Genomic DNA, 84637 nt, shown 5'->3' with positions numbered 1-84637 from the left:
GTGCAGAAATGGACCAGCACGGTGCAGAAATGGACCAGCACGGTGCAGAAATGGACCAGCACGGTGCAGAAATGGACCAGCACGGTGCAGAAATGAATGCATTTTGCCTACCTAAGGTAGGCAAGATTCAAAAAGGATTCCTTACCGATGAAAAAAAGATTTCTCCTCAATTATCCTCCTAATCAATAGCCGAAAATATCCTCTAAGGTGAGTACTTCCACTTCTCCTACACCGTGGAGTTCATGCCATGGTATAGCATCATATTTCCCTATAAGGGCAGTATTAAAAACTAAATTTTCAAATGCTTTTTGGTACTTTTCTTTTAAATCAGAAAGTGAGGTCTCTTGAATTTCATTATACATCGATATACGAATATCCTTATCTACGCCCAATCTTTTAAGACGATGGTGAGAAAAGAAAATATTGGCACGAACGATTCTCCCCGATGCGATTTTTTTCAGTGCCGAAGTTTTGGCATGGTCATATTGTAATGCTATTTCTGGAAAATCACTCATCAGTTCATGAATGGTAGCCAGTGCCAAAGGCAATTTATCAGGCTGAGTGCCTAGATAGAGTGAGAAATAGTCGGGTTCTTCCTTCCGCGTAGCCGTTTGCTGTGCCACGAAACAAGAATACGCCAAGCTCTTCCGCTCCCTGATTTCCTGAAAAACGATGGATGAAAGCCCACTTCCAAAATATTCATTGAACAGATTTACTTTTCCGAATGCCTCTGGTGTTACCGCTTTTCCTTTTGCCACTTGGAAAAGTTCAGTTTGCACCATATCATATTCTACGAAATAAGTCTTGCCCTCGGTTGGTGGGTTTTCAAACGCTTTCGGAGCTGGAATTTCTTTGGTAATAGGAGATAAAAATTGGTTTAAAAATTCTTCTAATGCCTGTCTACGATTTCCATAATAGAAAATTTCAAAAGGATAGTCTTTCCATTGTTTCGCATTCTCCGTAAGTGATTTACATGAGATAGATTTCAATTGTTCTGATGACAAAACAGCTCTGAATCTAGAGTTTTTACCATATTTAGCATATTGTTGCAGTGCATTAAAAACTTTGGTCTTATCTTGTTTTGCAGCAGTTCTACTTTCCTCTATGGTCTGTACCAAATTATGATATACCGCCTCATCTGGCTGTGCATTTTGCAACCAATGCCATAGTAATTCTATTCCTTTTTCCAAGTTTTCTTCTAACCCTATCATGCTGATATTCATCTCATCATGACCTGTTTTAAAGTCCACCTCTATCCCTATTTTATAAAATGCCTGCTTCAGTTCATCGGCAGAATATTGGTCAGTGCCTAAATAATGTAAAACCTGTGTTACTAATCCCAGCTGGGCATCATGATCTTTACCAAAAGGAAAAATAAAATAAAGCGAAGCCAAAGCATTGTACGGATTTTCCACAAAGCTGAACGCTCTCCCCTTTACTTCGGAAACAGAAATTTCTTTTTGATAATCAATAAACTTAGGGCTAATTTCTTCTGTTTTCATCGCGATGATTTCTTCCAAAAACGGAGATGCTTCCTGGGTGTTTAGTGTAATGGGAGTAATTTCGGGCTTATCCACTAAAATCACTTCCTCATTCTTCCCATCTTCCTTATATACTATCACGAAGTTGTCTCTAAAAAAATCATTGGCAAAATGAACCACCTCTTCTTTGGTAATTTCTTCATAAATGCCCAGCTCTGCCACTTCTTCTTCCCATGACTGATGCCTGATAAAAGTTTGGTATAGGTTGGTCGCCAGTCCATTCGCTGTTTCCAGCTCCTTAATCCTTTGGACTTTAAAATCATTGATAATGGTAGTAAGCATATCCTCTGGAAATTCCCCTTTTTTCACTTTTTCTAGTTCCTCCAAAAGCATGGCTACCCCATCATCCAATGTCTGATTTTCTTTAGGAACGATGACCATGGAAAATACCGAATATTCATTATGCGAAGAGAAATAAGCCTGCCCGAAAAGAGCTTTTTGGGCAAAATTAATATTAAGGTCTATCAGTCCGCATGCTCCTCTATTGGTCAAAATATTAGTAATCAAATCCAAAAGCATCACCTCTCTATTCTTATACCCAGCACCTCGCCATGCCAGATGTACTCTAGGGATAGATGGGCTTTTCACCGTTCTTTTCTGAATCTTTTCAATGGGTTTTTCTATGACAGGTGCCATTAGTGGCAAATCTTTGCTCTCCATTTTCCCAAAATACTGCTGTATGAGACGGATGGTAATATCAAAATCCAAATCACCTACCATGATGATGGCCATATTATTAGGCACATAATAGGTATCAAAAAATTTCTTTATGGCTTTAATAGACGGATTTTTAAGATGTTCTGCCTTCCCCAAAGTGGTTTGTTGCCCCATCGGGTGGGTAGGAAAAAGCAGCTCCCAGAGTGCGTTATGAGTAAGCCTAGCATCATTATCCTGAGCCCTATTAAACTCTTCATACACCGTTTCTAGCTCAGTATGAAAAAGTCTTGGAATGATTTCAGAAAATCTTTCAGCTTCTATTCTGAGAAATTTTTCCAGTTCATTACTTGGGATATTATTTTTATACACCGTTTCTTCTAGCCAAGTATGAGCATTCGTCCCTGTAGCTCCAAGTACCGAAAGGCATTTATCATATTCATTGGCAAGGGCATATTCACTAGCTTGGAGAGAAATTTCGTCTATTTTTTTATAGATTTTTTTCTTTTCTTCATCGGTATTGGCTTGTTTATGATATTCATAGAGTTCCTCTATTTGGTCTATACATTCTTTTTCCTTCCGCCAATTTTTTGCACCTATTTTAGAAGTTCCTTTAAACATGAGATGCTCTAGATAATGTGCCAGTCCTGTATTATCCTTAGGGTCATGATTACTACCTGCTCTCACAGCAATGTAAGACTGAATTCTAGGAGCATCAAAATTTTGGGCTAGATATACGGTAAGTCCGTTTTCTAAAGTATAAATGCGTACGCCATGTTCATCGCCATCTACGGTAATATAATTTGACATAAGTTTCTTTTAAGATTGAAGTTAGAGATTAGAAATTTATACACTATAAGGCTAGAAAGTTAAAAGGTTATATGTTTAAAAGCCTACTGCTTACCGCCTATAGCTTACTGCCTTCTAATCATTATGATATGGCTTTCCTTGTAGGATTTGGTCGGCACGATAGATTTGTTCAGTAATAAACAGCCGAACCATCTGATGGGTAAAAGTCATCTTTGAAAGTGCCATTTTTTCATTCGCCCGCTGATGAATTTCTTCAGCTACTCCCCACGCTCCGCCAATAAGGAAATTCACTTTCTTAACGGATACGGACTGCCAGTGGTCTATTTTTTTGGCAAACTCCCTACTGCTGTACTGCTTACCTCTTTCATCTAAAAGTACCACCATATCTCCTGTATCTATATGCTGAGCAAAAAGTTTCGCTTCTTCTTTTTTAATCTGGTCTGGGCTTAAATTCTTAGCATTTTTTACATCAGGAATTTCTATGAGCTGAAAATTCCAGTGTTTGGGAAACCTAGTGATATAATAATCCAGCTGCTCACGGAAGAGCTTCTGGTCTGTTTTCCCGATGCAGACTAAGTTAATTCTCATTTCTTATCTTTGTGGCGGCAAATATACGGCGAATGAAGTTTAAAACCCCACGATTTATAAAACGACTTTACCATTTTTTAAACGGTATTCATATTCCATTTTTGGGGGTTTCTTTATATCAAATTTTTAAAATCTATATACAAGGTATTTTTCGTGGAAATATTGGGAGAAAGGCAGGTGCCATTTCTTGGTCTTTCTTTTTTTCACTGTTTCCTTTGTTACTATTCCTATTATCCGTATTACCCTATATGCCTCATTATGAAAAACTTCAGTTTTATATTTTCGATGTATTTCTGCATAATATCATCCCGAGTTCTATGGAGAAAGATATCATAGGTTATATTAAAGAAAATTTGATTACCAAAACTTCTTCACTGAGTAATCTTACCATTATCCTAACGCTGATTTTCGCTACCAATGGTACTTTTGCCCTCATAGACGGATTTAATGATGACACCGAAGAAAAACATCATGATGTAAAAGAATATCTCATCGCTTTTGGTATTACTTTAGGCTTTGTTTCGGCACTATTCCTCACCCTTTTTGGCATCTATTATTCAGAAGTAGTACTAAAACTCTTTGAGCCCAAAAGTGCCTTATCATGGTTCGTAACCAATCTTACCAAAATCATTGGACTCGTTTGGTTTCCCTTACTTTATTTCCTGATGCTTACCTTGTTTTACTGGGTAGGAACGGCAAAGATTACGCGTTTTAAACAGGCCATACCAGGAGCTTTACTTACTACCGTATTATTCTTTTTAACTACCTTTTTATTTGCTTTTTATGTGAGTAATTTCGCTAGGTACAATGTCCTTTACGGCTCTATTGGGAGTATCATTTTACTCATGCTTTGGATTAATATCAATGTCTATCTTCTTCTTTTTGGTAATGAACTCAACATCGTCATCCGAAAAGTACGAATAGAGAAAAAGAAATCTGACGAAAGAAAAAATACAAAATAGAAAAGCTGTACAATGTACAAAGTAGAATGTATAATGATTTTAGAAGTTGGAAATTAGAATTTGGAAGCTAGAAACCAATCGCTCAAATTCTACTGCATGTATGACCCCAGCGAAATCTAATATGTACAATAATAATATTTTTTTATACAACCTATTCAAGGTCGCATATTATACACAATCATATCCCATGCTATAGACATACGACCTCTTAGAGGTCTATGTTTTAAAAAAAACTTTGCCAAAATCTTATAGATTTTGGCAAAGTACAAAAAGTATTACAATAAATTTAAAATACAAATACTTTTATAAAAACTTCAAACTATAATCCAGAGCCAAAAGCACCCGTACCATCTAGCATATTGTTTCCGCCCACACTATATGCCCATATTAAATTGCCATTAGCATTACGCGTACAGAAACCGAATACTCCTACTTGTTTTCCGTTTTTCATAATGGTCTTGTAATGGATTGCTCCCTCATTAGAAGCAGTACAATCACTGGTAGTATCGGTGGCTTTCATTACAAATTGACTGGTTTTCAGCACCCCATTTTGATCCGCTACTACTACACGATCTCCTGTGCCTTTCAAATCCCCAAAACGGATTTGTCCTTCTTCTGTATGTATAGCTCGGTTAATTTGCGTTCCTTTATTTACATTATCTATCTTTAGACCATACATATTCTTTATTCCCGTAACGCTTGAATGAATCCGAAAATCAGAGTGAGTACCAATTAAATTTTCTATTGTACCAGTAAAATTAGCCGTTACCTCACCTATATTTCGTGTTAAAGCAGCGTGAGTGATAGTATTTGTAGAAGCATTTGTAATATTAAGATGATTTCTAGTACCATTTGCTACTGCAATTTTTCCGGTCCCTCTTGGAGTTACAAAACTAAAAGTACCTTCCATATTACTTATATCAGATGATGTTCTAGTACTTGCTTGGTTATAGGACCCCACAATTCTACTAGCCGAGCCATTATTTATACCAGCATTATTATAAACTCCCATAACAGCAAAACTAACCCTGCCTGAACCATAATGTTCCGCATTATTTACTGCAGAATAAAGACTTTGTATGTCTTTTGTTAAAGATTCGTTTGTCTGCAACTTATTAACATTTAACAGAAATCTATTAAAGGGAGATGTATTACTATTTCCATCAACTACAAATAAATTGTAATTCATTTGCTTTTCTTTGTAAGTAGGATCTACATAGTTTTGTGGAACTTTATCTACATATTGAATATTTAGATTACCTGAATTTCCAATATTGCTAGTATTAACATCTGTAAAAGATTCTATCGTATTCGCGGCTGAGTTCCAAGTACTAATAGGTCTTTGTACTTTAGGCGTATTTACTAGTCCACCATTTTCCGTATATTTTACTGTATTTTGGATATCATTATCCACCAATAAAATATCTTTGTTGGCTTGCTTTTGCCATATTTGTTGAGTAACTTCACTCCCCGCTTTCACCCACTCAGTACCATTATAGAAATAATACCCTTTTTCGGTAATCTTCGCTACTCTATTATTTACTGTAGCATCACTTCCTGCGGTGTAAGTAGCATCCGTAGCATACACCAAAGTACCTTCTACTGGCGTAGCAATATTAGCAATTCTCGTTTTGCTTAGCTTTGGGGCAATAATCCCTTCGTTCGTTTTTGCCTCTACTCTAGCGTTATCACTATTCGGCTGTACATCCATCGTAGCACTTGGTGTTACGGTGTTTATCCCTACTTTACCCTTGTAAGGGTCTTGCTGCTGTTGCTGTGCGTAGCCATAGGTCATAAAACCTAAGAACGCTAACACACTGATCTTGATTGTTGTTTTGTTCATAATTTTAAATTTAAAAACGATTGTTATTTATTATTAAATGATTCAAAGATTAAAGGATTGAAAAAATTAAAAGATTCCGTTCGTTTCGATGATTTCGATAATTTTGATTTTTTAGATTCTTTAGACTCTTTAATTTCTTTCCTTTTTTTAGATAATTTCTTATTAAATCCCTATCCTCCCAAAAAACAATTAGTGAACTGTACAAATTAGAAGGGAGACACTGATATCGTATTGATTTTTGTAAAAGGTTCTGGTGAAGGATAGGGAATGTACTGGTACAGGTCTCTCCTCTATGGGGTAACAAATAACTATGATGATGACATAGACACAAACAAAATTGCCCCCTTCTCAATGAAGGAGGATATAAATTAAAATATCCGATATTTGCTCGCTCTAGATTTTTTTTATAGATTCCGCGTACACACGCATATTTATATATACTTAGCGAAGGTAAGTGTGTGTGTGTGTGTGTGTGTGTGTGTGTGTGTGTGTGTGTGTGTGTTTACACAATCATTTGAATTGACCAAATTTTTGGCCCACTTTTTTTCAGTATTTTTATATGTATTGATTGCGTGTAACATAACGAGGCAAAGATAGATAAAGTTTTCTAATACACAAAAAGTTTTTTATAAGTTGTACAAGACACAAATTTTAGATGTTGGAAATGAGATATTAGAAATTTGAAGCTATTTACATCTAACATCTTCTTCTAATTATACAAGTTTAAAATATAAGCAACATAAGATTTCCTAATGTTTTCATTCAAAAAAAACGACCTCCGTTTTCTGAAGGTCGAGTGATTATCTGTAAAATCTAATATCATTAAGGCATTAACCGTACTATTCTGAATGCTGTATTTACAAAAGCACCGTTTTTCTGAATGCGTTGGTAACTGAATTTAGTTGCTAAATGCGTTTGTTCTTTGCCCATATTGCTAAAAATATCACCTCTACTATTTTCCCGAGTGAGGATATCATTCATCACATCATACCCTATTACGGCATATTTTCCTGGTGTTTTACAATATTTACTTTGGTAATCTGAAAGGATTTTTTTCTCTTCATCTCCAGAGGTATTAATTTTTCTGTCCATCAGATATACTAAATGGGTAGCTGCCAAAGCATCACTTTTTTTCTCAAAAGTAGGATCATAGACCATGGAGAAAGCTTTGGTTCCAGGAGCTTCACTAGCGAGAGCTATCATTTTATCTGCAAATTGATTCCCCATATCCCCCTCATTAGAAGTGAGAATAGCGAGTACAGGAGCCACTTTTCCTGTCATCATATTTACATCTGCTTTAATTTGAGACGGATGACTTACAATGTTTATATCTACCTTAGAATGAAGTTTTTTGGAGAGTTCCTTTTGGATATAGCTCACTGTTTCCTGACTGGCATTGCCTACGATGAAAATTTTCTGATTAGAATAGACCGCTTTTACCTCCTCTACTATTTTGTCTGCATAAAATTTTTCGTGCGTTTCTACAATGATGAGGTTAGAATATCCGTACAGGTCTTCCGAATTAGCAAAAGGAGCTACCATAGGGATTTTTGCCTCTTTCACATAGTCTAGTGTTTCTAGAATATTAGACTTAAAGAAAGGGCCAATAATTAGATCTGTATTATCTTTATTAATTTGTCTCAATGCTTTCTTAAAAGAAGACTCACTTCCTGCATCAATGACATTGATATTCATTTTCATTCCTGCTTGGGCATTTCTTTCTATCGCTAATTTAGCCCCAGATAGAAAATCTACGGATAGATTTCTGTATTTGGTGGCATTGTCGTCATAACCAAAAGGAAGAATGATCACCACATTCAGTGCATCATCATTTTTCTTAGAGTATGCCTTTTCTGCTTTTCTGAGTTTGAGAATCACTCCTGCTTTAAGTCCTTCTTCTAAAGAGGGATTGAGTTTTACTAACTCATCTAATGAAGTTCCAAATTTATTAATGATTCCAAAAATAGTATCACCACTTTGGACGGTGTAAGTAACAAAATTGTCATCAGAAATCCCCGTTCCGCTATAAGTTTGTAGAGGTGCTTTTACAGGGGCAGAAGAAGCCTGAATTTGAATTTCATAAGCCGAATTCTGGGCGTCATCATCTGCATATTTCCTAATCAAATCCGCTGGGATATTAACCTTAGCACCTATTTTTATTTGACTTTCCAAATCGGGATTCAGTTTACGGAGCTTATCTTCAGAAATCTTATATTGTTTAGTAATTCCGTAAATGGTTTGTTTCGGTTTTATAATGATGTATCCCAACTCAGGGCGGATATTATCTGGTGTTTTAGCATTCGCTTTCTTCATTTTTCCTTTTACCTCTATATCCATGCCCAGATTAAATCCATTCTTTTTAATCGAAGGATTGGCAGCGTAGAGTTCTTCCAAAGACATTCCGTGTTTCTTCGCTACGGAATAGGGGGTGTCTCCTTTTTGGATGGTATAAGTGATAGTTTGTGCAAAAGCATTGTGCATCAATGCGAAAGCGAATAAAGTAACGGTTTTTTTCAGCATGATTAATGTGCTTATGTTCGTACAAAAGTATTCAAATATTTTTAAATCTCTGCTATCCACAGCGTTGGTTTTTCGGCTGGGTCTAATGCTTCATAGCATTTTTCGAGCCAATTTTTTCCTTCTTCTGCATAAAACACAGAAAAATTCCATTGTCTTTCTTGCCAGTTATGGTGAGGATGCACTTGTGCGTACAGCGTAGTCAGTCTCTCTATTTTCTCGGTATTTTTTTTCTTCTCGGCACGCCAAAGCCGTTTTTTCATCCGCTGGAAAGATTTGGTAAGCCTTTGTTTCTCTGCTTTTACCAAGTGAGCAAAGGTAATATCTGTGGCCCCCGCGTTTTTTTCTATTTGGTCAAAAGCCAAAGCAAGGGTTTTCTCCTCAGTTTCCAATATTTGGGACAAATTTTCATTGATGCTGATTTGCCCTTGGATAAAACGCTCTAAAGGGAGAAAAATGGCAGCGTAAGAAAAACCATTTTTTTCTATTTTTTTTACTACTTTTTTATTGAGCCAAAGCATAGAGTGGCGTGGAATGAGAATGGGAAAAGGAAGGTGGATAGCATTAAAATAATCTTTAAGCTCTAACCAATAGGCGATTTCTGCATTACCGCCAATATAAGCAATATTCGGTAAAATGCTTTCTTGATAAGCAGGTCTTAGTACCGCATTGGGACTAAATCTTTCGGGGGAATCTTGGAGTTCCTGAAACATTTCCTCTTTCGTAAAAGAAAGTGCTCCATCTGCAGTACTGTATTTTCCGTCTCTGAAAAGGATTCTTTCTCTCTTTTCTTTAAGATAAAAAAGATTAATCTCCCTAGGATTTACCTGTACTTTTCCATAGTGTTGCTCTATGTATTCTCTTTGCTCTTTCGTGGTTTTATAGAGGGTGTTTTCTTCAATTTCTTTCCTAAAAATGGTACGCATGCTACACTTCAGCTCGGCATCATCTCCATTGAGAATGAGCAGTCCGTACGATGAAAAGAGTTCTTGGACGAGCATCTGGGTAGATTCCGCCAAATTTCTTCCAGAAATGTAAGCCTTTTTTGCCAGAGCAATAATTTCCTTCCCCAGTGGTTCATCTTTCAATTCCTTCTCTAATTCATGAATGAAATCTATGTTTTCAGGCACTATTCTTCCTACGGCAGTTCCTTCTTTAGCCTGAATGGAATAAGTGTTTTGGGAGGTTTTAAAAGATTGTATTTCTTCCCAATCATGGTCTTCCGTTGCCATCCAAAAAACGGGAATGAAATATTGGTGGGGTATTTTTTCATTCAGAAAAGCAGCGGTTTTTATGGTTTGAAGAATTTTGTAAATGAAAAAAGCAGGTCCCGAAAGAAGATTGAGCTGATGCCCTGTGGTAATGGTAAAAGTATCTTCATTACACAGTTTTTTAAGATTTTCTTTTTGCTGGGAAGTGAGCGGAAGTTTTTGCATCTGTCTATGGAATGTTTGTACTATCCTCTCCCTTTTTTGTGTAGAAAAAAAATGTTTCTTCTCTTTAATTTTATGGTGGATGGTCTCCATGGAGAATAGGTTTTCCTGAAATTGAGGAAGTTTTCCTTGGATGAAATCTTTCACCAAAGTAGGAGTAGTATGTAATTCGGTAAGAGGAATCTGTGCAATCGTTTTCATGCCTAAAAAAATTAGTGAACAAGGTACCACACAATTCCTAAATTCAGTCTAAAGTCTTGAAAAGGATAATTGGGTGCGGTATAATTTTTATTTTGGGTAAATGTAGTTAAGATATTTTGCCCTTCTATAAAAATGAACATTCTTTTTACTTTGAAATTAAAGTACACATCTACCACAGGTTTTCCACCCACGGCAAATGGTATATCAGAGAGCTGAAATTCATTGAGCAATGGAAAATATGCTCTAGATGAAAAAGAATTAAAATAATGTACTTTCATTCCCGTTTGTATCTCTGCAGCATTCTTTAGCACTTTGGATTGGTAAAAAATATTTGCTCTTGCTATCATTTCGGGCAGTGGTAATAGGGCGGATGAGCTAAGTACTTTCTGAAAATGAAGTCTGGTATTAAAGTAGAAATTTCTGTATTTCAGCGTAGTCTCTCCTCCTACTTCTCCAATGGAAAGAATATCTACTGCCTGCTGAGGGATGCCCTGTGCGTCTAGATAGGTGTAATTACCTACATTTTTAAAATGGCCATAAATTTTGGAATTAAACCAAGGCACAGCTACCGTACCTCCTACAGATAAGCGGTTTTCATGCTTAAGATGTTCATGAAAATAGGCGTGTTTAGCATACGGAGAGGCGTTAAACATCAGATTGAGAGAAGGGTATGCCGACTGGAAATGAATATGACCCTCTACCCAATAATTAGGGATAGGTTCTAATTTTACGGTATGCTCTGAAGAGAAATAATTTCCTAAGAGACTTCCTCTAGATATTTCTGCATTGGAATGGAGATGAAGTAAATCCCAAAGCTGAATACTGAGATTTCCTACTGCCCCGATTCTTTGCTCTGACTTCTTAAATGGTAATGAAATGGTAGCTGTTTCTGAGGCATCTGCAAAACCTAACTGTATCCACTGATGCCGAACGCCTGCGTTTAATTTAAATTTTTCATTGTCCCAAACTAAAAACAATGCGTTAGAAAGATTATTAGAATATTTTCCTGTATTTGTGGGGTAATTGATCAGCTCGTTGGCATGCGTATAGTAAAAATTCTGTGGTGTAGGTTCTCCATAGTAGTATTTATTCAGCTGATAATTAAAAATATGTTTTAAATGAAAAGGAATTTTAGCATCATTAAAAGGAGCCAACTGATGAGAAAGGTAATATCTTCTCATGGAAAAACGGGTGTTGGCATCTTGGAGACGCGTGAGCAGATTGGCTCTGTTACTGATGGTGGACGCTCCAGAAAGGAAAAGTGCATTGTCTTGGATACCCCCATTTTCTTGATTTCTTATATTCTGGTCTAAGAAATGAGCGAAGAGTTGGTATTTTTCATTTTTTGATTTATAATGGGTGGTAAATAAAACATGATTACTCACTGCCAATTGATTAGAATAATCCCCTAAGGAACGAAGTCCCATATATTGAGCACTGATATTGAAATTTTTTCGGAAATTCTGGGTATAGGTAGAGGTAAGTGCCACACCATTATTCACCCCATTATGATAAATAAAACTGGTGGTAGGGGTTTTTACATCATAATACCGAATGTCTTTAGGTGCCAAGAGAAAATAAGATTTATTGGTAGGCAGTACTGCTAAGTTGTTCAGGGGGTGATGTTTAAAAATAAGAGGATTAAATCCTGTTCCAATGTTAGAAAAAGGAATTCGCCCGAAATTATCTTGATGATTGTATTGTGTAAAAACAAAAGTTTTGTCATGGGTGAGAACAGTATCCAAATGCTTTCTTTCTCCATTTTCAGTAAAAATCTGATAATCAAATATAGTAGGCCTAAAGATTTTGAGCGAATCTTTTTCGTTTTTATTTTTTACTATTTCTTCGTTTGGAAGGATAGTATCATTCGGTATGGCCGCATTCTTTTTAAGAATTTGTCCTTGAAAATGAATCATACCTCCAAAAATCAATGTTACGAGTAAAAGTCTCATTGAGCAATCAAGTTAATATGCAAATGTAGTAAAATGTAATTAGATGAAAATAGAGATTGTACCATGTACATTTTAGAAATGAGAAGTTAGAGATTAGAAATTAGAAATTAGAAGTTAGAAAGCTAAAATGTTATAAGGTTAACTACTATAGGCTAATCGCCATACGCCAACAACCTACCACTTTCTGCTTATAACTTTTTTATTATCAAAGAGATTTGTATAAGCTTTAAAATTTGGTAATGATTCCCCAATGAATTTTGGTATCGGAAAAACGGGGAGATTGTGGAGTAGTAGCACCATTAGAAATCTGAAAACTCATCAATCCAATAGGAGAAATAAAATGAAACCCTAATCCGAAGCTGTACAACTGGGGGCGAAGATGAAGCGTGTTATTTCTTATCTGTCCATACTGACCGAAAATATCAAAAAAAGACGCATTGCCAATGAGATAGCGGTATTCTATTGTTCCGAAATAATAACTTTCGGCAGCGAGAATATTTTCATTAAAGCCTCTCAATGAGTTCCATCCGCCCAATCTGAAAAGTTCATTAAAAGTGATTTCTTGGTTAGATTTTAACCATCCTCCTTGTATCTGTGCATTCAGCCAATGATTTCCTCGGATATGAAAATTCCTTTCTACCTTACCGAAAACGCTCAATTGCCGAGCAGAAAGATCCTCTTTTTCATAGTAATTATTAAAATATTGCCCTTCTAACAGAACATGGGTGGTGTGCTGTAGTAGTTCTATTGCTGTGGGCTGTGTAAAATGATAGGTAAGCCCTATCCCTTTTTTGCTGTAATCTCTAAACTGTGCATTATTTTCATTCAGGCGAGTGGAAACTTCTAAGCCCCCTTTGACTCCTATTTTTTGCCAATTATTAATATTATAAAATAAAGTAGGGGAAAACTTTACATTAGCAAAATCTTCATTTTGTCTAAAAATATTCAGCTGAATATCCGTCCCTAGATTGCTTCCTAAAAGATAAGGGAAATGAAGTAAAACATTAAAAGTCTGAGATTTTTCAGGAGTTCTTTGCCAATAAATCCCGAGGTTTTCAAAACTATTAAATGTATTTTTGAACTGTAAATTTACTGTTCCACTGAAGTTGATTTTATCGGTTTGGTCATTAGCAAAACCCACCATCGCATCAAAAATGTTTACTTTTTTCTTTTGTAAGAATAGATAAATCTGAGTAGAATCTTTGGAAAAAAGCGTTTGTGGAGGTCTTTCTAAAGTGATGAGAGGGTGATTCTGTAAATCTCTTTGTATGGCCAATAAAATTTTTTCAGTATAGGGCTGGTGCACATATTCCTTAGCCAGATTTTTCATGAATCTGGTGGGAATTTTCTCATATCCTTTCGGGATAAAGCCATTGATATGTCTTTTTTGGGCAGGCACTATGCTGAGCTTTACCTTTGGGATTTGGTTTTCCATTCCTTGAAATGAAGTTTTTATCCTATTAAATACAAAACCCTTCGCTTGGTATTTTGCATGAATAGATGCTTTTAGAGAATCTAAATTCGGTGTAAGCATTCCATTTTTCAGCATTGAATCATGGAGTAAAGAATCAGAAAAAAAGACTTTTGCCCTTTGAAAATCTTGTCCTTTATCATAAAAAATACGGATTCCAGTACTGTCTTTTTCCACCTTGTTCAGTTGTAGAAAGTAGTATTTGTTTTCTGCCAATGAATCTAAAAAACGAGCTGCACTGAGGGAATCTTTTGCTAATGTTTTTTTATGTGTATGGATGTCTATCAACCAGAAATCTTTTTTTTGGGCTTTTATTGTCCCAAAAAAGAAGAACATTATCCATAAAAAAAGTAAGCTCCACTTCCTATTCATGAAACGAAAATAGGGAAATATTTTTAAAAGTAAATGATGAACAATGGAGGTTTTAAGGCGTATTTTAAAAATACATCTTGATAAAAAAACGGCTATCCTATAGAAGAATAGCCGTTTTTCCAGTTTATTTTCGGATGACTTTTTGGGTAGCAGTGCTTCCATCAGTATATTCTATTTTGATATAATATACACCTATAGGAGCATTTGTCATCAGGATTTGATAGTCTTTTATTTCGGTCGGAATATTTTTTCCAGAAGCATCAAAAACTCGAATATTCTTCACAGTTTTAGTTGTATGGAGATGGAAGATACCTTGTGAAGGATTCGGATAAATGGTAGCTGTATCATCAGAAGAATGATGAGTTTCCGAAGTATGAAGTTGGTCTATTTGGCTTCCCTCTACGCTAAATGAAAAATGCGAGGCAGTGGAAGACCAAAATCCGTTTCGGTACCAATTGGCAGAACTGAGTTTGCCATCTTTCACCTGCTGCCAATACCAGCCATTTTGAGAAGATGAAGTAGGTACCCCTACGGCTATCCAATATTTTTTATTGGCCTGTGCATGCAGTGGCTTGGACAATGCTTTTTCCATATCAATGGTGATGTAATATCGGTCTCCATTACCTCCTAAATTATTTGATTTATGAAAGCTCAATGCTGGAGAGGATAAAGGAAGGACTCCTTCTGCTAATTTATGCCCATGTTCAGGGGTGCCATTAGGAGTATTATTCCCATTGTCTTCGAAAATGTAAAATTGAATTGCATTAAAAGAAGGATTTTTTACAAAACCATGGAGCTGTATTTTTTTGATTTTGGTAGGTACGCTGAACTCAAAATCTTCTGCATATAGACTGGTAATACTACCATTGATTATACTTGGAAAGCCTTTAGGAATTTTTGTTTCCCATTGTATGAAGGAGCTTTCATTTTGTACATGTCCTACTCTAAAATCGGCTACCGCGTGCACACTATATCCGCCACTGTAACTTCCTGCTACGCGTACAATTTGGTATTCTCCGGGAGTATTGGCCGTAGTTTCCCAAGTATAATTTCCATAGATATAGCTAGTCCAGTCCAGCCGTCCTTGTCCTGCGGTAATATTGCCTCCTTTTCTTACATGGCACATCCATTGTGAGCCATCGTTTGGAAAGTTTTGTGCATTGATGGTAATCTTTTCACCGGGTTGATAAATCGTCTTGTTCAGAACCATTACAGGGTCTGCATTCTGAGCGTACAGCATCTGTGTAGCTCCCAAAACGATGGAAACTAATGTCTTCTTCATATTTTTTAATTTTTAAGGGGTGCGAATTTAGGAAATGTGAGTTTTTAAGAAAAATGAATAAATATGATTTTTATCTTGTTTCTAAAAATTTTGATCAAAGCTTTTTTTACACCTCCGAAATAGAGTAAATTTCAAAAACATAAAATTTTGTTAAAAAATATTTCAGGTTTATTTTTAGCATAGTATTTGTAATTCTACGGAACATGAAGAATACTTTTTTAATCGCTACATTTGCTTTGGTAGGTATGGTAGCATGTAATAAAAACGAGAATACTCTAGAGGAAAAAACACAGATGACTCAGGAGAGCAATACCATAGAAAATAATGATGCATATTCATCAGAAGAAGCGGCCATACCAGAAGCACCTGGAGATATAGTAGAAGTAGATTTCATTAGTGAGGATAGAAAAACTAAGCTGAGTGCTGAATTTGATGCTGTTAATGATATAGTAACTCTTCAAAACGAAATGACGAATGAAGAAATGAGAATGAAAAGAGTAATCTCTGCCAGCGGAGAAGTGTATAAAGATGATAAAGGAAACTCTTTCATAGTACACCAAGGGAAATTTTATCTCGAGAAAAATGGACAACAAGTACTTACAGGTACTGAAGTAAAATAATTTTTCATATAGACATTTTTTAATATTTCATAGTAAAAGACCACATATTATTATATTGTGGTTTTTTTATTGTCTATTTTTGTAGCAAAGTGCCATTGCTTTCTGGAAATGGAGTACTCTAAAAAACTTTGGAAAAGCGCTTAGAAATAGTCAAAATTGAGTGAAATAAAAAGTTAAGACCAGTTTCAATAAAGAACGCCACTCCTAAAAAGAAATGGCGTTTTTTTTACTCTTCATCTGCAAGAGAATAGTTTACCTCTCCTTTTTGAAGTTTAGAATGTTTCCTACTGTATAGAAAATAAACGAATGCCCCTAACACGAGCCATATCCCAGAATAAAGCTGTGCTTCTCTACTGAGATTAAAAATAAGATATACATTTACGGCAATCCCCAATGCTGCTACTAATGGCAAAGCAGGAACCTTAAAATTCCTCTGTAAATTGGGTTCTCTTACTCTGAGAATCCATACGGCTACAGATACCATGGTAAAAGCAAATAAAGTTCCGAAGCTGGTCATATGTGCCAAATCATTAATAGGAGTAATAGAGGCAAATGTAGCTACCACTACCCCAATAATCACTAAACTTTTTCTCGGTACCCCTGATTTTTTATCTACATTGGAAAACACTTTCGGAATTAATCCATCTTTAGACATTCCGAGGAAAATTCTACTTTGCCCCATAATCATGACCATCAGTACAGAGATTAATCCTATGGTAGCAGCAATGGTAATGATATACCCCGCCCATGGCTGTCCTGCAATATCAAACGCATAAGCCACCGGAGCTTTTATCGCTTCAGGATATTTTCCTAATGGATTAAAATCAGTATAGTGCATCATTCCCGTAAGTACTAATGACACCAAAATATATAATACTGTACACACTAAAAGAGAGGTAATAATGGCAAACGGTACATCTTTTTTCGGATTAATAGCTTCCCCAGCTTGTGTAGATACAGCATCAAATCCTACATACGAGAAAAATATTGCAGCCGCTCCTGCAATGATTCCCATCACGCCATACGCCTCGTGAGATTGTCCATTTTCTACAATAGTGGTAGGCTCTGGAATAAATGGCGTCCAGTTATTAGGGTCAATGAAAAATGCCCCAGCAATAATTACAAAAAGAATTGCCCCCACTTTAATAAGTACGATAAGATTATTGGCTTTAGACGCTTTACTGGTGCCTTTCATTAAAAGTGCGATTACAGTAAATACAATAGCGAGAGCAGGAAAATTAATGAATAATTTAAAATCAAAAATTTCTGGTGCAGCATTATAGCTATCTATAATGTACTGAAAATCTGATACGCTCCCCGTTCCACTTCCTTTTGAAATAATACTTTGAGCTTCGTTATAGGCCTTATGAGCCGTTGCAGGATCGGTGGTAAGCCAATAAGGAAGATGAATTCCAAATAGTTTTAACAACTTACCAAAATACCCCGACCATGATACAGCTACCGTCATGGCAGCCATAGCATATTCTAATATAAGCCCCCAGCCAATAATCCATGCAAACCCTTCTCCTACAGTACCATAGGCATAAGCATAGGCTGAACCTTCTACTGGAAGAATAGAGGCAAACTCCGCATAACACAGTGCCGCAAACACACAGGCTATCCCCGCAATAACGAATGATAATGCTAAGGCTGGGCCCGCATTATAATACGCCCCCGTCCCCGTAAGCACGAAGATACCTCCACCGATAATGGCTCCAATACCAATTGCCGTAAGACTCCATTTTCCTAAAACTCGCTTCAGCTGACTTTTCTTAATATCCGCCTCATAGGCTTCCATCGGTTTTTTTATCCAAATATTTGACATACTATTTTTTCTTTGATGGACGAAAATATTAATTTTTCGTCAATTACCACATAATTCCTTACCTAAAATATGAAAAAAATACATTTTATGTATCATATACAATGTACAAAGATTTTAGAAGTGAGAAGTAAGAGATTAAAATCTTAAAAAGGTTATAAAGCTAAAAGTCTATTGCTTGTCGCTAGTGTACGATATCAAATCTATTGCTGTTATTCTGTTAATAAAACACTTTGTCAAAGTTGTAAGACTAAGTATAAAAGTATTTTACAAAAAAGCACCTCAGAAAAACGGAGGTGCTTTTTTATGAAACTGATTCAGAATTATTTCTTTTTATTTCTATTCATTTGCTCTTGCTGGAGTCTTTGTTGCTCTTGGGCTTTCTCCATCATCTCACGCATACGGCGTTGGAATTTTCCTTCCTTTTTCGGTTGTGCCTTGTTGGCTTGAATCTGAGCATGGATTTTCTTTTCGTCTAAGATAAAATATTTTATCACAAGAATAATCACAATATTCAATGCATTAGACACAAAGTAATACCAAGATAGCCCAGATGCATAGCTATTAAAGAAAAACAAGAAAGTGATAGGGAAAATGTACATAAGCACTTTCATATTCGGCATTCCTGGTTGCTGTACTTGGGAAATATTTCCAGAAGTCATTCGGGTATAAATGAGAATCACAATGGTACATGCCAAAGCAAAAATACTGATATGCTCTCCCAAAAATGGAATATGGAATGGGAGCTTAATGAGGTCATCATACGCTGTAAGGTCTTTCACGAACCAAAAGTGTTCTCCACGAAGGTCTATAAAGTTAGGGAAGAAGCGGAACAAGGCGTAGAAGATAGGAATTTGTAAAAGACCTGGGAGACAGCCTGCCAACTGGTTTACGCCTGCTTTTCTATACACTTCCATTACTGCCTGCTGGCGTTTCATAGGGTCTGCGTCTTTGTATTTGGTATTTACCTCGTCTATTTCTGGACGGATAATTTTCATCATCGCACTGAGTTTATGCTGTTTAAACATAATAGGTGAGAGGATGAGTTTTACCAAAATAGTAAGCACGAAAATTGCCCAACCTGCACTTAGTCCCCAAGAGGCAATAAAATTATATGCTGGAATGAAAAAATAACGGTTCATAGAACCAATGAAAGACCAGCCCAGTGGTAATATTTCTACAAAATTCTTTCCTTCGTGTTTTTTGAGAAGTTCCAAATCTAGCGGCATGAAATACCATTTGAACCCTTGATTAAATTCTCCTCCAGGCAAATCTACACTTCCAGTATAAGTGTATTTTTTAATAAACTCCCCCGTTTCTATGATATCTTGATTTCCTACAGATTGCTTAAAACCCATCTGAGGTTCTATCACTGCTGCAAAAAACTGCTGTTTCACTCCTAACCAGTTAAGTGTTTCTCCCGTTTCGTCCATCGTGGTTCTTTGATCCCAATCATACTCTGAATAATTATCAAAAGCATAGACGAACTCTGTATGTGCCTGTTCCTGAGAGCGTCCTTTTTCTAAAGTTCTTACACTATAATCCCAGTTAAAATTTGCTTTTTGGTCCTTGATTACCGCTGAAAGCCCTTGAGAACGCACCTGAAAGTCCACGGTATAATGAGGCATTAGGGAGTAAATCATTTGTACCGTAGCATCATTTACCTTTGCTGTCATGGTAAGTACATTACCATTCACGGAAGGCGTAAAGATAAGGTCTTTGGTATTAATGACTTTACCTGCTTTATCATGGAACTGAAAACCGTAATTGGAGTTGTTTTTATTGAAAAGAAAGAGCGGTAAATCTGCATTATCTGTTTTTGTATTGTAAGCAGAGTATTTCGGAAGCTGTACCGAAGTGATTTGTCCACCCACAGGAGACACCTCTATTTTAAGCTCTTCATTTTGGAGTGTCTGTGGAACAATTTGAGCTGCAGAAGCAGCCGTATTCAGCTGTATGGTGCTTTGGTTATTAGTATTGGCAGTTTTTGCGGGTGTAGTAGCCTCTGCCGTAGTATTGCTATCTCTTTGGAAATAAAACATAGACCCTATCATGATGAATGAAAAAATCATGAAAAGGATGAGTTGTCGTCTATCCAGACCGTTATTTTCTTGCATTTTTGTAGTTTATACTAAATTTTAAATTATTTTTTCTTTTCAGAACATTGACGAATGAGTTCTTTAAAAAGCGGGTGCGGATTTTCTACCGTACTCTTGTATTCTGGGTGATACTGCACACCTACGAAGAAAGGATGATTTTTTAGCTCTATGGTTTCCACCAGCTTGGTATCAGGATTAAAACCTGAAGTCATCATGCCATTTTGTTCAAAAACTTCTTGGTATTCAGAGTTAAACTCATAACGATGTCTATGTCTTTCAGAGATGTCTTGGGAAGCATAGATTTTTGCCAATTTAGATTCGGGTCTCAAAGTGCATTTCCAAGCTCCCAAACGCATGGTTCCTCCTTTTTCCACTACATTTTTTTGGTCTTCCATAATGGAAATTACAGGTTCGGAAGTATTTACATCAAATTCCATAGAATTGGCATCTTTCATTCCCAGTACATTACGAGCAAACTCTATGGTCATGATTTGCATCCCCAGACAAATTCCGAGGAGTGGAATACCGTTTTCTCTGGCGTACTGAGCAGCAAGAACCTTACCTTCTATTCCTCTATCTCCGAAACCTGGAGCAATGAGAATACCATCTACTTCTTTAAAAGTTTTTTCAAGGTTATCCGCTGCTAAATCTCCACTATACACCCAGCTAATTTTCACTTCGGTTTCTAGATGAGCACCTGCGTGAATGAAGGCTTCTACGATGGATTTATAAGAATCTTGAAGTGATACATATTTCCCTACCAGTGCAATGTTTACCGTTTTTTTAGGGTTTTTGTACTTGGTTAAAAATGTTTTCCAATCTTTTAAATCTGCTGTCTTATGAACAGGTAAGTCTAATTCTTTAAGCACTACTTCATCAAACTTTTGTTTTTGAAGTTCCAATGGCACTTGATAGATGGTATCCGCATCCATGCACTCTATAACATTTTCTAAAGGAACATTACAGAACTGTGCCAATTTTGCTCTTTGGTCTTTCGGAATTTCGTGTTCTGTACGGCATACTAAAACATCGGCTTGTATTCCGCTTTCCATGAGCTGCCTTACTGAATGTTGGGAAGGCTTAGTTTTCAGTTCTCCACTTGCCGCAAGGTAAGGGAGCAGTGTAAGGTGAATCACCATGGAATTATTTTCTCCTAATTCCCATTTGAGCTGTCTTACAGACTCTATATATGGCAAAGATTCTATATCGCCCACCGTACCACCTATTTCCGTGATAATGATGTCATAGTCTTCTTTCGCCAATATCTTTATTCTTCTTTTGATTTCATTGGTAATGTGCGGAATTACTTGTACCGTTTTCCCAAGGAAATCCCCTTTTCTTTCTTTCTCAATAACCGTTTGATAAATACGCCCTGTAGTTACATTATTATTCTGTGAAGTGGGAGCATTGAGGAATCTTTCATAATGTCCTAAGTCCAAATCGGTTTCGGCACCGTCTTCGGTAACATAGCACTCTCCATGTTCATAAGGATTGAGCGTTCCGGGGTCTATATTGATATAAGGATCTAATTTTTGGATGGTTACATTAAATCCTCTTGATTTTAAAAGAAGCCCTAACGAAGCGGATACTATTCCTTTCCCTAAAGAGGAAGTTACTCCACCTGTAACAAAGATGTATTTTGTGTTCTTTTTGCTCATTTCATTGGTTTGTGCAAATTTAGTGAAATTAATTGAAATTTAGGATTGGAGATTGGCAGAATAGATACGGGGTGGAGAGGTGAGGGAATTAATAAATGAACAAAGGCTGCCTTTTGCAGACAGCCTTTTGTGGGTTTATTTCGCTCTTAATTTTTCTTTAATCGCGTTAATATTTCTCTTGGCAGAGTCTTCTAAAATAAGACTCGCACTCATGAAAATGCGTTCAGGCATGAGCTCAGAAAAATGGTCTGTACCTTCCCAAGATATCTTTTTAATCAATGCAAGTGCTTCTTCACTTCGGGTAGAAAGCTTTTCTAAGAACGCGTCTAACGCACCGTCCATTTCCGCTATGGAATCTGAAACGGAATGATAGATATTATGTTCTACCGCCCACGCTGCCGTTCTAAAATCTGCATCTATGGCCATGGCAGCAAACTGAGATTTACCTATTTTTCTTTCCACAAATGGACCAATGACGAACGGACCAATACCGAGATTGATTTCAGTGAGTGCTAATGCAGCGTCTTTGGTAGCGAAACAATAATCCGCTCCACAAGCAATACCTACTCCGCCTCCTGTAGTTTTTCCTTGTACCCTTACTACTACTATTTTTCCACAGGTACGCATCGCGTTCAGCACTTTAGCAAAGCCTCCGAAAAATTTTTTGGAAGTCTCTATTTCTTCTATTTCTAAAAGTTCGTCAAAACTCGCTCCTGCACAAAAAGCCTTTTCTCCTTCTGAACGAATAAGGAGGGCTTTCACTTCTGCTTTTGCACTTTCATCTAAGATGGTTTGTGCCAACTTTTCCAAAATATGCCCAGGCAATGAATTACTCTTTGGAGTACCAAAAGTAATATGAGCAATATGATTCTTAATTTCTGATGTTACAAATGCTTCTTTCATTTTAGATTAAATGATTTAAAAATTAAATGATTTAAAAAACGCTATCGGGTTTGCGTGAAATTTCCATTATGTTTGAACAAAATTTCCTTCATAAACCTTTATACATTATACTTTGTACTTTATACTTTATATTGTACTTTATATATGTCAAAAGATGCCAAACTGCTCGAAATGATGCGTGATATGTTTTCTTTGGAATATTTCCCACATTTCTTTGTTCAGTAGCCCAAATTTAGCATGATTTCGCTCCGCCAAAGGATTTTCTTTATAGAAAATAATAAATTCATGAACCGTTTGCATGAGTGCCTCTTTGGCTTGGTCTAAATTTTTAAATCTCAACTCGGGTAGTTCTCCTTCTTTCAGTTTAGGGTAAGAGATGCCCTGCTGTATTTTCTGATAGGTATAAAGCCAATCTTTCATTTTTTCCTGTTCTGCTTCATCTACAGCAGGTGTGAGCTTTGAACCTTCAATTCCTATCCTCAAAACTTCCTCCACATGCTCTACCATCATTTGCGGTGTCATTTTTCCGAATTTTCTTTCGGTATTTTCTGTAAGGGCATTGAGGGCTTTTTGAATCTCTTTTTTACGCAACGGGATAAAAGGCGATTGTTTGGCTACCAATGTAAGAATAGTGGCTACACATACCACCTCTTCCCTTTGGTTTACCACTTCTACCAGCCATTTCACCACACCACTTGGGATATTTCTTCCTTTTACTCCACGATTGATTTTCTCTTTTGCCGTGAGATAAACTGTAATGGTGTCTCCCGCATAAACAGGCTTAAAGAAGCTGCAATTTTCCAAACCATAATTGGCAATTACAGGTCCTTTTTTTCCTGAAACAAAAAGTCCTGCCGCTGCCGACAAAATGAAATAGCCATGTGCTACCACTTTATCAAAAATAGTTTCGTTGAGCGAAGTAGCATCAGTATGAGCATAGAAATGATCCCAAGAAACATTGGAGAAATTGACAATATCTGCCTCAGTAACGGTTCTTCCTGCCGTTTCTAATGCATCCCCTATTTCTATTTCCTCGAAATATTTTTGGAAAGGATGTTTATCGCTGTATTTTTTTTCTGCCCCTTGGGTATAGACTTTTGTAATTGCCGTAAGTACATCAGGTGAGCCTTGTATGGCGGTTTTTTGTAGGAAGAAATGTAAGCCATTCAGTCCGCCCATTTCTTCTCCACCTCCTGCTCTTCCCGGTCCTCCGTGCATTAAGGTAGGAAGCGGTGAGCCGTGCCCCGTAGATTCTTTGGCATTATCTCTATTCAAAACGAAAATTCTACCATGAGAAGACGCCATCTTCCAAGATGCTTCTGCAATAAAGGCATCGTCATGAGAAACAATAGACCCTACCAAACTTCCTTTTCCTTTTTTAGCTAAAGCGGCAGCCTCATCGGCATCTTTATAAGGCATAAGAGTAGATACAGGTCCGAAGGCTTCCACCTCATGGGAGGCTAGGATATCAAAAGGTTTTTCGTTGTAGAATAATTTTGGGGTGATGAAAGCCCCGTTTTCGTAGTCGGCTTCCACCAAGGTGTGCTGACCATCGTAAATCAAATCAGTCTCCGATTGAAGCTGGGCAATTTTTCCTTTCAAAACTTCCAATTCTTTCTTCCCTACAATAGCCCCCATTCTGGTCTCTCGGCTGAGCGGATTTCCTATTTTAGTGGCATCCAATGCTTTGGAAAGTGCATGCTGAACATCTCCCACGAGGTGTTCGGGAACAATGATTCTTCGGATGGCGGTACACTTTTGCCCTGCCTTAGTTGTCATTTCATTTCGAACTTCCTTAATGAACAAATCAAACTCTGGCGTTCCTGGCTTGGCATCCAGTCCTAAAATAGAGCAGTTGAGCGAGTCCGCTTCCATATTGAATCGTACAGCATTTTGGGAAATAGAAGGTAAGGATTTCAGTTTTCTTCCTGTAGCCGCCGAACCCGTAAATACTACAGAATCTCCATCTTGCACGAAATCTAAAATATTTCCTGGCTCTCCGCAAACCAGCTGCACAGCCCCCTCAGGTAAAATACCGCTTTCTATCATATCTTGGAATACGGCATGAGTGAGGTAAGAACTCGGTACGGCGGGTTTCACAATACTTGGAACACCTGCTAATAGCGAAGTAGAGAGCTTTTCTAACATTCCCCAGACAGGGAAGTTATAGGCGTTAATTTGTACCGAAACGCCCTCACTTGGGGTGAGAATATGGGTCCCGAGATGTGTTCCATTAGCAGAAATTTTTTGTACATCGCCATCTACCCAGAAAGGGGTATTAGGAAGCATTCTTTTAGCCAATCCCGAATAGGTGAAAAATGTCCCGAATCCACCCTCAATATCCACCCAAGAATCTATATGTGTAGCCCCCGTTTTATAAGAGAGCTCATAATATTTTTTCTTTCTCTCGAGAAGGTAAAGAGCTACTTTTTTCAGCATCTCCCCACGGTCATAGAAAGTCATAGAGGAAAGGTTTTTGTAGCCTATGGTTCTACCGTAATGGAGAGCTTCTTCGTAGTTAAGACCATGGGTATCTGATAAGGTTACCAGTTCACCATTCACCGCGTTGTATAATGGGATTCCTTCTCCAGAACCTTCTATCCAACGGCCCGCAATATAGTTTTTTAGTTTTTTCATTGTTTTTTTATTAGAAATGAGAAATTGTATAATGTACAAAGTATAAAGTACAATGACTTTTTTTACCTTGTTACATAATAACTCTTTAACTTTTTATTTTTTTTTTCATCTTTCACAGCTCCGTTACTGTCCTATTGATTTTATAAACCGTTCCACGAAATGAGGCAACAAGTTCATCGTTTTGGTTTTTGACTGTAATGTCGTAGATGCCTGTTTTTCGGGTGTCTGCAATCAAAATACTTTCGGCACGAAGCGTGTCTCCCAGCCGTACAGCTTTAGCGAAATTGATAATACAATTCAATGCCACCGCAGCTTCATTGGTATTATTAGAAGAAAATGCCAAAGCACTATCTGCCAAAGAAAAAGTAACGCCTCCGTGAACTGTTTTCAGTCCGTTAATCATCTCCTTTCGGATGGGCATTTCAATCAAACAGTATTTTTCTCGGACTTCGATAAGCTGTATGCCTAGCCATTGGGAAAAAGCGTCTTGGTTCAGCATGTATTGTGCAAGTTCCTTTGGCGTCATGATTGTGCTAATTGAGTTAAAAGAGGACTTTTTCTGTAGCGTTCTTCCTGATATTCGCTATAAAGGTTTTGTAAAGTTTGGGAAATAGTGGCATAACCCAATTCCTCTCCCCAAGCTAATAATCCCTTCGGATAGTTCACGCCTTTCTGCATGGCGAGTTCCAAATCTTCATCCGTAGCGATACGCAGTCTCTTGGCTTCCACCGCCTCATTGATAAGCATGGAAATAATTCTTAAAAAAATGGTTTTATAAAGCACATCATCTTTTTCGGGGATGGGTTTTTCAGCATTTTCAGCATACGAATAAAATCCTTTGCCGGTTTTTCTGCCATGTAATTTGGCTTCGCTCATTCTTTGCTGGAGCAGGGAGGGTTTGTACTTCGCATCATAGAAATAGTCTTTATATACTGTAGTAGTAACGGCAAAATTAACATCTACACCAATCAAATCCATCAGTTCAAAAGGACCCATTTTAAAATTTCCTAAAGTCCGCATGGCATCATCCACTTGTTCAGGCGTAGCGATGTTTTCTTCCACTATTCTGAGTGCTTCACCATAGTAAGGCCTTGCAATTCTATTCACGATAAAGCCAGGAATATCCTTAGCAATCACAGGCGTTTTACCCCAAGATTTCATTAAATCGTAGATTTTCTGAGGCAATGCTGACTCGGTCAGAAGTCCTGGAATTACCTCTACCAAAGGCATCAAAGGAGCAGGATTAAAGAAATGAATTCCCACAAACCGCTCAGGACACTGAAGCTCTGCCGAAAGTGAGGTAATGGAAATAGAGGAAGTATTAGAACCAATGATACAATCTCTGGAAACGAATTTTTCTAATTCACTAAAAACCTTAGTTTTAATTTCTTTGTTTTCTACAATAGCTTCGATGACCAAATCACAATCTTTGAATTCCTCAAAAGAAGCTGATTTTTTTATTCTTCCCAAAATGGCTGTAGCTTCATCGGAAGAGATTTTACCTTTTTCGGTAAGCTTGGCAAGTGTTTTTTGAAGTGCTACCAAAGATTTTTCTGTTTGGGCAGCATTCACATCATAAACCACCACTTCACACATCGCCGTGGCAGCCACTTGGGCAATTCCTATCCCCATGGTCCCCGACCCTATGATTCCTATTTTCATTGTATAGAATAAATTAATTTTAGAAAAAATTTGACGGCAATTTACAATTTTTTGAGGAGATGAAAAAATCCTCACTATATTGTGAGGATGGTATTATTTGAGTTCTATGGGATTATACGGTCTTTCCTTTAATCGTATTGTAGAACCATCTTTATTGTAGGCTTCTGGTGTTGAAAAAGAAGGGTTTTGATGATATGATTTTTCGGCAGTGCGAAATTTCTCCCTTGATGTTATAATAATATCATTGGTTTTTAGGTAAATATCCTTTGGTTGAGTATCAACGGCTATTGCTGTGAACGAATAATGATTTTTATCATCGTACAATTCTAAAATAAGTCCAGGTAAATTGCCCAAAAGATAAGGACCTTCACTAAACGGTATGTCCGTAGTGTACCAAGCGGTATAGTTTCTTCCTCTGAATTTCGTAGTAGCTTTTGTACATTGATAACCTAATATTTCTTTCTTTTCAGTGGTAGTTTTCCATTCTATTGTAGGTATTTCTTCTTCATACTGGAAGGTTTGTTTTATTCTTCCTTGAAGTAAAACATTGTTTTTTATTCTATTTTTTAGGACAAAATATTTCCACTGTGGTGCTACAGCAAAAAATTCATTAAATTCTTTGGCGGTAATTTGTTTATTTTTTTTACTGTATAAAGCATCCAGAGAATCCGTTTTTTGTTGCTTAACTTCCAAAAATTGAGTATAATTTTTACCAATATTGAGAGCAATAATGGTATTCGTTTTCTTGTTAGAATTTTTAGTATTCTTTACAAAAGAAGTATCGTAATACACATTGAGTACCGATTTTTCTAATGTATCAGCGGTATATTTTGGTGGTGGAAAAAATATACTTCCTGATATTTTTGGGGTTTGAGCATTCAGAAATAATCCGAATAAAATAATAATAAAAGTGAAATTTGATTTCATAGATTTTTAAATTAAAAAGTAAGAGTATTTAGTAAAGTATTCTTTTTATTCATTTTTATCTCTGCGAATGTATTATTTTTATTTTTGAATACAAAATTTTTAATAAAAAGCTCGCCTGCTTTTGGGTTACTCACTTTTTTCGTACTTCGGGGTAGCCAGCATCTGCTTTTAATTTACTTTATTGATAGGATTTTGCTTTTGATTTTCCTATTCCGTGGTTTTATTCTAATTTTGGCGAAAAATAGTACAAAAATGAGGGTATTAGACAACTACGAAGTGCTCAAAGAATACATTGAAAACTGTAAAAAACAGAATAAAACCATTGGTTTTGCACCTACCATGGGAGCTTTACATGAAGGGCATATTTCTCTCTACCAAGCTGCAAGACCTGAAAATGACATTGTAATTTCTTCTATCTTCGTAAATCCCACGCAGTTTAATAATCAAGAAGACTTTGAAAAGTACCCGAACACCATCGTTCAAGATATAGAAAAACTAACACAGTCGGGCTTGGTAGATGCACTTTACTTGCCTAAAGAAAAGGATTTGTATCCTAATGGCACCAAGAGTAATCATTATGAATTAGGGGAAATAGAAACACTGATGGAGGGGAAATTTAGACCTGGACATTTCCAAGGCGTAGCCACGGTAGTGGAGGTGCTTTTTAGTCAAGTGCAGCCTGATAATGCCTATTTTGGGGAGAAAGATTATCAGCAGGTAGCGGTAATTAGAAAATTAGTAGAATTGAAAAGCCTTTCCATAGCTATTCATTCGGTGCCTACCATGCGTGAGGAAAATGGATTGGCGATGAGTTCCCGAAATCTCAGATTGAGTGAAAAAGGGAAAAAAGATGCCGTACTGATTTATGAGACATTAAATGAAATACGCCATTGGAGCAAGACAATGAGTGTTTCGGAAATAGAAAATAGAGTAAAAGAGATTTTCAGTAAACATCCTGATTTTGAATTAGAATATTTTGTTATTGCTGATGATAAGACGCTTCGCACAGCTACTGAGATTCTCCCAAACTTATCTTACAGAGCATTTTTGGTAGCTCATTTAGAAGGCGTTAGACTGATTGATAATATGAAAATAGCTTGATGCACGAAATTGTACAATGTGCAAAGACTTTTAGAAATTAGAAGTTAGAGATTAGAAATTGTACGATGTACAAAGTATAATGTATAAAGACTTTTGGCGTATGGCTACTTGTCTGATTGTATTGTGTACAAAGATTTTTAGAAATTGGAAGTTAGAAAACTAAAACATTATAAGGTTAATTGCTATAAGCTAATCACCATACGCCAACAGTTTCCCTGCTTGTAGCATTTTTATTATCATAAAGTTTAGACATCGTCTTAAAAATAGTATATTTAGCCCATAATTGTATTTGAAAATGAAAGTGATAAGGAAATCTGCCGTAGTGGCATGGATGTTTGTTTTAGGTTTTTCCGCCTATGGTCAGGAAATTACTGTAGAAAAAATCTACACAGGTGCATATAAAGCCAAAGGAATAGCAGGGATATCCTCATTAAGGGATGGGGAACATTACACGGTTTTAGAAAAAGAAGGTATAGCAAAGTATGCCTATAAGAATTCTACTAAGATAGGAGTTATCGTTAAAGGTTCATTTGAAGGTTATACCTTTTCTGATGATGAGTCTAAAGTCCTTTTGAGAAAGAAAAGTGAGAAGGTGTATAGACATTCTTACCTCGGCAAATTTGAAATATTAGATTTGGTTACAGGAAAAACTACGCAGCTGTATGGAGCTCATTTCGTTCAAGAACCTAAATTCTCTCCCGATGGTAAAAAAGTGGCTTTTGTAGCAGGAAACAATTTGTACTATCAGGATTTAGAAAACCATAAAGTGGTACAAATTACCAACGATGGCGAGAAAAATAAAATCATTAATGGACTTGCAGATTGGGTGTACGAAGAGGAGTTTGGGCATGCCCGAATGTTTGATTGGAATAAGAATTCTGACGCATTGGTTTTTGTTCGTTTTGATGAATCTGAAGTTCCAGAAGTACGCATTCCTATTTATGGGAAAAATCTATATCCTACAGAAATGCGATTTAAGTACCCTAAGGCAGGAGAAAAAAACTCTGTAGTTTCTGCACATCTCTATCAGTTGGCAAGTGGTAATTTACAGAAAATAGACCTTTCTCAGTTTAAGAATTACTATATCCCCAATGTATTTCAGACCAATGGGAACGATGAGGTGATTTTAGTAACTTCGGAAAGAATTCAAAATGCATCCGATGTATTGAAAATCAATACCCAAAACGGTGCGGTAAAAAAACTTTTTACAGAAACAGATAGTAAATGGATAGATAATGATGATGCTACCATTGCTTTTTTACCTGATAATTCATTCCTATGGGCAAGTGAAAGAGATGGAAATAGGCATATTTACCACTACAACAAAGACGGAAAACTCCTAAAACAAGTTACTAAAGGCAACTGGCAAGTAACGGATTACTATGGATTTGACGCCAAAAGGAATAGTATTTACTTACAAACCACGCAGCAGGGGAGCATCAATAGAGTGATTGCGAAAGTCAATTTGAAAAATGGAAAATCCACTTTGCTTTCTGGAACGGAAGGAACTTATTCCGCAAATTTTTCTCAGAATTTTTCTTATTTTATAGAAACACATTCTTCGGCTAAAAAACCCAACACTTTCGTACTAAAAAATAACGATGGGAAACAAGTCCAAATGCTAAGAAATAACGATGAATTACTTACCCAATTAAAAGCCGATGGGATGGTGAATAAAGAATTTTTTACCATACCCAATGCGGTGGGAGATGAGATGAATGCTTATATCCTAAAACCAAAAAATTTTGACCCAAATAAAAAATATCCCGTACTGATGTTCCAGTACTCTGGACCTGGCTCTCAGCAGGTGAAAAATGCTTGGGATGGTGGGAATGGGCTTTGGTTCAATCATCTTACGCAGCAAGGATACATTGTAGTGTGTGTAGATGGCAGAGGAACAGGTTATAAAGGAACGGCATATAAAAAAGCCACCTATATGAATTTAGGAAAATATGAAATAGAAGACCAAATTACCGCAGCAAAATGGCTTGGAAAACAAAGTTATATAGACAAAGACAGAATTGGTATTTTCGGATGGAGCTTTGGAGGATATATGGCAAGTTTGGCACTGACCAAAGGGGCAGATGTCTTTAAACTAGGCATTGCGGTAGCTCCTGTAACCAATTGGCGTTATTATGACACCATATACACCGAAAGATTTATGCGAACGCCACAGGAAAATCCATCAGGCTATGATGAGAATTCGCCAACGACTCATGCGGGATTGCTCAAAGGAAATTTTCTTATGATTCATGGAACGGCAGATGATAATGTACACTACCAGAACGCAGTGGAGTTTGCAGAAGAACTCATTCAGAAAAATAAACAATTTGAATTTATGACTTATCCTGATAAAGACCACGGCATCTATGGTGGAAATACCCGCATTCAGCTGTACAATAAAATGACTAAGTACATTAAAGAAAATTTATAACCGATTTTTATATTTTATTTGAAGTTTCTATTGTGTCAAACCATGAATAAACTGTTAATATTCACTATTTATTTACTATCCACGGTATTTTTTTCCGCCCAAAAAATCAGTTATGATGATTTTTTTGAGAAGGAAAGTTTAAGGATAGATTTTTTGCTTTACGGAATGCATAATCACCAAAATGCAGTGATTCATCAGCTGAAAAAAGAGCCTTATTTCGGAGGAGGCACTTCGGGACAATTGATTTTTCCTGCGTATGGAACCTACCATTTCTTGGCAAAAGATAAAGCATCTAGACAACTTATTTTTTCCAAAGGTTTTAGTCCCATATTTCAAGAGTGGCAAGCGACAGATGAGGCAAAGCATATTACAAAATCATTTGAGAACTCTATTCAAATGCCATTTCCAAAGAGGGAAATCATCATTGAAATTCAAAAGAGAAATATCCAAGGGCTGTTTGAAACTATTTTGCAGCATGCGGTAAATCCTTCGGACATGAGTATTGTAAAGGAACAAACTAAAAAATACCCTGTCCATCCCATTTTGAATAATGGAAACCCTAAAAATAAGGTAGATATCGCCATCATTGCAGAAGGATACACGCTAGAAGAAATGCCTAAATTCATGGAGGATGCCCAAAGGCTGATTAATTATTTCTTTACAATTCCGCCTTTCACCAAATATAAGAACGATTTTAATATTTACGCTATACAAAGTCCTTCCCAAGAATCGGGGACAGATATTCCAGGGGAAAATACCTATAAAAATACCTTGCTAGATTCCAAATTTTACACCTTCGGTGAACCGAGATATCTTACTACTTTTTCCAATTTTAAAATCGCCGATGTAGCAGCCAATGTTCCTTATGACCAAGTGTATATCTTAGTTAATACCGAACGCTATGGCGGTGGTGGTTTTTATAATGTAATGAATATTGTTTCTTCTCGGCATGTACTTTCTGATAAGGTTTTCGTACATGAGTTGGGACATGGTATGGTAGGTTTGGCAGATGAATACTATGACGCTTCTATGGGCGGCTCTGATTATTATCATCTTTCTGTAGAACCTTGGGAACCCAATATCACCTCATTGGTTAATTTTGAGCAAAAATGGAAAAAGAAAATCAAAAAAAATGTGCCCATTCCTACGCCCAGAATAGATCAATACAAAAATGAAGTAGGGGTTTTTGAGGGAGGAGGATATACCGCAAAGGGCATTTATAGCCCTGTACAAGATTGTAGAATGAAATCTAATGTTCCCGATGGATTTTGTCCTGTTTGTACCGATGCAATAGATAAAACCATAGAGTTTTATAAGAATTAAGGGGTAATAATTGTAACAAGAACTGTCATTTATTAGAGAAAATCGTTATCTATTTTTAAAGTATTAAGATTGTCATAAATCAAATTTAAAACCACATAGACATATCTTCATCAGATGTTTCTATGTGATTTTGTTTTTATTTTTTTGTTAATATATCTTACCGAAAGGAAGTAGTATAAGCAAACAATCTCTATTGTAACAATAATCAAACCACATCACTATATCTTAGTAAAAAATCTAATCTCTAACCTGTAAACTGAGCATTTATAATAAAAAATCGTATTTTCGCAGGTATGAAAAACTTAGAATACAAAAAGTGGAATAATATCATCGGATGGGCTATTTTCCTCATTGCTTTTACCGTTTATGGACTTACTGCAGAATCTAAATTTAGTTTTTGGGATACAGGGGAATACATTGCTTCGGCAGTAAAATTAGAAGTTACCCATGCTCCTGGTGCCGCTTTATTTCAGCTGGCAGGTGCTGTGGCGGGGCTTTTTGCCTTTGGAAATCCTGAAAATTATGGTTTGGTAATTAATCTCATGTCTGCATTTTTCAGTGCTTTAACGGTACTTTTACTATTTTGGACAGTAACCAATCTTTCATCACAATACATCTTTAAAAATCAAGAAAATAAAAATCCACTTCCTGTATTTTTAGCAGGAATCATAGGTGCTTTAGGCTTCGCTTTTACAGATACTTTTTGGTATTCAGCTGTAGAGGGAGAGGTGTATTCTATGGCATCGCTTTTCATTGCCCTTATGCTTTGGCTCATTACCAAATGGGACATTGTAGCAGATGAAAATGGAAATGAAAGGTGGCTGGTGCTTATTTTCTTTCTTTTGGGGCTTTCTGTGGGCGTTCACATGATGTGTATGCTGGCAGTTCCTGCAGTTTGTCTTATTTATTACGCTAGAAAGTACTCATTTACATGGAAATCTTTTGCTATTGCGAATATTGCCACGCTTTTCGTATTGGCATTCGTGTTTAAAATCATATTCCCACTGGTGATGACAGTATTCGGGAAGACAGAAATTTTCTTTGTAAATGGCATTGGGTTACCATTCCATTCAGGGACTATTATTGCATTCATCGTACTATTTGGGCTTTGTTTTTGGCTCATTCGTTTCGCTCAGAAAAAGAGAAATAATTTACTCAAAACGGCTGTTTTATCATTGGTCTATATGCTCATCGGATTTTCATGTTGGCTTGTCATTCCTATTCGTGCGAATGCCAATCCACCGATGAACCTAAATAATCCTGATAACGCCATCGGGATGCTAGATTATTATAATCGTGAACAGTACGGAGATTGGCCTACCTTGTACGGGCAGAACTATACTGCACACTTAGATTACAATGGAATATTAAGAAATGATGATGGTAGCTATAAAATCAAGACCACAGGAACGGTATATGAAAAAGATGAAAAATCTGGTAAATATTTGGCCGTAGGAGAAAGATTTAACTATGTCTATCATCCTGACCATATCAGCTTTATGCCAAGAATGTTCAATGAAAAGAAGGAAGTCATGGCCAACTATATTTCCATGTATGGTGCTCCTGAATTTTCACTCAATACGGATAATCCTGATGTGTACGACTCTGAAGAAGCGAACCAAGTTTTTCAGGAATTGCAAAAGAAATTCCAAGAAGGCAATATGAAAGTGCAAGACTATCTGGATGTAAAGCCGTATGATCTGGTCAAAGTACATAAGCCATCTTTCGTTCAGAATATGACTTATTTTATTGACTTCCAAGTAGGCTACTATTTCATCAGGTATCTCATGTGGAATTTCGTGGGGAAACAAAATGATATGGACAGTGCCAAAGACGATGCAAAAGGTAACTGGATTTCTGGTTTTTCATTCTTAGATGACTATCGCCTTGGTAATCAAGATGAGCTTCCAGCAAAATACACCAATGCAAGTACCACCAAGTTCTACTTCCTACCCCTTATTTTAGGAATTATCGGTTTCTTCTTTTATTCTAATAGAGATTTCAGCCGAAATTATGCCTTACTTAGCGTTTTCGTCCTTACCAGCATAGGTATCATTTTCTATACTGGTGTAAAACCTTTTGAACCAAGAGATAGAGACTATGCGATGGTAGGCTCATTTTATATCGTAGGAATCTGGATGGGGCTAGGTGCTTTGGCAGTTATGGAATTTATTAGTAAAAAGACAAAAAAAGAAAACCTTTCTTTAGGAGCGGGAACTTTACTTTTAGGAATTCCTCTCATGATGGGCTTCCAAAATTATAATGCCCACGATAGAAGCGGAAGAACTGCAGCGTATGACTATGCGTATTCTTCTCTGGTAGGGCTCCCTAAAAACGCTATTCTCTTTGTGTATGGAGATAATGACACCTACCCTGTTTGGGCCATTCAAGAAACAGAAGAGTTTAGAAGTGATGTAAAAGTGGTGAACTGGGAATTGGTATCTACACCATGGAATATTGCCCAAAATTTAAGAAAAACATACCATGCAGCCGCCATTCCTACTACCCTGAAATACGAAGATTACCGAGAGGGAACCAATAATCAGATAGTGGTTTTCGATGCGAAATCATTGAAAAACTTTATTGATAATAAAATTGCTGAGGGAGAATCTCCACAGAAATTTGCTTTTGTTCAAAAGTATATAGAGCATGACCAAATGACGGGAAAACAAGCACTTCAATTTCTGAAAACCAAAAGTCCAGAGAAAGACGAAATGCTGAAAATGCTTTTTGGCGAAGACCGATACGAAAGATACAATTTCCTTCCTGTTTCTAGATTTGTCATCCCTGTAAATAAAGCCAATGCGGTGAAGGCAGGCATCTTAAAGGCAGAAGATATGGACAAAGCCGATGACCAAATAGTGATTCATTATCAGGCGAGTACCATGTTTAAAAACAGCCTCATCCTCTTTGATATGCTTTCTACCTTTGACTGGAGCAGAGCTATACAGTTTTCCAATGGTGGTATTTACAGCGAAGAAAACACTCTCTATCTGCATGATTATCTCCAGTTTGATGGATTTAATTATCGCCTTACGCCTATCCGTACAGAGATGCGCGAGGATGGCGAAATGGGTAGAACTGATGCCAATGAACTCTATACCACGATTAAAAAATTCAAGTGGGGTGGATTTAGAGATACAAATGTACATTTTGATGAGTCTGCACTTTCTAATATTTATTCATACCGAAATATCGTAGGAAGAGCAGCAGAATCTCTAGTAAAAATGGGACAAAAAGCTAAAGCTATAGAAATATTAGATGAAATCTCTAAGGAAATTCCTGCCGCTAAATATGATGACCCAAGATCTATGAGTTTCATTATTAACGGATATATCATGGCTGGACAAGAACAAAAAGGACTGAAATTGGCAGAAACTCAGCTAAAAAATATTTTAAAAGAATACAATTTCTATATGAATCTTCCTGAAAATAGAAGAAGATTTTCTAAAAGAGAAATCCGTACAAAAGCCGCCGAATATGCTATGGTAGTAGCTGCCGTATCTGATGCATATAAAAATATAGACAAAAAAGATAAAGGGTATGCCTATATCATAAAATCCTTAGAACCGATTGATAAAAGATTTAATGATTTTGTGAAAGACTTAGAGCAAATGGGAGTAGAAAAAGCCCATCTCTCTTCTGATGAAGTACAGCTCATCACACCTTTCTACAGCAATATGTTCGATGTGGTAACCCCATATGATTCTACTTTTGCTAAAGAAAAAGAAGACCAAATCATGAAAGCCATCATTCGGGTAACAGGAAACTAATTAAGCAGAAGGCATGAAACTATAGGCCTACACTCCAACCTCTAATTTCTAAACTCTAACTTCAAATATTATTATGCTACAACATATTTCTAATATTCATCATAAAGATTCTGATAACTTCTTTCTCATTGCAGGACCTTGCATCATAGAGGGAGAAGAAATGGCACTTCGCATCGCCGAAAAAGTCATTGAAATTACAGACCGACTTAATATTCCTTATATCTTCAAAGGAAGTTTCAAAAAAGCCAACCGAAGTAGAATAGATTCTTTTACTACCATTGGCATTGAAAAATCCTTGAAAATCCTTGAAAAAGTAGGGCAAGAATTCGGTATTCCTACTACTACAGACATTCATGAAAGTACAGATGCCGCACTTGCTGCTGCGTATGTAGATGTTTTACAAATACCCGCTTTTCTAGTGAGACAAACCGACTTGTTGGTTGCTGCTGCTAAAACCGATAAAGTGGTTACCCTAAAAAAAGGACAATTTCTCTCACCCGAAGCGATGCAATTTGCGGTACAAAAAATCAAAGATTCTGGAAATGAAAAATGTGCCATCATTGAACGAGGAAACTCCTTTGGTTATACGGATTTAATTGTGGATTTCAGAGGCATTCCTACCATGCAGCAGTACGCACCCGTGATTTTAGATGTAACGCATTCTCTCCAGCAGCCCAACCAAAATTCTGGCGTAACAGGAGGAAGACCAGAGCTTATAGAAACCATTGCCAAAGCAGGAATTGCTACGGGGGTAGATGGTATTTTTATAGAGACCCATGAGCATCCTGCACAAGCACTTTCAGATGGTGCTAATATGCTTCCCCTTTCTCAATTGGAACCACTATTGGCAAAATTGACCAAGATTAGAAAGGCAATTTTGTAAGAACAATTATTGTTTTTTCTGAAAAATTAAGGCGAATAAAATTGCCCTATTCGCCTTTTTTTAATCAAAGAATTAAAAATATTCTTCTTTGTTTTTTTTAGAATTTTTAAATGAGTTGATGAAAAATATTAAATTTAATAAGTTTCCATCGTTTTAGATACTTTGATAAAGTGATTAGGCAATAACCTTAAGATTCAGAAGATTGAAGCAAATTGAACACTCAATATCTCCCATATAAAAAAAATTGGTATTGTTAAATATATGTAGTTATCGATAAAAACGAATTATACTATCCAACTGACTATCAATTAGTTGAAAATTCAAATATTCCTGATAAATATACTAAATCAACAATACCAAAAAATTAAATACTTCAAAAAAGTTGAATAGTCAGTATTTTTACTAAAAAATACCACTTTAATACAATCATTTTAAGTTATTTTTATTTCCAAAAAAAACCTGCAGTCTGTATAAAAACCACTAGATTTTTCTCTAACTAAATTTTTCTGAAAGAAATATTTATTTTTCAGTCGGTTTATTTCACCCTACCCTGGTCATCATCGCCATATAAAATCCATCACCACCGCCACTTGGTAAAATCTGACAATCTTTATCCAATTTAAAATCAGAATGATTCATCAAAAACTCATCCACTTGATTTCTATTTTCACTTGGAAGAATAGAACAAGTAGCATAAATGAGTTTCCCACCTTTTTTTACCATTTTAGAATAATCTGCAAGAATCTGTTTCTGTTCACTAATAATTCTTTGGATAAAATCTTCGTCTATTTTCCATTTGCTATCAGGATTTCTTTTTAGTACACCTGTTCCCGAACATGGAGCGTCTATCAGTACTCTATCTGCCTTTTCGTGCAGTCTTTTGATGACTTTAGAATCTTCTATCAGTCTGGTTTCTATATTGTGAGCACCTGCTCTTTTAGCTCTTCTTTTCAGCTCTGAGAGTTTCCATTGGAAAATATCTAAGGCAATGATTTGTCCTTTATTTTCCATTTTAGCCGCAAGGTGTAAGGTTTTGCCTCCCGCTCCTGCACAGGCATCCACTACACGCATCCCAGATTTTACTTCCACAAAATCTCCTATAGACTGGGAACCAATATCTTGAACCTCAAAATATCCTTCTTTAAAAGCCGAACTTAAAAATACATTTTTCCTCTCAGTAAGTACCAATGCCTGCGGGTGTGTTTTCACTTCTTCAGCTAAAATCCCCTCATGGTAAAGTTCCTCTTTCAGCTGTTTTCTTGTAGTTTTCAGTGTATTTGTTCTCAAGTAAATATGAGCTTGTTCATTCAGTGCCGCCATTTCTACTTTCCAAGGATTCCCAAGTTCTCTTTTCATTCTTTCGGCGAGCCATTCAGGAATAGAATATTCTATCCCTTCCGTAGGAAAACTTTTTTTCTCTATTTTCTGTAGAATATCAGCAGTTTTTATCCCTTGAAGTTCATCAAATTTCTTGTATTTCGTTTTAGACCAAAGCAGATACGCTAAAATCATTTTATAGAGATTATCAGGCTTTACTCCTTCTCCCATGTAGTATTCTAAGCGTCTTTTCCACCGAATGATATTATAAAAAATTTCGGAGACAATGGCTCTATCTTGGCTTCCCCATTTTTTGTTGGCTTTCAAAAGTCTTTCTATTACTTTATCGGCATATTTATTTTTCTCAAAAAAAGTCTCGTGGAGTGCATCTTTAATGCCTATCAACAAATTACGGTGAATGAGTTCCATTAATCAAATTATTTGTGCAAAAATAGGGAAAAATATATTAGCGATGAGTGTAATAATGCGGGCTATTCCAAGGAATTAAAACGGAAGTTTTTCTATGTACGATGTATAAAGTACTATGACTTAATTATTCGCTAAAAGCCTACTGCCAACTAAAAAAATCATTTGGTATAAAAGTTAAAAAAAATCACCTAAATCTTTATGATTTAAGCGATTTTTTTAGTTATTTCACTCCTTTTTCCTTGAGTGCTCTATTCAGCGATTTCAATATGGAAAGCCCTATGAGAGTAGCCAATAATAGAAGTCCGAAATTCACCCAGAAGAAATTGGTCTTATCCTCATAGTTGTACCACATACTTGCCAATACTCCTGAAAGTTTATTTCCTATGGCAGTAGAAAGGAAGAATCCTCCCATCATCAGTGCCGTAATTCTAGGTGGCGAAAGTTTAGACACCAAAGAGAGCCCCATAGGAGATAGACAAAGCTCTCCTACCGTAATCACGCCATATGCTGCTACTAGCCAAAGTGCAGAAACCTTTACCGCTCCGTTTCCTGAAGCTGCCACAGCCGCCACTAAAACAATACAACTCAATGCGGAGATAAACATCCCTAATACGATTTTCGCAGGCGTAGTAGGTTCTTTTCCTCTTCGGCGGAGATACATAAAAAATCCTACCACTACTGGAGTAAGCACTATTACCCAGAATGGATTAATGGACTGGAAAAGTTCAGTATTATAGAGATAAACTTCCTTCTGTGGGTTCGCTTCTAGTTCCATTTTTTGTTGGTCATTTACATTTCGGAAATAGATATGCTTCCCTTGTTCTTTTACTGGAGTACCATTTTCTTTTACTACTTGGTATTGGTCATCATACACAGAAACCTCTGAAGTTTCATAATTAATTCCTTCTACTAAGAACATGTTTTTCAGTGGATTTTCTATAGTAGCAGGGACACTTCTGTCTGTATAATACTTTGCCCAAGTGGTAAGTACTGTACCATTTTGTTTAAAAACTGCCCAAAACATTAAACTCACTGCAAAGATTGCCAATAAAGCACCGATGGGCTTTTTATCTTCTGACTTAGCACGAACATACAGCGATACATAAAACAAAATCACCGGAATACAAGCGAAAATAAAGGCATCTGTAGAATCAGAACCAAAGATATTTCCAGGAATGAGCCAGCCAATAGCACCCGCCACAATAGCAGGGGCAAATACTTTTACCAAAATAGAAGTAATGGTAGTATCTCCTTCCTGAGACGGCTTTAGAACATTGGCATGACGGATATGCTTATTCCCTAAAGAAAAAATAATCAACCCGAGGAACATCCCTACTCCTGCAGTAATAAACGCCTCGCTCCAGCCGAATTTATTACGCATAAATGCCGCAATGATATTACATACAAATGCTCCAATATTAATTCCCATGTAGAAAATATTGTATCCCGCATCTTTATTTTCTTTATATTGTTCTTCAGAATAAAGATTGCCCAGAAGCGTGGAAATACTCGGCTTAAAAAAACCATTTCCCACAATAATACATCCCATGGAAACATAAAATAGAGTGATATCCTGAAACGCTCCGATACCGATATAGCCTAACCCCATGAGTGCACCGCCTATATAAATAGCCTTAGTGTAACCTAAAATTTTATCCGCTAAAAATCCACCCAAAAACGGTGTAAGATAGGTAAGTGCAATGAAAGTTCCGAAAATGTCGTAAGCATTTTTATCATCAAATGCTAAACCACCTTTATCGGCGTCAATCATGTACAATACAAAAATTCCGAGCATTAAATAATACCCGAAGCGTTCCCACATTTCTGTGAAAAACAAATAATACAATCCTTTAGGATGTTTCCCTTTGTTTTTAGTAGTAATTACTTCACTCATATTGTTATTTTTACGAAAAGCAAATATAAAAAATAAAAGTGGGTTTTAGGGATTTGCCTCTACTATAATTTGTACAATGTAATTAATATTACTTTTGAGTATTTGAAATTTGTTTGATTTTGTTTGAAAATGTTTAGAAATGGAAGACGATCTCTGACCTACAATCACTTTTTAGAAATAAACATCAAGGCATAGAAATAGCACAACAACATGCAGAAATGGATCAGCATGGGATAGGAGTAATATATTAAACCGAATAAATGATTTCTGTGAGAAAAATCTATATCATTAACTATATCCATTTAATGTACAAGAAGTGTCTGAAATCTATACCCCCTCCCCTCTCTTACACATCAAAATTCAGCATTACGATATTGGTTACGGGATGACATTGACAAGAAAGCACCATACCTCTTTCCACTTCTTCTTCCGTAAGAGCGAAGTTTTTCTCCATGAATACTTCCCCCTCCATCACTTGTGCCTTACAAGTACAGCACACTCCCCCTTTACATGCAAATGGAACAGGAAGATTTTCCTTTAGTGCCTTATCTAATATACTTTCCTTTTTAGAATTCAAATGAATATTGTACTCATCATCATCAATAATCAGTGTTACAAAAGATTCTATATTCGGGATTTTCTTAAATTCTTCACTTTTCTCGGCATTATCTTCATCATCAGGAGCGGCAAAATATTCATACATCACCTGCAACGAAGGCACTTTCTGCTCGGTTCTCAGATAGGTAGAAACGCTTTTAATCATTTCTGCTGGTCCACAAATGAAATAAGTAGCCTCTTGCACGGGAATATCGGTAAAAAATGCCAATAACTCTCCTAATTTTTCTGGACAAATTCTTCCTTCAAAAAGTTCATTCTCCGTATGTTTATCTCTTGACAAAAGATAAACCACCGTCAGTCTTCCTTCAAACTGCTTCACCAGCTCATCTAATTGTGCTTTAAAGATAATATGATTCCAGCTTCTATTACTAAAAAACAGATACGCTTTAGACTTCGGCTCTTGATAAAGGGCTTCTTTTATATTAGAAAGCACCGGAGAAATACCAGACCCTGCCGCCAAACCTACATACACCTTTTCATTAGAAGCGTGATATGCCGTATAAAAATGCCCATCAGGAGGCAATACCTCGAGAACATCACCTGCCTTTACATTTTCATTGAGATAGGAAGATACTATCCCTCCTTCTAATTTTTTGACCAAAATTTCAATGTTTTCATTCTTATCCGTAGGTGCATTCACAATAGAATAACTTCTACGGAGCTCTTCGCCCTCATGCATATGTTTCAGCGTAAGATACTGCCCTTGTTTATAGGTAAATGTATGCCTTAGCTCCTGTGGAATTTTAAAACTGATATGTGCACAGTCATTCGTTTCTTCTACTACTGATGCAATGGTCAGAGGATAAAAAGTCGTCATATCTTGGTTTAATGTTTTTTATTGCGAATAACAAATATACGAATTATAGAGCAATGAAGGAAATTTAGAATGAAAATCATTTTTTAAAAAATAAAAACTTATCATTTGAGTACAATTTAATACTTTTGCCTACACGAACGATGAAGATATACAGCACATTGAGCACTGATATCTTCATTCAAAAGAGAAATGATGTTACAGAGATTCATTAACAAAATCAATAAAACTATTACGCTCCGTCAGAGAGAAAAAATAAAGCACAAAGAATTGGCTAGAGCCGTTGAAAAGGAAAAACATACGCTTTCTAAGACCATTATAAAAGTGCTGCAATTCTGTATAGAAAACCCACAATGGGCGGCGGCAGAAAGAGAAGCATTAGCGAAAATCAATCAGCTGCGAACACAAATGGAAAAATCAAATAAGATCATTGAAAGCAATGACTTCGGTTCTGGAACGCCTACTTCCAAAAGAAAAGCTCATCATCAAGGGCATTACCAAACGCTTTCCGTGGGCAATATTTGTAAAATAGCTGCTACAAGACCTCAGTTTGGTGAATTGATATTTAAATTAATACGAGGACTTCAACCCGAAAACTGCTTAGAATTAGGAACTTCCATTGGCATCTCTGGCATATATCAAGTGTCTGCGTTACAGCTCAATCAAAAAGGGCGTTTTACCACAATAGAAGGCGCTAAAGCCATTGCCGAAATAGCTAATACTAACATCCAAAAACTTAGCTATCCTCATTTCCATGTGATTCACGGAAAGTTTAATGAGGTGTTACCTAAAATTTTGAAAAAAGAAGAAGCATTTGATTTTGTTTTCATTGATGGCCATCATGATAAAGATGCTACAAAACACTATTATGAAATGATATATCCTTACCTCAAGGAAAATGCTGTAGTTATCTTCGATGATATTCATTGGTCTAAAGGTATGGCTGCCTTTTGGAAAAACTTTATTACGGATGGAGAAGGCGTAGTCTGTTGTTTTGATTTGTATCAATGGGGCATCTGTGTCATTGATAAAGATAAAAAAACAAACCATAGAAATCACTATACAATGACACTATAAATTCCATTCAAATGAAAAATATAGGAATCATTGGGCTATAGGGAATTAGGAAAAATTGCTCAGCATTTGCACCAGCAATATTCGATTTTTGCAACTACCACTTTACAAAGAATTCCCTCCCAAAATAAACGCCACGCACTGTAACATTGAAAATAAACCCATCAATCTATGCTCCTTTACTCAAGGATTCAAAAGGTAAATTATTTCTAATGATTACCATAGGAATTTATTCCGATGCTAAAGTGGAAGTAAAAGAAGACACCTAGCCCTAAAATCAATTCAACAAAAATTTAATCTTTGTGAAAAAACAATAGAAGATATTTTTACACAAACCAATATATTAGGATTGAGGCGGAATTATGGAAAATGAGGGGTTCCTGAGTAAATACTCTATAGCCCATATAAGATCATCGGGTAAACTCACATCCATTATTCAAATGTAGCAGAAATCATCAAGATATGATAAAAAAATTCACACTCTAAGAGGTATAACATCGTATCCCTTTTCATCTCACAAAATAAGAAATCATTAATTATAAAAAAATGGCTAACCTAAAAAAGTTAGCCATTTTTATATTATCAACAATAAATTAAATCTTTTCTACTTGCATAAAACTAAGTTCCATTGGCGTTTTTCTACCGAAAATCATCACCGAAACCTCTATTTTCTTTTTATCTTCCAGTATTTTCTCTATCGTACCATTAAATCCATTGAAAGGACCATCGGTTACTTTTACACTTTCCCCCACTGAGTATGGAATTTCCATTTCTGTAGCGAATTCTGAAAGCTCATCCATTTTTCCAAGCATCCTATTCACTTCTGATTTTCTCATGGGAACAGGATCCCCTCCTTTGGTAAGACTAAGAAAAGAAATCACTCCTGGAATATTTTTAATTACATGAGGAACTTCCCCTATAAGATTAGCTTCCACCATAAGATAACCAGGATAGTAAGGTTTCTCTTTAGGAACTTTTTTACCATTTCTGAGAACGATGACCTTCTCCATAGGAATTACCACTTGGGTAACATATTGTTCCATTCCGAGGCGGTGGATTTCGTTTTCAATATAGGATTTCACTTTATTTTCCTGACCGCTCACTGCTTTTAGCACATACCATTTTAGTTCATTCATCTCTTTGGAAAATAATAAGATTAATTAAATATACCTGCAAGTTGAATAATAATATTTCTAATTGCCTTTGAAAAAAGTTCGTCCACGCCAAAGGTGAACAAAGAAAGAAGTACAGAACTCACTGCCACCACAATAGTAGAAGACTGCAAGTCTGGCCATTTAGGCCACTCTACTTTTTCTTTAAACTCTGTATAAGATCCTTTAATAAAATTTACAAAACTCATAGGTTTATTATTGCACGGGCACAAGGATTCGAACCCTGATCAACGGTTTTGGAGACCGGTATCCTACCATTGGACGATGCCCGTAGTTTAAAAAGGTTTCGTAAGGTTTACTTACGAAACCTCTATCATTAAATGTATTAGTCTAGAATTTCAGTTACCTGACCAGCACCTACTGTTCTACCACCTTCTCTAATCGCAAATCTAAGACCTACATTAAGAGCAATTGGCTGTAACAACTCTACTTGGATAGTCAAGTTATCACCAGGCATTACCATTTCAATACCTTCTGGTAAGAAGATTTCCCCAGTTACATCGGTAGTTCTTACATAGAACTGTGGACGATATTTATTGTGGAATGGAGTGTGACGACCACCTTCTTCTTTAGAAAGGATATACACCTCAGCTTTGAATTTCTTATGTGGAGTTACAGAACCTTGCTTAGCAATTACCATACCTCTTCTGATGTCAGTCTTTTCAATACCTCTAAGAAGTAGACCTACATTATCACCAGCCTCTCCTCTATCAAGGATTTTTCTAAACATCTCTACCCCAGTTACAGTTGAAGTTAATTTTTCTTCACCCATACCTACGATATCCACAGGATCACCAGAGTTAATTACACCAGCCTCGATTCTACCAGTTGCTACAGTACCTCTACCTGTAATAGAGAATACATCTTCGATTGGCATCAAGAATGGCTTATCAGAATCTCTTACTGGCTGCTCGATCCAATTATCTACAGCATTCATAAGTTCTTCTACAGTAGCTACCCATTTTGGTTCCCCGTTAAGAGCTCCAAGAGCAGAACCTTGAATCACTGGCGAGTTATCACCATCGTACTCATAAGTAGAAAGAAGATCTCTAAGTTCAAGCTCTACAAGCTCAAGAAGCTCAGCATCATCCACCATATCCACTTTATTCATGAATACAACAATTCTTGGCACATTTACCTGACGGCAAAGAAGAATATGCTCTCTAGTCTGAGGCATTGGACCATCTGTAGCAGCACATACCAAGATAGCTCCATCCATTTGAGCAGCACCTGTTACCATGTTCTTAACATAGTCAGCGTGACCTGGACAGTCTACGTGTGCATAGTGTCTGTTTTCAGTTTCGTACTCAATGTGAGCAGTATTAATAGTAATCCCTCTTTCTTTTTCCTCTGGAGCAGAATCAATAGAAGAGAAGTCTTTTTTCTCAGCAAGACCTTTATCTGACAATACTTTAGAGATTGCAGCAGTCAAGGTAGTTTTACCATGGTCAACGTGACCAATAGTACCAATGTTCAAGTGCGGTTTGTTACGATTAAACGTTTCCTTTGCCATGATTAAAATTATTTATTTATGATTTTTTTAAACTTTCAGTTTGCAAATATAATCATTTTTTTGCAATTCAAAACACTATTCTACTTTTTTTTATTTTTTTTCGTGTTTTTTAGAAGTAAAATAGTCTTTTCAGTGGGTAAATATACGATTAAATCTTCGTTTATCACTATATTTGTACAAAATTTAACATTTATGAATCTTTTTTTCACGATTAAAAAAATCGCCCTCTTACTCTGTACTGTTATTTTCTCGGTATTGAGCTTCGCTCAGAAAAACCTAAAAGAAGTGATTAATGATAAGGAAACCATTCTTTTAGATGTAAGAACACCTGAAGAATTCAACGAAGGATCCCCTATGGGAGCCATTAATATTCCCATTGATGAACTCCCTCATCGGCTGAATGAACTAAGCAAAGATAAAGACATTGTGGTCTTTTGTAAAAAAGGAATTCGAGCAGCAAAAGCAGAGAAGATATTGAAAAACAACAATTTTTCCAATGTTCATTACGGAAAGACTTATCGTGATGTAAAATCTATGAGGGTGGTCAATCTAGATAAGGAGATGAATCATTTTGGTGAAAAACCTTTGGTAAAAAATCTGAGAAAAACCAATAAAATAGAACAAGTAGCCATTGGCCTAGGAAAAAATGGGGAACTACCGAATCATACTACACCAGTACCTACTACCCTATTCGTACTAGAAGGAGAATTACATATACATATTAATAATGAAGTCATTCGTCTGAAAAAACATGATAGATATGACATTCCCGAACAAATAGCTCATAAGGTGATAGGGAAAAATAAAAAAAATCTTTTTATCTTAATTAAAGAATTATAACAAATGTTCAACTGGTTCAAAAATTTATTCGGAAAGAAAACGGATTTTCATGCGTTAGTTAAAAATGGTGCCCAAATCATTGATGTACGCACTCCCACGGAATATGAAAACGGACATATCTTCAGTTCCATTAATATTCCATTACAAAACCTTAATAAGGAACTTACGAAGATAGACAAATCTCGTCCTGTAATTACTTGCTGTGCCAGTGGTATCAGAAGCCTATCTGCTCAATCTATCCTAAAAGCCAATGGTTACGAAGCCTATAATGGTGGAAGCTGGACTTCTCTACAAACGAAAATTTAATTTAAAAACATATCATTCATTATGTCTCAAAAATTTAAAGAACTCATCGCTTCAGAAAGACCCGTACTCATTGATTTCTTCGCTACTTGGTGTCAGCCATGTAAAGTACAATCCTCTGTACTTAATTCTGTAAAAGACAATGTAGGTGAAACAGCAAGAATAGTAAAGATAGACATCGATGCTTATCCTGCCATTGCGGCAGAGTACGGCATTCGGTCAGTACCTAGCCTCTTGGTATTTAAGAATAGTGAACTGCTCTGGCGTGGCACTGGGGTTCATGATGTGAATACACTGACCGCGATTCTCAATCAATATTCATAAAGTTCGTAAGCATGATTTACTGAGAAAATCCCTACGCGTCTCTATACAAAAGCAAAATAAAATTCTTTGTTTACTCTTTTGTTCCTGTAACAAAAAAAGCAAAGAATTTTTTGTTACCAATTGTATCTTTCCATTCCAATTCATTAGGTCATTTGAAAAAGAAAAGCTATTTTTTATTTCTACTTTTATTTTTGGGAACATGGGTTTTCTATGCTCAAAAAACGCCTTTTAATGCAAAAGTAATCGGCATTAAAGATGGAGACACCTTTACCGTCTTGTACCAAAAAAAAGAAATCACCATTCGGTTGGCTCATATTGACAGCCCAGAAAGGAAACAGCCTTTCGGTACAAAGTCCAAACAATTTGCCTCCCAATTGTGCTTTGGAAAAGAAGTAACCATACTCCCAAATCCTAAAAAAGATAGAAATGGACGCCTCATAGGAGAGGTATGGATAGGTAAAACCTGTGTAAATAAGGCATTGGTAAAAAATGGATTGGCTTGGCATTTCAAACGCTATTCTAAGAGCATAGAATACGCTACCTTAGAAATTCAAGCCCGAAGTCAAAAGAAAGGACTTTGGTCTGAAAAAAATCCCATTGCTCCTTGGGACTGGCGAAAGGAAAAAAAATTTAAGAATTATTTGTATAGAAATTAATCATTTACATTTCCTCTTTTCCTTCAAAAAATGAGATCAATAGCCTGATTTCTCCATAGTCAAAATCTTCAGGAAGATGATTTTTCCAAAATGTAAGCGTACCATCGTCTTCAGGATGTGGATATTGAGATTCAAATATTTCTCGTTTTTCAGCACTTACGATTCGTGCCAAATCTTCATCCGAAAAATTACCATTTTCAGCATATTTGGCGAGATGAGAAATAATGGTAGAAGCCGCTAAATTCCTTTCCTTAGCTATCTCTTCTATACTTTTACCCTCTGAAAATAAACGATAGGTAATGACCTGTGTAGCCACTTTTACCACTGTAGAAGTGAGTTTTTGCTTTTTTTCTTCCTCAAAAAGAGACTCATCAATAAGTTTTGTCCGTTGCAACTTATCCAGATAATCTTGTACATCATCTATGAATTTTCTCAGCTCCTCATTATGCTCCTTAAGTCCTGCTACTCCCTTAGTTTCCGCATAAAACCCCTTAAGAGCATCAAATATTTTTTCTTTTACTTCATTAAAAAAATAATGTACGGATGCCTTAGATTTATTGACCAAGATTTGCCAATGTTCCTCGTTTTGCACCTGCCTTACCTTAGATTTTAAATAATCAGAAAATTTCTGAAAAACCTTGATAAGTGCTTCGCTGTCCGTTTTCACGGTATTATATAAAGACGAGGCTACCAAAATATCAATCTCCTTACTTTTTTTCACTTGTCCCATCCAGTGATTGAGCTCTAATTGTACCCAAGCGACATCCAAATCTAGCAACAACTTGTTCACGGCATAATCGTACTTTTCATTTTCATAAATTTCTTGAATGTGTGCGTTCATCTGTGTAGCATCTTGGAAACTCGCTACTCTTTTATCATTAAAAATAATGGATGAGGAAATTCTAGATTTCAGGACAATACCTTCTAGAGTTCTACACCTAGAAAGTGCCACATACACCTGCCCCGAAGCGAAAGATTTTCCTGCATCAATGATGACCCTATCAAAAGTTAGCCCTTGTGATTTATGAATAGTTACCGCCCACGCTAACCGAATGGGATATTGCTCAAAACTCCCTAAAACTTCCTCTACAATTTGTTTCTCGGCATTGAGTGAATATTTTTTATTTTCCCAAATTTCCTTTTTGAGTTTATATTCGCCTTCCTTCCCTTCTATGGTAACAAAAATTTCATCGTTGCTCAATCGGATGACTTCTGCTAGTTTTCCATTGTAATATTTTTTTTCACTGGACGCATCATTCCTCACAAACATAATCTGAGTCCCTACTTTCAGTTCCAGATGCTCTTCTACGGGATATTGAGAGGGTTTAAAATCTCCAAAAATTTCTGCAGCATAAGTATAAGACTTTCCTTTCAGTTCGTCCAGTTTTTTCTGGTTAATACTTTCCGCCTGATGATTATGAGAAGTGAGATATACGAAAGCCTCCTCTTTAGGTTCGAAATGAGGGTCATACCGCTGATTGAGTGCGTCCAATTGTTCCTTAGAAATGGAAGATTCACGGATTCCGTTCAGTATATCTACAAAACGCTGATCGGTCTGTCTATAAATTTTGGTCAGTTCCACAGTAACCAAATCAGAATTTTCTAAGCTCTTGGCGGAAAAGAAAAAGAGAGAATCATAATACTGTAAAAGGAACTGCTCCTCTCTTACCACAGGAGGTAGCTGGTATAAATCTCCAATGAAAAGCATCTGCACCCCTCCGAATCGTTGGGCATTTCTACGGATATGTCTTAAAGAAAAATCCATCATATCCAGTACATCTGCACGAAGCATAGAAACCTCATCAATGATGATGAGCTCTACCTCTCTGAGTAGTTTGAGTTTCTGCTTTCTGTACTTGAAATGCCCTACCAAATCTTGGATATTATTCCCTAGATTTTCATCAATTCGTTCCAAAGTAGGAATAAATGTACGAAGTGGCAATCCAAACATAGAATGAATGGTAACCCCTCCTGCATTAATGGCCGCTATACCTGTGGGGGCAAGAATGATATGATTTTTTCTCGTTTTCTTTACAAATTCATTGAGAAAAGTGGTCTTTCCTGTTCCAGCTTTTCCTGTAAGGAAGACATTTCTATTGGTAAATTCTACTAAATGAAAAATGTCTGTATTCATCATCTCCGAAAGGTAAGGAATTTTCTATAATTTCTATAAAAAAAGCTGCCTTTTCAGACAGCTTTTTATGGTTTTCGTTTATTTCAACTTCTTTTTCACCGCTACTTCTTCGTAAATTTCTAGAAGATCAAGGGTTTCAATGTCATTGTATCCTTTTAGACTGATACCACATTCATAGCCTTTAGTTACTTCTTTTACATCATCTTTAAAGCGTTTTAAACTTTCTAATTCCCCATCAAACTTCACAATACCATCTCTCAAGAGACGAACTTTAGAGTTTCTAGTAACCTTTCCGCTAAGTACCATACATCCTGCGATGGTTCCCACCTTAGAAATTTTGTACACCTCACGGATTTCCACGCTACCAATAACTTGTTCCTTAATCTCTGGCGAAAGCATTCCTTCCATTGCTTCTTTCACTTCCTCTATCGCCTTATAGATAACTGAATAAGTACGGATTTCTATTTCTTCACGGTCTGCCAATTCTTTGGCATTCGCACCGGCTCTTACATTAAATCCAATGATAATAGCATCCGATGCCGTAGCAAGGTTCACATCAGACTCGGTAATCTGCCCAACCCCTGAGTGTAGTATATTAACATTGATTTCCTCTGTAGAAAGTCTTTGAAGCTGATCTGAAAGTGCTTCTACCGAACCATCCACATCTCCTTTAAGGATGATATTGAGTTCTTTAAAATCACCAAGGGCAATTCTTCTTCCCAATTCTTCCAGCGTAGTATGTTTTTTCGTTCGGATGGAAAGCTCTCTTTGCAGCTGCTCCCTTTTACTCGCCACCGATTTCCCTTCACTTTCATCGGTATAAACTTTAAATTTATCCCCAGCGGTAGGAGCACCATCCAATCCTAAAATGGTTACTGGAATAGAAGGACCTGCTTCTTTAAGGTTTTTACCTCTTTCGTCTAGCATGGCTTTTACCTTACCATGGTTTTTACCTGCTACCACATAATCTCCTACTCTGAGTGTTCCTGCTTGGATGAGCATATTGGCCACATACCCTCTACCTTTGTCTAGAGATGCCTCTATCACGGTACCATTAGCTACTCTATTTGGGTTGGCTTTCAATTCTAGCATTTCCGCTTGGAGAAGTACTTTTTCTAAAAGTAAATCCACATTATTACCGAATTTAGCAGAAATTTCTTGAGACTGCACGCTTCCTCCCCATTCTTCCACCAATACATTGAGTGCAGAAAGCTGCTCACGAATTTTATCTGGATTTGCAGTAGGCTTATCCACTTTATTAATCGCAATAATCATAGGTACCCCTGCCGCCTGAGCGTGTGCAATGGCTTCTTTAGTTTGAGGCATTACATCATCATCCGCAGCAATTACGATGATGACTACATCCGTTACTTGGGCTCCTCTTGCACGCATGGCAGTAAAGGCTTCGTGTCCAGGAGTATCTAGAAAAGTGATGCGATGTCCGTTTTCTAATTTTACATTATATGCCCCAATGTGCTGAGTGATACCTCCAGATTCTCCAGCGATGACATTGGTTTTTCTGATATAGTCCAAGAGAGATGTTTTACCATGATCCACATGTCCCATGACGGTAACCACAGGTGCTCTATGCACCATATCTTCCTCATTATCTACTTGCTCTTCGCTATCTTCTTCTAATTCTGCATCTTGGAACTCAATATTATAACCAAATTCATCTGCCACTAAGGTAAGTGTATCCGCCTCTAATCGTTGGTTCATGGTTACCATTACTCCGAGAGAGAAAATTGCAGAAATCACCTCCGTAGGGCTTACATCCATCAGACTTGCCAGCTCACCTACGGTAATAAATTCAGTTACTTTCAGTGTTCTGTCTTGAGCCTCCATCTCCATTGCTCTTTCGTCTTGTTCTCTACGGAAAGAACGCTTATCTCTACGGTGTTTAGAAGATTTAGATTTTCCTCCTTTATTAGTGAGTTTTTCTAAAGTTTCCTTAATTTGGTTTTTCACCTGCTCATCGGTAAGTTCTACTGGAGCAGGTCTTTCATTTCGTTTACCCCCTCTACGGTTTCCTCCTTGGTTATTTCGGTTACCTCCACCTTGGTTATTATTTCTGTTTCCACCTTGGTTTTGTTTGTTACCCGAATTACTATTTCCGGCGTTATTATTCCCTGTATTATTAGCAGGTTTCTCTATACGCTTTCTTTTTTTCTTTTTATCCGAAGGCTTTGGCTTATTCTGAAACTGAGATAAATCTACTTTTTCTTGTAAAATTTTCGGTCCATCTAATTTCTTATAGACGGTCTCTATTTTCTCAGGCTCTTCAAATTTCACTGTGGTAATTTCCTTTTGTACTGGTTTTTCTACTACAGGCTCAGCCTTTTTCTGCTCTTTTTTCTCCTGAGGTACAGCAGGCTTTTGTTCACTCGTTTTTTTCTCTACAGACGGAGTAGAAGCCTTTGCTTTTTTCTCTTTCTTATCCTTTTTCACAGGACGAGTAGGGGATTGGTCCAAAGTACTGAGGTCTATTTTATCCAAAACTTTAAGCCCAGATTTTTCTGAAGATTCCTCTTTATTTTCTTTGATTTCTTGTGGTTTTTCCACAATTTTTTCTTCCTGAGGTATTTCCACAGGAGCTGGTTTTTCTGCTGGTTTTTCTTCTACGGGAGAGGCAGATTGAAGTGCATCAAGATCTATTTTCCCCAGGATTTTAGTTTCTGGTGTTTTGGCTTTTGCACGAATAACTTCCTGTTTCGGGGTTTCTGGCTCCGGTTTTTCTTCTGGTGCTTTGGATATTACCACCTCTTGCGATGCTTTTTTCAGCTCGCTATCTTTGGCGTATTCCTTTTTTAGGGCATCGTAAGCAGCTTCTTCCAACTGTGCGTTCGGGTTATCTTCCACTTCGATGCCTTTGCTTCGAAGGAATTCTACAGCACTTTTGGTAGCGATATTAAATTCGTTCGCTGCTTTTTTTAATCTGATTTTTGCCATCTACTCTATGTTACTTGATAAGTTTTATATTATTGATTTTAGAATTTAGAAACCCGCTTAAGCCTCTAATTCTTCTTTAAGGATTTGACGAACAGCATCTATTTGTTCCTCTTCCAAATCCACAAGATTAACAAGGGCATCTACATCTTTGTCTAATACACTTCTCGCTGTATTGAGCCCTACTTTTTTAAATTCATCGATGATCCATCCTTCGATTTCGTCTTTAAACTCATCGAGCTCTACATCATCATCTTCACTGGTTTCTCTATACACATCAATTTCATATCCTGTAAGCCACGAAGCCAAACGAATATTCTGTCCTTGTCTACCGATGATTTTAGAAATCTCTTCACTCGGCGTGTACACTAATGCATAAGATTCCTCAGGATTGAGCTCTACCTTATTAATGGTTACATTCCCTAATGCTCTCTTTACGAGTACTTCTGGGTTTTTAGACCACTGAATCACATCTATGTTTTCATTTCTAAGCTCTCTTACTATCCCATAAATCCTTGAGCCTTTCACGCCTACACATGCTCCCACAGGGTCTATCCTATCATCATAAGCATCTACCGCTATTTTCGCTTTTTCTCCAGGAATTCTCACTACTTTTTTCAGAAGGATAGTTCCGTCTTGAATTTCAGGAATTTCAAATTCCAATAGCTTTTCTAGGAAAATAGGAGAAGTTCTAGAAACCATAATCTGTGGTTTTCCGCCTTTATTTTCCACTCTATCAATGACAGCTCTTACGCTCTCACCTTTTGTAAAATAATCCGAAGGAATCTGCTGATCTTTGGTAAGGATAAACTCATTCCCTTCATCATCCAAAAGTATAACATGCTGCTTTCTAATATGATGCACCTCTCCTACTACGATTTCTCCTACTCTATCCTTAAACTGAGATTCTAGCAAATTATTATTAAATTCTTGAAGTTTAGTAGCCAAAATTTGCTTCAGTGTAAGGATATTCCTCCTTCCTAATTTATCAATAGGAATCTCCTCACTGTACTCTTCTCCTACCTCGAAAGTAGGGTCTATTTTTTTAGCTTCAGAAATTTCAATCTCGAGGTCATCATCTTCAGACATTTCATCCTCTACAATGGTTTTATTAAGGAAAATCTGAAAATCCCCTTTATCTGGATTTACAATCACATCAAAATGATCATCAGAATCAAAACGCTTACGAAGTAATGATTTTAATGATTCTTCTATAATTGCCATCAGGTCTACTTTAGAGATGCTTTTTTCATCTTTAAAATCACCAAATGCTTCTATTAATGCTAGATTATTCATATTTATTCTATGTTATTTCTCCTTTGGAGGAGTCTTTTATTAAAATTGAATCACCACAAGGGCTTTTTTAATCTCAGAAAAGGCAATATCCGTATCTTCTACCACATCCATTTTTCCTTTTCCTATGTCTTTAGGTTTTCTGTATTTTCTTTGGAGTGTAATTTTCTCATCATCCACGGATAACAATTCTCCCTCTAGTACTGTATCCTCTTGGGTAGTAACCGAAATTTTCCTTCCAATATTCTTCTTATACTGTCTCGGCATGGTAAGCGGCTCACTGAGTCCCGCGGACATCACTTGTAAAGAAAAATCATGTGCTTCTCTATCCATATTAAATTCAATGGCACGGCTCACATCTAAACAATCTTGCACTTTTACGCCATGATCTCCATCCAAGATTATCGTAACATCATCTGCTGGAGAGATTTTCATATTGACCAAAAAAAGGTCTTCTCTTTCAGATAAAAACTCTTGCAACAGCCTTTCTATTTCGCTTTTAAATTCCACGATTTCAATAGTTTAAAAAAGAATAAAAAATCCCATTAATTATTGATACAAAAAAAGGCTTTCTTCCGAAGCCTCCCATTTCAATCCATAATTACCCTGCAAAGGTATGAATAATAGTTGGAATATCAAAATTTTAAACCAAAACCTTCACTTATTCTCTTTAGAGCGAAATACACCATACCATTAAATCTAGCACTTTCACAAAAAAAAACCTTTCTCAAAATGAGAAAGGCTGTTATCCTGATAAGATAAAACGCTATTATTTCGCGAATTTCTTGTATTTATTCATAAACTTATCTACTCTACCCGCTGTATCTACAAGCTTCACTTTTCCAGTGTAGAAAGGGTGAGAAGTAGAAGAGATTTCCATTTTAATCAAAGGATAAGTTTCTCCCTCGTACTCAATAGTGTCTTTGGTCTCTGCAGTAGATTTGCAAAGGAACATCTCGTCGTTACTCATATCTTTGAAAACAACAAGTCTATAATTCTCTGGGTGGATACCTTGTTTCATTTTAATTTCTTTTTTGCTAAATTAGTTATTGAAATAATACCTCAGAATAGTAATGGATCTTCCTCGGTGGGTTTCAGGGTGCAAAAGTAAATTATTTTTTCTTTTCCACCAATGTTTTTGTATTTTTTTTCTAAAATTTAATCAAATTTGTGTACTTTTGGCTAATCATGGTATTAATACAGCACATTATGAAAAAGTTCATTCTCTATATTACATTCATTATCACCGCTTTTTGGATAATTTCTTGTAAAAACGATGACATCAGCTTTACTGAAGCATCTCAAGAGCTTCGGTTTTCCAAAGATACGGTAAAATGCGATACAGTGTACAACCAAATCAGGTCTGAAACTTACGCATTTAAGGTATATAATGAAGAAAATAAAGACATCATCATCCCCAAAATAGCACTGGAACAGTCCGCTTCCTCTCTCTATAAAATTAATGTAGATGGCAAGGCAGGACATACTTTTTCTAATGTTCCACTAAGAAAAAATGATAGCCTCTATATCTTTGTAGAAATTGCTCCACAAACCAGCCGACCAGAATTCATCGCCGTGGACAAAGTAATTTTTTCATTGAAAAATAATGTACAACAATCGGTAACGCTCTACTCTGTAGTACAAGATGCTGAATTTTTCATCGAAAGTAATACCCATCCTAATATCCTCACGGGTACTCATACCTGGACGAAAGACAAAGCAAAAGTCATCTTCGGGAATCTCACTTTAGGTCAAAATGCTGTACTCAATATACAGAAAGGAACGAAAGTGATTTTTACTAAAAACAGTGGTATGAAACTCTCTACCAACGCCCAACTGACTACCAACGGAACTTATGATGAACCTGTCATTTTCCGAGGAGATAGAAATGACCCTCGGTATGATACCCTTCCTAAAAATTGGAACGCCATCATGGCCGAAAATGGTGCACATCTACAGCTCAACCATGCTAAAATCTTCGGTGGGAATACAGGCATCATACTGAAAAATGCCACTGCTGACCTCCACAATACACTCATCCATACTTTTGAAGAATATGGCATCTATGCAGAAAATGCTACCATCCATGCTAGTAACTCTGTTTTTAACCAATGTAAAAATACCAGCATCGCTCTCTATAAAGGTGGTAACTATTCCTTTAATCATTGTACCATAGCAAATTATTGGCTTGAAAATAATAGCATAGGGCAAGGTATTTCTCTCTATGCCACGAATGAAGTAAAAACAGCTTCAGGAATTTTCGAATACGCTGCCATGAACCTCGTCATCCGAAACTCTATCATTTATTCCTCCACCAATAACGCTATGACTTTTAAGCCCATCAGTGGACAAACATTTAATTACCAACTTCAGCATATCTTGCTCAATCATAACAACAACGCAGGATTTGCATTGACCAACAATACCAACATCACACAAGCGATTGCCAATCAAAATCCTCTTTTCCTTAATACCACTTCAGGAAAAATGAATATGCGTGTAGATGCCCATTCTCCGGCTAAAAACGCTGGAAATATCGCTACAGCACAACTCTTTCCTACAGACATTACAGGAAACAACCGAACAGCACAACCCACATTAGGAGCCTATCAATAATCACGATATGAAGATAATAAAAGGATTATTCTTAGCAACTATAGTACTCATAGCAGTAACCTTACTGAGTATTATCGCTTGTAACCGCTACATTCGGTATGCTACCCAAGATTTTGTTACCTATGACATCCGCCAGCTCCCTAATGAAAAGGTAGGGGTGGTTTTGGGTACGGCAAAATTTACGCAGAATGGATATAAAAATTATTACTTTTTCCATAGGATAGATGCCGCCGAAAAACTTTACAAATCAGGAAAAATACAATACCTCATCGTGAGTGGAGACAATAGCGTGAAAGGATATAATGAACCCGAAGACATGAAAAATGAACTCATCTCTAGAGGAATTCCTGCACATAAAATCTATGAAGATTTCGCTGGTTTTAGAACTTTAGATTCTGTAGTAAGAGCCAAAGAAATTTTCGGACAAAAAAGTTTCATTATTATCTCTCAAAAGTTTCATAATGAAAGAGCCATTTTCTTAGCACAGAAAAATGGCATCCTCGCTTATGGGTACAATGCCAAAGATGTCAATCAAAAAGCAGGTTTTAAAACCAATGTTCGTGAAAAATTTGCACGGGTAAAGGTTTTCATAGACCTCCTCATAGGAAAAGAGCCGAAATTTAGTGGTGAAAAAATCATCATCGGAAAATAATACCACACGCCCTCTGTATTTTTTAATTTTTCATCTTCCGAAATTAATAAGTATTTTTGTACTATGATAAACGCAGAACAATTTAAAGAAGCTCAACTCCGAATTGAAAACCTCTATAAATTCCTACAAATAGAACGAAAACAGCTAGAAATTACCAATGAAGAAGAAAAAACTGCAGCTCCCGACTTTTGGGATGACCCTAAGAAAGCGGAAAGTGTACTGAAACAGCTTCGTTCCAAGAAAAAATGGGTAGAGGACTACCAGACCATCCACTCCCTATTTGAAGATTTACAAGTACTGGCAGATTTTGCCAAAGAAGACCCTGATAGTGAAACAGAACTGGACAACGAATTCCCTAAACTGCTTCACCTCATCAGCGATTTAGAGTTTAAAAATATGCTTTCCAATGAGGGAGATGAACTCTCCGCAGTGCTACAAATCACGGCAGGAGCCGGAGGAACAGAGTCCTGTGATTGGGCAAGCATGCTGATGCGTATGTACACCATGTGGGCAGACAAAAACGGCTACAAAATCCGTGAACTCAATTTCCAAGAAGGTGATGTAGCAGGAGTAAAAACAGTAACCCTAGAAATTGATGGAGAATATGCTTTCGGTTATCTCAAAGGTGAAAATGGCGTACACCGTTTGGTGAGAATCTCTCCATTTGATAGCAATGCCAAACGCCATACAAGCTTCGTTTCCGTATATGTCTATCCTTTGGTAGATGACACTATAGAAATCAATATTAACCCTGCAGATATTTCCTTTGAAACCATGAGAGCCAGCGGAGCAGGAGGTCAAAATGTAAACAAAGTAGAAACCGCTGTCCGCCTAAGGCACGCCCCTACCGGTATTATTATAGAAAATTCCGAAAGCCGCTCCCAGCTTCAGAATAAAGAAAAAGCACTACAACTCCTTAAATCAAGGCTTTACGAAATAGAATTAGAAGAAAGAATGAAAGCCCGAAATGAGATAGAAGCCAATAAAATGAAAATAGAATGGGGCAGCCAAATCCGTAACTATGTGATGCACCCATATAAGCTAGTAAAAGATGTCCGTTCTGGTCATGAAACTTCTGATGTAGATGGCGTAATGAACGGAGACCTTACGCCTTTCCTTAAAGCTTTCCTCATGGCAGATGGCACGGCTGTAGCTGCTGAAGATGAAGGATTATAAAAAGTAATAAAAATTCTCAATTTCTGTTAAAAAAATATTCTAAAGGCACTCCTTTAGAAAAAGAATGCCTATACTTGTATAGAAAAATCACATAAAACCTGTTTTTTCATATTATCATGAGCATGATAGCATGAAAAATCAACATTAAAATAAAATAGCAACATAAAAAAAATAATTCAAAAATTATAGTTATGAGTTTTGTAAAAAAAATAGCACTCAGTGCAGGAATCATAGCAAGTGGATTGCTTTCCGCACAGAATAGCGAAGGGCTATCCATGAAAAACATGCTAAAAGTAGGTGCAAATATAGGGCACTCACTCCCTGCTTCTAATTTCGGACTTTCAGCAGGAATAGATGTAGCTTACCAATATCTGGTAACGCCTCATTTCGGATTAGGACTCGCTACGGGCTACACACATTTTTTCGGAAGAGACAATAAAGCCACTGGCAATATTACCCTAAACAATAATGATGCAGGATTAATCCCCGCCGCATTATTACTAAGGTATTACCCTGATAGCAAGGGAATTTACTTCGGTGCCGATTTGGGCTATGGTTTCATCACCAGCGGAGATGATTATGTAGCAGCACATCACAATACACTACGCCCAGATGGAGGCTTCTATATAAAGCCAGAACTAGGATACCATAATAGAAACTGGAATTTCTTCTTACAATACCAAAAAGTATTTACTGGTAACGAGGGGAAAATCCTCAATCAAGATTACCAGCTCGGTGGTCTAAGTGCAGGAGTTTCTTACAACATTGCATTAGGAAAATAACCTCACCACACTGAATAAAAAAGGCTTTCCAATTTTGGAGAGCCTCTTTTGTTTTAATAGCATTATATCCCACAGGGATCATTATCATCTTTTACTTCTTTTATTATACATCACTTCCACTATTTTACCACCTACCCACGCAAAAGGAAAGAAAGTAAGAAAAATAGAAATCTTGTAAAAAACAGGATGGAAAGGATTAAAAATAATATCTAAAACCGCAATGAATAATAAGATAAACCCTATAAGAATAGCATAAGCCACCTTAGCATAACGCACAATAATTGCTGTACAAACCCCACCTACAATAGAACCTACTCCTGTAAAGACCAATAAAGAAGCAAAAAAATCATTCTGATCTTTCATGGAAGTTAAAAAATAACGCCAATGCCGAAAAGGGGAAAATTCATCAAAGGTAACCCAGTTCGGATTCATGCGAATACCCAATGTGATGATTCCTGCCGCCACGGCAAGCCCCAACAAAACTGCAAAAGTATTCCGCAAAAAATCCATTATCCCTTATAAGCAATCATGGAAATTTCTACCTCTACATTCTTAGGCAAGCAAGCCACCTGCACCGTTTCACGAGCAGGATAATTTCCTTCCTGAAGGTAGGAAGCATAAACATCATTCATCGCTACAAAATCTCCCATATCTTTCAAGAAAATAGAAGATTTTACCACATGAGAAAAATCCATTCCTGCCTCTAAAAGAATCGCTTCAAGGTTTTTCATCACCTGATGGGTAGCTTCTGCTATCCCTTCCACCACCTCTCCTGTAGTAGGATTTACAGGTAACTGACCCGAAATAAATAGCATTCCGTTTACGCTAATCGCTTGTGAATAAGGACCTATTGCTGCAGGAGCATTTTCTGTATGAATAATATTTTTCATGATAGTATTTTTGCAAAGATAAGATTTATCTGCTAAAAAATCGAATATAACAAAAAATCCCTATCTTTGCAGGACTTATCCTAATAGGGGCTGACCGGTTTCGACAGCAAGACCAATGGGTAAGTAAGCATGCAGAGAACCGTAGCGCGATCTCTTTAATCCCTTGCTACAAGAATTTAACTGGCAACGAAGAGTATGCTCTTGCTGCTTAATCTGAAGTATAGTAAGATAAGCGTTTTTCCCGAAGTACAGTAAGGAAACAAGATGTCTCACGGAAGCTCCGTTCTGCGGCGTCCGAGTATGAGGCATGGGAAATGCAGAAATAAGCCTTTGAACGCTTCGGTCAAAGGACGAAAAACTTTAGAAGATAAGTTGGAAATTGGGTGTTTGTTCTCTGTTTTCAATCGAAAATTAAAAACAAAATAAGCATGTAGAAAGCTTGCGTATTGCTTGTTTGGACGAGGGTTCGAATCCCTCCAGCTCCACAAAAAAATATTTAGCCCACTGATTTTCAGTGGGCTTTTTTTCTAACATACTTATTTACACGCTTCTTTAATCTTCGTATAAAATTTTACAGCTCTTTTCTCAGTCGGGCTACGGGGATATTAAGCTGTTCGCGGTATTTAGCAATAGTTCTTCTCGCAATATTATAGCCTTTTTCTTTCAAGATGGTTACCAAGGCATCATCTGTATAAGGTTTTCTTTTATTCTCATTATCAATGGCCTCTTGTAGATGTTGTTTAATTTCTTTGGTAGAAACCTCTTCGCCCTCGTCATTGGTAAGGGAGTCTGAGAATAGATTTTTCAGTAGGATAATACCGTTCGGTGTATCCGCGTACTTGCTTTTTACCACTCTAGAAATAGTAGAAATATCAAATCCCGTAATATCTGCTACATCTTTAAGGATCATCGGTTTAAGATCTTTATCATCTCCCGTAATGAAATAATCTTTTTGTAAATCTACTATCGCCATAATAGTCTGTAGAAGTGTATTCTGTCTCTGATTAATAGCATCTATATACCATTTGGCAGCATCCAATTTTTGTTTGATAAAAAGGGCAGCCTGTTTATGTTCTGCAGATTTTTTATCATGTGAATAGGTGGAGAGAATTTCCTTGTATTCTTCTGATACTCTAAGGGTAGGTGCATTCTTTCCATTTAATGATGGTATCACTTTCCCTTCCTTTACCTGAATCTGAAAATCAGGAATAATCTCTTGGTTTAATGTAATGGTTTGTGTGTCAAAATTACCTCCCACCTTCGGAGAGAGTTTAGAAATTTCATCTAAGGCATCTCTTAAATCATCTTCATCAATGCTGTATTTTTGGATGATTTTCTTATAGTGCTTATTGGTAAGTGCATCAAACTGATTTCTAAGAATATCTGCTGCCAGTGCCACTGCTTTATCTGCGGTAACCTTTTTTTCAATTTGGAGGAGGAGACACTCTTGGAGACTTCTCGCCCCTACGCCTGGAGGATCTAACTTCTGAACATAATTTAAAAGGACATCTTCTACCTTATCTACTTTGGTATAAATTCCTACAGAAAACGCCAAATCATCTACGATGGATTTTATTTCCCTACGAAGATAGCCGTCATTGTCTAAATTCCCGATAAGATATTCCGCTATTTTAAGGTCTTCTTCATCTATGTTTACCAAGTTAATTTGCTCAATAAGGTACTCATAAAGAGATTGTCCTTCGGTGAGAAGACTTTGATTATCAAACTCTTCATCATCTGGTGAGTAATTACTAGAAGCGGTTTTATAAGAAGGCTCATCATCAAAAAGATATTCCTCTACATCGAAATCCGTTTCTATGCTTTCACTGCCTTCATTCTCATATTCATCTCCCAGCTCATCGTATTTGTCTTCATTACTATCCTTATCCAAAGCTCTTTCCAAAGCCGGATTTTCCTCTAATTCACGCTCTAGTTCCTCTTCAAACTCTAATGTAGCCAACTGTATCAGCTTCATAAGTTGAATCTGTTGAGGAGCAAGTTTTTGCCCGAGTTTTATCTGGAGGTTTTGTTTTAGCATAGTAGAGTACAAAATTTTTGTAAAAATAAGACTTTCCGCTGAAGAAAGTCTTATATATTGATGAGAATTTGTTACACGATACGATTAAAATTCTGCGTTTTTAGGTGTTCTTGGGAAAGGGATTACATCTCTGATATTGGTCATTCCCGTTACGAAAAGTACCAATCTCTCTAATCCTAAACCAAAGCCCGCATGAGGTACAGAACCGAACTTTCTAGTGTCTAGATACCACCAAAGTTCTTCCTGATCTACCCCCATTTCGTTCATTTTTTGCTGAAGTACATCTAGTCTTTCCTCTCTTTGAGACCCACCGATGATTTCTCCTATTCCTGGGAAGAGTACATCCATGGCGGCTACAGTTTTATTGTCCTCATTCAGTCTCATATAGAAGGCTTTAATCTCTTTCGGGTAGTCAAAAAGTACTACTGGACATTCAAAATGTTTCTCTACCAAATATCTTTCGTGTTCAGATTGTAAATCAGCCCCCCATGCTTCTACTGGGAATTGGAATTTTCCTTTTTTATTCTCCTTAGAATTCATCAGAATATCGATGGCTTCCGAATAAGAAACTCTCTTAAATCTAGATTTTACTACTTTTTCTAGCTTTTCTATCAGTCCTTCTTTCGCTCTATCTTTTTCTGGTTTTTGCTTTTGTTCTTCGGCAAATCTTTTATCAAGGAATGCTAAATCATCTTTACAATGGTCTAAGACATACTGAATAACGAACTTGAGAAAATCCTCTGCCAAGTCTATATTATCTTCCAAGTTATTAAATGCCACCTCAGGTTCTACCATCCAAAATTCGGCAAGGTGTCTCGTGGTATTAGAGTTCTCGGCACGAAAAGTAGGCCCGAAAGTATATACCCTACCTAATCCCATTGCGGCTGTTTCTGCTTCTAGCTGTCCAGAAACGGTAAGACTCGTCTTTTTACCAAAAAAGTCTTCGGTAAAATCTACTTCCCCAGCATCGTTTTTCGGAATATTATTAAGGTCAAAGTTCGTCACACCAAACATTTCCCCAGCCCCTTCGGCATCTGCTCCTGTGATGATAGGCGTGTTGATATAGAAAAATTGATTTTGATTAAAAAACTGATGAATGGCAAAACTCACGGCACTTCGTACTCTAAAAACCGCCCCGAAGAGATTAGTTCTGAAACGCAAATGAGCTTGCTCTCTCAGAATTTCCAAAGAGTGTTTCTTAGGCTGAAGTACGGTTTTTTCCATTTCTTCGGAGAAATTATCTCCTAAAATGTCTATCTTCTTTACGATGATTTCTACAGCCTGCCCTTTCCCTTCGCTTTCTACTACTTCGCCTGTAATTTTCAGAGAAGAAGCGGTTTTAATATTTTTAATGAGATGCTCATCCCATTTTTCATAATCCACTACCGCCTGGATATTTTCTATGGTAGAGCCATCATTTAAAGCGATGAACCTATTAGAGCGAAATGCCCTCACCCAGCCTTGTATAGTAATGTCTTGATGAATAAACTTCTTATAATCTGCTAATATTTCTTTTATCGTTTGTCTTTTCATGATTTATTAATAAGTGTACAAAAGTAAGATAAATTTAGGATTTTATCCCTCATCATTCACGCTTTTGGTGAGAAAAACATCCATAAGCCCTTCTGGAAGCTGCATCATTATGCTTTTATTTTCTCTATCCACAGAGATCATCCAGTCCTTAATGATAGGAATGATGACCTCCTTTCCTTCCAAATCAAGAATGAAATAGTGCTGAGCTGTTTGGTCATTGATAGCGGTAATTTTCCCGCATACGGCACCGTTTTCTTGCACTACGCTAAACCCGATAACTTCATGATAATAAAACTGATTCCCTGTGAGTTGGGGCAATGTAGAAAGCGGAAGATATACATTTCTGTTCACTATTTGCTCTACCATTTGGGGAGTACTATTTTTAAAAGAAATAATTTTAGAATTATCTTTCGTCCACTGTTGGGTTTCTATAAAAAAAGGCACCAATAATCCATTGATTTCTATAAATACCCCTTGTAGCTCATTGTACATTTCGGGCTGATCAGTATCTAATTTTAATACTACATTACCTTTTAGTCCGTGTGTTCTGGTAATTTTTCCGAGAAAATAAGTATCTTTAAGGTTCATTTTAATATGATTTGAGTGAGGGTTAATATTATCCCTTAATTAAGGTTTTCCAATCCAAAATGGTGGTAATATTTTTAGAAGCGAAATAATCTTGGTAGCCATTAAACTTTCTACTCATTACGAAATCACCGCCCCAAGCACCTAAACTTTTTATAAATACAGGGCATTCTGGGAATAGTAATGCTTTAGCAGTGGGTATTTCTAAGAAATGACTAACAATATTTTCATGCTGAACCATGAGCTCTGAAAAGGTGGCAATGTCATCACAGAGCAATGTTTCTTCTGTTAAATCATTGATTTGCAGTATGAGTTTTTCAGATTTTTCTTTAGTTCTATATTTTTTTATTCCTTCGCGAGAGTTTTGTTTTTTTCCAAGGTGAATGAAAATAATTTCATCACGGAAAGTAGGAGAAAATTGTACTTCCGTATAAGTAGGTTTTTGTGCTTTGAGAGCGTAAATAATAGGTTTTTGGCAAATGGCTACGGCAATATCATAGCCACTACCTCCCAACGCCTGAGCATTAAGTTCAAAGGCATCTATATTCGCCCATTTTCCTAAATTGGTCATCAGCGTAGAGCTACTTCCCAATCCATAATCAGAGGGAAATTCCAAACGCGTAGAAATAGAATATTGTATATTTTCTTGGAGTTTTGTTTTTGATTTTTTTTGAATGATTTTTAGCGTATTCACAATGAAATCAGTCGCTTCTATATCATTGGTGGCTATGATTTCCCAAGTACGGTAATTAACGGTAAATGAAAGCCATAGCTTTTCAAGATGGTAAGCATTCCATATGAGTAAAGGGATGGTACTTTGTTCCTCTATACATTGAAAAGATTGTCCTAACACTGTAGGAACAGCCAGCGTTTTAGCACCGTCTAAAACAAAATATTCTCCAGTGAGCATGAGCTTACCTGGAGAATGAATATATTGAGCATCCGCAACCATGCAAATGATTTTAGAAAGGAGAAACGGCAGTTACCGACGAATCAATTTTTTTGATAAGCCCTTGAAGTGTTTTCCCTGGTCCTACTTCTACGAACTGAGTAGCACCATCCTTAATCATATTTTGGATGGTTTGTGTCCACTTCACAGGCCCAGTAAGTTGGGCAATAAGGTTTTTCTGTATTTCTACAGGATCCGTTACAGCAGTGGTTGTAATATTTTGATATACTGGCAGATTACCTTTTCTGAATTTAGTATTTTCTATTGCTGCGGCAAGTTCATCTTGTGCAGACTGCATCAATGGCGAATGAAACGCTCCGTTTACTGGAAGTAACAATGCTCTTTTGGCACCCGCTTCCTTCAATTTTTCACATGCCTTTTCCACGGCAGCAGTTTCTCCAGAGATTACGAGCTGCCCTGGGCAGTTGTAATTCGCAGGAACTACAATACCTTCTACCTCTGCACAGATTTTTTCTACCATATCATCCGCTAAGCCTAATACTGCAGCCATAGAGCTAGGGGTATCATCACATGCTTTTTGCATGGCAGCAGCTCTTGCAGCTACCAGTTTCAGACCATCTTCAAAAGAAAGAACACCCGATGCCACGAGTGCTGAAAACTCTCCTAAAGAATGCCCAGCTACCATTTCTGCTCCCAAAACATCCGCAGCTTTTACAGTAGCAATAGAATGAATGAAAATAGCCGGTTGTGTAACCGAAGTTTGTTTTAGGTCTTCATCTGTACCTTGAAACATTGTAGAAACAATATTGAAACCAAGGATATCATTTGCAGAATCCATGAGATCTTTGATGTCTTTTCTGGAATCATACAATTCCTTACCCATTCCTACAAATTGTGATCCTTGACCTGGAAAAACCAATGCTTTCATGTTGTTCAAAAAAATTATTTGGCAAAAATACGATATTTTTATTGGATAGAAGCTATTTAGCAAATGACCGTTAGCGATTAGCTGTTGGAGAATGGCAGATAGCTTTTAACTTATCCCCTTTCTAGCTTTTTAACCTTTCTATATTATAGGCTATTAGCGGATGTAGTAGCTCTTAGATTTATCACTTATAATCCCTTCACTTCTTATTCTCCTTTAAACTTTGTCATTTCCGAAACTCTGCTTCCAATCTTCTAATAAATCAGTAAATCTATTGTTTTCAAATGATTTGGCTCTTATTTTATTTACACTCATAATGCCCAGTTCATCAGAGATAAGGAGAATCTCTTCGGCTTGTTGGGTTTCAAATGGAGCGATTTCGGCTTCTGTAATGGTAGCGAGTTTCTTTTTATGTAGATGGGTAATAAAACTCTCCATAAGCGGAGACAAATAAGCACCCTCTGATGGTTTTACCACTCTTAGTTCTTCCCCCTTCAGCAAAAGTAGATTCCCATGGATAGTTCTGGCAATTTTCTTATTAGGATTGAGCAAAATAACATCGTCTAAATCATTTTCCACAGCATACACCTGAGCATAACAATTTTCAGGACTATAAGTTCTGATATTGCTCAAAAAGTGCGTATTTACTGTAATCTCTTTCTGAATATCTAATACTACGGTTTTCTGAATATCACAAATATCTTTTATCGCTAAAAAGTGTTCATGATGAGTAATTACCTTTTTACCATTTTCCATAATAGGAAAAACCATGAGCTGGTGTATCCCATTTTGTGCTGTATTTCCCAAGCTGTTTAGCATGAAAGTAAAATACTCTAAAGTATAGTTCATCGGTATTTCCATACGCATTCTTCGCATGGATGACATCAGATGAAAATAGGTATCTTCGGCTAAAATCAGCTCTCCATTTCTTCTAAAAAAATGCACTTTTACCGCTTCCCCATGGGTAAAAGCCCTATTATTTTCAAAGTTTTGAATCGTCATAATAACTATTAAAAAAAGATAATGAACGATGTAGCTCGTTCATTACTATTATTTTGATAAAGTTCGTTCACTCATTGCATTAGCTCGGTACAGATTACGCCGCTCCTAATTTTATTTTGAGATTTTCTACCAAATTTTCCCAGTAGAGTCTATTTTCTTCTTCATCTCCTTCTTCTACAAAATCTGTAATCACCAGTGCTAAATCCTCCGTAATTTCATCGATGACAATACTCATTTCAAAATAGCATTTGGTACCTTCATCTTCTTCCCATCTGAAACGAACAAATCCCTCTGGCTTATAGCGGATAAGTGTGGCTACCTCTTCCGCCCCACCCCAAGAGAAATAAAAAGTATCTCCTCTTTCCGTCACTTCATCTGCAAACCACTCTGAAAGCCCCTCTGCTGTGGCTAAATATTCATAAAGAATTTCGGACAAGCAGTGCATCGGATATTCGTACTGAACTTTTTGTTTTGCCATAGTTGTAATAAGTTTATGGTCGCAATATATAAATTAATAATATATAAATAAAATTTTTAAAGCACTTTTTCTATGGCATTGAGAATTATGTTACATCCTTTATCTATTTCCTCATCAGAAATAGTGAGTGGAGGAGATATTCTAAGATACTCATTTCTATATAATTGCCAGAATACAATAAGCCCATTTTCCATACATTCTTTTGCTACTGCCAAAGTATTTTCAGGACTTCCCAAATGGACTGCCAGCATGAGTCCCCTTCCATTAATCTGCTGAATTTTCGGGTGTACTAATTTTTTTCTGAATAATTGCTCTTTCCTTTCTACTTCCTCCATCAGTCCACTTTCCAACACTTCTTTCAGCGTGGCGTAACAAGCTGCCGCTATGAGAGGATTCCCCCCGAAAGTAGTAATATGCCCCAATTTAGGTGAATGAGACAATGCTAACATGAGCTCCCTAGATGCCATAAATGCACCTACTGGAACTCCGCCTCCCATTCCTTTCCCCATTACCAAAATATCTGGAACTATACCATAATGCTCAAAAGCAAAGAGCTTTCCTGTCCTTCCAAATCCAGGCTGAATTTCATCTAAAATGAGTAATGCACCTACTTTTTCACAATGTTTTTTAAGTTTTTTTAGGTAATCATCTTCGGGAACTATGAATCCCGCTGCACCCTGAATGGTTTCTACAATTACGCATGCCGTTTTCTCTGTAATATGCTCAAAATCTGATTCATCATTAAAGGAAATAAAATTCACCATCGGTAATAATGGTCTAAATTCCCTTTTGTGTACTTCATTTCCAGCTACGCTTAATGCCCCGTGGGTATTTCCATGATACGCATCTTTAAAAGCAATGATTTCTTCTCTTCCCGTATATCTTTTTGCTAATTTTAATGCTCCATCTATCGCCTCGGCACCACTATTTACCAAATAGGTCATCTCCAAGGGTTGAGGGGTAGCCTCTGCTAAAAGCTTACAAAGTGCCACAGGTTTCTCCTGTGCATATTCTCCATACACCATTACATGAAGATATTGGTCTGCTTGTTCTTTAATAGCTTTAACCACTGCTGGATGAGAATGCCCCAAAGTATTAGCAGAAACTCCCGCTACAAAATCCAAATATGCCTTTCCGTCTTTACCATAAATATAGCTCCCTACTGCCCTTTCCACCTCAAAACCAGATGCAAAGGGCGTAGTCTGAGCCTGATATTGAAAAAAATTTTGTTTCATAGAGCAAAAGTAAGCATTCTACTTTTCATTTTTTCATTTCGTGCCGAAATCCATACTTATTTACCACCCTTTTGATGACCAATAAACATAATGAACTCATCTCGTTTTTTATCTTGCTTAAATTTCCTAGGGTTTGAGAGTTTAAAAGGACTTTGACAAAGTTTTAAAAACTTTGACAAAGTACCAAAAAAATTACTACATTAATTGAAATTTATTTCAAAGAAAATTTCAATCCTAAGAAAAATCGGATTCCTTGATTCGGTGCATAAGAATAAGAAGGATCAAAGGTAAGCCCATAAGGGTTATCAGGAGTAGGAATAGCTCTTTCATCAGCATCAAAAAGCACTTCCTTATCAAATGGATCATGTGCACGAGAAATGAGAAAAGGAATATTTTTCCAAGGCGTCCAATTGAGAAAGTTTTTCACCCCGCCATAAATCTGAATATTTTTAAGACCAGAAAATGTAAGCTGAATATTTTGAATGCTGTACCATGGAGATTTTTCAGGTCTCGGGTCTAGCTCTCCTGCCAATGGTAAATTCATCGGAGCATATAAATTCCCTGAATAATCTACAGTGAGATGAATGGGTTTTATAGGATAGGAAACCGACCATACTGCGGAAAATCTTTCTGTAAATTCAGGCGTTCTCTTTACTCCATCTTCTTTTAAAAAACTATCTAAAAGAGTAGCTCCAATACGGATTTTCAGTAAATTAGGGAAATTCACATCTGTATTTAAGCTCAATCCTCTACTCTCTCCATAACCATCTAAATTACTGTAAATAATCTGGTTAGGATGTGTATCATAGTCTGGAACGATTCGGTTTTTAAAGTGAGAATAAAATGCGGAGAAATCAATATTCCAAATAGTACCATTGTCTTGGAAAAATTTATGGGTAAAATTAATATTCCCATTATAAGACTTTTCAGGTTTAAGTTCCTCACGGATAATCACCTCTCTTGCTCCCGTAAGAGCAGCATGATCTTCAGAGAATAGATTCACTACTCTAAATCCTGTACCAAAATTGGCTCTAAAAACGGTGGCAGGAGTAATATTGGTATGATAAGCAAAACGAGGAGTAAAGATATTTCCATGTTTTGAATGATGGTCATACCTCATCCCGAGTAACAACTTGTGCTTCGGAGCAAGCTGATATACATCTTGGATGAAAATACCAGGAAGCCAAAACTTATCCGGATGATTTCCTTTTTCATTTTCAGTAGCCGCAGTGTTATCATCATAATAAGTATATCTCAAAGAAGAACCCAACACAAAATCATGACGATTGATTTTTTTATCCCATCTCAACTGGGCAAAGCCTATATTTTGCGTTGCGATATAGGGTGTATCTCCATATCTACTATCCTGATGATGATATACCCCCGAAACATCCAAGAAAAGCTTTTCTTCCGTAGGCAACTGATACACTCCTAAAAGCTCTGCACGATTGGTATAAATACTTTCTGCATAACGCTCATCGGTTCCTCTGAACGCCGGTGTCCAATTCGTTTGCCCTCCCCAACGGTCTTCGTAAAGGTAACGCATCGCAAAACTCATCTGTTTGTTACTCTTCCTATGTATATTCCATTTATTAAAAACAGAGACTCTACTTTGGAGAGGAACATCTGTAAATTTATCCTCATTATTATCTACGATATTATTAAAATGAAACATATTGATTCCTAATAGTGTAGAAGCTGTATTATTCCATTTTTTCACCAAACCTACATCCCAATTATGTTCTCCCCAAGAGGTAGTAAATCCATCTACTCCTACTTTGGGAGCATTATGAGCATTTTTAGTAATAATATTAATAAGCCCCGCCACTGCTTCCGAACCGTAAAGCGTAGACGCTGCCCCTTTCACCACTTCCACTCTTTCTATCAATGAATTAGGAATACCCGAAAGCCCATACACCGTTCCTAGCGAGGAAACAATAGGCATCCCATCTATGAGTACCTGCGTATAAGCTCCATCTAAACCATTAATACGAATATCTCCGGTATAACAAACATTACAATTAAGCTGAGGACGAACGCCATTTACCATAGACAAAGCCTCAAAAATATTATTAGAACGATTTCTCTCAAAATATTTCGAACTGAAGACATCAATAGGTATCGGGCTGTCCTGCTTGCGTACCTCTTTCATAGTTCCAGAAATAACAATTTCTTCAATCTGTGCATTTTTCTTCACTGAATCTACAGGGCGAACTTCTTGTTTCATGCTATTTTCTTGACAAAACAAAGCACCACTTAAAAAAAGAAATAAGGGAGCGTTTTTCATTATCATAATTATGTTTTTTTACTCTGCAAAAGTAAACAAAAAATTTAAAGTTAGGCAACCCTAATAATATTTTTTTCTTTATTAATCTTATTTTTTTATCTTCGCTAAAAATCTCAATGATGGAATTAACTACTACGGAAGAAAATTACCTAAAGGCGATACTAAAAATATCTTGGGAGGAAGAGTCTGACAACATAAGATCCAATACACTAGCAAACTTCCTTGGTGTAAAACCCGCATCTGCTAATGAAATGCTGAAAAAGTTAAAATCTAAAAATCTTATTGAACAAGAAAAATATGGGAAAATAGCGTTAACGAACGAAGGAAGATTATTTGCCATTGACATTGTAAGAAAACATAGAATATGGGAAACTTTTCTCTATGAAAAATTACAGTTCACATGGGATGAGGTTCATGATGTGGCCGAACAGCTGGAACATATCCAATCTCCTAAACTGATAGAAAAACTCTATCTATACTTAGGAAAACCTACCATAGACCCCCATGGAGACCCTATTCCTGATGAACAGGGCAATATCCAAAAGGTAGAAAAAATGACATTGACTGAAGTGCCAGTGGGAAAAAGCTGTAAAATGGTTGCTGTAAAAGATAATTCCAGTCCTTTTTTACAGTACCTTATCCATTTAGGTATAGAACTCCAGGACCATATTAAGGTAATTTCGAGAGCAGAATTTGATGGACTCTGTACTATAGAAGTAGCTCACCAAACACACATCGTAAGCGAAAAATTTTCTAATAACATTTGGGTAATTGCAGTGGAATAACTCTCTTTTTGTTTTGCTTAAATTACTATTTAAAAGTACTTTGCCAAAGTTTTTAAGACTTTGGCAAAGTATCCAAAGCAAGAAACTTATTAAACTTGATTTTCTTTACCTACCAACGAATATTTTCACAAAACAAACAAAACAACCTCATAGTTAGAACTTTATCACAAAAGCATTTGAAAAAATATAATATAAATCATCATTATCTTTTTATTCAAAGAATAGTTTCTTTAGGCTTTTGTATTTCCACCATTCTCTCTTCATGGTAGGTCTTTCTACAAAAACAAAAAATACGATAGTAGCTATTGCAATTATTGTAGAGATAAGCCCCAATCTAAAAAAGAAATTCAATAAGTCATTTCCAAAAAATGTATGTCCAGATTTATACACCCCGAAAAACACATAAATAATCTTATGATGAAGCATATAAATAGAGTAACACATCCCTCCCATAATGATTAAATATTTTCTTTCCATCAAATATTTCCAAATTACCGAAAATGGAGTAAGAAAAAGAAAAACAAATATATACAACCAATGAAAATGCCCCCATAATGTACCTTGCCAATAAATCAACAACACAGGAATACATATAATATCCACCCATAAAGTAGGTTTGATTTTATTCTGATACTCTAAATACAAATCTGCACACAAAAATCCTACCATAAAATATTGAAAATAATTGTACAAAGTACGAATTTCCAAAGGCTCTAATACATATTGCCACAATAAGATGATCGAAAGCATCACTCCTCTTCTCACCCATTTAGGCATCTTAAAAACCAATAATGAAAACAAAGGTGCTAATAAATAAAACTGAACTTCTATCTCCAAAGTCCACAATACGATATTAATCTCTGGATATCCACCAAAAATCACATTATGCAAATAAAAAAACGAAGCCGCAAAATGAGGAAATAAATAACTAAAACCTTTCTCTCCAAATACTAAAGCAAAGAAAAAAAATACAGAAAGTAATACAATGTAAGGAGGCTCTATCCTACTGATTCTACGAGTAAAAAAACCTTTTAACGCCACCTTTTTCCCATCATACACATACTGATTAATAAAAGGTAAAGCCAAAATAAATCCACTTATTGCAAAAAACAAATACACAGCATGGTGTCCAAGACCATTTCCAAAATAAGGATAAAGCCAATGGTATTTTTTACTAAAATCTGGAAAATTCGCTTCATGATGTGCAATAAAATGACAGAGTAATACTACAATTACCGAAAGCCCTCTCAGTCCATCAATATACTTTATCACCCTCCCACCTCCTGTAACTCTTTCTAATATTTTCATTTCTAAATTTTCCGCGAAGATATTAATTATAAATACTTTTTTTGACAATTATAAACATGATAATTGTTATTTTTTAAGTTAAAAGGCTTTTTTCATTTTGTTCAAACCTAAATCATCCTACTATTTTAATACATTTTACTTAGAAAAAGAGAAGTTTTGGATTCTTATTTTTTGGCACTTTTTTTGGAATGTTAGATTTAAAATTTATTACAATGAAAAAAACACTCTTACTCACGGGTTTAGCTTTTGCCTCTTTTTCTACAATTTCTTGTTCAGATGATAGAACAGAATATCAGGATTATGATACCATAGGTTCAGTGCTTGATGTTAGAGCTACCTTTGACGCTTCTAATAATTACAGTAGAACTTTTACATTTAATAACCCTATTCCTTCTACAGATATGATACTAGTGTACAAAGGAGGCGATAATGGAATGTGGAAACTCCTTCCACTTACACAGTATATTGGCACCACAGGAAATTGGGTAAACTACGAAAATCATTTTAGCAAAAACCAAGTAACCATAGAGGCAAATTCTAATCTTGCATTTACAGAACCTGTATTAAGCTCATATTTAATGGATCAAAGATTCCGTGTTTTGGTAATCCCTGCAAATACAGTAAGCAAAGGAAATGCCGTAGATTACACCAATTACAATGAAGTAATAAAACACTTTAATATCAATGATTCAAAAGTAACTTTAGTGAAATAGTTTGTTTATATTTAATGAAAAACCTGCACTCTAAATGAATGCAGGTTTTTTATTTAGGTTCAGTCCTATATTATTTCTCTTTAATTACTTCTAAGAATTTATCGTGAGAAATTTTTTCCTCTTTCTTAGTTGCTTTTTCTAGGATTACATCTTTTAATTTGGCCATTGCCACCTCTTGAGAAATCTGCTGTAGCTGGTTACCATCTTTTAGTGTCTCTACCGCATACTTTTGGATTTCTTCTTCTGGCAAATGGTGGATACCATAGATTGCTAATTGGTTACGAATTAACTGCTCTGCTTGTGATAACACATCAGCATAGTCTATCTTGATTTCATAATCATTTAACAGCTTACCTTCTATAATTTGATGCTTAATGATTTTTCTCTCTTTTTCAAGGATTTCCTTCGCTTGTTCTTCAGTTTGAATATTCTCATTGCTGAACATTAACCACTTAACAAGGAAATTTTCAGGAAGCTGCACTTCTTCTTTTTCAGTGATTTCTTCTAATACTTTGTTCACGAAGTAAATATCAGAATTTTGCTGGAAGTACTCATCTAACTCCTCTTTTACTTTGTTTTTAAGTTCTTCTTCAGATTTGATGGTATCCTTACCGTACACCTTATCAAAAAGCTCTTGATTGAGTTCATGGTCTTTTAATGCATAAAAATCTTTTACCATAACTTCTACTTCGTTATGATGAAGATTTTCCACTTCCGCTTTTGTAAATCCAAGCTCTTTAGCCAAATCTTCCTTTTCTAAAAGTTCTTCCTTGCTTACTTTTACAGATGCATCCATTTTTAATTTACCTACCAATTTGAAAGCCTCCTTACTTTCTTTATTAATGGTAGTATGTTTTGGTGGATGATTATGCTCTCCCTCAGCTCCTTCCTCTACTACCTGCGTAATTTGCAGGGCGATGTGTGAGTCTTTATTGATTTTTTCTTGAGCCTCTTGTGTAGCAAATCTTTTCTGCATATTTTCTATAGACTTGCTAATTTCTTTATCAGATGCTTCTACTTTATAATGTGGAGCTTCATATTTTGCTAAGTCAATACTAAAATTAGGCTCATAACCTACTTCGAAAGAAACAGTATGCTGTTCAGCTTTAAGGTCTAAATCTTCTGTTACTTGTGGAACAGGCTGCCCTACCAATCTTAAATTATTTTCAGTAACATAATTATTCAGTGCGTCATTAATCACTTTATTGATTTCTTCGAAAGCCACAGGAGCCTCGTACTGTCTTTTCACCATGCTCATAGGCACTTTTCCCTTACGGAAGCCTGGAACCTGAGCATTTTTTGCATAATGATGCAACTGCTTTTCTACTTTTTCTTTATAATCTGCTTTGTCCACAGTTATGGTAAGCAATGCACTTACCTCGTCATGATTCTTTGCTGTAACTTTCATTATTTGAAATTATTTTATATCAATATCATTTTATTAACGAGCAAAAATACAATTTTTTTTCATATTGTAGTTTTTTATGTTAGAAAATATTGGGCTAAACGCATGAATCCTTATCGGTTGTTAATTAACCGCTCTATACGATTGTGTGCAATTTAAAGAAAGAGAAATAAAATGTTTTTTTTAAGAAAATATCCTTTTTCAATGAAAGCAAACAGCCATTAGCTGATAGCCAATGACCTTACAAGAGTTTGGGAATTAAAATTTTATGCGTTTGAATCAATTATTCCACCAAAAAAGCCACTCTTTTAAGAGTGGCTCACCATTCTATCTACATAACATACCGCTTTTTCAAAAAGAAGAATGCTAAAAACAAGGTAACAATAATTGAGATATATTGTACCGCTAATATCCTATCTGCATCTTTTACAAAAAGTGCAATGATAAAAATTGCTGTAATCCCTCCACTTATCTCTACAAAATTTTGTTTCATACTTTTCTCACTATCAATAAGGTAGTGGTATGCAAAAGCGATGAAAGATGAAAATACCACCATCATAATATCATGATTTCCCCAAAACACACCCCCTATAATTAAATAAAACAGAGGTATAACACTCATTTTTAAGATTTTATTTTTCATACCAAAGAAAATAATTTTAGAATTGGGTAGTAAATTTAGAAAAATATTTTTAACCTCCAAATATTTATTTTTAGAAAAACACAAAATTATTAACATTAGGTTAATATAAAAGGTATTAAATTCGCAGTCTAAAGAGAGAAGTAATATGAATAAAATTTTCACATTGAGCTTGATTTTTTGGGGAAGCCTCTGGAGTTTTGCCCAAGAAACAAAGAAAGATTCCCTAATCGAAAAAGACACGAAAGTCTTGGTATCTAAAGAAAAACTTAAAGAACTTCATTTAGACGCTTTGCCCTATTACAGTTTTGGTAAAGGTGTAGGAATTACCTCGCCCGATAGTCTTTACCAGTTTAATATTCGTTTTAGAATGCAAAATCGTTTTAGTGTCATCGATAATGATGAAGATGAAAAAATCGGTTACGAAGGCTATATCCGCCGTTTGCGTTTAAGGTTTGATGGTTTCGTAGGAAATCCAAAGTTTGGCTATGCCATACAGCTATCCTTTGCTCCTAAAGATGTGAACGGGAACCACATTATCCGTGATGCTGTAGTTTTCTATAAACCGAATAAAAAATGGTTATTCAGCCTAGGGCAAACCAAATTACCAGGAAACCGCCAAAGAATCAATTCTTCCGGAGCACTTCAGCTGACAGACCGCTCTATTAACAACGCTACATTTAATATTGACAGGGATTTTGGTTTCCAAGCTCACTACCTTAAACAGTCCACTGATAAATTCTCATACAATCTAAAAACAGCTGTAACCATGGGAGAGGGAAGAGATTTTGTAGGAGTTAATAATGGACTAGCATATACCGCTCGTTTAGAAATTCTTCCATTGGGAAAATTTAAAAAAGGAGGAGAATATTTTGAGGGAGATATACTGAGAGAAGAAACACCAAAACTTTATTTCGGAGCCACCTATCATTATAACCATAATGCCACCAAAACTCAAGGACAAAATGGGAAAACATTAGAAAATAATCAAACACGAAACTTACAATCCGTATTGGTAGATGGGCTCATGAAGTACAACGGATGGGCTGCCATGGTATCCTATATGCAAAGAAATGCCAATAACCCTGTGGCAGATGTGGCAAAAAAATCTTTTGTACAGGTGGGTCGTGGTTTTGATACCCAACTTAGTTATGTCTTTCCTTCCAACTGGGAAATTATCGGAAGATTTTCACAACAAAACCCTTACAAACAGATAGAGAACCTTGTCCCTAAGAAAAACCAATACTCCATAGGAGTTACCAAATACATTTGGGAGCATGCTTTCAAAGCTCAACTAGAAGTGACCAAAGATGAATCTTTCTACCTCAATGGTAAAAAAACCAACGATTGGTACGCAAGAATACAAGTAGAAATAGGAATATAATTTACCTGATAAATCCGTTAGTGTTTCTACACTAATGTTTTCAGAGCTATCACCATTAAAACCACATAGGGATATGGATTTCATTCTATAACTCTATGTGGTTTTAAGCTTAATTTACCACTACCTTGTCTTTTTTCAGAATAAAAAACAATTCAAATAAATGGGCAGATGAGTGCATTATTCCTGCTTTTACTGTCTTCATTCTATAAATCATCTTTTCCCTATAAAAAAATATCGTACATTTGTTTCTATGATAAAAAAACTATTAGGGAATATCCTTTTACTTCTGTTGATAAGTAATCATCAGGTAGTATGGGGACAATTTGTACCGAAAAACATAACGGAAGAACAGCGGATTAAAGCAAATCATTGGGTAGAGAAAACCTACCAAAACATGTCTCAAGATGAACGACTGGGGCAGCTGTTCATCATTGCACTTTACACCAATAAGGGTGATGCTTTCATCCAAAATGTAAGAAATATAGTAGAAAAAGAACAAATTGGTGGGCTGATTTTAATGCAAGATGACGCATCTAAAGAAATCTCTTTGGTCAATGAACTTCATGCAAAATCTAAAATTCCTCTCCTCATCGGCATGGATGCAGAGTGGGGACTGTACCAAAGAATCCCTATTGCCCATAAATTCCCTTGGGCAATCACGCTGGGAGCGATACAAAATAAGCAAACCATCTATGAAAATGCGAAGAAAATAGCCCAAGATGCCAAAAGAATAGGCGTCAATTGGAACTTTGCTCCTGTAGTAGATGTAAACACCAATCCTAAAAACCCCATCATCGGAAATAGAAGTTTTGGTTCTACGGTAGAAAATGTTACCCAGTCGGCCTATGCCTATACCATGGGACTTCAAGACCAAAATATTCTTGCCGCTATCAAACATTTTCCTGGGCATGGTGATACCAGCACAGACTCCCACCTCACACTTCCCGTAGTCCACCATTCCCTTGACCGATTACAAGCTGTAGAATTGGCTCCGTTTCAAAATCTCATTGATAAAGGAATAGGTGGAGTAATGGTAGCCCATGTCTATGTACCCACATTAGAAAAAGGCAAAAATATTCCCGCCTCTCTTTCTTACAGCGTGGTAACAGAATTGCTCAAAAAGCAAATGAGATACCAAGGACTCATCATCACTGATGCTCTTAATATGAACGCCGTAGCAGATACTTACCCTCCTGGAGTGGTAGATGCATTGGCCTTTAAAGCAGGAAATGACATCATGCTCTTTTCCCAAGATGTAGCCAAAGGTAAAGCCGAAATTCAAAAAGCAATAGACCGAGGCGAAATCCCTGCCCAACGCGTAGAAGAAAGTGTAAAAAAAATATTAAAAACCAAATATTTCCTCGGATTATCCCAACATCCCGAAACAATAAACCCACAAAACATCCATTGGGATTTAAAAACAGAAAAACATAAACAAATAATACAAAATGCATACAGCGAAGCAGTAACACTCCTTAAAGACGATAAAAACTTACTTCCGCTGAAAAAAGAAGACACCTACTACTATCTCCCTTTAGAAGAAGCTCCTTTAGGGTTATATCCTGAGTTATTACAACTAGGCATCACGCTAAAAACCATTGAACCTAAAGACATTCCGCTTCTACCCCAATCAGCAAAAGTGATTATCGGTATTCATAAAGATAATAGTACCGCCTACAAACCCTATACGATTTCTAAACAAAACAAAACATTAATTCAGAAAATTGCCGAAAAACATCTCCTACTGCTCCATATCTTCGGAAGCCCCTATGCACTTGCAGATGTAGAAATTAAAAACATTTCCACAGTAGTAGTAGCTTATGAGAATAATGATGATGCTGTCATCGCTTCAGTACAGGGGCTATTAGGTAAAAAATCTATTAACGGAAGACTCCCCGTAACGGTAAACCACACCCTACCTGCAGGTAGTGGCATCACTAAAAACAAAACAAAATGAAAATAGGAATCTTATGTTATCCCACTTATGGAGGAAGTGGCATAGTAGCCACAGAACTGGGAATGTCTTTAGCAAAAAAAGGCTATGAAGTGCATTTTATTTCCGCAAATTTACCTGCAAGATTAGACATTACCAATCCTAATATTTTCTTTCACAAAGTAAATGTACAGCCCTATCCTTTGTTTGAAGACCAGCCGTTTGACATTGCTCTAAGTTCCATGATTTATCGGGTGGTAACGCTCTATAAGTTAGATTTACTCCATGCTCACTATGCCGTTCCGTACGCGTATGCTGCTTTTACTGCTAAGCAAATGCTCAAAGAAGAGGGAAAAGATATTCCGCTGGTAACTACACTTCATGGCACTGATATCACACTAGTAGGGCAACACCCTAGCTATAAACACGCTGTAGAATTTTCCATTAACCAATCTGATACCATTACTTCCGTTTCTGAAAGCCTTAAAAGAGACACACTCAAATTTTTCAATATTAAAAAAGAAATACAAGTCATTTCTAATTTCATTGATAGCTCAGAATTTGTAGCCCCTACCACCTGCCAAAGGTCTCAATTCGCTACCCCCGATGAGAAAATTCTCATCCATGTGTCCAATCTTCGTCCTGTAAAAAGAATACAAGATGTACTGCAAATTTTTAAAACAGTGCATCAAAAAATAGCCTCTAAACTCATCATCATTGGCGAAGGACCAGACATGGAAATCATCAATCAATTTTTAGAGAAAAACCCTGATTTGATTGATAAAATCAGGCTGCTGGGGAAAGTAAATGATTTGTACCGAATCCTTCAGCTTTCCGATGTATTTTTACTTCCTTCAGAGCAAGAAAGTTTCGGTTTGGCGGCTTTAGAGGCCATGGCAGCAGGCATCCCCGTTATCAGCTCTAATGCTGGGGGGATCCCCGAAGTAAACCTCCAAGGAGAAACCGGCTATCTTGCCGAAGTAGGAAATGTGGACGCTATGAGCAACTATGCTCTGAAAATCCTCAGTGATGAAAATCTCCTCTGCACCATGAAAGCCAATAGCCTAAAAAGAGCGAAAGATTTTGATATAGAGAACATCATTCCCATTTACGAACAGATGTACCAGCAGACGATAGCAGATTTTAGAAATCAGAAGTGAGAAGTGAGAGGCTAAATACCAATAGCTAAAAGCTATCTACCATTCGCTAAAAGCCTACTGCTAAAAAACAAGAGTAAAAATATTTTCATTACCTTTATCTGCATGAATGAAAAACTCCTGCAATACCTCTGGAATTACAAACTCTTCACACTGCATGATTTAAAAGATGTGAAAGGGAATCCTATTGAAATATTGAATTTCGGGGCGTGGAACCATCATGCAGGACCTGATTTTCTGGAAGGAAAAATAAGGATAGAGCAACTCCAGCTTTTTGGTAATATAGAGCTCCACCTCCGTTCGTCCGACTGGATTTTTCATCAGCATACCCAAAATACTGCCTATGATAATATCATCCTTCATGTGGTGTACCTCCATGACGTAGCCATTCCAGAACTAGAGGAAAAGGGAATCCCTACACTGGAACTCAAAAATTATATCTCTCCAGAAACCATACAGAAATACCAGCACCTCAACTCCGATGCCCAGTTTATTCCCTGCGAAAGACTGCTCCCTCATCACGAAATTCCTTTTCAGTTCGCCGAGGAATTTCTACTCAAAAAATTAGACGAAAAATCCAGCTTCATCCAAGAAATATTAGCCCAACAAAAAAATGACTATGAAGCCACACTTTTTCAGGCACTCGCTTATGCTTTTGGGCTCAAAATTAATGCACCCATTTTCCAGCAACTCTTTGCACAGCTTCCTTTTTCCGTGATTAGAAAAGTGCATCACCGCTTAGAACAAATAGAAGCCCTCTTCTACGGAACAGCAGGCTGGCTCGCCGAAGCGTATGACGATGCGATGCAAAGATGGAAGAGAGAATATGAATTTTTGGTCAATAAATACCAGCTGCCTGCCATCACCATAGCACCGAAATTCCTTAGACTCAGACCCCCTAATTTCCCCACCCTACGGCTGGCACAGTTCGCTCAGTTGCTCCATCAGCATCCATCGCTTTTCACCACCCTCATAGAGACGAAAAAAATAAGCGATATCAAAACTCTTTTTTCAGACATACAGGCCTCCTCCTATTGGGATAACCATTATAACTTCGGGAAGCCTACGGAAAAAACTTCGCCTAAAAAATTAACCTCGGACTTCATAGATTTACTTTTGCTCAATGCCATTCTGCCCGTGAAATACACCTATCTGAAAAATCTAAAAGAAGATGCCGTGGAAAGTATTTTAGAAGATTATGTCCAGATAGGAGCAGAAAAAAACTCCGTGACCCACCTATTTTCTTCGTTAGGCATTCCTATGAATTCTGCAATAGATAGCCAAGCATTCTTATATTTGCATAAAAATTATTGTACCCCAAAAAAATGTTTAGACTGTAGCATAGGTTACCAAATTTTAAAAATATGAAAGAACCGAAATTCATCACCGAAATAAGACATAGAGTAGAAAGAGAATGGTTTGGTGCATTGACACGATATGGTGCCCGGCTGGGAATTCCCGTTTCTAAGCTCAGAGTATTTTTCATCTATTCTACTTTCGCTACTGCTGGAATTTTCTTCCTGATTTACCTCATGCTGGTATTCATGCTTTGGGTAAAAGATATTTTCATTACCAGAAGACCCAATGTTTTTGATTTATAGAAATAAAAAAATGAAAAACCAACGCCACTTTTCCTCACTCCTCCTCGTAGCATGGATATGCTGTGCCATCAGTTGCCATAGCAAAAAAAATATCCCTGCAGACTTACTTCCCAAAGATATTAGCTTGATGCCCATCAAAAAGAAAGTGGAAGAAAGTTCTTTGGAAGAAGAGGCAAGAAAACTCCGAATCCTTGATGAGCAAATCAGAACACTAGCAGCCAATAAATACTGCACCTCTGCGGAGGAATGGAGAATTTCCCCCTATGGTTCTAAACCCTGCGGTGGACCTAATGAATACCTAGCGTACCACATAGATGTGGAGGAAGAAATCATTCCTATGATTCAAGATTTTACCCGAAGAGAAGCCCATTATAATATTTTAGCAGGACTTACCTCAGATTGTGCTTTAGAACCACAGCCCTCTGATATTGTATGTAAAAACGGAAAAGCAGAACTGGTATATACTGATGAAATAACTGAAAAATGAAAACTAATTTTTCCATAGGCGATACCGTTTCTGTGATTCATGATACCATTTCGGGAAAAATCATTGCCCTGAAAAAATCCATTGCTACCATAGAAGATGAGCATGGTTTTCATTATGATTTTTCTTTAGATGAACTGGTAGTAGCCGCTCCTCACCTTTATACTCATCTACAAATCCCTACTACTCCTCAAAAAAAGAAAAACGAAAAAACACCCAATCGTATTGATTTACATATCCACCACCTGACTCCAAAGAAAAACCTGACCCCCTCTGAACGCCTGTTCCTCCAAAAAGAAGCCCTCCGATTAGGATTAGAAAAAGCAAGAGAAAAGGGCCTCCGTAAAGTGGAAATCATCCACGGCATAGGAGATGGCATCGTGCAGCAGATGGTACATGAAGTACTCATCATGGAGCTAGGGCTTGAGTTTCATAATAAAGAAATCCTCCATCACCAAAGTGGTGGTGTAGTGGTGTACTTATAACCCAAGCTGTACCTATATCTATCATTATTACAAAAAACATTTTCTTTACCTTTGCACTCCTAAAACCGCTCATGAAAAATTTACTGATAAAACATAGACAAATCTTTCTTTTCATCATCGCAGGTGGACTGAGTGCTTTGATAGAAATAGCAAGTTTTAAAGTTTTTTCAATACAGCTTACCCGATGGTTCGGGTGGGAAAAAGGAATATGGGGTGTACACTACCCACTGAGTAATATTGCTTCTACTTCACTGGGCATCATCTCTAATTACTTCTTTAGCATTTGGTTCGTTTTCAGCAGAGGCAAACATTCTAAGCGGAGAGAGTTCACTTATTTTATCTTTATTTCTGTCATTTCCACCTTAATGAGTTTCGTGCTTTTTCAGGTCTTTTATATCCATATTTTCTATGGCAATGTATTAGATTTGGGGCTTATGGCTTTCAGTGGAGAGATTCTTAGTAAATTTTTTGCCATCGGTACAGTAGCCGTACTCAACTATTTCGTGAAGAAAAAATTCGTCTTTAATCATTAAACCCGCATTGGGATTCTAAGTGCCATCCTTTACAAAAGCCCATACCACTAAAATTAAAAAATCACTAACAAAAACATAAATAAAATATCAATACACTAAAAAACAAACCAAAAACAAATCAATTTTATTGTATTTTATTTCAAACATTTTGTGGGAACTAAAATACAACGGTATTTTGCTCTAATCATCTTGCGGGAACTTAATGTACATTTACATTTTCTCCAAACAATCTGCGGGAACTTAATGTACACTTACATTTTGCCGAAACAATCTGCAGGAACTTAATGTACACTTACATTTTCTCC

68 protein-coding genes, 1 tRNA gene and 1 other RNA gene are annotated in these 84637 nt (G+C 36.6%); 28 read left to right on the top strand and 42 right to left on the bottom strand.

Annotated features, from left to right (window positions below; all coding sequences use genetic code 11):
• Window positions 1-182 (top strand): hypothetical protein (locus tag HMPREF9699_RS04205; RefSeq protein ID WP_002662678.1); only part of this gene is annotated, 182 nt, incomplete at its 5' end.
• Here the strand turns inward: HMPREF9699_RS04205 and HMPREF9699_RS04200 are convergent.
• Window positions 183-3005: a M16 family metallopeptidase gene (locus HMPREF9699_RS04200; RefSeq protein ID WP_002662677.1), complete on the bottom strand. Its 2823-nt coding sequence runs from the start codon at window positions 3003-3005 to the stop codon at window positions 183-185.
• Between the two features lie 114 nt (window positions 3006-3119).
• Window positions 3120-3593 (bottom strand): 23S rRNA (pseudouridine(1915)-N(3))-methyltransferase RlmH, encoded by a 474-nt coding sequence (locus HMPREF9699_RS04195; RefSeq protein ID WP_002662675.1) that lies wholly within the window; start codon window positions 3591-3593, stop codon window positions 3120-3122.
• 32 nt (window positions 3594-3625) lie between these two features.
• Between HMPREF9699_RS04195 and HMPREF9699_RS04190 the strand changes: the two genes are divergently transcribed.
• Window positions 3626-4555: a YihY/virulence factor BrkB family protein gene (locus HMPREF9699_RS04190; protein WP_002662673.1), complete on the top strand. Its 930-nt coding sequence runs from the start codon at window positions 3626-3628 to the stop codon at window positions 4553-4555.
• A 319-nt stretch (window positions 4556-4874) separates the two neighbouring features.
• Here the strand turns inward: HMPREF9699_RS04190 and HMPREF9699_RS10785 are convergent, their stop codons facing one another.
• From HMPREF9699_RS10785 to HMPREF9699_RS04160, 6 genes are all read right to left on the bottom strand, one after another.
• Window positions 4875-6398 (bottom strand): hypothetical protein, encoded by a 1524-nt coding sequence (locus HMPREF9699_RS10785; RefSeq protein ID WP_002662672.1) that lies wholly within the window; start codon window positions 6396-6398, stop codon window positions 4875-4877.
• A gap of 822 nt (window positions 6399-7220) precedes the next feature.
• Entirely contained in the window at window positions 7221-8918 is a 1698-nt protein-coding gene (locus tag HMPREF9699_RS04180; RefSeq protein ID WP_002662670.1) for an amino acid ABC transporter substrate-binding protein, read from the bottom strand.
• 41 nt (window positions 8919-8959) lie between these two features.
• Window positions 8960-10549 carry a bacillithiol biosynthesis cysteine-adding enzyme BshC gene (bshC, locus tag HMPREF9699_RS04175; protein WP_002662668.1) on the bottom strand — a complete coding sequence of 530 codons (1590 nt, stop codon included), beginning with the start codon at window positions 10547-10549 and terminating at the stop codon, window positions 8960-8962.
• A gap of 11 nt (window positions 10550-10560) precedes the next feature.
• A complete protein-coding gene (locus tag HMPREF9699_RS04170) occupies window positions 10561-12501 on the bottom strand; it encodes a putative porin (protein WP_002662667.1) in 1941 nt (646 codons plus the stop codon).
• A 226-nt stretch (window positions 12502-12727) separates the two neighbouring features.
• Window positions 12728-14260 (bottom strand): BamA/TamA family outer membrane protein, encoded by a 1533-nt coding sequence (locus HMPREF9699_RS04165; protein WP_245946064.1) that lies wholly within the window; start codon window positions 14258-14260, stop codon window positions 12728-12730.
• 208 nt (window positions 14261-14468) lie between these two features.
• Complete coding sequence (locus HMPREF9699_RS04160; protein ID WP_002662663.1) at window positions 14469-15626, bottom strand: T9SS type A sorting domain-containing protein; 1158 nt, start codon at window positions 15624-15626, stop codon at window positions 14469-14471.
• A 203-nt stretch (window positions 15627-15829) separates the two neighbouring features.
• On the opposite strand from HMPREF9699_RS04160, the gene HMPREF9699_RS04155 reads away from it, so the two are divergent.
• A complete protein-coding gene (locus HMPREF9699_RS04155) occupies window positions 15830-16246 on the top strand; it encodes an MliC family protein (protein WP_002662661.1) in 417 nt (138 codons plus the stop codon).
• A gap of 226 nt (window positions 16247-16472) precedes the next feature.
• Here the strand turns inward: HMPREF9699_RS04155 and HMPREF9699_RS04150 are convergent, their stop codons facing one another.
• From HMPREF9699_RS04150 to HMPREF9699_RS04115, 8 genes are all read right to left on the bottom strand, one after another.
• Window positions 16473-18071 carry an APC family permease gene (locus HMPREF9699_RS04150; protein ID WP_034985564.1) on the bottom strand — a complete coding sequence of 533 codons (1599 nt, stop codon included), beginning with the start codon at window positions 18069-18071 and terminating at the stop codon, window positions 16473-16475.
• A 320-nt stretch (window positions 18072-18391) separates the two neighbouring features.
• The gene (gene yidC / locus HMPREF9699_RS04145; RefSeq protein WP_002662658.1) at window positions 18392-20185 is read right to left on the bottom strand and encodes a membrane protein insertase YidC; all 1794 of its coding nucleotides are present in this window, start codon (window positions 20183-20185) and stop codon (window positions 18392-18394) included.
• Between the two features lie 26 nt (window positions 20186-20211).
• Complete coding sequence (locus HMPREF9699_RS04140) at window positions 20212-21825, bottom strand: CTP synthase (protein WP_002662657.1); 1614 nt, start codon at window positions 21823-21825, stop codon at window positions 20212-20214.
• 135 nt (window positions 21826-21960) lie between these two features.
• Window positions 21961-22728 (bottom strand): enoyl-CoA hydratase/isomerase family protein, encoded by a 768-nt coding sequence (locus tag HMPREF9699_RS04135; RefSeq protein WP_002662655.1) that lies wholly within the window; start codon window positions 22726-22728, stop codon window positions 21961-21963.
• A gap of 147 nt (window positions 22729-22875) precedes the next feature.
• A complete protein-coding gene (gene paaZ / locus HMPREF9699_RS04130; protein ID WP_002662653.1) occupies window positions 22876-25365 on the bottom strand; it encodes a phenylacetic acid degradation bifunctional protein PaaZ in 2490 nt (829 codons plus the stop codon).
• A gap of 112 nt (window positions 25366-25477) precedes the next feature.
• Complete coding sequence (locus tag HMPREF9699_RS04125; RefSeq protein WP_002662651.1) at window positions 25478-25891, bottom strand: PaaI family thioesterase; 414 nt, start codon at window positions 25889-25891, stop codon at window positions 25478-25480.
• Window positions 25888-27027, bottom strand: a complete 1140-nt coding sequence (locus HMPREF9699_RS04120; RefSeq protein WP_002662649.1) for a 3-hydroxyacyl-CoA dehydrogenase NAD-binding domain-containing protein — start codon at window positions 27025-27027, stop codon at window positions 25888-25890. The genes HMPREF9699_RS04125 and HMPREF9699_RS04120 overlap by 4 nt, the downstream gene beginning before the upstream one ends.
• A 93-nt stretch (window positions 27028-27120) precedes the next feature.
• A complete protein-coding gene (locus HMPREF9699_RS04115) occupies window positions 27121-27954 on the bottom strand; it encodes a GLPGLI family protein (protein WP_002662647.1) in 834 nt (277 codons plus the stop codon).
• Window positions 27955-28206: 252 nt separating this feature from the next.
• On the opposite strand from HMPREF9699_RS04115, the gene panC reads away from it, so the two are divergent.
• The 5 genes from panC to kdsA all read left to right on the top strand — a co-directional run bounded on the left by panC (window position 28207) and on the right by kdsA (window position 37468).
• Window positions 28207-29055 (top strand): pantoate--beta-alanine ligase, encoded by an 849-nt coding sequence (gene panC / locus HMPREF9699_RS04110; RefSeq protein WP_002662645.1) that lies wholly within the window; start codon window positions 28207-28209, stop codon window positions 29053-29055.
• A 295-nt stretch (window positions 29056-29350) separates the two neighbouring features.
• The gene (locus tag HMPREF9699_RS04105; protein ID WP_002662643.1) at window positions 29351-31489 is read left to right on the top strand and encodes a S9 family peptidase; all 2139 of its coding nucleotides are present in this window, start codon (window positions 29351-29353) and stop codon (window positions 31487-31489) included.
• 42 nt (window positions 31490-31531) lie between these two features.
• Entirely contained in the window at window positions 31532-32812 is a 1281-nt protein-coding gene (locus HMPREF9699_RS04100; protein WP_002662642.1) for a M64 family metallopeptidase, read from the top strand.
• Between the two features lie 293 nt (window positions 32813-33105).
• The gene (locus tag HMPREF9699_RS04095) at window positions 33106-36585 is read left to right on the top strand and encodes a glycosyltransferase family 117 protein (protein ID WP_002662640.1); all 3480 of its coding nucleotides are present in this window, start codon (window positions 33106-33108) and stop codon (window positions 36583-36585) included.
• Between the two features lie 73 nt (window positions 36586-36658).
• Entirely contained in the window at window positions 36659-37468 is an 810-nt protein-coding gene (kdsA, locus tag HMPREF9699_RS04090) for a 3-deoxy-8-phosphooctulonate synthase (protein WP_002662638.1), read from the top strand.
• 540 nt (window positions 37469-38008) lie between these two features.
• Here the strand turns inward: kdsA and HMPREF9699_RS04085 are convergent.
• The 3 genes from HMPREF9699_RS04085 to HMPREF9699_RS04075 form a co-directional block, all read right to left on the bottom strand.
• The gene (locus HMPREF9699_RS04085; RefSeq protein ID WP_002662637.1) at window positions 38009-39214 is read right to left on the bottom strand and encodes an RsmB/NOP family class I SAM-dependent RNA methyltransferase; all 1206 of its coding nucleotides are present in this window, start codon (window positions 39212-39214) and stop codon (window positions 38009-38011) included.
• A 220-nt stretch (window positions 39215-39434) separates the two neighbouring features.
• Entirely contained in the window at window positions 39435-41108 is a 1674-nt protein-coding gene (locus HMPREF9699_RS04080; protein ID WP_002662635.1) for a peptide MFS transporter, read from the bottom strand.
• 346 nt (window positions 41109-41454) lie between these two features.
• The gene (locus HMPREF9699_RS04075) at window positions 41455-42543 is read right to left on the bottom strand and encodes an FAD-binding oxidoreductase (protein ID WP_002662633.1); all 1089 of its coding nucleotides are present in this window, start codon (window positions 42541-42543) and stop codon (window positions 41455-41457) included.
• Between the two features lie 189 nt (window positions 42544-42732).
• Here HMPREF9699_RS04075 and HMPREF9699_RS04070 point away from each other — a divergent pair, with 189 nt between their 5' ends.
• Window positions 42733-43617 (top strand): O-methyltransferase, encoded by an 885-nt coding sequence (locus HMPREF9699_RS04070; RefSeq protein ID WP_002662631.1) that lies wholly within the window; start codon window positions 42733-42735, stop codon window positions 43615-43617.
• A gap of 590 nt (window positions 43618-44207) precedes the next feature.
• On the opposite strand, the gene nusG is transcribed toward HMPREF9699_RS04070, so the two are convergent.
• The 4 genes from nusG to tuf form a co-directional block, all read right to left on the bottom strand.
• The gene (gene nusG, locus HMPREF9699_RS04065; RefSeq protein ID WP_002662629.1) at window positions 44208-44750 is read right to left on the bottom strand and encodes a transcription termination/antitermination protein NusG; all 543 of its coding nucleotides are present in this window, start codon (window positions 44748-44750) and stop codon (window positions 44208-44210) included.
• A gap of 20 nt (window positions 44751-44770) precedes the next feature.
• Complete coding sequence (secE, locus tag HMPREF9699_RS04060) at window positions 44771-44974, bottom strand: preprotein translocase subunit SecE (RefSeq protein WP_002662627.1); 204 nt, start codon at window positions 44972-44974, stop codon at window positions 44771-44773.
• Between the two features lie 13 nt (window positions 44975-44987).
• Window positions 44988-45058: transfer RNA gene (locus HMPREF9699_RS04055), tRNA-Trp, on the bottom strand.
• A gap of 53 nt (window positions 45059-45111) precedes the next feature.
• Window positions 45112-46299 (bottom strand): elongation factor Tu, encoded by a 1188-nt coding sequence (gene tuf / locus HMPREF9699_RS04050; RefSeq protein ID WP_002662625.1) that lies wholly within the window; start codon window positions 46297-46299, stop codon window positions 45112-45114.
• A 192-nt stretch (window positions 46300-46491) separates the two neighbouring features.
• Between tuf and HMPREF9699_RS04045 the strand changes: the two genes are divergently transcribed.
• From HMPREF9699_RS04045 to HMPREF9699_RS04030, 4 genes are all read left to right on the top strand, one after another.
• The gene (locus HMPREF9699_RS04045) at window positions 46492-47139 is read left to right on the top strand and encodes a rhodanese-like domain-containing protein (RefSeq protein WP_245946066.1); all 648 of its coding nucleotides are present in this window, start codon (window positions 46492-46494) and stop codon (window positions 47137-47139) included.
• 3 nt (window positions 47140-47142) lie between these two features.
• Window positions 47143-47445: a rhodanese-like domain-containing protein gene (locus HMPREF9699_RS04040; protein ID WP_002662620.1), complete on the top strand. Its 303-nt coding sequence runs from the start codon at window positions 47143-47145 to the stop codon at window positions 47443-47445.
• Between the two features lie 21 nt (window positions 47446-47466).
• The gene (locus HMPREF9699_RS04035; protein ID WP_002662618.1) at window positions 47467-47766 is read left to right on the top strand and encodes a thioredoxin family protein; all 300 of its coding nucleotides are present in this window, start codon (window positions 47467-47469) and stop codon (window positions 47764-47766) included.
• 110 nt (window positions 47767-47876) lie between these two features.
• Window positions 47877-48422 carry a thermonuclease family protein gene (locus HMPREF9699_RS04030; RefSeq protein WP_002662617.1) on the top strand — a complete coding sequence of 182 codons (546 nt, stop codon included), beginning with the start codon at window positions 47877-47879 and terminating at the stop codon, window positions 48420-48422.
• 4 nt (window positions 48423-48426) lie between these two features.
• On the opposite strand, the gene HMPREF9699_RS04025 is transcribed toward HMPREF9699_RS04030, so the two are convergent.
• From HMPREF9699_RS04025 to HMPREF9699_RS04005, 5 genes are all read right to left on the bottom strand, one after another.
• Window positions 48427-50556 carry a helix-turn-helix domain-containing protein gene (locus HMPREF9699_RS04025; protein ID WP_002662615.1) on the bottom strand — a complete coding sequence of 710 codons (2130 nt, stop codon included), beginning with the start codon at window positions 50554-50556 and terminating at the stop codon, window positions 48427-48429.
• Window positions 50557-50634: 78 nt separating this feature from the next.
• Entirely contained in the window at window positions 50635-53505 is a 2871-nt protein-coding gene (gene infB / locus HMPREF9699_RS04020) for a translation initiation factor IF-2 (protein WP_002662614.1), read from the bottom strand.
• Between the two features lie 57 nt (window positions 53506-53562).
• Complete coding sequence (nusA, locus tag HMPREF9699_RS04015) at window positions 53563-54798, bottom strand: transcription termination factor NusA (RefSeq protein WP_002662612.1); 1236 nt, start codon at window positions 54796-54798, stop codon at window positions 53563-53565.
• 39 nt (window positions 54799-54837) lie between these two features.
• Window positions 54838-55305, bottom strand: a complete 468-nt coding sequence (gene rimP / locus HMPREF9699_RS04010) for a ribosome assembly cofactor RimP (RefSeq protein ID WP_002662610.1) — start codon at window positions 55303-55305, stop codon at window positions 54838-54840.
• A 259-nt stretch (window positions 55306-55564) separates the two neighbouring features.
• A complete protein-coding gene (locus HMPREF9699_RS04005) occupies window positions 55565-55816 on the bottom strand; it encodes a type B 50S ribosomal protein L31 (RefSeq protein ID WP_002662609.1) in 252 nt (83 codons plus the stop codon).
• 188 nt (window positions 55817-56004) lie between these two features.
• Here HMPREF9699_RS04005 and HMPREF9699_RS04000 point away from each other — a divergent pair, with 188 nt between their 5' ends.
• The 4 genes from HMPREF9699_RS04000 to HMPREF9699_RS03985 all read left to right on the top strand — a co-directional run bounded on the left by HMPREF9699_RS04000 (window position 56005) and on the right by HMPREF9699_RS03985 (window position 60021).
• Window positions 56005-57411, top strand: a complete 1407-nt coding sequence (locus HMPREF9699_RS04000) for a hypothetical protein (RefSeq protein ID WP_002662607.1) — start codon at window positions 56005-56007, stop codon at window positions 57409-57411.
• Window positions 57412-57418: 7 nt separating this feature from the next.
• The gene (locus HMPREF9699_RS03995; RefSeq protein WP_002662605.1) at window positions 57419-58063 is read left to right on the top strand and encodes a SanA/YdcF family protein; all 645 of its coding nucleotides are present in this window, start codon (window positions 57419-57421) and stop codon (window positions 58061-58063) included.
• A 63-nt stretch (window positions 58064-58126) separates the two neighbouring features.
• Window positions 58127-59239, top strand: coding sequence for a peptide chain release factor 2 (gene prfB / locus HMPREF9699_RS03990; RefSeq protein WP_002662604.1), 1113 nt, complete (start codon window positions 58127-58129; stop codon window positions 59237-59239).
• 191 nt (window positions 59240-59430) lie between these two features.
• Window positions 59431-60021: a hypothetical protein gene (locus HMPREF9699_RS03985; RefSeq protein WP_002662602.1), complete on the top strand. Its 591-nt coding sequence runs from the start codon at window positions 59431-59433 to the stop codon at window positions 60019-60021.
• Window positions 60022-60105: 84 nt separating this feature from the next.
• Here the strand turns inward: HMPREF9699_RS03985 and HMPREF9699_RS03980 are convergent, their stop codons facing one another.
• Both HMPREF9699_RS03980 and HMPREF9699_RS03975 read right to left on the bottom strand, forming a co-directional pair.
• Entirely contained in the window at window positions 60106-60531 is a 426-nt protein-coding gene (locus HMPREF9699_RS03980) for a hypothetical protein (RefSeq protein WP_002662598.1), read from the bottom strand.
• Entirely contained in the window at window positions 60531-60911 is a 381-nt protein-coding gene (locus HMPREF9699_RS03975) for a RidA family protein (RefSeq protein ID WP_002662596.1), read from the bottom strand. The genes HMPREF9699_RS03980 and HMPREF9699_RS03975 overlap by 1 nt, the downstream gene beginning before the upstream one ends.
• An 86-nt stretch (window positions 60912-60997) precedes the next feature.
• Between HMPREF9699_RS03975 and ssrA the strand changes: the two genes are divergently transcribed.
• Window positions 60998-61399: a transfer-messenger RNA gene (gene ssrA / locus HMPREF9699_RS10980) on the top strand.
• An 83-nt stretch (window positions 61400-61482) separates the two neighbouring features.
• Here ssrA and rpoN read toward each other — a convergent pair.
• The 9 genes from rpoN to HMPREF9699_RS03930 form a co-directional block, all read right to left on the bottom strand.
• A complete protein-coding gene (rpoN, locus tag HMPREF9699_RS03970; protein WP_002662595.1) occupies window positions 61483-62949 on the bottom strand; it encodes an RNA polymerase factor sigma-54 in 1467 nt (488 codons plus the stop codon).
• Window positions 62950-63033: 84 nt separating this feature from the next.
• Window positions 63034-64482 (bottom strand): asparagine--tRNA ligase, encoded by a 1449-nt coding sequence (gene asnS / locus HMPREF9699_RS03965; protein WP_002662593.1) that lies wholly within the window; start codon window positions 64480-64482, stop codon window positions 63034-63036.
• Between the two features lie 42 nt (window positions 64483-64524).
• Entirely contained in the window at window positions 64525-65070 is a 546-nt protein-coding gene (gene rimM / locus HMPREF9699_RS03960) for a ribosome maturation factor RimM (protein WP_002662591.1), read from the bottom strand.
• A gap of 28 nt (window positions 65071-65098) precedes the next feature.
• Window positions 65099-66019: a GYDIA family GHMP kinase gene (locus HMPREF9699_RS03955; RefSeq protein WP_002662590.1), complete on the bottom strand. Its 921-nt coding sequence runs from the start codon at window positions 66017-66019 to the stop codon at window positions 65099-65101.
• A 10-nt stretch (window positions 66020-66029) separates the two neighbouring features.
• Window positions 66030-66905: an ACP S-malonyltransferase gene (gene fabD, locus HMPREF9699_RS03950; protein ID WP_002662588.1), complete on the bottom strand. Its 876-nt coding sequence runs from the start codon at window positions 66903-66905 to the stop codon at window positions 66030-66032.
• Window positions 66906-67118: 213 nt separating this feature from the next.
• Entirely contained in the window at window positions 67119-67904 is a 786-nt protein-coding gene (locus tag HMPREF9699_RS03945; RefSeq protein ID WP_002662587.1) for an aminotransferase class IV, read from the bottom strand.
• Between the two features lie 94 nt (window positions 67905-67998).
• A complete protein-coding gene (locus HMPREF9699_RS03940) occupies window positions 67999-68382 on the bottom strand; it encodes an START-like domain-containing protein (RefSeq protein WP_002662586.1) in 384 nt (127 codons plus the stop codon).
• Between the two features lie 56 nt (window positions 68383-68438).
• On the bottom strand, window positions 68439-69617 hold the full coding sequence (locus tag HMPREF9699_RS03935; RefSeq protein WP_002662585.1) for an aspartate aminotransferase family protein: 1179 nt from the start codon (window positions 69615-69617) through the stop codon (window positions 68439-68441).
• Between the two features lie 211 nt (window positions 69618-69828).
• The gene (locus HMPREF9699_RS03930) at window positions 69829-71910 is read right to left on the bottom strand and encodes a TonB-dependent receptor plug domain-containing protein (protein WP_002662584.1); all 2082 of its coding nucleotides are present in this window, start codon (window positions 71908-71910) and stop codon (window positions 69829-69831) included.
• Between the two features lie 110 nt (window positions 71911-72020).
• On the opposite strand from HMPREF9699_RS03930, the gene HMPREF9699_RS03925 reads away from it, so the two are divergent.
• The gene (locus HMPREF9699_RS03925) at window positions 72021-72689 is read left to right on the top strand and encodes a metal-dependent transcriptional regulator (RefSeq protein WP_002662583.1); all 669 of its coding nucleotides are present in this window, start codon (window positions 72021-72023) and stop codon (window positions 72687-72689) included.
• A gap of 210 nt (window positions 72690-72899) precedes the next feature.
• Here the strand turns inward: HMPREF9699_RS03925 and HMPREF9699_RS03920 are convergent, their stop codons facing one another.
• The gene (locus HMPREF9699_RS03920) at window positions 72900-73997 is read right to left on the bottom strand and encodes an acyltransferase family protein (RefSeq protein WP_002662582.1); all 1098 of its coding nucleotides are present in this window, start codon (window positions 73995-73997) and stop codon (window positions 72900-72902) included.
• A 212-nt stretch (window positions 73998-74209) separates the two neighbouring features.
• Between HMPREF9699_RS03920 and HMPREF9699_RS03915 the strand changes: the two genes are divergently transcribed.
• On the top strand, window positions 74210-74710 hold the full coding sequence (locus HMPREF9699_RS03915) for a hypothetical protein (protein ID WP_002662581.1): 501 nt from the start codon (window positions 74210-74212) through the stop codon (window positions 74708-74710).
• 70 nt (window positions 74711-74780) lie between these two features.
• On the opposite strand, the gene HMPREF9699_RS03910 is transcribed toward HMPREF9699_RS03915, so the two are convergent.
• Window positions 74781-76118, bottom strand: a complete 1338-nt coding sequence (locus tag HMPREF9699_RS03910; protein ID WP_002662579.1) for a trigger factor — start codon at window positions 76116-76118, stop codon at window positions 74781-74783.
• A 328-nt stretch (window positions 76119-76446) separates the two neighbouring features.
• On the bottom strand, window positions 76447-76737 hold the full coding sequence (locus HMPREF9699_RS03905) for a hypothetical protein (protein ID WP_002662577.1): 291 nt from the start codon (window positions 76735-76737) through the stop codon (window positions 76447-76449).
• Window positions 76738-76903: 166 nt separating this feature from the next.
• Here HMPREF9699_RS03905 and HMPREF9699_RS03900 point away from each other — a divergent pair, with 166 nt between their 5' ends.
• The 8 genes from HMPREF9699_RS03900 to HMPREF9699_RS03865 all read left to right on the top strand — a co-directional run bounded on the left by HMPREF9699_RS03900 (window position 76904) and on the right by HMPREF9699_RS03865 (window position 84332).
• The gene (locus HMPREF9699_RS03900) at window positions 76904-78139 is read left to right on the top strand and encodes a porin (RefSeq protein ID WP_002662575.1); all 1236 of its coding nucleotides are present in this window, start codon (window positions 76904-76906) and stop codon (window positions 78137-78139) included.
• A 250-nt stretch (window positions 78140-78389) separates the two neighbouring features.
• A complete protein-coding gene (locus HMPREF9699_RS03895) occupies window positions 78390-80096 on the top strand; it encodes a glycoside hydrolase family 3 protein (protein ID WP_002662573.1) in 1707 nt (568 codons plus the stop codon).
• Window positions 80093-81232 carry an N-acetyl-alpha-D-glucosaminyl L-malate synthase BshA gene (bshA, locus tag HMPREF9699_RS03890; protein WP_002662571.1) on the top strand — a complete coding sequence of 380 codons (1140 nt, stop codon included), beginning with the start codon at window positions 80093-80095 and terminating at the stop codon, window positions 81230-81232. The genes HMPREF9699_RS03895 and bshA overlap by 4 nt, the downstream gene beginning before the upstream one ends.
• A gap of 102 nt (window positions 81233-81334) precedes the next feature.
• Complete coding sequence (locus HMPREF9699_RS03885) at window positions 81335-82597, top strand: DUF2851 family protein (RefSeq protein ID WP_002662569.1); 1263 nt, start codon at window positions 81335-81337, stop codon at window positions 82595-82597.
• Window positions 82594-82830 carry a hypothetical protein gene (locus tag HMPREF9699_RS03880; RefSeq protein ID WP_002662567.1) on the top strand — a complete coding sequence of 79 codons (237 nt, stop codon included), beginning with the start codon at window positions 82594-82596 and terminating at the stop codon, window positions 82828-82830. The genes HMPREF9699_RS03885 and HMPREF9699_RS03880 overlap by 4 nt, the downstream gene beginning before the upstream one ends.
• Before the next feature lie 10 nt (window positions 82831-82840).
• Window positions 82841-83317 carry a hypothetical protein gene (locus tag HMPREF9699_RS03875; protein ID WP_002662566.1) on the top strand — a complete coding sequence of 159 codons (477 nt, stop codon included), beginning with the start codon at window positions 82841-82843 and terminating at the stop codon, window positions 83315-83317.
• Window positions 83314-83799 carry a Smr/MutS family protein gene (locus tag HMPREF9699_RS03870; protein ID WP_002662565.1) on the top strand — a complete coding sequence of 162 codons (486 nt, stop codon included), beginning with the start codon at window positions 83314-83316 and terminating at the stop codon, window positions 83797-83799. The genes HMPREF9699_RS03875 and HMPREF9699_RS03870 overlap by 4 nt, the downstream gene beginning before the upstream one ends.
• 71 nt (window positions 83800-83870) lie before the next feature.
• A complete protein-coding gene (locus tag HMPREF9699_RS03865; protein WP_002662564.1) occupies window positions 83871-84332 on the top strand; it encodes a GtrA family protein in 462 nt (153 codons plus the stop codon).
• Window positions 84333-84637: the final 305 nt, after the last annotated feature.

It is taken from the genome of Bergeyella zoohelcum ATCC 43767 (assembly GCF_000301075.1).
GTDB lineage: Bacteria > Bacteroidota > Bacteroidia > Flavobacteriales > Weeksellaceae > Bergeyella > Bergeyella zoohelcum.
This window is presented reverse-complemented; position numbering and strand designations above follow the sequence as displayed.

What these genes read in the sequence shown, in the direction of transcription:
- secE (WP_002662627.1), bottom strand. Translation starts at nt 44,974, where the DNA reads ATGAGTTTTGTAAATTTTATTAAAGGATCTTATACAGAGTTTAAAGAA.
- tuf (WP_002662625.1), bottom strand. Translation starts at nt 46,299, where the DNA reads ATGGCAAAGGAAACGTTTAATCGTAACAAACCGCACTTGAACATTGGT.
- HMPREF9699_RS03925 (WP_002662583.1), top strand. Translation starts at nt 72,021, where the DNA reads ATGATGGAATTAACTACTACGGAAGAAAATTACCTAAAGGCGATACTA.
- yidC (WP_002662658.1), bottom strand. Translation starts at nt 20,185, where the DNA reads ATGCAAGAAAATAACGGTCTGGATAGACGACAACTCATCCTTTTCATG.
- bshA (WP_002662571.1), top strand. Translation starts at nt 80,093, where the DNA reads ATGAAAATAGGAATCTTATGTTATCCCACTTATGGAGGAAGTGGCATA.
- HMPREF9699_RS03940 (WP_002662586.1), bottom strand. Translation starts at nt 68,382, where the DNA reads ATGGCAAAACAAAAAGTTCAGTACGAATATCCGATGCACTGCTTGTCC.
- HMPREF9699_RS04195 (WP_002662675.1), bottom strand. Translation starts at nt 3,593, where the DNA reads ATGAGAATTAACTTAGTCTGCATCGGGAAAACAGACCAGAAGCTCTTC.
- nusG (WP_002662629.1), bottom strand. Translation starts at nt 44,750, where the DNA reads ATGAATGAACTAAAATGGTATGTGCTAAAAGCAGTGAGCGGTCAGGAA.
- HMPREF9699_RS04095 (WP_002662640.1), top strand. Translation starts at nt 33,106, where the DNA reads ATGAAAAACTTAGAATACAAAAAGTGGAATAATATCATCGGATGGGCT.
- HMPREF9699_RS03880 (WP_002662567.1), top strand. Translation starts at nt 82,594, where the DNA reads ATGAAAGAACCGAAATTCATCACCGAAATAAGACATAGAGTAGAAAGA.
- HMPREF9699_RS10785 (WP_002662672.1), bottom strand. Translation starts at nt 6,398, where the DNA reads ATGAACAAAACAACAATCAAGATCAGTGTGTTAGCGTTCTTAGGTTTT.
- HMPREF9699_RS04150 (WP_034985564.1), bottom strand. Translation starts at nt 18,071, where the DNA reads ATGTCAAATATTTGGATAAAAAAACCGATGGAAGCCTATGAGGCGGAT.
- HMPREF9699_RS04105 (WP_002662643.1), top strand. Translation starts at nt 29,351, where the DNA reads ATGAAAGTGATAAGGAAATCTGCCGTAGTGGCATGGATGTTTGTTTTA.
- HMPREF9699_RS03995 (WP_002662605.1), top strand. Translation starts at nt 57,419, where the DNA reads ATGAAGATAATAAAAGGATTATTCTTAGCAACTATAGTACTCATAGCA.
- HMPREF9699_RS03915 (WP_002662581.1), top strand. Translation starts at nt 74,210, where the DNA reads ATGAAAAAAACACTCTTACTCACGGGTTTAGCTTTTGCCTCTTTTTCT.
- HMPREF9699_RS03920 (WP_002662582.1), bottom strand. Translation starts at nt 73,997, where the DNA reads ATGAAAATATTAGAAAGAGTTACAGGAGGTGGGAGGGTGATAAAGTAT.
- HMPREF9699_RS04085 (WP_002662637.1), bottom strand. Translation starts at nt 39,214, where the DNA reads ATGGAACTCATTCACCGTAATTTGTTGATAGGCATTAAAGATGCACTC.
- HMPREF9699_RS04125 (WP_002662651.1), bottom strand. Translation starts at nt 25,891, where the DNA reads ATGACGCCAAAGGAACTTGCACAATACATGCTGAACCAAGACGCTTTT.
- HMPREF9699_RS03905 (WP_002662577.1), bottom strand. Translation starts at nt 76,737, where the DNA reads ATGAGTGTTATACCTCTGTTTTATTTAATTATAGGGGGTGTGTTTTGG.
- HMPREF9699_RS04040 (WP_002662620.1), top strand. Translation starts at nt 47,143, where the DNA reads ATGTTCAACTGGTTCAAAAATTTATTCGGAAAGAAAACGGATTTTCAT.
- HMPREF9699_RS03870 (WP_002662565.1), top strand. Translation starts at nt 83,314, where the DNA reads ATGAAAACTAATTTTTCCATAGGCGATACCGTTTCTGTGATTCATGAT.
- asnS (WP_002662593.1), bottom strand. Translation starts at nt 64,482, where the DNA reads ATGAAAAGACAAACGATAAAAGAAATATTAGCAGATTATAAGAAGTTT.
- HMPREF9699_RS03895 (WP_002662573.1), top strand. Translation starts at nt 78,390, where the DNA reads ATGATAAAAAAACTATTAGGGAATATCCTTTTACTTCTGTTGATAAGT.
- HMPREF9699_RS04000 (WP_002662607.1), top strand. Translation starts at nt 56,005, where the DNA reads ATGAAAAAGTTCATTCTCTATATTACATTCATTATCACCGCTTTTTGG.
- HMPREF9699_RS03985 (WP_002662602.1), top strand. Translation starts at nt 59,431, where the DNA reads ATGAGTTTTGTAAAAAAAATAGCACTCAGTGCAGGAATCATAGCAAGT.
- HMPREF9699_RS03935 (WP_002662585.1), bottom strand. Translation starts at nt 69,617, where the DNA reads ATGAAACAAAATTTTTTTCAATATCAGGCTCAGACTACGCCCTTTGCA.
- HMPREF9699_RS03875 (WP_002662566.1), top strand. Translation starts at nt 82,841, where the DNA reads ATGAAAAACCAACGCCACTTTTCCTCACTCCTCCTCGTAGCATGGATA.
- bshC (WP_002662668.1), bottom strand. Translation starts at nt 10,549, where the DNA reads ATGAAAACGATTGCACAGATTCCTCTTACCGAATTACATACTACTCCT.
- infB (WP_002662614.1), bottom strand. Translation starts at nt 53,505, where the DNA reads ATGGCAAAAATCAGATTAAAAAAAGCAGCGAACGAATTTAATATCGCT.
- HMPREF9699_RS04180 (WP_002662670.1), bottom strand. Translation starts at nt 8,918, where the DNA reads ATGCTGAAAAAAACCGTTACTTTATTCGCTTTCGCATTGATGCACAAT.
- prfB (WP_002662604.1), top strand. Translation starts at nt 58,127, where the DNA reads ATGATAAACGCAGAACAATTTAAAGAAGCTCAACTCCGAATTGAAAAC.
- rpoN (WP_002662595.1), bottom strand. Translation starts at nt 62,949, where the DNA reads ATGCTAAAACAAAACCTCCAGATAAAACTCGGGCAAAAACTTGCTCCT.
- HMPREF9699_RS04035 (WP_002662618.1), top strand. Translation starts at nt 47,467, where the DNA reads ATGTCTCAAAAATTTAAAGAACTCATCGCTTCAGAAAGACCCGTACTC.
- HMPREF9699_RS03865 (WP_002662564.1), top strand. Translation starts at nt 83,871, where the DNA reads ATGAAAAATTTACTGATAAAACATAGACAAATCTTTCTTTTCATCATC.
- kdsA (WP_002662638.1), top strand. Translation starts at nt 36,659, where the DNA reads ATGCTACAACATATTTCTAATATTCATCATAAAGATTCTGATAACTTC.
- paaZ (WP_002662653.1), bottom strand. Translation starts at nt 25,365, where the DNA reads ATGAAAAAACTAAAAAACTATATTGCGGGCCGTTGGATAGAAGGTTCT.
- panC (WP_002662645.1), top strand. Translation starts at nt 28,207, where the DNA reads ATGAGGGTATTAGACAACTACGAAGTGCTCAAAGAATACATTGAAAAC.
- rimM (WP_002662591.1), bottom strand. Translation starts at nt 65,070, where the DNA reads ATGAACCTTAAAGATACTTATTTTCTCGGAAAAATTACCAGAACACAC.
- HMPREF9699_RS04135 (WP_002662655.1), bottom strand. Translation starts at nt 22,728, where the DNA reads ATGAAAGAAGCATTTGTAACATCAGAAATTAAGAATCATATTGCTCAT.
- HMPREF9699_RS03945 (WP_002662587.1), bottom strand. Translation starts at nt 67,904, where the DNA reads ATGACGATTCAAAACTTTGAAAATAATAGGGCTTTTACCCATGGGGAA.
- fabD (WP_002662588.1), bottom strand. Translation starts at nt 66,905, where the DNA reads ATGAAAGCATTGGTTTTTCCAGGTCAAGGATCACAATTTGTAGGAATG.
- HMPREF9699_RS03885 (WP_002662569.1), top strand. Translation starts at nt 81,335, where the DNA reads ATGAATGAAAAACTCCTGCAATACCTCTGGAATTACAAACTCTTCACA.
- HMPREF9699_RS04080 (WP_002662635.1), bottom strand. Translation starts at nt 41,108, where the DNA reads ATGAGTGAAGTAATTACTACTAAAAACAAAGGGAAACATCCTAAAGGA.
- HMPREF9699_RS04005 (WP_002662609.1), bottom strand. Translation starts at nt 55,816, where the DNA reads ATGAAACAAGGTATCCACCCAGAGAATTATAGACTTGTTGTTTTCAAA.
- HMPREF9699_RS04140 (WP_002662657.1), bottom strand. Translation starts at nt 21,825, where the DNA reads ATGAGCAAAAAGAACACAAAATACATCTTTGTTACAGGTGGAGTAACT.
- HMPREF9699_RS04200 (WP_002662677.1), bottom strand. Translation starts at nt 3,005, where the DNA reads ATGTCAAATTATATTACCGTAGATGGCGATGAACATGGCGTACGCATT.
- HMPREF9699_RS04045 (WP_245946066.1), top strand. Translation starts at nt 46,492, where the DNA reads ATGAATCTTTTTTTCACGATTAAAAAAATCGCCCTCTTACTCTGTACT.
- HMPREF9699_RS04190 (WP_002662673.1), top strand. Translation starts at nt 3,626, where the DNA reads ATGAAGTTTAAAACCCCACGATTTATAAAACGACTTTACCATTTTTTA.
- HMPREF9699_RS03900 (WP_002662575.1), top strand. Translation starts at nt 76,904, where the DNA reads ATGAATAAAATTTTCACATTGAGCTTGATTTTTTGGGGAAGCCTCTGG.
- HMPREF9699_RS03955 (WP_002662590.1), bottom strand. Translation starts at nt 66,019, where the DNA reads ATGGTTGCGGATGCTCAATATATTCATTCTCCAGGTAAGCTCATGCTC.
- HMPREF9699_RS04075 (WP_002662633.1), bottom strand. Translation starts at nt 42,543, where the DNA reads ATGACGACTTTTTATCCTCTGACCATTGCATCAGTAGTAGAAGAAACG.
- HMPREF9699_RS04025 (WP_002662615.1), bottom strand. Translation starts at nt 50,556, where the DNA reads ATGAATACAGACATTTTTCATTTAGTAGAATTTACCAATAGAAATGTC.
- HMPREF9699_RS04115 (WP_002662647.1), bottom strand. Translation starts at nt 27,954, where the DNA reads ATGAAATCAAATTTCACTTTTATTATTATTTTATTCGGATTATTTCTG.
- HMPREF9699_RS03930 (WP_002662584.1), bottom strand. Translation starts at nt 71,910, where the DNA reads ATGATAATGAAAAACGCTCCCTTATTTCTTTTTTTAAGTGGTGCTTTG.
- HMPREF9699_RS03910 (WP_002662579.1), bottom strand. Translation starts at nt 76,118, where the DNA reads ATGAAAGTTACAGCAAAGAATCATGACGAGGTAAGTGCATTGCTTACC.
- HMPREF9699_RS04160 (WP_002662663.1), bottom strand. Translation starts at nt 15,626, where the DNA reads ATGAAGAAGACATTAGTTTCCATCGTTTTGGGAGCTACACAGATGCTG.
- HMPREF9699_RS04155 (WP_002662661.1), top strand. Translation starts at nt 15,830, where the DNA reads ATGAAGAATACTTTTTTAATCGCTACATTTGCTTTGGTAGGTATGGTA.
- HMPREF9699_RS04070 (WP_002662631.1), top strand. Translation starts at nt 42,733, where the DNA reads ATGATGTTACAGAGATTCATTAACAAAATCAATAAAACTATTACGCTC.
- nusA (WP_002662612.1), bottom strand. Translation starts at nt 54,798, where the DNA reads ATGAATAATCTAGCATTAATAGAAGCATTTGGTGATTTTAAAGATGAA.
- HMPREF9699_RS03980 (WP_002662598.1), bottom strand. Translation starts at nt 60,531, where the DNA reads ATGGATTTTTTGCGGAATACTTTTGCAGTTTTGTTGGGGCTTGCCGTG.
- HMPREF9699_RS04100 (WP_002662642.1), top strand. Translation starts at nt 31,532, where the DNA reads ATGAATAAACTGTTAATATTCACTATTTATTTACTATCCACGGTATTT.
- HMPREF9699_RS04170 (WP_002662667.1), bottom strand. Translation starts at nt 12,501, where the DNA reads ATGAGACTTTTACTCGTAACATTGATTTTTGGAGGTATGATTCATTTT.
- HMPREF9699_RS03975 (WP_002662596.1), bottom strand. Translation starts at nt 60,911, where the DNA reads ATGAAAAATATTATTCATACAGAAAATGCTCCTGCAGCAATAGGTCCT.
- HMPREF9699_RS04120 (WP_002662649.1), bottom strand. Translation starts at nt 27,027, where the DNA reads ATGAAAATAGGAATCATAGGGTCGGGGACCATGGGGATAGGAATTGCC.